We start from the raw sequence: 115,343 nt of genomic DNA on the forward strand, positions 1-115,343 counted from the left end.
CAAGTCGCACTTCCTGCGGCTGCTGGCGGGCGACGAGTCGGTGAACCACGGCGGCAGCTGGAAGCTCGGCGCCCGGGTGGTGCCGGGGCACTTCCGGCAGACCCACGCCCATCCGGAGCTGCTGGGCCGCACGGTGCGGGCGATCGTCGAGGAGGAGCACGCGCTGTCCCGGGGCGCGGCGATGTCGGCGCTGCGCCGCTACGAGCTGGACCGGCAGGAGGAGCAGAAGTTCGAGTCGCTGTCCGGCGGGCAGCAGGCCCGGCTGATGATCCTGAAGCTGGAGCTGTCGGGTGTGACGGCGCTGCTGCTGGACGAGCCGACCGACAACCTGGACCTGGAGAGCGCGGAGGCGCTGCAGCAGGGCCTGGAGGCGTTCGACGGCACGGTGCTGTGCGTCACCCACGACCGCTGGTTCGCGCGGACCTTCGACCGCTTCCTGGTGTTCGGCTCGGACGGCCGGGTGTACGAGTCTTCGGAGCCGGTCTGGGACGAGGCCCGGGTGGTCCGGGACCGCTGATCCCGCGGCGCCGCCGCCGGGCCGGTTTGGATTCAGCGCCTCCGGCCCGGTATCGTTGGCTGCTGTTGTGCGTATTGGCTCGCTCTATCTCACGTGAGAGGTCGGTACGCCGGAGACACCACAGGCCGAACTCCAGCGGCCAACGCCCGAATTGCGTCCGGGACGGTCGGCTGGAGGCCCCAGGCCCTGTGTGCTCCTGTCAGGACCCACTCACTGAAAAGCGAAGGCTACGACCGTGCGTACGTACAGCCCCAAGCCCGGCGACGTCCAGCGTCAGTGGCACGTCATCGACGCGACCGACGTCGTGCTCGGCCGCCTGGCCTCCCAGGCCGCCAACCTCCTGCGGGGCAAGCACAAGGCGATCTACGCGCCGCACGTTGACACTGGTGACTTCGTCATCATCATCAACGCCGACAAGGTGCACCTCTCGGGCAACAAGAAGACCCAGAAGCTCGCCTACCGTCACAGCGGCTTCCCGGGCGGTCTCCGCTCGGTCCGTTACGACGACCTGCTGGCGAACAACCCGGAGAAGGCCGTCGAGAAGGCCATCAAGGGCATGGTTCCGAAGAACAGCCTCGGCCGCCAGATGCTCTCGAAGCTGAAGGTCTACTCGGGCGACCAGCACCCGCACGCTGCGCAGCAGCCGGTGCCGTTCGAGATCTCCCAGGTCGCGCAGTAATTCCGGCCACCCACACCCCAACTGACGTAGAAGAGCTGAGGAACACCGTGGCCGAGACTGCCATCGAGAGCACCCTCGAGGTCGAATTCGACGACGAGAACGTCGACGAGTACACCTCCGAGTCCGAGTACACCACCGAGTCGCTGGCCGGCCGCTTCGGCGAGGCCGTCCCCGGCGCCGGTCTCGGCCGCCGCAAGGAGGCGATCGCCCGCGTGCGCATCGTCCCCGGCACCGGCCAGTGGAAGATCAACGGTCGCACCCTGGAGAACTACTTCCCCAACAAGGTGCACCAGCAGACCGTGAACGAGCCCTTCAAGCTCCTGGAGCTGGACGGCCGTTACGACATCGTCGCCCGCATCTCGGGTGGCGGCGTCTCCGGTCAGGCCTACGCGCTGCGCCTCGGCGTCGCCCGTGCGCTGAACGAGGCGGACGTGGACAACAACCGCGGCCCGCTCAAGAAGGCCGGCTTCCTGACCCGTGACGCCCGCGCCGTCGAGCGCAAGAAGGCCGGTCTGAAGAAGGCCCGCAAGGCGCCGCAGTACAGCAAGCGCTAATCGCACCCTGCATGCGATCCTCGCCCCGGAGCACACTTCGTGCTCCGGGGCGTTGTGCCTCCCGGACTCGTGCGGGGTCCGCGGGGGCTGGTACCAACCGAGCCGACAGGCGCTGACAGGACGGGACGAACGCGAACATGGCACGACTCTTCGGTACGGACGGGGTACGCGGGGTGGCCAATGTCGGCCTGACCGCGGAGCTGGCGCTCGGCCTGTCAGTGGCCGCCGCCCATGTGCTCGGGGACGCGAACGCGTTCGAGGGGCACCGGCCGGTCGCCGTGGTCGGCCGTGACCCCCGCGCGTCCGGAGAGTTCCTGGAGGCCGCGGTGATCGCCGGCCTGGCCAGTGCCGGCGTGGACGTGCTGCGGGTCGGCGTGCTGCCGACCCCGGCGGTGGCGTACCTGACCGGCGCGCTCGGCGCGGACTTCGGCGTGATGCTGTCCGCCAGCCACAACGCGATGCCCGACAACGGCATCAAGTTCCTCGCCCGCGGCGGCCACAAGCTGGACGACGCGATCGAGGACGCGATCGAGGCGCACTACCGCCGCTACGGCGTCGGCGACGAGACCTGGGAGCGGCCGACCGGCGCCGCGGTGGGCCGGGTCCGCCAGTACAACGAGGGCTTCGACCGGTACGTGGCGCACCTGGTCGCGGTGCTGCCGAACCGGCTGGACGGCGTGAAGGTCGTCATCGACGGTGCGCACGGCGCGGCCGCCCGGGTCGCCCCGGAGGCGTTCGCCCGGGCCGGCGCCGAGGTGGTGTACACCCTGGGCACCGAGCCGACCGGCCTGAACATCAACGACGGCGTCGGCTCCACCCACCTGGACAAGCTGCGCGCCGCGATGCTGGAGCACAAGGCCGACCTGGGCATCGCCCTGGACGGCGACGCGGACCGCTGCCTGGCCGCCGACGCCGAGGGCAACGAGGTGGACGGCGACCAGATCCTCGCGATCCTCGCGGTCGCCATGAAGGAAGCGGGCACGCTGCGCCGCAACACCGCGGTGGCCACCGTGATGTCCAACCTGGGCTTCAAGCTGGCGATGGAGCGCGAGGGCGTCGAGCTGGTGCAGACCGCGGTCGGCGACCGGTACGTGCTGGAGGAGATGAAGCAGCACGGCTTCGCGCTCGGCGGCGAGCAGTCCGGTCACGTGATCCTGCTCGACCACGCCACCACCGGCGACGGCACCCTGACCGGTCTGATGCTCGGCGCCCGGCTGGCCGCCACCAAGCAGCCGCTGGCCGACCTCGCCACCGTGATGACCCGGCTGCCGCAGGTGCTGATCAACGTCAAGGGCGTGGACAAGGACCGGGTCGAGTCCTGTGTCGAACTGCAGGCGGCGGTCTCGGCGGCGGAAGCCGAGCTCGGCACCACCGGGCGGGTGCTGCTGCGCAAGTCGGGCACCGAGCCGCTGGTCCGGGTGATGGTCGAGGCGGTCGGCCACGACCAGGCGCTGGAGGTCTGCGAGCGTCTCGCCGAGTCGGTTCGCCTGCACCTGGGCTGACGGCGCATCGGTGCGGCGGGCCCGGCGGGGGAGCCGGGCGCCGCGTCGCCCCGGAGCGGCTGACGGAAGGTCAGCAGTGGTGCGCAGGTGACGGATCGGCAACTCTTCGGCCAGCCCGAGGGCGGGCTGTGGACGTGTCGAGCTCTACCGATAGCATGCTGAACTGTGATCGAAGCGTGGAGGGGGCGTTGATGTCAGAGGATCAGCCGCAGCAGCAGCCGCAGCAGCAGCCGCCGGCATCAGGGCAGGGGGTCCCGCCGCAGCAGTCCGGCATGCCGGGCTCGCCGCAGCCTGCCTACGGCTACCCGCCGCAGCAGGGCGGGCCGCAGCCGGCGTACGGGTACCCGCCGCAGCAGGGGTTCCCGCCGGCCCAGCCCGGATTCGGGCCGCCGCAGGGCCCCGGCTTCTCGCAGGGCGCGGGCTCGCCGCAGTCGTACGGGCAGGGGGGTTACCCGCCGCCCGGGCAGCAGCCGTACCAGGGCCGGTACGCCGCGCCGACGTTCCAGGGCGACGCGGAAGCGCCGGACTGGTCGGCGATGGCGACCCAGCACGAGGACGAGCGGCGCCGTCGCAAGCGGACGATCGCGCTGCTCAGCACCCTGGGCGCGCTGGTGCTGGTCGGCGGCATCGTCACCGCGGCGGTGCTGGTCGGCAACGACGACAAGCCGAAGAAGCCGATCGCGGGCCAGTCCACGGACCCGGGCCCCGGTCCGAGCAACGGCGCCTCGGGTTCCCCGGCGGGGAAGCCGAAGACGGCGGAGGAGGCACTCAGCCGGGTGTCCACCGACAAGGCCCCGCTGTCGGCGGAGGGCCTGTTCCCGAACGCGACGCTGACCGTCGACGGTCAGACGCTGAACCGGGTGGCGACCGAGCACGGCGACACGTGCTCCGCGGAGACCAACAACGGTCTCGGCTCGGTGCTGTCCACCGAGAACTGCCAGGACATGTACCTGGCGACCTACCTGTCCGACAAGTCGGCGATCACCGTCGGCATCGCGGTGTTCGACACCAAGCCGCAGGCGGACCGGGTGAAGTCGAAGGTGGCCGGCAACGTCAAGGCGCTGCGCACGAACTCGACGCCGCGGTTCTGCCCGAAGCTGGCGGAGTGCGCGACCTCCAACGACTCGTTCGGCCGCTACGCGGTGTTCACGCTCGGCGGCAATGTCGACCTGAGCCCGGTGACGGACTCCACGCCGGCCGTGAAGTCGGCGGCCGCGGGCGTCCTCAAGAAGGCCGTGGACGATCTGAAGGCCCGTGGTCAGGCTGCTCTTTCGAATGCCGGCTGAGCGAACGAAGGACTGGCTGGGCACACTGAGCGGTCGAATACGCGAGTACGCGCCGCCGCTGTTCGAACGACCCGTGGGGTTCGTCGCCCGGGTGGTCGAGCGGTTGGCGGCGCTGCTCGGTCCGGTGCTGGCGCGGGTCTGGCGGCTGCTGCCGCCGACCCTGCGGGTCGGGCTGGTGATCGGCCTGGTTCTGGGCTGCTTCGCGGTGGAACTGGACGGCGCCTCCGGCTCGAACCCGGGCCGGGGGGCGGTCGGCGCGCCCTCCGCCGGTTCGGGCGCACTGGCGCTGCCGCCCGAGGACCCCGGCACCGAGGCGCGCAAGGACCGGCTGGTCAACCCGCCCGGGCTGCTGTTCGGCATCGCCACGCCGGAGGCGCCGAGCGAGGCGCGCACCAAGCAGGCGGTGGACGACGCGGGGGACCACCCGACCGTCCAGGAGTACTTCCTGAAGTGGAATCAGGACTTCAACCAGGATTCGTTCGAGGCCTCGTACAAGCTGGGCGCGATGCCGCTGCTCACCTGGGAGCCGTGGGCCGGCGGTGACAAGTCCGTGGACCAGCCCGACTACCGGCTGTCGAGGATCGCCTCGGGCGCGCACGACGACTACGTGAAGAAGTTCGCACGGGACGTCAAGAAGGCCAGGGGACCGGTGGTCCTGCGGTTCGCGCACGAGATGAACGAGACCTGGTACCCGTGGTCCGAGGAGCGCAACGGCAACCGGAAGGGCGACTACGTCGCGGCCTGGCGGCACGTGCACGACGTGTTCGACGCACAGGGTGTGGACAACGTGATCTGGCAGTGGTGCCCGGACACGCAGAGCCCCGGCCGGCCGCCGCTGTCCCGGTTCTACCCGGGCGACGACTACGTCGACTGGATGGGCATGGAGGCGTACAGCACCGACAGCGCGGAGACCGTGGGGCCGCTGCTGAACGACACCTACGACGAGTTGACGGCCCTTTCGGACAAGCCGATCTTCATCGGCGAGACCGGTGTGCGGCCGACCAACGCGAAGGCGCTGTGGATCCAGGACTTCTTCTCCTGGCTGATCGACCATCCGCGGGTGGTCGGGTTCGTCTGGTTCCAGTTCTCGGACAGCGAGGGCGGGCGGTACGACTGGCGGTTCACCACCTCCCAGGGGGCCCGCGACTCGTTCCGCAGGGGCCTCGCCTCACAGGTACTGGTGTCCTGGCCGCTGCGCTGACGAGGTGTCTTGTGTGGGATGCGAACGGCCCGAAATAATGGCGGCCTCGTGCGGCCGGCTCGGCCGCTCTTCACTGAATCCGCACTGGAGCCGACCGTGTCCTGGGCTGTCTCTCCCCATGCTGAGGAGGCTCCGCAGACCGCCGCGGAGCCCGGGACCGGGTCCGGTTCCTCCCGCCGGTCCCGCCGCGAGGAGGCGGACGGGCGCCGGCTGCTGGGACTGCGGCTGCCGGTCTGGTTCCTGCTGCTGTCGCTGGCCGTCCAGGTCGGCTTCGCCCTGCGGCTGATCTGGACCCGCACCGCCTTCAGTGACGAGGCGCTGTACCTGTTCGCCGGCCACGACCTGGTGGCGAACTGGGTGCACGGCGTCCAACTGCCCGCCTACGCGAGCTACTTCTCGGGCGCCCCGCAGCTGTACCCGCCGATCGGCGCGGCCGCCGACACCATCGGCGGCATCACCGCGGCCCGACTGCTCGGCCTGGCCTGCATGATGGGCGCCACCGTGCTGGCCTACCTGGCGGCCTCCCGGCTGTACGGGCGGACGGCGGGCGCGCTGGCGGCGCTGACGTTCGTGGTGCTGACGCCCACCCAGTTCCTGTCCGCGTTCTCCACCTACGACCCGATGGCCGTGCTGCTGACCGCGCTGGCCGGCTACCTGGCGATCCGGGCCGAGGGCCGCTGGGGCTGGCTGGCCGCCACCGGCGCGGTGGTGGCGCTGGCCGACGGCGTCAAGTACGCGGCGGCGCTGTGGAGTCCGGTGGTGGTGGCGCTGGCGGTGCTGTGCGCGATGCCGAAGCTGCGGTTCGGCGCGGCGCTGCTGCGCGGCGTGTTCGTGACGGCGGTGGCGGGCGCGCTGATGGGCCTGGGCGTCCTGGTGGGCGGCCGCCAGCTGCGCGGCGGCATCGAGTCGACCACGCTGAGCCGGCACACCGGACAGGACACGGTGGCGTTCATCATGGGCGAGTCCTGGGACTGGGTCGGCCCGGTGCTGCTGCTCGCGGTGGCCGGCCTGGTGCTGCTGTGCGTGCGCGGCGCGTCCTGGGCGAGCCGGGGGACCGGCGCGGTCCTGCTGCTCGCGGTGGTGCTGGCCCCGGCGAACCAGGCGCGGATCAACCTGACGGTCTCGCTGCACAAGCACGTCACCTTCGGCGCCTGGTTCGCCTGCCTGCTGGCGGGCTTCTTCCTGGCCTGGCTGCTGGAGACGGGCCGCGGCCGGCGGATCTGGCAGCCGCTGGTGATCTCGGCCGCCCTGGCCGGCACCCTGGCGGTGGGCGTGCCGGAGACCGACCGGCTGTACCTGAACGGCTGGGCGGACGCCACCGAGATGGTGGCCGCGATCCGTCCGCACGTCGACGAGCAGGGCCTGTACCTGGCGGAGAACTCGCCGGTGCCGCGCTACTACCTGCGTCACGAGACCGACGGCACGCAGTGGGTCAGCACCTGGAACTACTCGTACAAGGACCCGAAGGACAAGAAGAACTACAGCGGCGCGGCCGCCTACGAGAAGGCGATCGCCGCGAACAAGTTCAACCTGGTGGTGCTGGACAACAAGACCACCAAGGACCTGGACGTGAAGATCACCGCCGCGCTGCAGGCCAACAAGAACTACCAGCAGGTCGCGGACCTGCCGAGCAACATCAAGGGCCTGCACTACACGATCTGGCTGTACAAACCGGCCGCGAAGAGCGGCTGACGGGGGTCGGCCGGCCCGGGCGGGCCGGCCGACGGGGCCTCAGCCCCCGAGCCCGTCCGCGAGCTTGACGGAGGCGATGCCGTCGGCGAACGCGCGCTGGGACTCGGGGGTCTCGTCGAACCGCCAGTCGGCGTTGGCGCCCTGGTCGCGGTTGCGCTCGAACCAGATGAAGCCGAGCACGTCCGTCTGCTGGTTGAGCCAGCTGAAGAAGTCGGTGGTCCACTTCGCCTTGAGCGCCACGCTGGGCTCGCGACCGGTCTCGGTGATCAGCACCGGCTTCTTGGTGATCCTGCGGACGGCGTCGAGGGTCGGCCCGAAGGTCGTGGTGGCGCTCTCCTCGAGCTTGGTGCCGTAGCCGGTCAGGCCGACCCAGTCGACGTAGTCGTCACCGGGGTACAGCGCGGCCAGGTCGGTGTTCGGCACCGGACGGAGGATGTTGGCGCTCCACACCCAGATCACGTTGTCCGCCCCGGCCTGCTGGAACAGGTCGTGGACGTGCTTCCAGGCCTGGACGTACTCGCCCTTCTGGTTGCCGTTCTTGCTCTCCGACCAGGGGTACCAGGTGCCGTTCATCTCGTGCGCGAACCGGATCGCCAGCGGCCACTTCTGGGCGGCGACGGCCTGGGCGAAGCGCCGGATGTAGTCGTCGTGGGCGCCCGAGATGATGGTCGACAGGGCGAACCGGGGCTGCTCGGTGTGGCCGTTGTCCTCGCCGTCCCACGGCTCCCAGGACATCACCGGCAGGGTGCCGTGCTCGTACGCGCGGGAGACCGCCTTCGGGTCGAAGTCGGCGGTCCAGCGCACGAAGTACTCGGTCATGGTGGGCCGGACGCCGGCCTTGCCGGCGACCGAGTCGACCTCGGCGGAGGACCACGGGGCCTCCGGGGTCGCCACGCCGAAGTACTTGCCGTTCGGCGTGTTGAAGACCGACTTGGCGGGCACCGGCGGCGGGCCGGGATTGATCAGCTGGCCGATGCCGGGCACACCGGCGGGCCGGCCGAGGCCCGCGTACCGGGGGCCCTGGTCGTCGAGCCGCAGCGCGGACATGACGCCCCAGCAGAGGGCGGCCAGCAGCACCACGTTGACGGTCATCCAGACCCGCAGGCGGATGCCGCTGCCGCGGGACCACCAGTGCATCTTCTTGCGCCGCCGCGCCGTGGCCTTCCGTTCGGCCTCGGGGGCGTCGGCCTGTTTGGGAATCGACGCGGACCGCGTCTCGGACGCCGTCTCAGACACTCATCATCACCGATCCGACCAGCAGGGCACTGCCCAGCAGATAAGGAATGACCACCTTGACGCTGCGGGCCTTCTCACCCGCGAAGCTGTCCTCGCGGGTGCCCCAGGAGGCGTTGTGGCCCATCCGGAAGAAGCCCAGCAGCCGAACCGGCAGCAGGATGAACGTATTGATCACCATGAACACCGGCAGGTACACCAAGTCCTGTGCCCGGTAGGCGAAGTGACGGCCGAACCGGACCGCCAACGACAGTACCGACATCACGGCGGCCAGCACCAGGATGGTGGTGATGGCCTTCCAGTGGACGGCCGGTAGCGGCAGTTCCATGTAGAGGCTCGGGCCGGTGTGCCGCCACAGCGCCTTGGCCCAGGAGGCGAAGGAGCCGAGCAGGACGAACGGCACGACGATGTCGACCACGTAGAACAGTGCCAGCATCTTGGTCCGGCGCAGCATCCAGGGCAGCATCCGCAGCGTGTTGTACTGCGAGCCGCGGGCCCAGCGGTACTGCTGCTTGGTGAGCTTGCGCAGGTGCAGCGGGGCGTCGGTGTACACCAGCGAGGTGGACTGGTAGACGGTCCGGTAGCCCTGCTTGAGCGTGTAGTTGGTCAGCGTGCGGTCGTCGCTGACCTCCAGGAAGACGCCGAGGAACTTCTCCGACAGGAAGTCGTCCATGCAGTCCAGCAGGATCTTCCGGCGGAACGCGATGGTCCGGCCGGGCAGGCAGCCGACGGTGCCGAGCACGCTCATCGCGGGCAGCGAGTACTGGCAGCGGACGCTCTCCAGCCAGTCCGCCCAGCGGGTGAGCACCGAACGGCCCGGGTCCAGGATCCGCTGACGGGTGGTCACCCCGCCGACCTTCTCGTCCCGGAACGGCTTGACCAGCTCCGACAGGGTGGTGGGGGTCCAGATGGTGTCGGAGTCGACCAGCACGGCGATGTCACCGGTGCAGGCCTCCAGGCCGACCTTCAGGGCGTTGCGCTTGCCCGGGATCTCGGTCCACTGCCAGTACACGCCGAGCTGGTCGCAGACCTGCTCCAGCGCCTCGTTGCGCCGGCCGTTGATCACCACGACCATTTCGGTCGGCTGCTGGTCGATGATCCGGTCGAGCACCGAGTAGAAGAGGTCGACCGGTTCGTCCACCACCGGGATGATCACCGAGGTGGTGACCTGGTAGGGACGCTTCCACGGGCGGTAGCGACGGGCCAGGCCGAGCCTGACGAACCAGAGCATCCAGATGCCGAACATGAAGACGGCAAACGGGTAGATGGTGCCGACAGTCCACCACTGGCGGAGCTGGAGCAAAAAAGCGAGCATGGCCCCCGGACCGTCTCGATCGACTGTTCATACTGGACTAAGCCGTCCTGATGATAGACGTCCGAGTAACACGTGAATCCCCGCGAAATCGGGCATACGGGGCAACGCCATCGTTGGTGTCCCGCCAATTGGGACCAAGCCGTGATGCCTTCCGGCCCCAGGTAACGGCGTGTGACTCGATCGTGTGCACTCCGTTCCGAAAATGTGGAACCTTCGGACGAGTGACGCCAGGTCAGAGCTTGCGAAGCAGTGCTCGGCGCACCTTGTGGTCCGCCCCCTTCTGCAGGATCAAGGTGGCCCGGCCCCGGGTGGGCAGGACGTTCTCCAGCAGGTTCGGCCGGTTGATGGTCCGCCAGACCTGCCGGCCGTAGTCCATCGCCTCCTCCTCCGGCACTTCGGTGAAGCGCCGGAAGTAGGAGTTGGGGTCCTGGAAGGCGGTCTCGCGCAGCTTGCGGAACCGGTCCAGGTACCAGGCCTCGATGTCGTCGGTGCGGGCGTCGACGTAGATCGAGAAGTCGAAGTAGTCGGCGACCGCCATCCTGGTCCGCCCGTCGGTGCCGGGCAGCGCCGGCTGCAGCACGTTCAGGCCCTCCACGATCAGGATGTCCGGGCGCTCCACCACCAGCCGCTCGTCCGGCACGATGTCGTAGACCAGGTGCGAGTAGACGGGCGCGGTGACCCGCTCCTTGCCGGCCTTCACGTCCGCGACGAAACGCATCAGCGCCCGCCGGTCGTACGACTCCGGGAAGCCCTTGCGGGCCATCAGGCCGCGCCGGCGCAGTTCCGCGTTGGGCAGCAGGAAGCCGTCGGTGGTGACCAGCTCTACCCGCGGGTGCTCGGGCCAGCGGGCGAGCAGCGCCTTCAGCAGACGGGCCGTGGTGGACTTGCCGACCGCCACCGACCCGGCGACGCCGATGATGAAGGGGGTGCGCACCCGCTCGGTGTCGGGGGTGTCCAGGAACGTGCCCAGCGCGCCGCGCAGCTCGTGCGTGGCGTGGATGTACAGGTTCAGCAGGCGCGACAGCGGCAGGTAGACGTCGCGGACCTCGTCCAGGTCCAGTGCGGTGCCGAGGCCGCGCAGGCGCTCGACCTCGTCGGCGGTGAGCGGTAGCGGCGTGCGCTCGCGCAGTGCGCTCCACTCGGCGCGGTCCAGATCCACGTACGGGGAGGGGGTGGGTGCGGCGGGCGCGCCCCTCGTACAGAGTTCGGTCAGCACAGGTCCATTGTGGGCCGTGTCCGGGCCGCCGGGTGTTGTGGTGTCGGTCACCCGGTGTGGTCATCCGACCGAACAGGGCTCGAACACCGACACCTATGCTGGCGCATATGTGCGGAATTGTTGGATATACGGGCCCGCAAGAGGCCCTCGACGTAGTGATCGCAGGTCTGCGGCGGCTGGAGTACCGGGGCTACGACTCGGCCGGCGTCGCGGTGCAGACCGTGGGAGCCGACGGGCAGCGGCTCCTGGCGACCGACAAGCGGGCCGGAAAGCTCGTCAACCTGGAGAAGTCGCTGGCCGAAACCCCTCTGCCGGCCGGCACCACGGGCATCGGCCACACCCGCTGGGCCACCCACGGCGCGCCCAACGACGCCAACGCCCACCCCCACCTGGACGACCACCGCAAGGTCGCCGTCGTCCACAACGGCATCATCGAGAACTTCGCCGTCCTGCGCGCCGAACTCGCCGACCGCGGCCACACGCTGCGCTCCGAGACCGACACCGAGGTGGTCGCCCACCTGCTGTCCGAGGCCTACGACGGCGACCTCGCCGAAGCCATGCGCACCGTCTGCCGGCAGCTGGACGGCGCGTTCACCCTGGTCGCCGTGCACGCCGACGCCCCCGACGTGGTGGTCGGCGCCCGCCGCAACTCGCCGCTGGTGGTCGGCGTCGGCGACGGCGAGAACTTCCTCGCCTCCGACGTCGCCGCGTTCATCGCGCACACCCGCGAGGCCATCGAGCTCGGCCAGGACCAGGTCGTCGAACTGCGCCCCGAGGGCGTGACGGTGACCGACTTCGACGGCGCGCCCGCCGAGGTCCGCGAGTACCACGTCGACTGGGACGCCTCCGCCGCCGAGAAGGGCGGCTACGACTACTTCATGCTCAAGGAGATCGCCGAGCAGCCCAAGGCCGTCGCCGACACCCTGCTCGGCCGGATCGGCACCGACGGCCGGCTCACCCTCGACGAGCTGCGCATCCCCGACCAGGTGCTGCGCGAGGTCGACAAGGTGGTGATCGTCGCCTGCGGCACCGCGTTCCACGCCGGCATGATCGCCAAGTACGCCATCGAGCACTGGACCCGCATCCCGTGCGAGGTCGAGGTGGCCAGCGAGTTCCGCTACCGCGACCCGATCATGGACGACCGCACCCTGGTCATCGCCATCTCGCAGTCCGGCGAGACCATGGACACCCTGATGGCGCTGCGCCACGCCCGCGAGCAGGGCGCGAAGGTCCTGGCGATCTGCAACACCAACGGCTCGACCATCCCGCGCGAGTCCGACGCGGTGCTCTACACCCACGCCGGCCCCGAGGTCGCCGTCGCCTCCACCAAGGCGTTCCTGACCCAGCTGGTCGCCTGCTACCTGGTCGCCCTCTACCTGGGCCAGGTGCGCGGCACCAAGTGGGGCGACGAGATCTCCTCCGTCATCCGCGAACTCGGCGACGCCCCGCGCCAGGTCGAGCAGGTCCTCGGCACCATGGAGCCGGTCCGCGCCCTGGCCCGCTCGCTCGCCGACGCCCCCGCGGTGCTCTTCCTCGGCCGGCACGTCGGCCACCCCGTGGCCCTCGAAGGCGCGCTCAAGCTCAAGGAGCTCGCCTACATGCACGCCGAGGGCTTCGCCGCCGGCGAGCTCAAGCACGGCCCGATCGCGCTGATCGAGGAAGGCCTCCCGGTGGTCGTGGTGGTGCCCTCGCCGCGCGGCCGGTCCGTCCTCCACGACAAGATCGTCTCCAACATCCAGGAGATCCGGGCCCGCGGCGCGAAGACCATCGTCATCGCCGAGGAGGGCGACGAGGCCGTCGTCCCCTACGCCGACCACCTGATCCGCATCCCGGCGACCCCGACCCTGCTCCAGCCGCTGGTGTCCACCGTCCCGCTCCAGGTGTTCGCCTGCGAGCTGGCCACCGCCAAGGGCCACGAGGTCGACCAGCCCCGCAACCTCGCCAAGTCCGTCACCGTCGAGTAGCCCGCGTATCGTCCATGCCTGCGCGCCACTGCGCAGGCATGGACGGAGGAACACGCGTGATCATCGGGGTCGGCATCGACGTGGCGGACATCCAACGGTTCGGAGAATCCCTGGAACGCACCCCCGGACTCGCCGAACGCCTCTTCACCCCCGGCGAATTGACCCTCCCCTCCGGAAAGCGCCGGGGCACCGCCTCGCTCGCCGCCCGGTTCGCCGCCAAGGAAGCCATCGCCAAGGCCCTCGGCGCGCCCCCCGGCCTCCGCTGGGAGGACGCCGAAGTCCGCGTCGAGGACTCCGGCCGCCCCGTCCTCCACGTCACCGGCACCGTCGAAGCCCGCGCCGCCGCCCTCGGAGTGACGGCCTGGCACGTGTCGCTCAGTCACGACGCGGGCGTCGCCTCGGCGGTGGTGATCGCCGAAGGCTAGGAGGGGGAACCCGGGGGCGCGCGGGGCTGCGCGAGGCGGAAGACGCCGCTGCGGGGGATCGCGCTGCGGACAATGACTCGTACGTGCTCGCGCCCTCCGGAGGAGACCCGTATGCGCTACGCCCACCACGTCGACCAGGTCCGCACCGCCGAAGCCGCCCTCATGGCCGCCCTCCCCGAGGGCACCCTGATGCAGCGCGCCGCAGCCGGTCTCGCCGCGACCTGCGCCGGACTGCTGCCCCGGGTCTACGGCAGTCGCGTCCTCGTGCTGGCCGGCTCCGGCGACAACGGCGGCGACGCGCTGTACGCCGCCGCGCGGCTCGCCCGTCGCGGGGCCCGCGCCGAAGCCCTGCTGCTGGACCCCGCCAAGGCGCACGCCGAAGGTCTCGCCGCGCTGCGCGCCGCCGGCGGCCGGGTCACCGACGACCCCGGCGCGTTCGGCCGTGCCGACCTGGTGCTGGACGGCATCGTCGGCATCGGCGGTCGCGGCCCGCTGCGCCCCGCCGCCGCCCCCTTCGCCACCATGGCGCGTCGCGGTCCGGTGGTCGCCGTCGACGTGCCGTCCGGGGTCGACCCCGACACCGGCGAGGTGACCGGCCCCGCGCTGCGCGCCGACGTCACCGTCTGCTTCGGCACCCACAAGCCCGGCCTGCTGGTCGACCCCGGCGCGGGCTACGCGGGCGTGGTCCACCTGGTGGAGATCGGACTCGACCTGCCGCCCGCCCCCGTCGAGGCCCTCCAGGGCGCCGACGTGGCCGCGCTGCTGCCCGTCCCCGGCACCGAGAGCGACAAGTACCGGCGCGGCGTGGTCGGCGTCGCCGCCGGCTCCACCCGCTACCCGGGCGCGGCGCTGCTCGCCGTCGCCGGGGCGCTGCGCGGCGGCGCGGGCGCGGTGCGCTACACCGGGCACGCCGCGGAGGAGGTGGTCCGCCGCCACCCGGAGACGCTGATCAGCGACGCGGGCCCCGCCCGGGCCGGACGGGTCCAGGCCTGGGTGGTCGGCCCGGGCGGCGGCGACGGCGCCGAACACGCGCTGCGCGAGGCCCTCGACACCGAGGTGCCGGTGCTCGCCGACGCCGACGCACTCACCGAACTGGCCCGACTCGGCCCCGACCTGCTGGCCGGCCGCCCCGCCCCCACCCTGCTCACCCCGCACGCCGGGGAGGCCGCCCGCCTGCTGGCCGGCGTCGGCGAGCACACCGACGCCGAGACCGTCGCCGCCCGCCGACTGTGGGCCGCCCGGCTGATCGCCGCCCGCTACGGCGCGACCGTCCTGCTCAAGGGCTCCACCACCGTCGTCGCCGACCCCGAAGGCACCGTCCGGGTGAACGCCACCGGCACCGGCTGGCTCGGCACCGCCGGCAGCGGCGACGTCCTGTCCGGCCTGGCCGGCTCCCTGCTCGCCACCGGCCTCACCCCACGCGACGCCGCCTCCGCCGCCTCCCACCTGCACGGCCTGGCCGGCCGCCACGCCGCCGGCACGGGCGCCCCGATCACCGCCCTGGACATCGCCGACGCCCTGCGTACCGTCTGGCAGTCGCTGACGGGGTGACGGCCGGTTGGGAGTGGGAAGGCGTTCGGCACGGGTTCTGTCGTGCTCGCCGACAGCTGGCGCGTGGTCGGGGCGAGTGTGGTGCTCGGACCGCTGTGCCGGCGTCCGCTGATGCCTTGCGGCCCGTCCAGCTGTCGCTGGTGGGGTGGCGGTCTGGTTCGCAGGGGCGTTTCGGTACGGGTTCTGTCGTGCTTGCAGACGGCTGGCGCGTGGTCAGGGCGAGTGCCCGGATCATCCTGCTGACGCCCTGCGCTGCCGCTTCTGCCACCGCGTACGCGCGGCTTGGCACCGGAGCAGGTGTCGCCATGTCCTGCGCCGGGTCGGAGCGGTCGTCTGTCAGGCGCCGCCTCGCTCCGTGCGTCGCCGCTGTCCGCGCGGTTCGGTGCGGGATCCTCGATCGCTGCTCCCGGCCCTGCGTCCGGCCCGGCCGACACGCCGTTGGCACTCGTCGCTCTCGGCCTTGCCCACGGCCCGGTGACGCGCCGTTCGGAACCGGAGTGGGCCGTGTCGCGTGGAGACAGCGGAAGGGATTGGGCGTACGGGTGGACGGGTGACAGGACTCCCGGTCGGCCGCGCCCCTGATGGGGGGACCGGCGGGGGTCTGGGAGACTGATACGCGATGACGACTGCGAACACCACCGGGACACCCGCACTGACCGAGGGGGTGCGCGCCGAGGCGACGATCGATCTGGCCGCCCTGCGCGACAACCTGGCCGCCCTGCGCGCCCGTACCAATGGCCCCGAGCTGATGGCCGTGGTCAAGGCGGACGCCTATGGCCACGGTGCGCTCCAGTGCGCCCGGGAGGCTATCGCCGCCGGCGCCGGCTGGCTCGGGACGGCCACCCCGCAGGAGGCGCTCGCGCTGCGCGCCGCCGGGATCGGCCCCGACCGGGCGCGGATCCTGTGCTGGCTGTGGACGCCCGGCGGTCCGTGGGAGCAGGCGCTGCGCGAGTCCGTCGACATCTCGATCAGCGGCCAGTGGGCGCTGGACGAGCTTCTCGCCGCCGTCCGCGCCACCGGCATCCCGGCCCGGATCCACCTGAAGGCCGACACCGGCCTCGGCCGCAACGGCTGCCAGCCGCACGACTGGCCCGACCTGGTCGACCGCGCCGCCGAGGCGCAGGCCGACGGCATGCTGCGGGTGGTCGGCGTGTGGTCGCACTTCGCCGCCGCCGACGAGCCCGGGCACCCCTCCATCCAGGCCCAGCTGGACTCGTTCGCCCAGGCCCTGGCGTTCGCCGAGCGGTCCGGCCTCGACCCCGAGGTGCGGCACCTGGCGAACTCCCCGGCCACCCTGCTGCTCCCGCAGTCCCACTACGACCTGGTCCGCCCGGGCCTCGCCATGTACGGCCTGTCGCCGGTGCCCGAACTCGGCACGCCCGCCGATTACGGCCTGCGGCCGGTCATGTCGCTGGCCGCCCGGCTCGCCCTGGTCAAGCACGCCCCCGGCGGTCACGGCGTCTCCTACGGCCACCACTACGTGACGCCCGGGCCCACCACGCTGGGCCTGATCCCGCTCGGCTACGCGGACGGCATCCCCCGGCACGCGAGCAACACCGGGCCGGTGCAGATCGGCTCCGGGCGCTACCGGGTGGCGGGCCGGGTCGCGATGGACCAGTTCGTGGTCGACCTCGGCGGGGACGCGCACGAGGTCGGCGAGGAAGCCCTGCTGTTCGGCGCGGGCGATCGGGGCGAGCCCACGGCCGAGGACTGGGCGCGGGCCTGCGGGACGATCGCGTACGAGATCATCACCCGGATCGGGGGGCGAGTGCCCCGGCGGTACGTGGGAGGGGTGCAGTAGTGGCCGTCATCGCTGCGGCGCGCGCGTGTTCGACCGACTGTCGGTGCCGCGAGCATTCCGATGGGCGCCTTCCGCTTTGCGCCGTCGCCGGTGCCCCTGGTTCCACCCATGGCTGAGTCGTCCGGGGTCTCCAGGGCCGGGCTGATCGGGATATCGCTCGGGGTGCTGGCCGCCGGGGCCGCCGCCGGGGTCGCCGTGGAGCGGATGACGGTGGGGCGGGCGATGCGCAGGCGGGCCCGGGAGGAGTTGGACGCGGCGGCGCCGTTCGGGTCGTTGCGCGGGGCGCCGCGGCGGGTGCGGGCGGACGACGGCACCGAGTTGTACGTGGAGGTGGACGCCGCCGAGGGGCCCGGGCCGACGGTGGTGTTCTGTCACGGGTACTGCCTGAACCAGGACAGTTGGCACTTCCAGCGGGCGGCGCTGCGGGGCGTGCTGCGCACGGTGTTCTGGGACCAGCGCAGCCACGGCCGGTCCGAGCGCTCCCGCTCCTACCTGAGCGGTGAGCCCGCCTCGATCGATCAGCTCGGCGGTGATCTGCGGGCGGTGCTGGACGCGGTGGTGCCGGAGGGCCCGATCGTGCTGGTCGGGCATTCGATGGGCGGGATGACGGTGATGGCGCTGGCCGCGCAGCATCCCGAGCTGTTCGGTCCGCAGGGCCGGGTGGTCGGGGTGGCGTTGATCGGGACGCTGGCCGGCGGCTGGGACTCGGTGACGCTGGGGCTGCCCGCTGCGGGGGCGAAGGTGGTGAAGCGGATCGCGCCCGGCGTGGTGCGGCTGCTGGGTCGGCAGGTCGAGCTGGTGGAGGCGACCCGGCGCTGGGGTTCGGACGTGACGGCGGTGTTCTACCGGCGGTTCTCGTTCGGCGGGAAGGACGTCGACCCGGCGGTGGTGCGGTTCGCCGAGCAGCTGCTGGACGCGACCCCGATCGATGTGGTCGCCGAGTTCTACCCGGCGTTCTCGGTGCACGACAAGCAGGCCGCGCTGGCCGGGCTGGACGGCGTCCCCGCGCTGGTGATGGCCGGCGCCAAGGACCTGATCACCCCGCCCGAGTACGCCGAGGCGATCGCGGCGGCGCTGCCCGGGTCCCGGCTGGTGCTGGTGGAGGACGCCGGGCACCTGGTGATGCTGGAGCGTCCCGAGCTGGTGGACCGGGAGCTGGCGGCCCTGTTGGAGCGGGCCGCCGAGCGGGCGGGCACCGGCCCGCTGCCGGCCGTCCCGGCCGAGCCGGACGGGGAGCAGCCGGAGGGCTGAGCGGGCGTCCGTGCGCGGTGTGGCACCGTAGGGGTGGCCGCAACGAACGAAGAAGGACGCCATGGGTTCGCAGACCACTCTGACCGTCGCCACCGCGGAGCGGATGACCGGCCTCGGCCGGCGGCTCGCCGCCCTGCTGCGCCCCGGCGACCTGGTGCTGCTGTCGGGGGAGCTGGGCGCGGGCAAGACCACGCTGACCCGCGGCCTGGGAGAGGGCATGGGGGTGCGCGGCGCGGTGACCTCGCCGACCTTCGTGATCGCCCGGGTGCATCCGTCGCTGACCGGCGGCCCGGCGCTGGTGCACGTGGATGCGTACCGGCTGGGCGGCGGTCTGGACGAGATGGAGGACCTCGACCTGGACGTGTCGCTGCCGGAGTCGGTGATCGTCGTGGAGTGGGGCGAGGGCAAGGTCGAGCAGCTCTCCGAGGACCGGTTGGAGGTCCGGATTGAGCGGACGCTCGGCGGTGCGGAGGCCGACGTGGTGGACGAGGCGGACGGGCGGCGGGTCACCGTGACGGGCCTGGGCGGTCGCTGGGACGACGTGGACCTCACCGTATTGGGTGACAACTGAGCCGGGTTTCCGACAGCGTGTCGGGAAACTGTTGCGGCCCGGCCGGTGGGCGTGATGGGATGGCGACAGCAGGTTAGGTGTGCCTAACTAGGGAGGCGCCCCATGGCGAGCACCACCCCCCGGACCAACGCCCGTCCCGAACCGGCCGACGCCCCCGTCGAGGCGGCGCGCGCCGATGCCGAGCAGCCGCGCACCGAGGCGCCGGAGAACCCGGTGCCGATGCGGGCGCTGCTGGCGTCCTGCCGGGCCGCGAAGGCGGTCTCCACCCCGCCGGAGCGCCACGCCGCGTAGCGCCCCCGAGCGGTCAGGCGACCACGACCACCCGGGTGCCGTTCGGCGCGAAGTCCCACAGGGCCTGGCCGTCGGAGCGGGACGCCCGGATGCCGCCGGTCTTGGTCTTCGGGTCCACCGACGGCGCGGGGGCGTTCTCGTCCACCAGCGCGCTGAAGCCGAAGACCGTGCCCTGCTGCTGGGTGAAACGCACCACGTGCTCGATCTGCCGGCCGTCGGTTCCGGTGCCGGCCGCGGCGCGGCTGTACACCGTGTAGGCGCCCGGGTTCGGCAGCGCGCTGCCCGGCGTCACCTTGAACGAGGCGAGCACCTGCTCGGTCTTCTTCGGGTCGACCAGCCACACCTGGCGGTCCTTGAGCGAGAACACCACCCGCAGGCCCGCCCCGGAGTCCGCCGGCAGCGGGGGCGCGGTGGGCTTCTCGCTCGCCGCGGGCGAGGCGGCCGTCGCCGCGGAGGCGCTCGACGACGGGCCGGCCGCGACCGCCCGGGACGCGGCGCCGTTCGCCTGGAACGCCAGCAGCCCGATCACCGCCATGGCGCTCAGGGTCAGTCCGCCGACCACCACACCAGGACCCAGCTTCGCCACGTCTGCTCCTCAACGCTCCGCGTATCCCGTCCGAGGCCCATCGTGCCAGGTCCGCGCCGCCGCCTCGGCCTCTTCCGATCGTGTGTTCCCGGCCGGTGCGGGCACCGGCGCCGGACCCTCTAACCTTGAACCCGTGCTCCTCCTCGCCTTCGACACCGCCACCCCCGCCGTCACGGCCGCCGTCCACGACGGCGAGCGCGTGCTCGCCGAGTCCTACGAGGTCGACGCCCGCCGGCACGGCGAACTGCTGCTGCCCACCATCGACGCCGTGCTGCGCACCGCCGGTGTGGACAAGCGGCAGCTCACCGACCTGGCGGTCGGCGTCGGCCCGGGCCCGTACACCGGCCTGCGGGTCGGCCTGGTGACCGCCGCCGCGCTCGGCGACGCGCTCGGCCTGCCCGTGCACGGCGTCTGCACCCTCGACGCGATCGCCCACCAGGCCCGCACCGAAGGCCTGGACGGCGCGTTCACGGTGGCCACCGACGCGCGCCGCAAGGAGGTCTACTGGGCCTCCTACGACGCGTCCGGCGCCCGGGTCTCCGGCCCGGCGGTGGACCGCCCGGCGGAGATCGAGCCGGGCGAGCGGACGGTCGGCGCGGGCGCGCTGCTGTACGGCCTGCCGGCGGCGAGCGGCCCCGAGCACGTGTCGGCGGGCGCGCTCGCCGACTTCGCGGTCCGCGAGCTGGCCGCCGGCCGCGAACTGCTGCCGAACGCCCCGCTGTACCTGCGGCGCCCGGACGCGCAGGTGCCGGCGGGCTACAAGGCGGTGCTTCCGGCGTGACGCGCACGGGACTCTCCGGCCGTGGCTAGGTTCGCGCTGCGCCCCATGCGCTGGTGGGACATCGAGCCGGTCATGGTGCTGGAGCACCTGCTGTTCCCCGAGGACGCCTGGTCGCGCGGGATGTACTGGTCCGAGCTGGCCGAGGCGTACCCGGGCGGCAGCCGGCACTACGTGGTGGCGGTGGACGAGGCCGACGCGGTGGTCGGCTACGCCGGGCTGATGACGGTCGGGCCGGACGGCGACGTGCAGACCATCGCGGTGGAGGCCGGGCACCAGGGGGCGGGCCTCGGGGCGATGCTGCTGACCGAACTGGTCGAGGAGTCGGTCCGGCGCGGCTGCGCCGAGCTGCTGCTGGAGGTGCGGGTCGACAACCTGCCCGCGCAGCGGCTGTACGAGCGGTTCGGGTTCGAGCCGGTCGGCATCCGGCGGGGCTACTACCAGCCCGCCAACGTGGACGCACTGGTGATGCGTCTGGACCACCTGGCAAGCGATGCAAGCGATCTGAAGGATCATCACAATGGCTGACGAACCGCTCGTCCTCGGTATCGAGACCTCCTGCGACGAGACCGGCGTCGGCATCGTCCGCGGCACCACGCTGCTCGCCGACGCGGTCGCGTCCTCGGTGAACGACCACGCCCGGTTCGGCGGCGTCGTCCCGGAGATCGCCAGCCGGGCGCACCTGGAGGCGATGGTCCCCACCATCCAGCGCGCGCTGGACACCGCGGGCGTCAAGGCGAGCGACCTGGACGGCATCGCCGTCACTGCCGGCCCCGGCCTGGCCGGCGCGCTGCTGGTCGGCGTGAGCGCCGCCAAGGCGTACGCGTGGGCGCTGGACAAGCCGCTGTACGGCGTGAACCACCTGGCCTCGCACATCTGCGTCGACCAGCTGGAGCACGGTCGGCTGCCCGAGCCGACCATGGCGCTGCTGGTCTCCGGCGGCCACTCCTCGCTGCTGCTCAGCGGCGACATCACCTCCGACGTGCGGCCGCTCGGCGCGACCATCGACGACGCGGCCGGCGAGGCATTCGACAAGGTGGCCCGGGTGCTCGGCCTGGGCTTCCCGGGCGGGCCGGTGGTGGACCGGATGGCCCGCGAGGGCGACGGCAGGGCGATCGCCTTCCCGCGCGGCCTGAACAACGCCGGCGACCCGGCGTACGACTTCTCGTTCTCCGGCCTGAAGACCGCCGTGGCGCGCTGGGTGGAGGCCAAGCGGCGGGCCGGCGAGCCGGTGCCGGTGGCGGACGTCGCCGCGTCCTTCCAGGAGGCGGTCACCGACGTGCTCACCCGCAAGGCCGTGCGGGCGTGCAAGGACAACGACGTCGACCACCTGATGATCGGCGGCGGCGTCGCCGCGAACTCCCGGCTGCGCGAGATGGCGCAGCAGCGCTGCGACAAGGCGGGCATCGTGCTGCGGGTGCCGCGTCCGGGCCTGTGCACCGACAACGGCGCGATGGTGGCGGCGCTCGGCGCGGAGATGGTCTGGCGCGACCGCACCCCGTCCTCGTTCGACCTGTCGGCGGACTCCTCGCTGCCGGTCACCGAGACGCACGTCCCGCACACCGACTTCCACGCGCACGCCCACGAGGCGCTGAAGTGACCCTGGCGGCGATGTGGGAGGCCCGCGCGGTCGACCGGCGGGGGAGTGAACTGCACGCCTGGGCGCGGGAGTTCGCGCTGCCCGCAGTGCGCGGGGCGGCCGGTCTGGAACGGGTCGAGCTGTTCACCGCGCCCGGGGACCGGGTGCTGCTGATCGCGCTCTGGGCGGGCGAGCCGGGGCCGGTGCCGGAGCCCCCGGCCGGGCTGCTGTCCCGTCCGGTGCACCGGTGGACCTTCACCCGGACGGACGTCGGGTAGGCAACCGGGGAGCCGGTAGCGTTCGTCCAGAACATCGACAGTCGTGTAGAGGAAGAGCGGGGGACACCGGTGACGAACAGGGCCCGGATCGGGTACGGCGTGGGTGCGCTCGCCGTGCTGCTGGCGGCGAGCGGGTGCGGCAGTTCCGCCCCCGCCACGAAGTCCGCCGCCCCCGCGAAGCCCGCGGCGGCGTCCTCGGGCAGCTCCTCCTCCGCCGCCGCGTCGGCGCCCGCGCAGGACACCGCCGGGGAGGCCGCGTGGGCGAAGTGGGGCCTCAAGCCGATGGCCAAGGCGCCCGCGCCGCCCGCCGACAAGCCGATCAAGCTGACGAAGACCGGCACCGTGCCGGTGTTCAGCGAAGTCCCCACCCAGGACAAGGTCGTCTTCATCACCATCGACGACGGGGCCGAGAAGGACCCCAAGTTCGTCCAGATGCTCACCGAGCTGAAGGTGCCGATCACGATGTTCCTGACCAAGGACATCGTCAAGAACGACTACGCCTACTTCAAGCCGCTGCAGGCGCTCGGCAACACCGTGCAGAACCACACGGTCAGCCACCCGGTGATGAGCAAGATCACCGCGGCCCAGCAGAAGACCCAGATCTGCGACGACCAGACCGCCCTCACCGAGCAGTACGGCACCGCCCCGTACCTGTTCCGGCCGCCCTTCGGCGACGGCGCCAACACCCCCACCCTGAACACCTCGGTGCAGGAGTGCGGGCCGCGTGCCATCGTGCTGTGGCGCGAATCCATGCAGATCCACGACATGCAGTACCAGTCCGCCGACAAGAAGCTGAAGAACGGCGACATCATCCTCGCCCACTTCCGCGGCCCGTCCGAGCTCAAGGGCGAGACCATGACCGCGATGTTCGGCGAGATGCTCGCCCGCATCCAGGAGCAGGGCTTCGCGGTCGCCCGCCTCGACGACTACATCGCCAAGCCCGCCGGCTGACCCAGCATCATCACCGGGCCGGCCGCGGTGCGGGCCACGATCACCGTCACCGTGTTCGGCCCGGCCGGCTTCAACTGCCGCCGCAGTTCCTCCGGGACCACCGACGCCCCGCGCTTCTTGATCACCACGGTGCCGATCCGGCGCTCCTTCACCAGCGCCTTCAACTTCTTCACGTTGTACGGCAGTACGTCGGTCAGCTCGTAGGCGTGCGCGTACGGCGTCGGACGCAGCTCGTCCGAGGTGACGTACGCGATCATCGGATCGATCAGCCGACCGTTTGTCGACTCGACCACCTCGGCGACCATCCGGCCCCGGATCACCGCGCCGTCCGGCTCGTACAGGTACCGCCCCACCGGACCCACCGGCGGGTCCGGCAGCGCCCCGCCGGTCAACGAGTGCGGGCCTGGCAGCAGCGTCGCCCGGTACGGCTCGGCGGCCGCGGTGCCGAACCACAGCACCGCCTCCTTCACCTCGCCCCGGTCCGACACCCACTCCGCCTCGGCGCCCTCCGGCACCAGCTCGTGCGGGATCCCCGGCGCCACCTTCAACGCCCCGAACGGGGTGCGCCGGGCCGCCTCCACCGCCCAGGACAGCGGCGGCGAGTACGCCTCCGGGTCGAACACCCGGCCGCGCGAGGTACGCCGCGCCGGATCGGTGAACACCGCGTCGAAGCCGTCCGTGTCGACGTCCGCGACGTCCGCGCAGCGCACCTCCACCAGCTCCGCCACGCCCAGCGCCGCCGCGTTCGCCCGCGCCACCTCGCAGGTCAGCTCGTCCCGGTCCACCGCCAGCACCGCGATCCCGGCCCGGGCCAGCGCGACCGCGTCCCCGCCGATCCCGCAGCACAGATCCGCCAGCCGCTTCACCCCGAGCGCCGCGAACCGCCCCGCCCGCCACTCGGCCACACTGCGCCGCGTCGCCTGCTCCACCCCGTGCTGCGTGAAGTACATCGACCGGGCGTCCGCCCCGAACTTCGCCTCCGCCCGCTGCCGCAACCGCGCCTGCTCGAACGCCGCCCGCACCAGCTCCGCCGGGGGTACCCCCAGCGGAGCGTGGGGGCGGTACTCCCGCCGCAGCCGGGTCGCCAGCGCCAGCTCCTGATCCGCGGTGAACTCCCGCAACTCGGCCAGCAGCGCCTGCCCCTGCTCGGTCAGCAGCGCCCGGAACGATTCGATCTCCACGGCCCCATTGTCGCCGCCCGGTCACCCCCCGGAATCCCGGGCCGGGCGGAAACTGCGACACGACGTCGTTGGCACTCTGGTTGACTGAGTGCTAACGGCGTCCTAAGGTCGTTCCTGGCACTCACCCCAGGGGGAGTGCTAACGCGAAGATGCGTGCCTGACCCCCGCGACGGCAGTTGCGCACCATCGCCCACCTACCTGTTAGACAACCCCGTAATCTCCGAAGGGGAGCTCGGACGTGACCACCAGCAGCAAGGTTGCCATCAAGCCGCTCGAGGACCGCATTGTGGTCCAGCCGCTCGACGCCGAGACCACCACCGCCTCCGGCCTGGTGATCCCGGACACTGCCAAGGAGAAGCCCCAGGAGGGTGTCGTCCTTGCCGTCGGCCCGGGCCGCTTCGAGGACGGCCAGCGTCTGCCGCTCGACGTCGCCGTCGGTGACATCGTCCTGTACTCGAAGTACGGCGGCACCGAGGTGAAGTACCAGGGCGAGGAGTACCTCGTCCTCTCGGCTCGCGACGTTCTCGCCATCATCGAGAAGTAAGACGTCCCCAGCCCGCCCCGGATCCGTGTCAGCACTGACAGGGGCCCGGGGCGCGGTTGTTGCTCCACGTACGCAGACCACACCCTGAGGAAACGGGATCATGGCGAAGACCCTGCAGTTCGACGAGGACGCCCGCCGCTCGCTGGAGCGCGGCGTCAACAAGCTTGCCGACACCGTCAAGGTGACCATCGGCCCCAAGGGCCGCAACGTCGTCATCGACAAGAAGTTCGGCGCCCCCACCATCACCAACGACGGTGTGACCATCGCCCGCGAGGTCGAGCTCGACGACCCGTACGAGAACCTCGGCGCGCAGCTGGTCAAGGAGGTCGCCACCAAGACCAACGACGTCGCGGGTGACGGCACCACCACCGCCACCGTGCTGGCCCAGGCCCTGGTCAACGAGGGTCTGCGCAACGTCGCCGCCGGCGCCGGCCCGGCCGCCCTGAAGAAGGGCATCGACAAGGCCGTCGCCGCCGTCTCCGAGCACCTGCTGTCCATCGCCCGCGAGATCGAGGGCAAGGACGACATCGCCGCCGTCGCCTCCCTCTCCGCCCAGGACACCCAGGTCGGCGAGCTGATCGCCGAGGCGATCGACAAGGTCGGCAAGGACGGTGTCATCACCGTCGAGGAGTCCAACGCCTTCGGCGTCGAGCTCGAGTTCACCGAGGGCATGCAGTTCGACAAGGGCTACCTCTCGCCGTACTTCGTCACCGACGCGGAGCGCCAGGAAGCCGTCCTGGAGGACCCGTACATCCTGATCAACCAGGGCAAGATCTCCAGCATCCAGGAGCTCCTGCCGCTGCTGGAGAAGGTTCTGCAGGCCGGCGGCTCCCGCCCGCTGCTGATCATCGCCGAGGACGTCGACGGCGAGGCCCTCTCCACCCTGGTGGTCAACAAGATCCGCGGCACCTTCAACGCGGTCGCGGTCAAGGCCCCCGGCTTCGGTGACCGCCGCAAGGCCATCCTCGGCGACATCGCCACCCTGACCGGCGGCCAGGTCATCTCCGAGGAGGTCGGCCTCAAGCTCGACCAGGTCGGCCTGGACGTGCTGGGCTCCGCCCGCCGCATCACCGTCACCAAGGACGAGACCATCGTCGTCGACGGCGCCGGCGCGTCCGACGCGGTCGCCGGCCGGGTCGCCCAGATCAAGGCCGAGATCGCCAACACCGACTCCGACTGGGACCGCGAGAAGCTCCAGGAGCGCCTCGCCAAGCTGGCCGGCGGCGTCTGCGTGATCAAGGTCGGCGCGGCCACCGAGGTCGAGCTCAAGGAGCGCAAGCACCGCCTGGAGGACGCCATCTCCGCGACCCGCGCCGCGGTCGAGGAGGGCATCGTCGCCGGTGGCGGCGCCTCGCTGGTGCACGCCGCGAAGGTCCTGGAGGACGGCCTCGGCCTGTCCGGCGACGAGGCGACCGGTGTCGCCGTGGTCCGCCGCGCCCTGGTCGAGCCGCTGCGCTGGATCGCCCAGAACGCCGGTCTTGAGGGCTACGTCATCACCTCCAAGGTCTCCGAGCTGGAGGCCGGCCAGGGCTACAACGCCGCCACCGGCGAGTACGGCGACCTGGTCAAGGCCGGCGTCATCGACCCGGTCAAGGTCACCCGCTCCGCCCTGGAGAACGCCGCCTCCATCGCCTCCCTCCTACTCACCACCGAGACCCTCGTGGTCGAGAAGAAGGAAGAGGACGACGCGGCGGGCCACGGCCACTCGCACGGCGGGCACGGCCACAGCCACTGAAGCGCCGGCCGCTAGATGAATGATGCGAAGGGTTAGTGGTCGTAGGCGGTCAGCGAGCGCATGACGGGCTGACCGGTCCGGTCGTTGTGCCAGATCGCCGAGGTCAGTGCGAGGATGCGTTGCAGGACACGGACCATCACCCCGGCCGGCGTGCGGCCCTGGTGGCGTTCGAGGTCGAGTTGGGCCTTGAACGTCTGGTTGACCGACTCGATGATCTGCCGCAGCGGCTTGAACAGCCTGGCTCCGGCCCGCTCGGGTTCGCCCTTGCGGGCCGGGCGGAGCAGGTGGACGCCCCACTCGGCGAGTTCGTGTTCGAAGGCGCGGCCGTAGTAGTGCCGGTCGCCGATCAGGGTCTGGCCCGGTCGGGAACCGGCCAGGTCGGGTTCGGCGTGGAGGATGCCGAGCAGGGTCTGGCGCTCGTCGGCCTTCGCGCCGGTCAGCGCGAACGCGACGGGCAGGCCGTGCAGGGTGCACACCAGATGCAGGCGCAGACCCCAGAAGTAGCGGGAGTGGCTGGCGCAGTAGCCGTACTCGGCCCATCCGGCCAGGTCGGAGCGCTTGGCGGTCTCGCGTGAGCGCCCACATTCCACCGGGGTGGAGTCGACGACCCACACGCTGTCGGTCCACAGCGAGGTGTCGATCGCGACCAGGCGGTTGACGCGGGCGATCAGGCCGGCGGCCTTGCGCAGGCGCCGGTTGTAGCCGGACTGCCCGGGCAGGTACGGGAACAGGTGCCGCAGGCGGGCGGTGGCGTAACGGATCCAGCGGCGCTCGGAGGTGAAGCCGAGCAGGGCCTGCATCACCGCCAGGGTGACCAGTTCGGCATCGCTGAGCCGGGGCGCGATCCCGATCTCGGGTCGCCACGGCGCCAGATGGGGCGATTCCTTCAGCAGGTCGTCGGTCTTCACGTAGAGTGCGGTCGCGAGGGAGTCCAGGTCAGGCGTCACAACCGACCTTTGGACTCCCTCGCGTCATTTCATGCACGCCAGCGAGCCCTTGGCATCAATCATCTAGCTGACCCCTGAGGGGCAGCGACCGCAGGGGCGCGAGGAACTGCGCGACCGGCCATGCACTCTCGTAGTGCGAGGCTCGGAGCGTGCAGGGCCTCGCGCCCTTTCGCATGGGCAGGTGGGCGGGGGGAACTGCGCGACAAGCGCAGGCCACGTCCGCAAGGTCGCGAGCACGTGCAGGTCATTGTCCTGCGTTGCGATCTTGCTGGTGGGTGCCTTCCGCTGCGCGCAGTTCCGCCCCCTCGGCTTCGCCTGGGGGTACCCCCAGCGCCCCTGCTTTCGCACCCGCTCGTGCACCCGCTCGCGCCGCCGGTTTCGCGTCCGTCCGTGCCCGCTGCGCTCTCCCCTAAGGTTGATGGCGTGATTGAAGCCCGCCACCTCCGTGTTCTGCATGCCGTCGCCCGGACCGGGTCGTTCTCCGCTGCGGCGCGGGAGCTGGGGTGCACGCAGCCTGCGGTGAGTCAGCAGATGAAGGCGCTGGAGAAGGCGGTGGACACCCCGCTGGTGGTGCGGTCGGGGCGGGAGATGCAGTTGAGCGAGGCCGGGCGGGTGCTGTTGAAGCATGCGAACGGGATCCTCGCGGGGCTGTCGGCCGCGGAGGAGGAGGTCGCGGCGATCGCCGGGCTGCGGGCGGGCCGGGTGCGGTTGGTCTCGTTCCCGACAGCGAGTTCGACGCTGGTGCCGCGGTCGGTGGCGCAGGTGCGGGCGGCGCATCCGGGGGTGCGGGTGTCGTTGGTGGAGGCGGAGCCGCCGCAGGCGCTGGCGATGCTGCGGGGCGGGGAGTGCGAGGTGGCGCTGGCGTTCCGGTACCCGGACTCGCAGGGCGGGCTGAGCCTGCCGTCCCCGCACGCGACGTTGCGCGAGGCCCGCGCGGAGGCGGCGCTGGAGGCAGCGGCGACGGCCGCGGCGAACGACTGGTCGGAGCTGGTGGTGCGGCCGCTGCTGGACGATCCGCTGGTGGGGCTGGTGCCGGCCGGGCATCCGCTGGCGGGCCGGGGCGAGGGCGAGCCGGTGGATCTCGCGGAGCTGGCGCGGGAGCAGTGGATCGCAGGCTGTCCGCAGTGCCGGGGGCACCTGGTGGAACTGTGCACGGACGCAGGCTTCGCGCCGGCGATCGAGTTCGCCACCGACGACTATCCGGCGGTGGTGGGCCTGGTGGGCGCGGGTCTGGGGGTGGCGGTGCTGCCGGGCCTGGCGCTGGAGTCGGTGCGGCATCCGGGGGTGGTGGCGGTGCCGGTGCGGGTCGCGTCGGGGGAGCCCGCGCGGCGCGAGGTGGTGGCGCTGACCCTGCCGGACCTGGCGGGGGTTCCGGCGGTGGAGCTGATGCTGGATCAGCTCGCGGCGGCGGCTGCCGCCCGGTGAGGCGTCCGCGCCGACCGGTGAGCGGGCGGCGCGGCGGATTCAGGGAAACGTTTTTTCAGCTGTTTGAGGGCCGCTGCCGGGACAGCTGACGGGGGCATGCGCGGCCGCTCATCGGGCGCTCAGTGGCGGACGGCCTGCGGCATCGCCAGCGGGACCTGGACCAGTCGGTTGCGGGAGCGGCCGAGCAGTTCTTCGCGCTCGTCCTCCGTCATGCCGCCCCAGACCCCGTAGGGCTCGCGGACGGCGAGGGCGTGGGCCGCGCACTGGGCGCGCACCGGGCAGCGCATGCAGACCTCCTTGGCGCTCGCCTCGCGGGAGGTCCGGGCCGCGCCGCGTTCGCCCTCGGGGTGGAAGAACAGCGAGCTGTCGACGCCGCGGCAGGCGGCGGAGAGCTGCCAGTCCCAGAGGTCTGCGTTGGGGCCGGGGAGGCGGGAGAAATCTGCCATGGCTCATTCCCTTCGAGGGTGCGGGACCTGGCGGCCCGGACGGGCTTGCTCCGGCGAGGCTGCACGGGACCGATACGGACACCTGGAAATATGACTTACACCCAACTACACGGACAAGTCACCCACAGTCCGACACAACAGTCAATGACCTAACGGAAGCTATAAAAACGGACAAACGGTGCAATAGGTTTTGAGTCGCGCCACTCCCCGATCGGAGGCTCGACGGGGCGCGGGCCGCGGCCGGAAGGCGTGCGCGGCGCGGACACCGCGCGCGAGCTGCACAAAAGTGCGGCGTGTGCACCGCGAGGTGGCTCTTGTGTGATGGGTCGGCCACGTACAGTGGTGGAGATGGACCTGAGCCGTAACTCATTCGAGTGACGGTCGTTGGATGTACGGAGGCGGTCAGCAGGCGCAGGACATCGGGATCGGTCGCGGAGCGAGGCGATCGGAACGGGGTCCGTCCCGGCGGCCGTGTCGGAGAGGTTCGTACCAGCCAGGAGGCTCAACGTGACGCGGATCAGCTGCGGAGGACGGTCATGACATCCGTACTCGTCTGCGACGATTCCCCGCTCGCCCGGGAGGCACTGCGCCGCGCGGTGGCGACCGTGCCCGGCGTGGACCGGGTGACCACTGCGACGAACGGTGAGGAGGTCCTCCGCCGCTGGGTGGCCGACCGTTCCGATCTCGTTCTGATGGACGTTCGGATGCCCGGGCTCGGCGGGGTGGAGACGGTCCGCCGACTGCTCTCGGCCGACCCGGGCGCCCGGATCATCATGCTCACCGTGGCCGAGGACCTGGACGGCGTGGCCCTCGCGGTCGCCGCCGGGGCCCGCGGCTACCTGCACAAGGACGCCTCGCGCGCCGAGCTGCGGGCCACCGTCACCCAGGCGCTGGCCGACCCGACCTGGCGCCTGGCGCCGCGCCGGCTGCGCAGCCCGGACATGGGCGCCGCACCGACTCTGACGGCCCGTGAGATCCAGGTGCTGGAGGGGATGAGCCACGGCCGCAGCAACGCGGAGATCGGCCGCGAGCTGTTCCTGTCCGAGGACACCGTGAAGACGCACGCCAGGCGGCTGTTCAAGAAGCTCGGGGCCTCGGACCGCGCGCACGCGGTGGCGCTGGGCTTCCGCTGGGGCCTGGTCCGCTGAGCGGGTGCGGGGACAACTGCGTTCGCTCGGACGTGTGACGTTGTGGTCCCGAGGCTGCACCATGGAGTAGTGGAGCACCTCGGGGACCAGCGGACAGGCAGGGGAGGCGGCACGGTGCACCCGGCGACGCATAACGTTCCGATGCACAAGTCCGGACGCGGTGCCGCGTTTTCCGGTCCGACCAGGCACCATGGACCGATGCATGACGACGAGGAGGCCGCCGGCACCGAACCGGCGCAGCCCGCCCCCGGGGGTGCGGCTGCCGCTCCGTCGTCGGCACCGGAGGGTCGGGCGGCGGGATCCGACGGTGCGTCGGATGCGGGCGCTCGTCCGCAGGTCGCGGGTGCCACCTCGCCGGAGGAGGCCGCGCTGGTCGCGGCCGCGGTGCGCGGGGACGGCCCGGCGATCGAGGCGCTGCTCGGGTACGTGCTGCCGCTGGCGCTGCGGTACTGCCGGGGGCGGTTGGTCCGGCTGCCCGGCGGGGCCCGGCACCATGTGGACGACGTGGCGCAGGAGGTGTGCGTAGCCGTGCTGTGCGCGCTGCCCCGCTACCGGGACACCGGCCGCCCGTTCGAGGCCTTCGTGTACGGGATCGCCGCGCACAAGATCGCCGATCTGCAGCGGGCCGCGATGCGCGGGCCCGGTTCGACGGTGATCCCGCCGGACGACCTGCCGGAGACGCCGGACGACTCGCTCGGCCCCGAGGAGCGGGCGCTGCTGTCCAGCGACGCCGCGTGGATCAAGGAGCTGCTGTCCAACCTGCCGGCCCGGCAGCGCGAGCTGGTGCTGCTGCGGGTGGCGGACGGGCTGTCGGCGGAGGAGACCGGCGAGGTGCTCGGCATGTCGCCGGGCGCGGTGCGGGTGGCCCAGCACCGGGCGCTGTCGCGGCTGCGGGCGCTGGCGGAGGAGTCCGGCTAGCCGGTCCGGCCGGGGGAAGAAGCGCGGGGGCGCGCGCGTTGTCAAGAGGGCGCGACGACGCACCCCGCGGCACCAGTACCATGGGGTATCGGCGCCTGGTCGGGTCGCCAAAGTTTCTCCGGTGTGCGCGGTCCTCGGTTGGAGGATCGACCGAACGCCGGGCGTCCTTGGCGGCCGAGAGAGCCCTGGCGCCCGTGCGCAGAACGACGGCCCGCCACGGAAGGTTCCCCATGTCTTACAACGCCGCCGGCGTACCCGAGAAGTTCGCCATGCTCGGACTCACGTACGACGACGTCCTGCTGCTGCCCGGGGCTTCCGAGGTGCTCCCCAACCAGGTCGACACCTCCTCGCGGATCTCCCGGAACGTGCGGGTCAACATCCCGCTGCTGTCGGCGGCGATGGACAAGGTCACCGAGTCGCGGATGGCGATCGCGATGGCCCGGCAGGGCGGCGTCGGCGTCCTGCACCGCAACCTGTCGATCGAGGACCAGGTCAACCAGGTCGACCTGGTGAAGCGCTCCGAGTCCGGCATGGTGACCGACCCGATCACGGTCGGCCCGGAGGCCACCCTGGCCGAGGCCGACGCGCTGTGCGCCCGGTTCCGGATCTCCGGCGTCCCGGTCGCGAGCCCGGACGGCAAGCTGCTGGGCATCGTCACCAACCGTGACATGGCCTTCGAGACCGACCGCAGCCGCAAGGTCGCCGAGATCATGACGCCGATGCCGCTGATCACCGGCAAGGTCGGGATCTCCGGCGAGGACGCGATCGCGCTGCTGCGCCGCCACAAGATCGAGAAGCTGCCGCTGGTCGACGACGAGGGCCGGATCAAGGGCCTGATCACCGTCAAGGACTTCGTCAAGGCGGAGAAGTACCCGAACGCCGCGAAGGACGCCGAGGGCCGTCTGCTGGTCGGCGCCGCCGTCGGCGCCTCCGCGGAGGCGTTCGACCGGGCCCAGGCGCTGGTCGGCGCGGGCGTGGACTTCCTCGTGGTGGACACCTCGCACGGCCACTCGCACAACGCGCTGGCCTGGATCTCGAAGATCAAGTCCGCCGTGTCGGTCGACGTGGTCGGCGGCAACGTCGCCACCCGGGACGGCGCGCAGGCGCTGATCGACGCGGGCGTGGACGGCGTGAAGGTCGGCGTCGGCCCGGGCTCGATCTGCACCACCCGCGTGGTCGCCGGCGTCGGCGTGCCGCAGGTCACCGCGATCTACGAGGCCGCGCAGGCCTGTCAGAGCGCGGGCGTCCCGATCATCGGCGACGGCGGCCTGCAGTACTCCGGTGACATCGGCAAGGCGCTGTGCGCCGGCGCCGACACCGTGATGCTGGGCTCGCTGCTGGCCGGCTGCGAGGAGTCGCCGGGCGAGCTGCTGTTCATCAACGGCAAGCAGTACAAGTCGTACCGCGGTATGGGCTCGCTGGGCGCGATGCAGACCCGCGGCCAGGCGAAGTCCTTCTCCAAGGACCGCTACTTCCAGGCCGAGGTGTCCTCGGACGAGAAGCTGATCGCCGAGGGCATCGAGGGCCAGGTGCCGTACCGCGGCCCGCTGTCCGCGGTGCTGTTCCAGCTGGTCGGCGGCCTGCGGCAGACCATGGGCTACGTCGGCGCCGGGTCGGTCGACGAGATGCAGACCAAGGGCCGGTTCGTCCGGATCACCTCGGCGGGCCTCAAGGAGAGCCACCCGCACGACATCCAGATGACGGTCGAGGCGCCGAACTACACCTCGCGCTGAGGGTTCCAGGGAGCCGCCCGGATCGCAGTCCACGCTGCGGCCCGGGCGGTTTTCGCTGTTCGGTGCGCCCCTGACGGGGCGGCCGGGGCGGTACGGGATACTTGGGTGGCGACCGGGGTGACCCGGTCGGGAGATGGAAAGCAGCAGAAGGGCTCGAAGTGACTGAGATCGAGATCGGGCGAGGCAAGCGCGGCCGCCGGGCGTACTCCTTCGACGACATCGCCGTCGTCCCCAGCCGCCGTACGCGTGACCCGAAGGAGGTCTCGATCGCTTGGCAGATCGACGCCTACCGGTTCGAGCTGCCGTTCCTGGCGGCGCCGATGGACAGCGTGGTGTCGCCGCAGCAGGCGATCGCGATCGGGCAGCTGGGCGGCCTGGGCGTGCTGAACCTGGAAGGCCTGTGGACGCGGTACGAGGACCCGCAGCCGCTGCTGGAGGAGATCGCGTCGATCTCCGACGAGGCGGACGCGACCCGTCGCCTGCAGGAGGTGTACGCCGCGCCGATCAAGGCCGAGCTGATCAAGGAGCGGATCAAGGAGGTCCGTGACTCGGGCGTGGTCACCGCCGCGGCGCTGTCGCCGCAGCGCACCGCCGAGTTCTCCAAGGCCGTGGTGGACGCCGGCGTCGACGTGTTCGTGATCCGCGGCACCACGGTGTCCGCCGAGCACGTGTCGGGCGCGGCCGAGCCGCTGAACCTGAAGCAGTTCATCTACGAGCTGGACGTCCCGGTGATCGTCGGCGGCTGCGCCACCTACACCGCCGCGCTGCACCTGATGCGCACCGGCGCGGCCGGCGTGCTGGTCGGCTTCGGCGGCGGCGCCGCGCACACCACCCGCAACGTGCTGGGCATCCAGGTGCCGATGGCGACCGCGGTGGCGGACGTCGCGGCGGCCCGGCGGGACTACATGGACGAGTCCGGCGGCCGCTACGTGCACGTCATCGCGGACGGCGGCGTCGGCTACAGCGGCGACATCCCGAAGGCCGTCGCCTGCGGCGCCGACGCGGTGATGATCGGCGCCGCGCTGGCCCGTGCCACCGACGCGCCCGGCCAGGGCTACCACTGGGGCATGGAGGCCGTCCACGAGGAGCTGCCGCGCGGCAAGCGGGTGCACCTGGGCACCGTCGGCTCCACCGAGCAGATCCTGGCCGGCCCGTCGCACACCCCCGACGGCACCATGAACATGTTCGGCGCGCTGCGCCGGGCGATGGCCACCACCGGCTACACCGAGCTGAAGGAGTTCCAGCGGGTCGAGGTCACGGTCAACTCCGGCCACTGATCCCGATCAGCGGAAAGGGCCCCTGCCGTACTCGGCGGGGGCCCTTCCTGGTGGTCCGTCAGGAATCGCCGAACTTCTTGGCGGCGCTGGCGCCGAAGAACGCACCGAGTCCCAGGAACAGCACCGACAGGAGGTCGAAGTCGGCCTTCCAGCCTTCGAACAGCAGGTCGAAGTGCTCGGTGAAGAGCGGGACGACGTCGGCGCCGAGCTTCTCGTGGACCAACAGCGCCAGACCGAACAGCTCGCCGAAGAACACGCCGAACAGGGTGATCAGGGCAGCGACCGGCGGCAGCGCCCGGTGCGCACCGCCGACCTTGCCGACCGCGAAGCCGACCGCGGCGCCGATGCCGATCGCCAGGACGGAGAACTCGCGCTCCATGGCCTTGACGATGAAGCCGTAGAGCAGGGCGGCGGCCAGTGTCGCACCGACGCCGGCCAGGACCGCCAGCGGCACGTTCTTGACGACCGGGACCGCCGGTGCCACCGGCGGGGCGGCGACGGTGCCGCCCCACGCCTGCTCGGCGGGCGCGGGCGGGGGGAGCGGGACGCCGCCGGGCGGGGGCGGGGTCTGCGGCGGGGCGGCGTACGGGTTGGGCGCGGCAGGGGCCTGCGGCGGGCCGGCGTACGGGTTGGTGGGCTCGGGTGTGGTCATGTGGGCTTCCCCCGTGGCGATGATGTGAAGAGCGCGCAGAGGTTAGCAGGGCATAAGGACGATTGGACAGCGCTATTCGCACGGCGGTACGAGCGGGTCGGGAGCGGTCGTTTTCGGTCGGCGGACCGGTGCGGAAGTGACACGAGGGGCGCACGGGGCGCGAGCCGGGTGGGGGTGGGTGGCCGGGCGGGGCGGCGGCAGGGGATGATGGTCCCCCGGCGTGCGACCGCCGCCCGCGGCGGCCCGACATGCCGTCAGGTCCCGGCCGGGCGACCGGCGAGGGCCGCAACACCATGGGGAGAGCGCACCGATGACGCAGCCGCAGGAACCGACCGGCCGACTGCTGGCGGACCGCTACCGGCTGGGCGAGGTGCTCGGCCGGGGCGGCATGGGCACCGTGTGGCGGGCCGAGGACGAGATGCTCGGCCGGATCGTCGCGGTGAAGGAGCTCCGGATGACCGGGGCCGTCGACGAGGCCGAGAAGCACCGGCTGATCGTCCGCACCCTGCGCGAGGCCAAGGCCACCGCCCGGATCCGGCACACCGCCGCCGTCACCGTCTTCGACGTGGTCGAGGAGGACGACCGGCCGTGGATCGTGATGGAGCTCGTCGACGGCCGCTCGCTGGCCGACGTGGTCCGCGAGGACGGCGTGCTGACGCCGGAGCGGGCCGCCGCGATCGGGCTGGATCTGCTCGGTGTGCTCGGCGCCGCGCACAGCCAGGGCGTGCTGCACCGCGACGTGAAGCCGTCCAACGTGCTGATCGGCGAGGACGGGCGCACCGTGCTCACCGACTTCGGCATCGCCAGCGTCGAGGGGGACACCTCGATCACCTCCACCGGCATGCTGGTCGGCGCGCCCTCGTACATCGCGCCCGAGCGGGCCCGCGGGCAGCGGCCCGGCCCGCCGTCCGACCTGTGGTCGCTCGGCGGCACCCTGTACGCGATGGTCGAGGGCGTCCCGCCGTACGACCGGGGCTCCGCGCTGGCCACGCTGACCGCCGTGATGACCGAGGAACTGCCGCCGCCCCCGCACGCCGGGCCGCTGCTGCCGGTCATCGAGGGCCTGCTGGAGAAGGACCCCGCGAAGCGGATGGACGCAGACGAGGCCCGCGAGCTGCTGCAGCGGATCGTCGCCGGGAAGGCGCTCCCCGAGTCGAAGCGCGCTGCCGCCGGGAGGCCGGCCGAGCCGGTCGCCGCGGAGACCGCGACCCGGGCGCTGCCCGCGGACCCCGCCGCCGGCGCGGACACCGCGGTGGTGCAGCGCGCCGGCGCGTCCCGGCGGCGCACCCTGCTGACCGTCGCCGCGGTGGTCGCGGTGCTGGCGCTGGTCGCCGCGCTGGTGGTGCTGTGGCCCGCCGAGAAGGGCAACGGGGCGAACACCGCGGACGGCGGCGGCAGCACCGCGGCGCCCGTGCAGCCGTCCCCGTCCGCCTCGCCGTCCGCGAGCCCGAGCCCGAGCGCCGGCGCGTCGGCGGACACCGGGGAGCAGCCCGGGCCCAACCTGACGTCCGGTCAGGTGCCCGACGGGTACCGGGTGTACAAGGACCCGTCGGGCTTCAGCATCACCCTGCCGGAGTGGATGTCCGACAAGGGCGCGGACTACCGCTCCACCAGCCGGCAGTTCGAGGGCAACGGGCTGCGGCTGGTGATCGACTGGCAGTCGCCCGCCGGGGACAGCGCGCTCAAGGACTGGCAGGCGTCCGACCGGTCCGCGACGATGAAGGACTACCGCCGGATCCGGGTCGAATCGGTGGCCTACCGGGGCTGGAGCAACGCCGCCGACTGGGAGTGGACGTACTCCGGCAAGACCGGCACCCTGCTGCACTCGCTGAACCGCGGCTTCGTCACCGGCGACGGCAAGTACGGCTACGCGATCTACTGGACCATGCCGGAAGCCGTGTGGTCCGCGCCGGACGGTTCGCTCGCCCGGCGGATCTCCTTCGAGAGCTTCCAGCCCGCGCCGTAGGCCCGCCCGCCGGAGCGGGAGCCTCCGGCGGGGAGAGGCAAGGGAGTTGAAAGGCCGCACCGAAAGGTGGCGGGTGCGGCTCGGGGCCGTAGGCTGGCGGCACTACGGCGTGAGGAACAGGCATGCGAGCGGCCCCTGGGCAGGTGGTGGCCGGACGGTACCGGGTGACGGACCGTCCGGACGACGGTGTCGGCGTGCCCGCGGTGGACGGGTCCAGCGGCGCCCGGGTGCGGCTGTTCGGCCTGGAACTGCCCGACCTGGTCGCGCCCGACCGGGCGATGGACCCGGCCGCGCCCTCCTACGGGCAGCTGCTGACCGCCCGGGTGGCGCAGGTCGCGGCCGCCGCGCCCGCCCACCCGCGGCTGCTGCGCGGACTCGCCGCCGGACCCGAGGGCGAACTGCTGTGGGTCGCCGAGGAGTCGGTCTCCGGAGTGCCGCTGGAACGGCTGATGGACGACGGGCCGCTGTCGCCCTACCGGGTCGCCGAGATCGGCGCCGACCTGGCCGGGGCGCTGCGGGCCGTGCACGACACCGGCCTCACCCACGGCAACGTCACCGCGCGCACCGTGCTGGTCTGCGAGGACGGCGCGGCGATGCTCGGCGGCCTGCTGCTCGGCGCCGCCGAGGAGGAACTGTGCGCGGCGCTCGGCGGCGAAGTGCCGCGCCGGGTGTACGAGACCCGCGCGCTCATGCTCGGACCGCTCGCCGAGCGCTGGGCGATCGACGCGGGCGCACCCGCCGACACCTGGGCCCTCGGCGTCCTGCTGTACCGCCTGCTCACCGGTCACGGCCCGTACCCCGAGCACGACCTGCCGACGCTGCTGGCCGCCGTCCGCGACGGCCGCCACCACCGCGCCGACGGGTGCGGACCGCTGCGGCCCCTGGTGGAGCGGCTGCTGCGCCCGGACGCCGAGGCCCGGCCCGACGCGGTCGCCGTCCAGCAGGAGCTGCGCGAGCTGCTGGTGTTCGCTCCCGAGCCGTACCCGGACGGGCCGACCGCCCCGCCGCTGCCGGCGCCCCGCACCGAGACCGGGCCGCCGGCCGTCCGCCCGCGCGGCGCCCGCCCGCGCAAGCGCCCGCCGACGTCCCGTCAGAAGGCCGCGCCCGCCGGGCGTCCGCCGCGGATTCCCGCCCGGATGCTCGGTCCGCTGGTGCTGGCGGCCGTGCTGGTGCTGATGGCGGCGGCGGTCGCCGGGATCGTTCTGGTCGCTGGCTGAATGCGGCCGGTCACCGTGCGATTCCCAACCCGGGGTGTGATTCCCGCGCGGCCCCGCGCAGCCTAGGCTTGCCTTCGAACCGTCGGTGCGAGCAGGCACACGAGGTGCCACGACCTCGTCCGACCGACGGTGGGGGGTCAGAAGGGGGGGACGGTCATGGGCGGGCAGGACCAGTCGACAGGCCGTCTGCTGGCCGGGCGGTACGCGCTCGGCGAGCGCCTGGGGCGCGGCGGGATGGGGACCGTCTGGCGGGCCAGGGACGAAATGCTGGACCGGGAGGTCGCCGTCAAGGAACTGACGGTCAGCCATCTCTCGGAGGAGGACCTGGAGATCCTCCAGTCCCGGATGAAGCGCGAGGCCCGGGCCGCCGCCCGGATCAAGCACCCGGGCGTCATCACCATCCACGACGTGCTCGAACAGGACGGCCGGCCGTGGATCGTGATGGAGCTCGTCGACGGCCGCGCGCTGTCCGAAGTGATCAGCCAGGACGGCACCCTGACTCCGCGTGAGGCCGCCGACGTCGGCCTCCAGGTGCTCGCCGCCCTGCACCGCGGCCACCAGCTCGGGGTGCTGCACCGGGACGTCAAGCCCGCCAACGTGCTGCTCGAACACGGCAGCGGACGGGTCGTGCTGCTCGACTTCGGCATCGCCAAGTTCGAGGGCGCGATGGAGATCACCCGCCCCGGCGACCTGGTCGGCTCGCCCGACTACCTGGCGCCCGAACGCGCCCAGGGCCAGCGGCCCGGACCGGCCTCCGACCTGTGGGCGCTCGGCGCGACGCTGTTCCACGCCGTCGAGGGCCAGTCGCCGTTCCGCCGCGACAGCCCGCTCGGCACCCTCACCGCCGTCGTCGACGAGCCGCTGCCGGAGTCCCGGCGGGCGGCCGCCCTCGGGCCGGTGCTGGCCGCGCTGATGGCCAAGGACCCGGCGGACCGGCCCGGCGCCGACGAGGCCGCCAGGATGCTCCGCGAGGTCGCCGCCGGACACACCGTCAGCATGCGCGTCCCGCAGCAGGCCGGCGAGGACCGGCTGCCCACCCAGCAGGTGCCGGTGGCCGACCGGGTCGAACCGGACGAGACGCCCGCCGAGGCGGAGCCGGCGGCGGCGCCGCGAGTGCCGTCGCAGGGCGGGCCGGCGGAGACCGCGACCCCGCCTCCGGCCGCCCGCGGCGGCCGGAGGCGATGGCCGCTGCTGGCACTGGCGGCCGTCCTGGTGCTGGCCGCGGCCGGCGGCGGCGGGTACTACGCCACCCACCGCCACCAGCAGCAGGCCGGCGGCGGCGGGACGACGCCGTCCGCCGCCGAACCCGGGCAGGGGCCCGCGCCCGCCGGCTACACCTGGCAGGACGACCCGGCGGGGTTCCGCTTCCCGCTGCCCACCGACGGCACCTGGGTGCGCAGCGAGAGCGGCACGCAGATCCTCTACTCGCCCGACGAGCGCGACCACTACCTGCAGTTCGCGGTGACGGTCGGTCAGCCGCTGGCGCCGCAGGAGCACCTGCTGCAGCTGGAGGCCTCGCTCAGCCGGAGCCTGAAGGACTTCCAGACCAGCAGCCTGGCCGCCGCGCGGATCAACGACCAGGAAGGCGCGGTGTGGGAGTTCAGCTTCACCGGGTCGGGCGGGCGACGGCACGCGAAGGAAGTGGAGTTCCGGCGCAGTGACGGGACGTCGTACATCGTGTACGTGTCGGGGCCGGAGAAGGACTGGACGCAGAGCCTGCGGCGCTTCACCACGGTGTTGAACAACTTCGTGCCGACCAAGTGACGTGACGGAGGGCGCGCGCCCCCGGATTGTTGTTACCGCCGGGTACACAAGCGGGCGTCGAGCGCCTAGGCTGCCCGCATGACGGAGAGTGCGAGCCAGGGTCGGCGCAATCCTTCGGCGAAGGGTGCGGCGCGTACGGTTGCTTCGGCGGTGCCGGCGGCGGTGGTGGCACGGTTGGCGAAGGGGGTCACGGCGTCCGGGGAGGACGTCGTGGAGACCGTCGCGCCGCTGACCGGCGAGGCGCTGGCGACGTTGCCGGTGTCGGGGACGGCGGACGTGGAGCGGGCGTTCGCCGAGGCGCGGCGCGCGCAGCCCGGGTGGGCGGCGCTGTCGGTGCGGCACCGGGCGGGTGTGCTGCTGCGGTTCCACGATCTGCTGCTGCGGCGGCAGGACGAGGTGCTGGACCTGATCCAGGCGGAGACCGGCAAGGCCCGGCTGCACGCCTTCGAGGAGGTCATGGCGGTCGCGTCGGCGGCCCGGCACTACGGCCGGACGGCGGCGTCGTACCTGCGGGACCGCCGTCGCGGGGGCGCGGTGCCGGGGCTGACCAGTGCCGTGGAGGCGCGTCGGCCGAAGGGCGTGGTCGGGCAGATCTCGCCGTGGAACTACCCGCTGGAGCTGTCCGTCGGCGACGCGCTGCCGGCGCTGGTCGCGGGCAACGCGGTGGTGAACAAGCCGGACACCCAGACGGCGCTGACCGCGCTGTGGGCGCGGGAGCTGTTCGTCGAGGCGGGGCTGCCGCCGCAGGTGTGGCAGATCGTGCTGGGCGACGGCCCGGTGGTGGGCCCGGAGGTGGTGGAGCGCGCCGACTACGTGGCGTTCACCGGCTCCACCCGCACGGGTCGGGAGGTGGCCCGGCGGGCCGCCGAGCGGCTGGTCGGGGCCTCGCTGGAGCTGGGCGGCAAGAACGCCATGCTGGTGCTGTCGGACGCGGACCTGGACAAGGCGGCGGCGGGCGCGGTGCGGGCCTGCTTCTCGTCCGCCGGGCAGCTGTGCATCTCGATCGAGCGGCTGTACGTGCACCGGTCGGTGGCGGACGCGTTCCTGGCGAAGTTCGCCGAGAAGACCTCCGCGCTGCGCCTCGGCGGCGGCCTGGCGTACGGCGCGGACATGGGCTCGCTGGTGTCGGGCCGTCAGCTGGAGACGGTGACCCGGCACGTCGACGAGGCGGTGAAGGCCGGGGCGACGGTGGTGGCCGGCGGGCAGGCCCGGCCGGACCTCGGGCCGCTGTTCTTCGAGCCGACCATCCTGGACGGCGTCACCCCCGACATGGCGGTGTGCACGGAGGAGACCTTCGGCCCGGTGGTGTCGATCTACCGGTTCGACACCGAGGACGAGGCGGTCGCCGCCGCCAACGCCACCCCGTACGGCCTGAACTCCAGCGTGTGGACGAAGGACACCGGCCGGGGCCGCAGGGTCGCGGCCCGGCTGCGCACCGGCACCGTCAACGTGAACGAGGCGTACGCCGCCGCGTACGGGTCGGTCGCGTCGCCGATGGGCGGCATGGGCGACTCCGGACTGGGCCGGCGGCACGGCGCGGAGGGCATCCTGCGCTACACCGAGGCACAGACCATCGCCGTGCAGCGGCTGCTGCCGATCGGGCCGTCGATGGGCCTGGACGACCGGAAGTTCGCCGAGCTGTTCACCACCGGCCTGAAGGTCATGAAGGCGTTCCGTCTGAAGTAGCAGGGCCGTTGATCGAGGAGGGGCAGTGTCGTTCGACTACGACGTCGTGGTGGTCGGTTCGGGCTTCGGCGGTTCGGTCGCCGCGCTGCGGCTGACCGAGAAGGGCTACCGGGTCGCCGTCCTGGAGGCCGGGCGCCGGTTCGGCCGCGACGAGCTGCCCAGCACCTCCTGGGACACCCGCGACTACCTGTGGGCGCCCGCGGTCGGCCTGTACGGCATCCAGCGCATCCACCTGCTGCGCAACGTGCTGATCCTGGCCGGGGCGGGCGTCGGCGGCGGCTCGCTGAACTACGCCAACACGCTGTACGTGCCGCCCAGGCCGTTCTTCGAGGACCGGCAGTGGCGGCACATCACCGACTGGCAGTCCGAACTCGCCCCGTTCTACGACCAGGCGCAGCGGATGCTCGGCGTCCGGACCAATCCGACGATGACGCCCTCGGACGTGCACCTGAAGGCCGCCGCCGAGGCGATGGGCTGCGGCGACACCTTCCACCTGGCCCCCGTCGGAGTGTTCTTCGGCGACGGGCAGGACGGTACGGGCGACGCCAAGGCCGCGCCCGGCGCCGAGGTCGACGACCCGTACTTCGGCGGGGCCGGCCCGAAGCGCACGGCGTGCACCGAGTGCGGCGAGTGCATGACGGGCTGCCGGCACGGCGCGAAGAACATGCTCACCGAGAACTACCTGTACCTGGCGGAGCGGGCCGGCGCCGAGATCCTGCCGCTGACCACCGTGAAGCGGCTGCGCCCGCACGGCGACGGCTACGCGGTGGACGTGCTGCCCACCGACGCCCGCACCCGGCGGGCGAAGAGGGCCGGCGCCCGCACGATCACCGCCGAGCGGGTGGTGGTCGCGGCCGGCACCTACGGCACCCAGACGCTGCTGCACCGGATGCGCGAGGGCGGGCTGCTGCCCCGGATCTCCGCCAGGCTCGGCCACCTCACCCGCACCAACTCCGAGGCGCTGGTGGGTGCGCAGACCTCCGACCGGCGCTACGGGGAGCGGCCCGACTTCACCCGCGGCGTGGCCATCACCTCGTCCGTGCACCCCGACGAGAACACCCACATCGAGCCGGTCCGCTACGGCCGCGGCTCGAACGCGATGGGCGCGCTCTCCATCCAGCAGGTCAGCGGGGCCGGGCGGGGGCCGCGCTGGCTGCGCTACCTCGGGACGGCCGCCCGGCACCCGTGGATCTTCGCGCAGTCGATGAACCAGCACCGCTGGTCGGAGAAGACCATCATCGGCCTGGTCATGCAGTCGCTGGACAACTCGCTGACGGTCTCCCTGAAGAACGGGAAGCTGACCTCCCGCCAGGGCCACGGCGCACCGAACCCGAACTACATCCCGGCCGCGGAGGAGGGGGCGCGGGCACTGGCCGCGTCCATCAACGGCTTCCCCGGCTCGACCGTCGGCGAGATCTTCGACATCCCGCTGACCGCGCACTTCCTCGGCGGCTGCCCGATCGGCGACAGCGCCGACACCGGCGTGGTCGACCCGTACCACCGGCTGTACGGCTACCCGGGGATCAGCGTGGTCGACGGCTCCGCGGTCTCCGCCAACCTCGGCGTCAACCCGTCGCTGACGATCACCGCGCAGGCCGAGCGCGCCATGTCGATGTGGCCCAACCGCGGCGAGGCCGACCCGCGACCCGAGCAGGGCGCCGACTACCGGACCGTCCGTCCGGTGGCGCCCCGTCAGCCCGCCGTCCCCGAGGGGGCGTTCGGGGCGCTGCGGCTGCCGCTGCTGGCCGTGCCGAAGGTGCCGCGGAAGGCCGACTGAGGCCGATTGACATCCCCGGAGGGCCGGTGGGATAAACGGGCACCCGATCGAACCATCCCCGGGGGGACCGTCATGCCCATCTGCCCGTCCTGCGGCGCGGCCGTCGCCGGCGCCGTGGCGGCCTGCGCGAACTGCGGGCACGGCCTCGCGCTGCCGCCGCCCGCGATCGGCGAAGTGGTGGCGGACGACACCTCGACGCCCGGCGGCTCCCCGTGGGGCGCCGGGCGGGTCCACCCAGACCGGCAGTGGCCGACGCCGTCCCGGGGCTGGCTGACCGCCGGCCGGGTGCTGCTCGCCCCGACCGTGCTGCTGGTGCTGCTGGCCGCGCTCGGCTCCACCGTCGCGGGCCGCGACGTCGCCGGCGTGGACGACGACCCGGGGGTGCGGTGGACCACCCACGCCTTCCAGATGTGGCTGCAACTGACGCTGACCGCGTTCGGCACGCCCTGGCGGAACGCCAACACCAGCAGCTTCGGCAGCGCCGTCGCCGCCGTCCACGTGCTGCCCTACGCGGTGGCCCTCGGCTGGCTGGCACTGCTCTGGTCCGGGCAGCGGCTCGCGGCCCGGGCCCGCGCCGCGGCCGGCGCCGCCGAGCCGACCGCGCGCGCGGCCGGCGCGCAGGCGCTGCGCACCGGCGCGCTGTCGGCGGCTGCGGCGCTCGTGCTGGGCTGGATCGCCACCGGCAGTTCGGAGAAGGAGACGCTCAGCCTCAGCATGCACATCACCACCGGCCCGGCGATGACGCCGCTCGGGGTGTCCGCGTTCCTGGCCGCGACCGTCGTGGTGCTCGCCGTGGACGGGCAGGGCGCGCTCCGGGCGGAGGCCGCGCGGCGCCGGTGGCTGGGCGGCTGGCTGCTGGCGTGGCAGCACGCGGCGCGGGTGGTCGGCGGCCTGCTGGTGCTGCTCACCGTGGTGTCGGTGGTCATGCAGGTGCTGGTCGACCGGCCGTTCCCGCAGTACGCGTTCCGGGCGCTGACGGTCAACGGCGGCGGCTACCTGTTCGGCGTGGGCAGCGGCGCCCGGGTGGTGCAGCGATCCCTGCGCGGCAGCCGGGACGACTCCTTCGCGCTGTACGACCTGGGCGGACACGGCTCCCAGTGGTGGCTGGCGGTGGTGCCGGTGCTGCTGGCGGCGCTGGCGCTCGGCTGGTCCGCCCACCGCGGGCGGCTGACCCGGCCGGACCGGGCCCGGCTGGCCGTGCTGTACGCGGCGCTGACCGCCGCCCTGGTGCTCGGCACCTCGATCCGGCTGAGCGACCGCACCACGCTGAAGGGCGAGGTCCACGAGACCCGGATCGACCTGGTCGGCTGGTCGCCGACCTCGGTGCTGGTCGCCGCCGCGGCCTGGGCGGTGTTCGGGGCGCTGGTGGTGCCGGCCCTGCTCGACGCGGTGCGGCGCACGCCGGCGCCGGTGTCCGTGCCGCTGCCCGGGCAGGCCTCGAACGAGCCGGAGCCGGCCGGCGGGCCGATGGAGGCGGAGCCGGTCGAGCTGGTCGAGTCGGTCGCCGAGCGGCGGCCGGTGGTCGGACGCGTCGACGTGCTGGACCCGCACGCCCCCTACCGGCGGCCCGACGCCGACTGAGCCCGGACCGGGCAAAGGGCCCCGCGGGGGAACGGGGCCCTTTGTCGGTCAGCACTCGGCGTCAGGGCCGCGCCGAGTGCTGGTGACGGCGCCGGGGGAGGAGCGCCGTCGGGGGAAATGGCTCGGTGCACGCCGGAGGCCGGTGGGCCTCACGGAGCGTGAGAAACGGGCCGTTCGCGCCAACGGTCCAGGACTGCGGCGGGGGTGTGCGGTGGCCCCCGTCCAGCAGCCATCGTCCTGGACGAGGGCCTTGCCGTGCAACCGATTCGACGCAAATCAGGGGGAGGCCGGAACAGGACACGGCGCCGGGGAGCGCCGGTCCCGACCGGCCGGGGTGGTGACTGTCCGTGATAGTGGCTTGCGGGGCGTACCGGGGCGTACGCCGGAGCGGGCGGCCGGCCGATGTGTGGCGGCCGGCACCGGTACCGGCCGCCACACCCCGGGTCCGCCCGGTCGCGGACGGGTTCGCTGTCCCCTGCTGACCCGACCGCGGCACCGGGGCGCGGTCCCACGGCGGGCCCGTGCCCGCCACGCGCACCGGTGGACCGGAGAAAAGATCCACGCGTGGTCCGCCGCACGCGCCGCCCGCACCTGGAGGATGCCGGCGTCTCGTACGGTCTCCCGGTGCAACGATTCGCCACCCGGCGCGGTCACGGGCGGCTCGCCTGGCAGCCGGGTGAAACGCTCCCGGTAGACTCGGTGGCGACACCCCTTTTGTACCGCCGCCGGAAGGCCGTCCGTGTCCTCTGTACACCCCCAGTCCCCGCCCGAGAACGACACCGTCCTGGTCGTCGACTTCGGCGCCCAGTACGCCCAGCTCATCGCCCGTCGGGTGCGTGAGGCGCGGGTCTACAGCGAGATCGTGCCGAGCTCCATGCCGGTCGCCGAGATGCTCGCCAAGAACCCGAGGGCGATCATCCTCTCCGGCGGTCCGTCGTCGGTGTACGAGGAGGGCGCACCGCAGCTCGACCGTGCGATCTTCGAGGCCGGCGTCCCGGTGTTCGGCATGTGCTACGGCTTCCAGCTGATGGCCACCGTCCTCGGCGGCACCGTCGACAACAGCGGCGCCCGTGAGTACGGCCGCACCCCGCTGACCGTCACCCGCTCCGGCTCCACCCTGTTCGAGGGCACCCCGGACAAGCACTCGGTGTGGATGTCGCACGGCGACGCCTGCTCGGCCGCGCCCGAGGGCTTCACCGTCACCGCCTCCACCGACGTGGTGCCGGTCGCCGCGTTCGAGAACGACGAGCGCAAGCTGTACGGCGTGCAGTACCACCCCGAGGTGATGCACTCCGAGCACGGCCAGCAGGTGCTGGAGCACTTCCTGTACCGCGGCGCCGGCATCGCCCCGAACTGGACCACCACCAACGTGGTCGAGGAGCAGGTCGCGCTGATCCGCGAGCAGGTCGGCGACAAGCGCGCCATCTGCGGCCTGTCCGGCGGCGTGGACTCCGCCGTCGCCGCCGCCCTGGTGCAGCGCGCCATCGGCGACCGGCTGACCTGCGTCTACGTCGACCACGGTCTGATGCGCAAGGGCGAGACCGAGCAGGTCCAGAAGGACTTCGTCGCGGCCACCGGCGTCAAGCTGGTCGTGGTCGACGCCGAGGAGCGCTTCCTGACCGCGCTGAAGGGCGTCTCCGACCCCGAGACCAAGCGCAAGATCATCGGCCGCGAGTTCATCCGGGTCTTCGAGCAGGCCCAGGCCGACATCATCGCCGACGAGGGCCCGGCCGTGGAGTTCCTGGTCCAGGGCACCCTGTACCCGGACGTGGTGGAGTCCGGCGGCGGCACCGGCACCGCCAACATCAAGTCCCACCACAACGTCGGCGGCCTGCCCGAGGACCTCGAGTTCCAGCTGGTCGAGCCGCTGCGCAAGCTGTTCAAGGACGAGGTCCGGATGGTCGGCCAGGAGCTCGGCCTGCCCGCCGAGATCGTCCAGCGCCAGCCGTTCCCCGGCCCGGGCCTCGGCATCCGGATCGTCGGCGAGGTCACCAAGGAGCGCCTGGACCTGCTCCGCGACGCCGACGCGATCGCCCGCGAGGAACTGACCCTGGCCGGCCTCGACGCCGAGATCTGGCAGTGCCCCGTGGTGCTGCTGGCCGACGTCCGCTCGGTCGGCGTCCAGGGCGACGGCCGCACCTACGGTCACCCGATCGTGCTGCGCCCGGTCTCCTCCGAGGACGCCATGACCGCCGACTGGTCGCGCCTGCCCTACGAGGTGCTGGCGAAGATCTCCACCCGGATCACCAACGAGGTCAAGGACGTCAACCGGGTCGTGCTGGACGTCACCTCCAAGCCGCCGGGCACCATCGAGTGGGAGTGATCCCACCGGCAACCGTGTGACGCCGCCGCCGCTCCCCGACGTCAGGGGAGTGGCGGCGCCGTCATGTGCGGACGCCACCCGGCACAATCGGACCCGGCCGTGTCGGCGGTCGGCAGGCGGCGCGAGGGAGAGGGACGGCAGCGATGGCGACAGGGACGGGGACGGGAACGGTCCCGCACGAGGGGTCGGGGACGGCGGCACGGATCGGGCAGTGGAAGGCGACGGCCTCGCGCCTCGCCCTGCTGCCGCTGCGGCTGTTCCTGGGGGTGACCTTCGTCTACGCCGGCTTCGACAAGCTCTCCGACGCGCACTACCTGGCCGGCGCCGGCGACGCCGCCTCCTTCTACTCGCAGACCCGAGCGGCCCGGGCCGGCAGCCCGATCGGCTGGACGCTCGCCCCCGCGCTGCACGCCCCCACCTTCTTCGGCCTGCTGATCGCCTTCGGTGAGCTCGCGGTCGGCCTCGGCACCCTGTTCGGCCTGTGGGGCCGGATCGCCGCCCTCGGCGGCGCGCTGCTCAGCGCCACCCTCTGGCTGTCCGTCAGCTTCCACACCACCCCGTACTACCTGGGCAACGACCTGGCCTACCTGATGGCCTGGACGCCGCTGGTGCTGGCCGGCACCCCGTACCTGTCGGTGGACGGCTACCTCGCCGCCCGGGCCGCCCGGGACCGTGCCCGCGGCCTCGCCGAGGACGCGGTGCGCCGCCGCGCCCTGCTGGACGGCGGCATCGCGGCGGTCGCGCTCGGCGGCGCCGGCCTGCTGTCCGGCTCGCTCACCGCCGCCTTCGGCCGCGAGGACCTCCCGCCCGCCGCCGCGCCCGACACCGCCGCCCCCGCCCCGCAGTCCGCCGCCCCGCAGTCCGGCGGCCCCGCGGTGACCGTCCCCGCCGCGCAGGTCCCGGTCGGCGGCTCCGCCACCGTCAAGGACCCGGCCAGCGGCGACGCGGTGTACATCGTCCAGCCGTCCGCCGGGAAGTACACCGCGCTGTCCTCGGTCTGCACCCACTCCGGCTGCGCCGTCAACCCGCCCAAGGACGGCCAGCTGTACTGCCCCTGCCACGGTTCCAAGTTCGACGCCGCCACTGGCGCCGTGATCAACGGGCCGGCCGTCAAGCCGCTGCCCCACTACACCGTCACCAGGAACGGCGAGCAGCTCGAACTCGGGCCGCAGCAGCAGGCCTAGCCGCCCAGCGTGTGATCGTCGTCGCGGGCCCCGCCCCGGCCGCGCCTGGAGACCGCCACCAGCGCGCCGCCGAGGCCGCCCGCGCCGAGCACGATCAGCGCCAGCGGCAGCACGAACCGGCTGTTCATCTCCCGGTCGTTCAGCGACGCCACCAGGTACAGCACGGCCAGCGCCGTGAACAGGCCGCCCGCGACCAGCGCGTACAGATCGAACTGATGCTTCCTCATCACCGCTCCACCCTGATGTCACCGATGCCCATCGTCACCGTCAGTTCCAGCGCGCCCTTCGACGGCTGCCCCTGCGGGACCTCGATCACCACGTTCTCGTTGGTGACCGGCCCGCTGTAGTCCTGGCCGTCCGGCAGGCTCACCGAGCCCACCGCGTCGCGCAGCTTCAGCCGCAGCTCGACGCCGGGCGGCACCTGCACCGTCGCGGTGCCGATGCCGACCCGCAGCTCGGTGTCGAGGACGCCGCCCTTCGGGTCCAGCGCCGACAGGTCGAGCCGGGCGTCGCCGATGCCCACCGTGTACGCCGAGTGCAGGTTGTCGTTCGCGGCGGTCCAGTGGCGGTCGCCGACCGTGCCCGCGACCGTCGTCGAGGTGCTCGCCGAGAACACCAGGCCCACCGTCAGCAGCAGCGACAGGAAGGTCAGCCCGCGGGTGCGGCCCCAGCGGGCGCTGAGCATCATCGCCAGGCCCAGCGGCAGCAGCGCCACCGCCAGCACCGTCGACCAGCGGTGGTCGCCGTGGTCGCTCGCCGCGACCGCCCAGGACGCGCCGATCGCCACCAGCACCGCCCATGCGCCCAGTCCCGAACGGCCGCGCTGCGCCCGCCGCGCGGCCTTCCACTCCTGGTGGCGGCGCAGGTTCTCGCGGCGCTGCTCCATCGCCTCGCGCTGCGCCTGCCGGCGCTGCTCGGCGGCGTCCCGGAAGTGCGCCTTCCACTCCTGCCGGCCCTGCGGCGCGGTCGTCTCCTTGCGCAGCGGGTCGCCCTCCGGCAGGTCGGTGCGCTGCCACCACGGCTGGGCGGGCGTGCCGGGCTGCGGCGTCGCGCCGTACGGGTTGCGCTCCGGGTGCCGCGGGTCCCACAGGTAGCCGGACGGGCCGGTCGGGGGCGTGTCCGCCGGGCGCTCCTCGTGCTGGGCCGCTACCCGCCCGTGCAGGTCGGCGGTGCGGGTCCGCCACTCCTGGCGCAGATCCCGGCTCATCGCCTCCCCCCAGGTCTTCCAGTCGGCGAACGCGCCGGACGGGTCCAGCCGGTCGTACGGGCCGCCGCCCGGCTTCGGGCCGGCGCCCTCGCCGCTGCCGAACCGGCGCCGGCGCTCCGGGTCGTAGCGCAGCGCCAGGAACACCAGCGCGGCCAGCAGCAGCAGCGGGAACAGCTGGTCGCCGTCGCCCATCGAGGAGAAGAACACCCCGGTGCCGATCACCGTCAGCAGCACCGCGCCGATCGACTGGCCGTCCACCCGGCCGGTCAGCACCCGCTGCAGCTCGGTGCGGCCGCCCTCGCCGTCGGTCGCCTCCCGCGGGATCACCAGCCAGGCCAGGCCGTACAGGAAGAGTCCCAGTCCGCCGGTCAGGCCGAGCACCGCGATCACCACCCGGAACACCACCGGGTCGATGTCGAGGTAGCGGCCGAGTCCGCCGCACACGCCCGCCACCACCCGGTGCCGGGAGGAGCGGGTCAGCGCCGGGCGCGGTTCGGTGGGGGCGTCCGGTGCGTCTCCCGGGATCTGGTCGTCCGTCATGCCCCCCATCCTTCCGGCCCGCCGGGCCCCGCCCAACCGTCCCGGGCCCCGGAGCGACCCTGAACTGTCCCTGAGGCGGGCTCCGGGCCGGACCCTGATGCGCCGCCGACACCGCACCTGCGACCATCGGTGCCGTGGCAGCACCCGACACCAGAACCCCCGAGACCGCACCGACCGACCTGCCGGCCGGCGCGCCGCCGTACCGGCGGCTCTACCGCAGCCCGCACGGCGGGATCCTCGGCGGCGTCTGCCAGGGCCTGTCGGTGCACCTCGGCGTGCCCGTCACCTGGGTGCGGCTGGCGTTCATCGTGCTGTTCTTCGCACAGGGCATCGGCACGCTGCTGTACGCCGCGTTCTGGGTGGTGGTGCCGCTCGGCATCGGCGAGGCCGCGCCCGGCGCCGCCCGGCCGAGCCTGCCCGACGTCGGCCGGCTCGGCCGCCTCGGGCGGCTGCGCGAGCTGCTGGAGCGGACCTTCCACGGCGAGGACGGCGCCCCCGGCGCCTACGCCGACCCGGAGGGCCGCCCGGCGACCGCCCCGGCCGCCGCCGGGCAGCGCGGCGCCGGCCTCGGCCAGCTGTTCGCGCTGATCGGCCTGGTCATCGGCGTGATGGCGCTGCTGTCCGCGCTCGGCATCCAGACCGCCAAGCCGTACGTGTGGCCGCTGCTCGCGGTCGGCGTCGGCGTCGCCCTGGTGTGGCGGCAGGCCGACGACTCGCGCTGGCAGAACTGGTTCGGCCTGGAGCCCGGCAGCCGCAACGGCGCCTACCTGCGGGTCGGCGCGGGCGTGCTGCTGGTGGTGGCCGGCATCGTCGGCTACTTCGTGACGCAGGGCGTCGAGTCGCCGATCGCGCTGGTGGTCGAGTCCTCGCTGGCGGTGGTGGCGGGCGTGCTGGTGCTGGCTGGCCCGTCCATGCTGCGGATGTGGCAGGACCTCGGCGCGGAGCGCACCGCCCGCATCCGCGCCCAGGAGCGCGCCGAGATCGCCGCGCACGTCCACGACTCGGTGCTGCACACCCTGACGCTGATCCAGCGCCGCGCCGAGGACCCCAAGGAGGTGCTGCGCCTGGCCCGCGCCCAGGAACGCGAACTGCGCCTGTGGCTGTACCGCCCCGAGGCCGCCGCCGAGGCCGCGCCCGACACCCTCGCCGAGCACCTGCGGGAGATCGTCGCCGAGGTCGAGGACCGGCACGGCGTCCACATCGAGCTGGTCTGCGTCGGCGACTGCCCGATGGACGAGAAGATCGCCTCGCAGATGCAGGCGGCCAGGGAAGCCATGGTGAACGCCGCCAAGTACGGTGGCGGGGGACCGGTCCAGGTCTACGCGGAGGTGGAGGGGAGGACGGTGTCGGTGTTCGTCCGCGACCACGGCCCCGGCTTCGACCCCGACGACCTCCCCGAGGACCGCATGGGCGTACGCGAATCGATCATCGGCCGGATGCGGCGCAACGGCGGCACCGCACGGGTGCGGCCCGCGCCGGACGGCGGTACCGAGGTCGAGCTGGAGATGGAGAGGGCGGCAGATGACTGACGCAGCGGCACCCGAGAGGCGTGCCCGGGTGGTCCTGGTGGACGACCACCGGATGTTCCGCACCGGCGTGCGCGCCGAGATCGGGCGCACCGAGGAGACCGGCATCGACGTGGTCGGCGAGGCCGACGACGTGGAGTCGGCGGTCCGGGTGGTCGCCGAGACCCGGCCCGACGTGGTGCTGCTCGACGTCCACCTGCCGGGCGGCGGCGGCGTCGAGGTGCTGCGCCGCTCGGTGGGCGTGGAGGGCGTGCGCTTCCTCGCGCTGTCGGTCTCCGACGCCGCCGAGGACGTCATCGGCGTGATCCGCGGCGGCGCCCGCGGCTACGTCACCAAGACCATCACCGGCACCGACCTGGTCAACGCGATCTTCCGGATCTCCGACGGCGACGCGGTGTTCTCGCCGCGGCTGGCGGGCTTCGTGCTCGACGCGTTCGCCGCCACCGACACCCCGCCGGTCGACGAGGACCTCGACCGGCTGACGCAGCGCGAGCGCGAGGTGCTGCGGCTGATCGCGCGCGGCTACGCCTACAAGGAGATCGCCAAGCAGCTGTTCATCTCGGTGAAGACGGTGGAGAGCCACGTCTCCGCGGTGCTGCGCAAACTGCAGTTGTCGAACCGTCACGAATTGACCCGCTGGGCCACCGCCCGCCGACTGGTCTGAACCAAGGAACGGGCCGGGGCGGGGCCCGGGGCGGTGTGCGGCTAGGATGCACGCAATTGTGTTGGGAGAGCCGGGTCGTTCGGAGGCCCGTCCAACCGACCGCCGCTCGTTGTCCGCGCCCGCCCCGCCCGATGGAGCAGCATGCCCACCACCCACACCGGCCCCGAGTCGCGAACCGACTCCCGGCAGCCCGACGGTGACCTGGGGGCGGACGGCGCCCGGACGTTCTCGCCGTGGCGCGTCGAGACCTGGAACCAGCGCCTGCTGGCGCCGGTCGGCTACTGGGCGTGCACCCGCCTGCTGATCATCGTGATGGTGTTCTCGACGGGGGAGAACGCCCACGGCGAGGTGCACCTGCTGTACCGCAAGTGGGCCCACCTCCTGCAGAACGGGTCCTTCCCGGTCGGCGACTCGACCTGGCAGTACCCGCCCGGCGCTGGCGCGGTGATCCTCGCGCCCACCCTGGTGCCGGGCGTCAACTACGTCCAGGCCTTCATCGTGGTGACCTTCCTGGCCGACGCGGTGATCCTCGGCGCGCTGCTGCGGGTCGGCTCCCGGCCCGGCCGCAGCCTGGCCGGCGCCTGGGTGTGGGTGCTGATGCTGCCGCTGATGCAGTACATCCCGTACGCGCGCTACGACATCATCGTCACGCTGTTCGCCGTGCTGGCACTGGTGCTGCTGCCGCGGTACAAGGCGCTCGGCGGGGCGATGGCCGCGATCGGCGCGGCGGTCAAGGTCTGGCCGGCGTTCGCGGTCTTCGGCATGCCGTGGGGGCGCGGACTGCGGTCGGCCGTGCTCGGCTTCGTGGCCTCGGCGGCGGCGCTGATCGGCATCATGTCGCTGCTGTTCAGCAACAGCTTCGGCTTCCTGCAGGAGCAGAGCGGGCGCGGCGTCGAGTTCGAGTCGCTGGGCGGCAGCGCGCTGCTGGCGGCCAGGCACTTCGGCTGGGACGGCAGCGTGGTCTACCAGTACGGCTCGAACGAGGTCGTCGGCCCGTACGTCGGCCTGGTCGGCAAGGTGCTGGTCGGGCTCAGCGTGGCCGGCTTCTGCTGGCTGCTGCTGTGGCGGGTCCGGGCCCGGGTGTTCTCCACGGCCACCCCGGCGGATGCCGCGCTGGCCGCGGTGCTGGTGTTCGTCACCACCAGCCGGGTGATCAGCCCGCAGTACTTCATCTGGCTGGCCGGACTCGGCGCGGTCTGCGTGACCTTCCGCCACTCCTCGCAGCGCCTGGTGGTCGGCCTGCTGGTGGTCGCCACCGCGCTGACCACCGTCGAGTTCCCGTTCTTCTACGAGAAGATCCTCCATGGGCACGCGGGATTCACCGCCGTGCTGCTGCTGCGCAACCTGGTGCTGGTGGTGGCGACGGTACTGTCGTGTGTCCAGCTGTGGCGCTCGACCGTGCCGCGCGGGAAGACCGGTCGAGGCGCGTCCAGTGCCCCGGTCGACACCGCGGCCGGGACAGGCGGCTGAGCGCCCGGCGCCACATCCAGCCCCCATCTCCGGACGGACGTTCCGGAGCCGCCCCGGGCCCGCAGGAGCGGGCCCCGCCTCGCTTAACGTGGAGCACCGTGACCGACACCGCCGCTTCGAGTCTTCCGACGCCCGAAACCTCACTGGATCCGGTCCGGTCGGGTTCGGGCAGTTCCCCGCTGGGGTCGGAGGACGGATCCCGTGCACCGCAGTCGGCCGGGGGCCTGCGCGGGCTGTTCCGGATCACCCCCTACCGGATCACCGGACTGCTGTTCCTGCTGTTCCTGGTGCCGATGGCCGCCCGCCTCCCGTGGTCCGGCGACATCGGCCAGCACGCGTCGACCATCTGGCGGCTGCGCGAGAACCTCTCGCACCCGACCAGCCCGATGATCGACCTGCCCGGTGACGGCAGCCCCTACTTCTCGCCGTACCAGCTGTTCGGCGCGCTGGTTTCGCTGGCCACCGGCCTGGTCCCGCTGAAGACGCTGCACCTGCTCGCCGTGATGAACATCGTCCTGGTGATCACCGGCCTCGGCGCGCTGGTCCGGGCGCTGACGCCCAACCGGTGGGCGCCGGTGATCGCGCTGTTCGCCTACTTCTTCCTCTGGGGCGTGGACGTCTCGGTGTGGAGCGGCTACGAGTCGTTCCTGTCGTTCTCGCTGGGCCTGTCCTACCCGAGTGCCTTCGGCGCCGGCGTGATGTTCTGGATCTGGGCGCTCACCCTGCGGCTGCTCGGCCGGGTCCCGGACCGGGCGCCGCTGTCCGACTCGCTGCTGGTCCGGATACCGCTGCACCTGCTGCTGGGCGCCGCGCTGTTCGCGGTGCTGCTGTCGCACCCGTTCACCGGCATCGTGCTGTGCATGGGCATGGCCGGCATCATGATCGGCTCGCTGCGGGTCATCGTGCTGCGCGACTGGCTGCTGTGGGCGCTGTCCGCCGCCGTCGTCACCGTCGGCGTGCTGGTCTGGCCGTACTGGAGCGTGCTGGAGCTCAAGCAGTCGGCCGCGCTCGACGACATGCACCGCGGCCTGTACAACCACCCGCTGAACTGGTTCGGCTTCGCGCTGCTGCTCGGCCTGCCCGCGATGGTGGCGCGCTTCCGCCGCAACCGGCTCGACCCGGTGGTGCTGACCTTCGCCCTGATCGGTGCGACCGTCGCCTACGGCTGGTTCAGCGGCCACTACAGCTGGGGCCGCGCCTACCCCGGCGTGATCCTCATGCTCCAGCTGGCCGCCGCCCTGGAGGCCGCCCGGGTGCCGTGGCGGCAGTGGACGCGCAACTACTTCACCGGGATCATGGCGATCTGCCTGGTGTTCGGCATGTGGGTGCAGTCCGGCGTGATGTTCTACCTCGTCCCCAAGAGCCACTTCCCCAAGGGCGTGGTGGAGAACGTCCAGGCCTGGAACCCGTGGCCGGGCTACGCCTGGGCCGGCAAGTACCTCAAGTACGGCGACGTGGTGATGGCCACCGGTGAGCGCCCGCTGGTGCAGCTCCCGGCGTACGGCTACTACACCGTCGAGGCCGGCTACCCGGACCCGGCGATCGACCAGGCCGTGCTCGACCAGCGGAAGAAGGACACCGACGAGTTCTTCGCCAAGAACACGACGAACACCCGCAAGACGGAGCTGCTCCGGCAGTACCACGCCGACTGGGTCATGCTGCTCCCGAAGGACGGCGAGGTGCCCACCGGCCCCGAGTTCCAGGTCGTGACCAAGAGCCCGCAGGGCGAGTACCTGATCAAGGTGTCGAAGCCGTGACGAACGCAGGCCCGGGACACCCGTCCCCCGAGCGACCCCTGCTCCAGGCACCCGTGTTCGCGGACGCCGCTCCGTCCCCCGCCGGGACGGTGCGGCGGGCCGCCGCCCCCGCCCCCGTCAAGCGGCCCCGCCTGTACGTGCTCGACGCCATGCGCCTGGTCGCCGCGCTGACCGTGATGCTCTTCCACTACGTCGGCAAGCCCGCCGGGTGGGAGCAGGTCTGGCGCGGCGCGCCCGACGTGCTGATGCCTGCCCTGCACGGCGTGGCCATCTACGGCTGGATCGGCGTCGAGCTGTTCTTCCTGATCAGCGGCTTCGTCATCTGCATGTCCTGCTGGGGCAAGCGGCCGCAGGACTTCTTCGTCTCCCGGGTGGTCCGGCTCTACCCGGCGTACTGGGTGGCCGTGCTGCTCACCACCGCGGTGGTCACCACCGCCGGCTACGCCTTCACCACCGCGAAGGACCTCACGCCGCGCACGGTCATCGCCAACCTGACGATGATCCAGACGCCGCTCGGCGCACCGTCCGTCGACCCGAGCTACTGGACCCTGTGGGTCGAGATGCTCTTCTACGTGCTCTTCGCGGGCGTCGTCGCGATGGGCCTGACCTACCGCCGGGTGGTCGCCTTCTGCGGCATCTGGACCTTCGTCGCGGCGATCGCGCCGACCGTCGACCTGCCGTTGCTGGACACCCTGACCCAGCCGTCGTACGCGCCGTTCTTCACCGCCGGCGTCACCATGTACCTCATGTACCGGTTCGGCCCGAACCTGCTGCTGTGGGGCATGCTCGGGTTCTCCTGGATGGTCGCCCAGTACCGCCTCAAGGGCACCGTGGACATGTACCAGCAGTGGCTGCCGCAGCACATCTCGTTCACTGTCGCGGCCGCCCTGATGACGCTGTGCTTCCTGCTGGTGCTCGCCGCCTCGCTCGGCTTCTTCAACTGGATCCAGTGGCGCTGGCTGACCGTCGCCGGCGCGCTCACCTACCCCGTGTACCTGCTGCACCAGGAGATCGGCCTGAGCGCCATCCACTGGCTGCGCCGCTCGATGGAGCCGATCCCGACCCTGCTCGTGGTGATGCCGTCGATCCTGGTGCTCGCGTACCTGGTGCACAAGCTGGTCGAGAACCCGCTGTCGAACGCCCTGAAGCGCGGGCTCACCTCGGCCTTCGCGACGGTCACCAAGGTCGACCAGGAGAGCCGCGCCCGGGTCGAGGCGCGGACGCGCAACACCGGTGGGGGATCCCGATGAGCACCGACACGACCCGGGCGCCGCTGGCGCCCGAGGAGCAGGGGGGCGGGGCGACCGGGCTGAACCGCTCGGTGCTGCGCCGGCCGCTGCGGTTCCTGCGGCCGATGGCGCCGGCGCTGCTGGCCTACACCGCCGTGCGGGCCTTCGGCCTGCTGGCGATGTGGCTGCACCCCAAGTCCGGCCTGCCCGGGGTCAGCAACTCCACGCTGACGCGCCTCGCCACCCTGTGGGACGCGCCGTACTACCAGATGATCGCCATCCACGGGTACAGCGACGACCTGGGCATCGACGGCTACGCGAACGGCGTCCCCTACTCGTCGCGGGCGTTCTTCCCGTTCTACCCGATGGCGATCCGCGCGGTGCACGCCGTGCTGCCGATCACCGCCGGGCACGCCGCCCTGCTGGTCGCCTGGTTCTTCTCCCTGGTGGCGGCCGCGGGCATCTTCGCCGTCGTCGCGCACGTCTACCGACCGCGGATCGCGCTGATCGCGGTGGTGCTCTGGGGGGCGCTGCCGCACGGCGCGGTGGAGAGCATGGCCTACTCCGAGCCGGTCTTCACCGCCTGGGCGGCCTGGTCGCTGTACGCGCTGCTGCGCCGGAACTGGATCTGGGCTGGCGCGCTGAGCTGCATGGCCTGCCTGACCCGTCCCAGCGGACTGGCCGTGGCGGCCGCCGTCGGCATCACCGCCGCGGTCGAACTGGTGCAGTTCTGGCGCGGCCGGCGCACCGGCGCCGACCGCCCGGTGGTCTGGCGGGTCCTGCTGGGCACCGCGCTCGCCCCGGCGGGCTGGTTCGGCTACCTCGCGTACGTCGGCTGGCAGCGCGGCACCTGGCGCGGCTACTTCGACGTCCAGCTGGCGTGGGGCACCCACTTCGACTTCGGCCGGGGCACGCTCTCCTGGATGAGCGGCATGATCCTGCACCCGGACAGCAAGGGGACCACCCTCGACCAGGTCGTGATGGTCGGCATCGTGGTCGCCTCGGTGGTGCTGTTCCTGCTGGCCGTCGAACAGCGCCAGCCGCTCCCGCTGCTGGTGTTCGGCGGCATGATGCTGGTGATCGCACTCGGTGACGGCGCCTACTACGCGCCGCGTGCCCGGTTCCTGCTGCCGGCGTTCGTGCTGCTGCTGCCGGTGGCCGCCGGACTGTCGCGAATCCGTTCCCGGGTGTCGCTCTGGGTGCTGCTATCGTCAGCCGTTGTCTGTTCGGGCTTCTACGGCGTGTTCCTGGTGTTCGAGAGCGTCTACTCGCCCTGACCGGCGGCCGATCAGGCCTCTGTGCCCCGACGTTGTCGTCCGCGCACGGTGCTCCTTTCCCGTGCCGGAATCCCTGCTGCGGAAAGAGTCCCTTCGATGTCCTACGACCAGAGCGTGGTGCCGCCGAGGCTGCGCGGGCCCGCTCCCGCCGCAGGTGACGGGGCGGGTCGGCCGCTCCCCGGAACGGCCCCCCGGCCCCGGCTGTACCTGCTCGACCTGCTGCGGCTGCTGGCCGCGCTGGGCGTCGTGCTCTGGCACTACGCGGGCTACCAGGGCTGGCCGAAGGACGTGTGGGGCGGCCGTCCCGCGGACGTGATACCCGTCCTGCACGACATCGGGAAGTACAGCTGGATCGGCGTCGAGCTGTTCTTCCTGATCAGCGGGTTCGTGATCTGCATGTCCTGCTGGGGCAAGACCACCGGCGCGTTCTTCCGCTCCCGGGTGGTCCGGCTGTTCCCGGCCTACTGGTTCGGGGTGCTGCTGACCGGCGCCCTGCTGCTGTACGCCCGTCCGAACTGGATGTGGAACGGCAAGCTGTTCCGGTACTCGGACGTGCTGACCAACCTGACGATGGTCCAGAAGGGCGAGGGCGTCTGGGACGTCGACCCGGTGTACTGGACGCTCTGGATAGAGCTGCGCTTCTACGTGCTGTTCGGCCTGGTGGTCGCGTTCGGGCTGACGTACAAGCGGGTGGTCGCGTTCTGTGCGATGTGGACCTTCGCGTCGGTGCTCACCACCGCCTCCGGACTGCCGTTCCTGGACCTGATCTTCTTCCCCGACTACTCGTCGTTCTTCATCGCGGGCATCGCGATGTACCTGATGTACCGGTACGGGCAGGACCTGCTGCTGTGGGGGATCGTCGGGTTCTCCTGGCTGCTCGCCCAGCACAAGCTGCACAAGATCATGTCGGACTACCAGGCCTTCTCGGGCGACACGCTGTCCTACACCAAGCTGCTGATCCTGATGACCCTGGCGTTCGTCGTGGTCGCGGGCACCGCGCTCGGCTGGTTCCGCTGGGTCAAGTGGCCCTGGCTGACGGTGTTCGGCGCGATGACCTACCCGCTGTACCTGCTGCACCAGGTGCTCGGCTGGTGGTTCCTGGTCCACCTGCAGGGCAAGGTCGGGCCGTACGCCGAGGCCGGGATCGTGATCGGCGGCATGCTGGTCGCCTCGTGGCTGGTGAACCGGTACATAGAGAAGCCCGGATCGAAGCTGCTCAACCGCAGTCTGGAGAAGTCCTTCGAGCGGATGCGCGGCATCGACGCCCGGGAAGCGCTGGCCAAGCGCGAGAAGAAGGCCAGGCTCGCGGCCGAGGAGACGGCCCGCGAGCGGCAGGCCGTCGGCGCCGACTCCTGAACCCCGGGCCCGGCCGGTTCCGTCCGGAACCGGCCGGGCTTGTCGGCGCAGGGCCATAGACTCGAAGGGCCATGACTAGCCTCTTCGATGACCTCCCGCTCCCCGGCTTCGAGCGTCCTGCCGTCGGGTCGAGCCGCCGCCCCGGCGCGGTGCAGCAGCCGCCCCTGACGTCGTGGTCCGACGAGGAGGCGCCGCCCGCGGACGAACCGTACGACGAGCCGCCGTACGACCCCGGGTACGGCGCGGAGGAGGACATCCCGGACGGGCTGTTCGCCACCGACCACGCCGCCGAGTCCGAGCGCGACGCCTGGCACCGCAACGGCGCCGCGCGCACCGTGGTGGACCCGGCGCAGCTGCTGGAGGGCATGAACGACCCGCAGCGCGAGGCGGTGCTGCACCACGGCTCGCCGCTGCTGATCGTGGCCGGCGCGGGCTCCGGCAAGACCCGGGTGCTGACCCACCGGATCGCGTACCTGCTGGCCGCGCGGGGCGTGCAGCCCGGCGAGATCCTGGCGATCACCTTCACCAACAAGGCCGCCGGCGAGATGCGCGAACGCGTGGAGGCGCTGGTCGGCCCGCGCGCCAAGGCGATGTGGGTGTCGACGTTCCACAGCGCGTGCGTCCGGATCCTGCGCCGCGAGGCGAAGCTGCTGGGCATGAGCTCCAGCTTCTCGATCTACGACTCGGCGGACTCGCAGCGCCTGATGGCGCTGGTCTGCCGGGACCTGGACCTCGACCCGAAGCAGTTCCCGCCGAAGTCGTTCACCGCGAAGGTCAGCAACCTCAAGAACGAGCTGATCGACGAGGAGACGTACGCCGACCAGGCCGCGAACCCGATGGAGAAGAAGCTCGCCGAGGCGTACTTCCTCTACCAGCGGCGCCTGCGCGAGGCCAACGCGCTGGACTTCGACGACATCATCATGACCACCGTCAACCTGCTGCAGGCGTTCCCGGACGTCGCCGAGCACTACCGGCGCAGGTTCCGGCACATCCTGGTCGACGAGTACCAGGACACCAACCACGCCCAGTACACGCTGGTGCGGGAGCTGTCCGGCGGCTCGGCCGCGCACGCCCCGCGGATGACCGCGGACGGCGACTTCGTCGACCCGACGGAGGCCAGGCTGGCGCAGATCGCGCCCGCCGAGCTGTGCGTGGTGGGTGACGCCGACCAGTCGATCTACGCCTTCCGCGGCGCGACGATCCGCAACATCCTCGCGTTCGAGGAGGACTACCCGAACGCGACGACGATCCTGCTGGAGCAGAACTACCGCTCCACCCAGACCATCCTGACCGCCGCGAACTCGGTCATCGAACGGAACACCAACCGCCGCAAGAAGAACCTGTGGACGGCCGGCGACCAGGGCGAGCAGGTGGTCGGCTACGTCGCCGACGACGAGCACGGCGAGGCCCAGTTCATCGCCGACGAGATCGACCGGCTCACCGACGCCGGCCACGCCCGCCCCGGCGACGTGGCGATCTTCTACCGCACCAACGCGCAGTCCCGGGTGTTCGAGGAGGTGTTCATCCGGGTCGGCCTGCCGTACAAGGTGGTCGGCGGGGTGCGCTTCTACGAGCGCAAGGAGGTCAAGGACGTCCTCGCGTACCTGCGGGTGCTGTCCAACCCGGAGGACACCGTGCCGCTGCGCCGGATCCTCAACGTGCCCAAGCGCGGCATCGGCGAACGCGCCGAGGCGATGATCGACGCGCTCTCCTCGCGCGAGCGGATCTCCTTCGCGCAGGCGCTGCGCCGGGTCGACGAGGCGTACGGGATGGCGGCGCGCTCCGCCAACGCGGTGAAGAAGTTCAACGACCTGATGGCCGGGCTGCGCCAGGTGGTCGAGTCCGGGGCCGGGCCGGCCGCGGTGCTGGAGGCCGTCCTGGAGGAGACCGGTTACCTGGCCGAACTCCAGTCGTCCACCGACCCGCAGGACGAGACCCGGGTGGAGAACCTCCAGGAGCTCGCGTCCGTGGCGCTGGAGTACGAGAAGGACCCGGGGGAGCGGCCCGAGGGCGACGAGGGCCCGCCGGTCGGCTCGCTGGCGGACTTCCTGGAGCGGGTCGCTCTGGTCGCCGACTCCGACCAGATCCCCGACGACGAGGACGGCGCGGGCGTCATCACGATGATGACCTTGCACACCGCCAAGGGCCTGGAGTTCCCGGTGGTCTTCCTCACCGGCATGGAGGACGGGATCTTCCCGCACATGCGGGCGCTGAACCAGGTCAAGGAACTGGAGGAGGAGCGGCGCCTCGCCTACGTCGGCCTGACCCGGGCCCGGCAGCGGCTCTTCCTGACCAGGTCGGTGCTGCGCAGCGCCTGGGGGCAGCCGTCGTACAACCCGGCGTCCCGGTTCCTGGAGGAGATCCCGGAGAACCTGATCGAGTGGAAGCGCACCGGCGCGGCCGCCGTGCCCGCCTCCCGCTTCTCCTCGTCCTCGTCGTCCTCGTCGTCGGGCGGTCGTGGCAGCGGCGGCGGCAGCGGCTTCTCGGCGAGCGCCTCGCCGAAGGCCGGCTGGGGCAAGTCGGCACGCACCGTGGTCGACCGGGAGGTGGTGGCCCTCGCCGTCGGCGACCGGGTCAGCCACGACAGCTTCGGCCTGGGCACCGTGGTCGCCACCCAGGGCGTCGGCGACAAGGCCCGCGCCACCGTCGACTTCGGCACCGCGGGGCGCAAGGAACTGCTGCTGCGCTACGCCCCGGTCGAGAAGCTCTGACCGACCGGCCCCGGCCTCAGCGGGGGTCGAGGCCGCGTTCCAGCAGCCACGGCACCGGGTCGACGGGCATCTCGCCGTCGGGCCGCACCTCGAAGTGCAGGTGCGGTCCGGTGCTGTTGCCGGTGCTGCCGGACCAGCCGATCACCTCGCCGGCCCGGACCGGGCCGCGCAGGATCCGGTACGCGCGCAGGTGCCCGTACAGGGTGCGGGTGCCGTCGGGCGCGGTGACCGTCGCCAGCCGGCCGTACGCCGGGTGCCACTGGGTGCCGACGGTGCCGTCGGTGACGGCCAGCACCGGGGTGCCGGACGACACCGGGAAGTCGATGCCGGTGTGCCGCGCGGACCAGTGCGCGCCGGGCTCGCCGAACACCGCGCTCAGGCCGGGCCGGGCCACCGGCAGCGAGAAGCGCCGGGCCGACGCGGCCGCCTGCTCCTCCTCGGCCCGCCGGACCGCCGGTTCGGCCGTCGGGCCGGCGGGTTGACGGCTCGTCCGGTCGGCGCGGTCGGGGAGCTCCGGCCGGGCGGCGGCCTGCCGGTCCGGCCCGCCGGGGAGCGGGGCGGCGCTCGGCGGCCGGTGCGGCGGCGGGTGCGCGGAGGCAACGGCGGCCGCGAACACGCCCAGCGCCGCCACCGAGGGCAGCGCGACCGCCCAGCACCGCTGTCCTGGTGGCGCTGCGGGCCCGCGCCCGGCGCTCGGCACGGGCGGCGGCACGGCTGCTGGGGACCACGGCTGTCACCTCGCGGCGGCTCGGGGACGTACGGGAGGACGCGGTCGAGACTGTAGCGGGGTGTCGACAGAGCGGACAAAGAGTGCATTTCAGCAGGCGTGGCGCGACGGCGGCCGGGGTCGGCAGGCGGGGTGGGCTGTGATTTTCCCCTCGTCTTGACCGGCGGGAAAGGACGGCGGCCCCGCCGGGCCGCTACCCTCCCCTCAGATCTGTTAAAAGTGGTTAACACGCCCCCGCGACGAGGTCGGCCGGGTGGTGGACGACGTGGTCCAGGAGGCAGTCATGGTTGTGTCAGGGCCGATCCGAGTAGTGGTCGCCAAGCCCGGTCTCGACGGGCACGACCGGGGCGCCAAGGTCATCGCGCGGGCGCTGCGCGACGCGGGCATGGAGGTCATCTACACCGGCCTGCACCAGACGCCCGAGCAGATCGTCGACACGGCGATCCAGGAGGACGCGGACGGCATCGGCCTGTCCATCCTGTCGGGCGCGCACATGACGCTCTGCGCGAAGGTTATCGAGCTGCTCAAGGAGCGCGACGCGGCCGACATCAAGGTCTTCTGCGGCGGGATCATCCCGGACGCGGACATCGCGGAGCTGAAGTCGCTGGGCGTCGCCGACATCTTCACCCCCGGCACCTCCACCCAGGACGTGGTGAGCTGGGTCGAGGCGAACCTGCGCGCTGCCGGCTGATCGTGCCGCAGCGGCCCCGGGCGACGGACTCGCCCGGGGCCGCTGTGCTGTGCTGTCGGGCCCCCGTTCGCCCCCGTTCGCTACCCGGCGAGTTCGGCGAGCATCGCCTGCCGGAACCGCAGGGTGCCGGCGAGCCGGGTGAAGGTGTCGGACCAGGCGGTGTCGGGGGAGGTGTCGGCGGCCAGCGCCTCGACCGCCGGCGCGGTCTCCGGGGCGAGGGCGCGCTCGGTCATGCCGAGGACGCCGCTGTGGCTCCACGGGTACGAGCCGAGCTCCGCGGCCCGCTTGAGGGCGGCGACCACGGCGGTCGACAGCGGCGGCGTCCACGGGGTGGCGCAGGCGCCGAGCAGCTGGAAGGCGTCGCCGAGGCCGTGGGTCTGCACGAACGCGGCCGTCCAGGCGGCGCGTTCGGCGGGCGACAGGACGGCGAGCAGCTTCGCGGGCGCGCCCGGGGTGCGGCTCTCCCGGCCGGGCCGGGGCGGGGCGCCGAGCAGCGCCCGCGCCCAGTCGGCGTTCTGCTGGCGGACGGCGGCGCGGGCCCACGCCTCGCGCAGGTCCTCGGCCCACTCCGCGCCGCCGTCGCCGTCCGCGTCCACGGTGGGCACGGCGAGCAGCCGGTCCGGGGTCAGCCCGGTGTCGGCGGTCCACAGCGCGAGCGGGGCGGCGGCCGCGACCTCGCCGAACCACCAGGCCCGTTCGCCGCGCCCGGTGGGCGACTTGACGGGTATGCCGTCGCGCTGCATGGCGGCGTCGCAGGCGTCCGGCGGGGTGATGTGCAGCCGGCCGGCCGCGAACCGGACCGCCGCGCGGGCGCGGTCGGCCATCCGGGCGGCGAGCGCCGAGCCGGGCAGCGTGGAGAGCAGTTCGGCGGCGGTGGCGCGGACGTTCTTGGAACGGTCGCCGAGCGCGGCCTCCAGGAACTCCTCGTCGGCGCCGGACAGTCCGTCCTGCAGCGCGTCGAGGAACAGCACCCGGTCCTCGGCCCGCTCGGTCGGCCAGGTGGAGGCGAGCAGGGCCAGGCCGGCCGCCGGGTCGGTCCGGCGCAGCCGGGTCAGGTGGGTGACGCGTTCGGCGAACAGGCCTTCCTGCCAGAGGAGTTCACCGGGCCGGTCGAGGTCGTCGTGGTCGGCGGCGGTCCGGGTGACGTACCGCCAGTCGGGGTTCTGCGGGGCCAGCCAGCGGCCGAGCGGGCCGGCCAGGGTGACGGCGTCGCCGCGCAGCTCGGAACGGGCCCGGGCGGTGTCCAGCAGCGCCGGGACGAGCGCGGGCGGCGTTCGGTAGCCGCGCGCGCGGGCCGCGGCCAGCCACTGCGGGAGCAGCTCGGCCAGGTTGGCGGTGGAGCCGTGTCCGCCGCGGGTGCCGAGCAGTACGGCGAGCCGGCGGGCGGCGGGTTCGGGCAGTGCCGGGCGGGTGTCGTCCGGGGCGGGCGCGGGGGCGTCCACGGCGGGCGCGGGCAGCGCGCCGGCCCGGCGGCGGACCGCGGCGAGGGCGGCCAGGTCGAGCAGCGCGGTGGCCGGGTCGGTGCGGTCCACGGACTCGGCGAGCGGCGTGCCGGGTTCGGGCAGCGGGCGGCGGTCGGTGCCGAGCAGGGCCGCACCCTGCAGGTCGGCCCACTGGTCGCCGGCGAGGGCGGCGGCGGTCATGCGCGGCCCCCGATCGGGCGGGCGTCGGTGCGGTGGCGCCGGCCCCAGCCGCTGGCGGTGGCGGCGCGGCGGGCGGCGTGGTGCAGGCAGATGCGTCGGACGGCGGCGCGCTGGCGGGTGCGGATGCAGGACATGTGGTTCCTCCGGTTGACGGGCCGTCGGGAGACGCCGGGGAGCGCCGAAGGGCCGGTCGGTCGGGTGTGGTGGCTTGTTTCGGGCATGCCGAGGCCGTGACGTGGCGTCAGGCGTGCGGGTGGAGGTTGTCGGTCAGCCGAGGCCGACGGGGCGGTGCTCGGCGTCCCAGGCGGTGACGGGCGTGAAGCCGGCGTGGCCGCACTCGCCGAACAGCGTGACGGGGTGGCCGGCGGAGACCGCGGCGAGACGCCACAGCGCGGCGTCGGCGAGCGCGCCGCGGCGCACCGGAAGGGTGTGCCGGCCGTCGGTGAGCTGCCAGCCGTCCGGGGTGAGGACGGGGACGACGTCGGTGAGGACGGCCGGCCAGCTGTCCAGCCAGGGGTCCTCGGCGACGGCGTCGCCGTACGCGGCCAGCGCCTCCGCCGGGGAGAATCCGGCGGGCACGGTCGCCGGGGCCGGCTCGGGGTCGCCGTACCGGGTGCCGAGGACGGCGCGCAGCGGGCGGGCGCCCGGGTGGAAGGCGACGTCGGCCTCCAGCAGCCGACCGGTGGGCAGTGCCAGGTCAGGGGCCTGGCCGGGGCGGCCGAAGGCCAGCAGCAGGGCGTCACGGCCGGTCTTCGCGCCGCGCAGCCACACCCGGCGGGTGGTGAGCCGCTCGTCGGCGGTGTCCCGGCTGCCGAGGACCTGCCAGCGGTCGCGGACGGTCGGGCCGGCGAGCAGTTCGGCGGTGTCTGTGGTGAAGCCGACCCGGGTGCGGACGGTCGCGGCGAGCGCCTCCGGCAGGGCGTCGATCCGGCCGTACGCGCCGGCCAGCAGGTGCAGCATCGCGTACTCCTCCAGCAGACCGTCCTGCGGGGTGTCGGCCAGCGCCCGGACCCGGCCGGCCAGGCCCGGGGCCTGGGCGTCGACCATGCGGGCCGCGACCTCGTCCCAGGCGCCCGCGGGCGGCGGATCGGCGAGGCCCCGGCGGATGCCGTCGGCCAGCCGCAGCCGCAGGTCGAGCGCGCCCGCGGCGACCCGTGCGGAACGCTTGGCGGCCCGCTTGCGGGCGGCCTCCGGATCCGCGTCGGCGGCCTTCGCCTGCTGCTTGGCGGCCTTGTCGGCGGCGGCCTGACTGCGGCCGTTCAGCCACTCCGACACCCAGTCGGGCGCCTCGGCGGCCGCGGTGACGGCCTCCGGTCCGGACGCCCACAGCAGCAGCAGGCCCAGGGCGTGCTTGCACGGGAACTTCCGGCTCGGGCAACTGCACTTGTAGGCGGGGGTGCCGAGCTCCACCGCCGTCCGGTACGGCGTGCTGCCGCTGCCCTTGCACAGGCCCCACAGCGCGCCCTGACCGGTGCCGGCGCCACTCCACGGTGCGGGCCCGGAGAGCTTGCCCGCGGCTTTCTGGGACGCCGGGTCGGGGGCCAGGGAAAGGACGTGTTCGGTGCTCCAGCGTTCCTCCATGCCCACGACGTTAGGCGGCACCACTGACAGTTGAGGGACGGTCAGGCCGGGGCCGGCGGACAGCCCGAGCCGACCCGCTCGACGAGATCCGCGCGCAGCGCCGCGAGCTCGGCGGTGCGGACGTCGATCAGGGCGATCTTCTCCCGCAGCAGCGCCGACAGCCGCTCGGCGGCGTCCGGTGCGCCGTCCGGTTCCGCGCCGGTGCGGGCGATCTCGGCGAGCGAGAAGCCGAGCGCCTGCGCGGTGCGGACGTACCGCAGCCAGGGCACCGCCTCCGGCGGGAAGTCGCGGTAGCCGTTCGGCGGCCGGCGGGCCGTCAGCAGTCCGGTGCGCTCGTGGAACCGGACGGCGTCGCGGCTCAGCCCGGCCCGCTCGGCGCTGGTACGACCTGGTCGTCACCGCCCCGTTCGCCACCCCCTGGACGTTCGGCCTCGCCCACCACGCACTGTCCGCCGCCGGACGGGTCCTCGGAGCGGGTGAACTCCCCCCGCCCGAACCGGTGCTGACCCTGTTCGCCAGCCTGATGGGCTCCCTGGTCGTGGTGTGGGCCCTCCTTCGCCTCCTCCGCCCCCTCCCGGTGCACGGCCGCTACGACAGCGCCGCCCGCCTCCTGTTCGCCGGCTGGCAGGCCTGGGCGCTGGCGCACGGCGCGACCGGCCTGCTGTGGGGCTTCCTGGCCGTCGAGGTGGCCTTCGGCGCGGCCCAGCTGTGGCCGCTCGTCGCCGACCGGACGGCTGCGGCACGGGGCCGGCGGAATTGTCGGTGGCGGGGTGCAGAGTAGGTCTCGCACGGGGCGAACGGGAGTTCATTCTCCCAGGTCAGCGCCGTGCCATTCCCTCTTCGCGCCATTTCTGCGCAGTGTTCTGACGTCCCGTGAGATCGGAGCAGTCGATGACCACCGAGACGACCAGCGAGGTCCTGCGGCAGCACGCCGAGGACGCGTTCGGCGAGGAGTTGGCCGCCCTTGCCCGGAATGACGACCGGGTGCGGCCGGAGCGTTGGCGGCTGTCGCCGTGGGCGGTCGCCACGTACCTGTTGGGCGGGGAGCTCGCCGACGGGACGGTGATCACGCCCAAGTACATCGGGCCGCGCCGGGTGATCGAGGTCGCCGTCACGACGCTGGCCACCGACCGGGCGCTGCTGCTGCTCGGTGTGCCCGGCACCGCCAAGACCTGGGTTTCCGAGCACCTGGCCGCCGCGATCTCGGGCGACTCCACGCTGCTCGTCCAGGGCACCGCGGGCACCCCGGAGGAGGCGGTCCGCTACGGGTGGAACTACGCGCAGCTGCTCGCCCACGGGCCCAGCGAGGACGCCCTGGTGCCGTCCCCGCTGATGCGGGCCATGCGGGACGGGCAGATCGCCCGCGTCGAGGAGCTCACCCGCATCCCCGCCGACGTGCAGGACAGCCTGATCACCATCCTGTCGGAGAAGACCCTGCCGGTGCCGGAACTCGGCACCGAGGTGCAGGCGGTGCGCGGCTTCAACGTGATCGCCACCGCCAACGACCGCGACCGCGGCGTCAACGAGCTCTCCTCCGCGCTGCGCCGCCGGTTCAACACCGTGGTGCTGCCGCTGCCCGCCACCCTCGACGAGGAGGTGGAGATCGTCACCCGCCGGGTCGGCCAGCTCGGCCGCTCCCTCGACCTGCCCGAACTGCCGGGCGGCGCCGAGGAGATCCGCCGGGTGGTCACCGTCTTCCGCGAGCTGCGGGCCGGCCTGACCGCCGACGGCCGCACCAAGGTGAAGACCCCCAGCGGCACGCTGTCCACCGCCGAGGCGATCTCGGTGGTCACCAACGGCCTCGCGCTGGCCACCCACTTCGGCGACGGCGTGCTGCGGGCCGGCGACGTCGCGGACGGCATCGTCGGCGCCGTGGTCCGCGACCCGGTCGCCGACCGGCAGGTGTGGCGCGAGTACGTGGAGGGCGTGGTCCGCGACCGCGACGGCTGGAAGGACTTCTACCGGGCCGCCCGGGAGGTCTCCGCGTGAGTGCCCAGGTGACGCTGCTCGGGGTGCGCCACCACGGCCCCGGCTCGGCCCGCGCGGTCGCCGCCGCGCTGGCCGCCCTGCAGCCCGACGCGGTGCTGATCGAGGGACCCCCGGAGGCCGACGACCTGACCGCGCTGGCCGCCGAGAAGGACATGGTCCCGCCGGTCGCCCTGCTCGCCCACGTCAGCGACGACCCGGCGCGGGCCGCGTTCTGGCCGTACGCCGAGTTCTCCCCCGAGTGGGTGGCGCTGCGGCACGCCGCGGACGCCGGGGTGCCGGTCCGGTTCATCGACCTGCCCGCCGGGCAGAGTCTCGCGCTCCCACCGCGCGGCGCCGATCCGGATGCGACATTCCCGGCCGACGGCGCGTCAGAAGAGGGGGAGCAGGCCCCGGGAGTGCCGGGGGGCACTTCCGGGCCCGCCCCCGTCGACCCGATCGCCGAACTCGCCGCCGCCGCCGGACATCCCGATCCGGAGGCCTGGTGGGAGGACGTGATCGAGCACCGCACCCCCGGCGCCGAGGCGCTCGAACCGTTCGCGGCCCTCGCCGAGGCGATGGCCGCGCTGCGCGAGCACCACCCCGTCGAGCGGCGCGACGAGATCCGCGAGGCCGCCATGCGGCAGCAGATCCGGGCCGCCCGCCGGGCCGGGCACCAGCGGATCGCCGTGGTCTGCGGCGCCTGGCACGTCCCCGCGCTGGCCGTCATGCCGACCGTCGCGCACGACCGGGCGCTGCTCGCCGAACTCCCCAAGAAGCTGAAGACCGAACTCACCTGGGTGCCGTGGACGCACCGGCGGCTGTCCCAGCACACCGGCTACGGCGCCGGCATCGACTCGCCCGGCTGGTACCACCACCTGTACACCACGCCCGAGCAGCCGATCGCCCGCTGGATGACCAAGGTCGCCGAGCTGCTGCGCGCCGAGGACCACCCGGTCTCCTCCGCGCACGTCATCGAGGCGATCCGGCTGGCCGACACCCTCGCCGCGATGCGCGGCCGCCCGCTGCCCGGCCTCACCGAGACCCTGGACGCGGTCCGCGCCGTCATGTGCGACGGCTCCGACCTGGCCCTCGCCCTGGTCCACGACCGGCTGGTGGTCGGCGACGCGCTCGGCGAGGTCCCCGAGGACGCGCCCGCGGTGCCGCTGCAGCGCGACCTGACGCGCCTTCAGCGCGCCCTGCGGCTCAAGCCCGAGGCGACCGGCCGCGAACTCGTCCTCGACCTGCGCAAGGACCTCGACGCCGAGCGCTCCCGTCTGCTGCACCGGCTGCGGCTGCTCGGCCTGCACTGGGGCCGGCCGGTCCGCGACAGCGTGCAGTCCACCGGCACCTTCCGGGAGACCTGGCAGCTCGTCTGGGAACCCGAGTACGCCGTCCGGCTGGTCGAGGCCGGCCAGTGGGGCACCACCGTGCTGGGCGCCGCCACCGGCAAGGCGGTCGCCGACGCGGCCGGCGCCGAGCTCACCGCGCTCACCGAACTCGCCGAGCACTGCCTGCTGGCCGCGCTCCCCGACGCCCTGCCCGAGGTGATGCGGCGGCTCGCCGACCGCGCCGCGCTCGACACCGACGCCGGACACCTCGCCACCGCACTGCCCGCCCTGGTCCGCACCCTGCGCTACGGCGACGTCCGCGCCACCGACACCAGCGCCCTCACCGCCGTCGCGCTCGGCCTCGCCGAACGGCTCTGCGTCGCCCTGCCCGCGGCCTGCACCGGCCTCGACGCGGACGGCGCGAGTGCCCGCCGCACCGAGATCGACGCCGTCCACCAGGCGATCGCCCTGCTCTCCGACACCGCCATCGGTGAACGGTGGGCCGGCACCCTCACCGCGCTCGCCGCCCGCGAACCGCACGGCGGACCGGCCACCGGCGTCCCCGGACTGCTCCGCGGCCGCGCCGTCCGACTGCTGCTCGACGACGGCCGGATCGACACCGCGGAGGCCGGCCGGCGGCTCGGCCTGGTCCTCTCGATCGCCTCCGGTCCGCTGGACGCCGCCGGCTGGGTCGAGGGCCTGGTCTCCGGCGGCGGCGCGATGCTCCTGCACGACCCGGCCCTGCTCGGCCTGCTCGACACCTGGCTGTGCGGCGTCCCCGCCGAGACCTTCACCGACCTGCTGCCGATCCTGCGCCGCACCTTCTCCTCCCTGGAGACGGGCGTCCGCCACACCATCGGCTCCCGGGTCGCCGCCGGACCGCTGAGCACCTCCGTGGTGGACAGCGGCCCCGACATCGAGCTGGACGCGGAGCGCGCGGACGCGACGACGCCCGTGCTGGCGCTGCTCCTGGGCGTGCAGCAAGCGGTCATCCCGCGCCAGGCGGACCGGCGCGCGACCTGACGTGTCGTGGGCGGGGGATGCGATCAGTGGTGGGCCCGCTGTGCCGGGCGGCCCGCAGGGCGCGGGTGCTGCAGTGCCCCGATCGTGCCCTCTGCTCCTTCCGCTCCGCGCAGTTCTCCCCAGCCCTGACGGGGCGTGCGATGTCGTAGGCGGGCGGCAGGATCGGTGGTGTTCCGGCTGCGCCGGGCGGCCCGCAGGGCGCGGTCGCCGCCCTGCCCCGATCGTGCCCTCCGTCCCTTCCGCTTGGCGCAGTTCTCCCCCAGCCCCGGCGGGCCGGGAGGTGCCCCCACGCGCCCCTGACGGGGCGCAGCTCGGGCGGCCTGCGGGGGTCCGGCCTGTTCCCTTGTTTCTTCCGCTTCGCGCAGCTTTCCCTGCGGGTGAGGAGTGAGTTCAGATGACTGTCCGTCAGGATGATGAGCGGATGCGGCGGTGGCGGCTCGTCCTGGGAGCCGAGGGGGACGGGACCGGGGTGCGGCTGTCGCGGCGGGATGCGGGGATGGACGGGGCGCTCGGGGCGCTGTACCGGGAGGACGGGAAGCGGTCGGCGGGGCTCGGGGGGTCCGCGCCGCAGGTGGCACGGTGGTTGGGGGACATCCGGGAGTACTTCCCGACCAGCGTGGTGCAGCTGATGCAGCAGGACGCGATCTCCCGGCTGGGGCTGGACCGGCTGCTGCTGGAGCCGGAGATGCTGGCCGCGGTGGAGCCGGACGTGCACCTGGTGGGGACGCTGCTGTCGTTGAAGCACGCGCTGCCGGAGACCACCCGGGAGTCGGCCCGCATGGTGGTCGGCAAGGTGGTCGCGGAGCTGGAGCGCCGGCTGGCCGACAAGACCCGTTCGACGCTGGGCGGGGCGCTGGACCGCAGCGCCAAGGTGAACCGGCCCAAGCACCGGGACATCGACTGGGACCGGACCATCCGGGCCAACCTGTCGAAGTACCTGCCGGAGTACCGGACGGTGGTGCCGGAGCGGCTGGTCGGCTACGCGCGGGCGCAGCGGGCGGTGAAGAAGGACGTGATCCTGTGCATCGACCAGTCGGGGTCGATGGCGCCGTCGGTGGTGCACTCGGCCGTGTTCGGCGCGGTGCTGGCGTCGATGCACAGCCTGGACACCCGGCTGGTGGTGTTCGACACCTCGGTGGTGGACCTGACCGAGCAGCTGAGCGACCCGGTGGACGTGCTGTTCGCGACCCAGTTGGGCGGCGGCACCGACATCAACCGGGCGTTGGCGTACTGCCAGTCGAAGATCACCCGCCCGTCGGAGACGATCGTGGTGCTGATCAGCGACCTGTACGAGGGCGGCATCCGGGACGAGATGCTGAAGCGGGTGGCGTCGATGAAGGCGTCGGGGGTGCAGTTCATCGCGCTGCTGGCGTTGTCCGACGAGGGCGCGCCGGCGTACGACCACGCGCACGCGCAGGCGCTGGCCGCGTTGGGGGCTCCGGCATTCGCCTGCACCCCGGACGCGTTCCCGGACATCATGGCGGCCGCGATCGAGAAGCGTCCGCTGCCGATGCCGAACCGGCAGTGACCGGTCAATGGCGGCTGACACCACCCGTCCGGGTGATCGTGTGGTGCGGTGGACCGTCGTGCGCCGCGGGGTCGCGGGAGGCCGTCGACACGCCGGACCAGGTCCGCTGTGACGGTTCTCACGAAGGTCGAGCCGGTCCCGGGCGAAACCTGCCCGCCGTCCGGGGATAACCTGCCATGCGGACGTGACGCGCGTGTTGATCCACGATGCGCCCGGCGCCTGGGTGGGCCGCAAGGCCGTACATCTGCGTACCCGCCCAGCGCCGACGACCCGCAGCGAAGATCCTGCCGTGGCACGCTCGTAGAGACACATTCCGCGACCACGAACAAGGACAAACACGTGGACCTGTTCGAGTACCAGGCGAGGGACCTCTTCGCCAAGCACGGTGTACCCGTGCTTGACGGCGATGTCATCGAGACCGCCGCAGACGCTGCCGCCATCGCGGAGCGCTTCGGCGGCCGAGCCGTCGTCAAGGCTCAGGTGAAGGTGGGTGGCCGAGGCAAGGCCGGTGGCGTGAAGCTCGCGTCCGACCCGCAGGACGCCGTGGCCAAGGCCGAGGCGATCCTCGGTATGGACATCAAGGGCCACACCGTCCACAAGGTGATGCTGGCGCAGACCGCGGACATCAAGGAGGAGTACTACGTCTCCTTCCTGCTCGACCGCACCAACCGCACCTTCCTGGCCATGGCCAGCGTCGAGGGCGGCGTGGAGATCGAGGTCGTGGCCGAGGAGAACCCGGACGCGCTCGCCAAGATCCCGGTGGACGCCAACGAGGGCGTGACCCCGGAGAAGGCCGCCGAGATCGTCGCCGCCGCGAAGTTCCCGGCCGAGATCGCCGACCAGGTCGCCGACGTCCTGCAGAAGCTCTGGGTCGTCTTCGTCAAGGAGGACGCCCTCCTGGTCGAGGTCAACCCGCTGATCAAGTCCGGCGACGGCAAGATCATCGCGCTGGACGGCAAGGTCTCCCTCGACGAGAACGCCGAGTTCCGCCAGCCGGAGCACGAGGCGCTCGAGGACAAGGCCGCCGCCAACCCGCTGGAGGCCGCGGCCAAGGCGAAGGGCCTGAACTACGTCAAGCTCGACGGCCAGGTCGGCATCATCGGCAACGGCGCGGGCCTCGTCATGAGCACCCTGGACGTCGTCGCGTACGCCGGTGAGAACCACGGCGGCGTGAAGCCGGCCAACTTCCTCGACATCGGCGGCGGCGCGTCCGCCGAGGTGATGGCGAACGGCCTGGAGATCATCCTGGGCGACACCGACGTCAAGTCGGTCTTCGTCAACGTCTTCGGCGGCATCACCGCGTGCGACGCGGTCGCCAACGGCATCGTGCAGGCCCTCGCGCTCCTGGAGAGCAAGGGCGAGGCCGTCACCAAGCCGCTGGTCGTCCGTCTGGACGGCAACAACGCCGAGCTGGGTCGTCAGATCCTGACCGACGCCAACCACCCGCTGGTGCAGCAGGTGGACACCATGGACGGCGCCGCCGACCGCGCCGCCGAGCTGGCCAACAAGTAAGGAAGGGGACTTAACACCATGGCTATCTTCCTTACCAAGGACAGCAAGGTCATCGTCCAGGGCATGACCGGCTCCGAGGGCATGAAGCACACCCGCCGCATGCTCGCCTCCGGCACCCAGATCGTCGGCGGCGTGAACCCGCGCAAGGCCGGCACCACCGTGGACGTGGACGGCACCGAGGTCCCGGTGTTCGGCACCGTGGTCGAGGCGATGGAGAAGACCGGTGCCGACGTCACCGTCATCTTCGTCCCGCCGGCGTTCACCAAGTCCGCCGTGGTCGAGGCGATCGACGCCGAGATCGGCCTCGCCGTGGTCATCACCGAGGGCGTTCCGGTGCACGACACCGCCGCGTTCTGGGCCCACGCCGGCGCCAAGGGCAACAAGACCCGCATCATCGGCCCGAACTGCCCCGGCCTGATCAGCCCCGGACAGTCCAACGCGGGCATCATCCCGGCCAACATCACCGGCCCGGGCAAGATCGGTCTGGTGTCGAAGTCCGGCACCCTGACCTACCAGCTCATGTACGAGCTGCGCGACCTCGGCTTCTCCTCCGCGGTGGGCATCGGCGGTGACCCGGTCATCGGCACCACTCACATCGACGCCCTCAAGGCGTTCCAGGAGGACCCGGAGACCGAGCTGATCGTGATGATCGGCGAGATCGGCGGCGACGCCGAGGAGCGTGCCGCGGCCTACATCGCCGAGCACGTCACCAAGCCGGTCGTCGGCTACGTCGCGGGCTTCACCGCGCCCGAGGGCAAGACCATGGGCCACGCCGGCGCCATCGTCTCCGGCTCCTCCGGCACCGCCCAGGCGAAGAAGGAGGCCCTGGAGGCCGCCGGTGTCAAGGTCGGCAAGACGCCGTCCGAGACCGCCCGCCTGGCCCGCGAGCTGATCGCCGCCGCCAAGTAAGGCGACACCGCTTCAGCGGCACCGCTTCGGCGACACCGCTTCGGCACGAAGGCGCCGTCCACCGAGAGGTGGGCGGCGCCTTCGGCGTTCGCCGGGCCGGATCAGACCCGGCCCGGGCGGCACCGGGTGAACGGGACGCAGTCCTTGGCCAGCGGCGGCGGCAGCGGGCGGTGCGCCGTCAGGGGGAGCAGCAGCGGGCGGTGCGCCGTGAACGGGCCGGGCGGCAGGGCGTCGGCGCTGCCCGGGTCGTCGGTGTCGTCGGGCCGGTCGTCGGACGGCTCCACCGACGGCAGCACCCGGGCCGGCGGGCCGACCAGGCGCGCCGGTACGCCCGGCGCCGGGCCGCACCACGGCGTGCGCAGGCCCGGGGCGCCGGCCGGTGCCGCCGGACCCGCGCTGCCGGAGCCCGCCGCCGTGCAGGCCGTCGCGTCCGGCAGGTCCGGACGCAGCAGATCGGCCGGTCCCACCCCGAGCAGGGTGGTCGCCACGGCGATGCCCACCGCCACCGTCAGCGCCGCCGCCGCGCCCGTCAGCAGGCCGGTGCGCAGCCGGCTGTCCGCGACCAGCAGGGCCGGGGAGGGCAGCCGGGGGCCCGGGCAGCCGTGCACCGCCGCGCTGTGCAGCAGTTCGCCGAGCCGCTCCACGAACTCCGGATCGTCCGGGTCGGGGCCGACCAGCGCCGGGACCTCCCGGGCCAGCGACGCCCGCGCCGAACGCACCCGGGCCTCCGCCGCAGCCGTGCTCGACTCCACCTCCAGCGCCAGCCGCTCCACCGACAGTCCCAGCGTGTCGTGCAGCACCAGCGCCCGGCGGCGCGGCCGGGACAGCCGCTGCAGGGCCTTCAGCAGCGCCCGGTCCCGGGGCGTCAGCCGGGTCGGCGGCTCCGGGACGACCGGCTCGGCGACCTTGATCCGACGCCGCGCCCGCAGCACCCGGGCCCGGCGCGGCCCGCCCCGGTGCCACGGCGACAGCGCCAGGTCGAACGCCTCCGACCGCACCCACCCCTCCGGGTCCGCCCCCGCCGACACCTCCTCCCAGCGCCGACCGGCCGCCCCCAGCGCGAGGTGCACGCAGTGCACGGCACGGTGCCGGTGGCCGGTCAGCAGGAAGGTCTGCTGCACCAGCCGGGTGTGCACCAGCGCGGCGAAGTCGGCGAACCCGGCGGGAGCGCCGACCGGGCCGTCGGGAGCCGGGCTCTGCCCCGCGGGCCCGGGCTTCGGGCGGCGGGCGGGGTCGGGCGCGGTCGTCGGCACCGGTGCGGGCGAATCCGCGACGGCGGGGGTGTCGGGCGTCGGCGTCGGCACCGGTGCGGGCGAATCCGCGACGGCGGGGGTGTCGGGCGTCGCGCTGACACCCGTCGTCGATCCGGGTGAACTTCCGGCGCGCCTGCGTTTCTGCCGTCGGGGCGAGTCGGGCGGGGGCGAACCGGGCGGGGGCGAGGCGTCGCCAGGGGCGTCCGTCACGGACTCGGCCCTGGGAACCGTCTCCGCCGCGGCCGGTGCCGCCGGGGCGGCGGTGAGGGCGGCGGCCTCCGCGAGGGTGCGGGCGCCGAGTTTGCGGGCGGCGCGGTTGAGGTGGGCGCGGGCGGCACCGGGGGAGACGCCGAGGTCGCGGGCCAGGGCGCGCAGGTCGTCGCCGGCGGCGAACCGGGCCAGCGCCTGGGCCTCGCGCGGGGACAGCCGGCGCACCAGGTGCGCGGCGTCCTTGCGAGTGCGGGGCGAGTCTCCGGTGGTGCGCCCGGGCCCGGCGGTCGAAGGTGAAGTCACCGCACTCCTCCGCTGCGAATCCGTCCCGTCGATAGGCACATGTACTGATAATCCGGGACACGGCGAAGGTTTGCGCGATGACACCCCGTAACGCGCGGCCTTGGCAGCATGTGGCCCATGACGCAGCTGATGGGCCGTCCGATCCTCGGCCTGCCGAGCGAACTCGACAGTCGTTCCCCCCTCGCCGATCTGCTCGCCGGAGTCCGCACCGCGCTGCTCACCCTGTCGGTGGTCGCCGTCCCGGTGTTCGGCCTGTGGGTGCTGGCCCCCTACGGCGACGACTCGGCGCAGGGTGCGGCCAGGACGGCGTTCGGACTCTGGCTGCTCGGCCACGGCGCACCGCTCGGCCGGGGCCCCGAGGCCGTGCCGGTGACAGTCACCCCGCTGCTGCTCACGATCGTCGTCTCGGTGCTGGTGGTCCGCGCCGGGCGACGAGTGGCCCGGCGCGCCCGGGGGCGCGGATTCGTCCGCTGGCGCTCCCCGCTGGCCATGTACGCCGGATATCAGCTGGTCGCAGCCGTCGCGGTCGCCCAGTGCGGCGACCCGGAGGCCGCGCTGCGCTCCCGACCGGTACTGGACCTGCTGGCCGTCGCGGCCCTGACAGCCGCCACGTTCGGTTACGGGCTCTGGGCCGGACTCGGCCGGCCCGGCGGGCTGCCGCGGCCGCCACTGCCCCCCGCGATCTGGCCGGCCGACGGCGCCGAGACCGCCGCGCTGCGAGCCCTGGCCGGGTGGGCGGCGGCGCTCACGGCCGGCGGCGGCGCGGTGTTCGCGACGGCGATGCTGCTCGGCTCGGCCGGACAGAGCGCGCAACGCCTCGGCGGCGACACCGCCGGGTGGCTCGGAATGCTGCTGGCCTGCCTGGCCCTCGTACCCAACGCACTGCTCTGGGCGGCGGGCTACGCGCTCGGCCCCGGCTTCACCGTCGGCGCCGGCAGCCACGCCGGACCGTTCGGCACCCGGCTCGGCGCCGTCCCCGACTTCCCGCTGCTCGCCGTCCTGCCCGACCGCCGCGGCCCGGACTGGCACCTGCTGGCCTGCGCGGTCCCCGCCGCCGCCGCGATCGTCGCCGCGCTGCTGCTGGGCCGCGCCGCCACCCGCTGGAGCGCACCGCAGACCGCCGGCGTCGCCACCGTCACGGCCCTCGCGGCCGCTCCGCTCGGACTCCTGGCCGGCTGGTCCTGCGGAGGCGCGCTCGGCGCCCGACGCATGGCCGAACTCGGCCCGGTGCCCTGGCAGTTCGGCCTGTCCCAGAGCGCCTGGCTGCTGGCCGTCTCCCTCCCGGCCACCCTGCTCGCCCGCTGGTGCCACACCTACGGCGGACCCGGCCCGGCGGTACGCGCCCGCGCCGGCGCCTACCGGCTGGTGCGCCGCCTGGCGCCATAGCTCCCCGCCCGCCCACCCACCCGTGACCCCGCCGCCGACATGGACCCCGGCCATTCCGCTGCGCGGGGCTGGGAGTGGGAGAGGGGCTGTCCGCTGCGCGGGGCTGGGAGTGGGAGAGGGGCTGTCCGCTGCGCGGGGCTGGGCTGGGCTGGGGCTGGGGATGGGAGAGGGGTGGGGCAGTTCGCTGTGCGGGGCTGGGGTGGGAGGGGAGTGGGTGGACCCCGGACACTCCGCTGCGCGGGGTCCGGCGGAGTGAGTGAAACCCTGGGTAGTTCGCTGCGCAGGGCTCGGTGGGACAGGAGTGGGCGAAGCCTGGGCAGGCCGCCGGGCCGGCATGGAGGCAGGAGAGGAACGGGCGCAGCCGGGGCGTTCCGCTGCATGGGGGCTGGTGTGGGAGGGGGTGGGTAGCCCCTGGAGCATCCCGCTGTGCGGGCCCCTCACCCGCGCAGCGGAATGCCCCGGCTGCGCCTACTCGCGTCCTGCCGAGCCCCGTGCAGCGGGCAGTCACGCGTCCGCCCATTCCTGTCCTGCCGAGCTCCGCGCAGCGGACAGTCCCTCGACCGCCCATTCCTGTCCTGCCGAGCTCCGTGCAGCGGGCAGTCACGCCTCCGCCCACTCGCGTCCTGCCGAGCTCCGCGCAGCGGGATGGCGGTGGGGTCACGGGTGGGTGGGTGGGTGGGCGCAGGGGTCAGGCGTCGTGGCGGCGCAGGGCGTATTGGCCCGCCGCCGCGGCGATCGCCGTCCACAGGGTCATCAGCAGCAGTCCGGTGCCGTGGCCGTAGTGGACGTCGGGGGCGTCGTGGAGGCGGGTCGCGTAGAGGCCGGCGCGGTCGGGGAGGAATTGGGCGATCTCGCGGACGCCGGGGATCGCGGTCAGGGCGGTGGTGCCGAGGAAGATCAGGGGGGAGAGCAGGCCGAGTGCGGCGGTCTGGTTGCGCAGCACGGTGGTCAGTGCGAGGCACAGGACCAGGAGGAGTGGGTGGTAGAGCACTCCGGCGGCGAGTGCCCGCCAGGTGCCGGGGGCGGTCAGGTCGAGGCCCACGGTGGCGGCGGTGGCGGCGAGTTGGCCGGCCACGGTGAGGAGCCCGACGGCGAGGCCGAGGGCTGCGCCGAGCAGGAGCTTGCCGCGGTAGAAGCGGGTCCGGTCGGGGACGGCGGCCAGTGAGCCGGCGAGGGTGCCGGAGGCGTACTCCTGGCCGATCAGCAGGATGCCCAGGCAGACCACCGCGACCTGGCCGAAGTTGAGGCCGAAGTAGAGGCCTTCCATGGGGTCCTCGGTGAGGGAGGTGTCGGTGCGGCCGTAGGTGAACTGGACGGCGGCGGTGATGCCGGCGCTCAGTGCGACGGCCACCAGGGGGGTCGTCCACAGCGAGCGCAGGGTGGTGAACTTCGTCCATTCGGCGCGCAGCGGGTAGGTGCTCATGCCGTCACCGCCCGGTACTCGACGGTGTCCGCGGTCATCCGCATGAAGGCTTCCTCCAGTGAGTCGTGGGTGACGGACAGTTCGACCAGCGCGACCCGGCGGGACGCGGCCAGTGCGCCGAGCTCGCCCGGGTCGGCGTCCGGCACGTCGTAGCCGCCGTCGCCGAGCGGCACCGCCGCGGGGTGGGTCTCGGCGAGCAGGGCGGCCAGCGCGGCGGGGTCGACGGCCCGGACCCGGGTCCGGCGGCGGCCGTGCTCGGTGAGGAACGCGGCGGTGGAGGTGTCGGCGAGCAGTCGGCCCCGGCCGATCACCACCAGGTGGTCGGCGGTCTGCGCCATCTCCGCCATCAGGTGCGAGGAGACCAGGACCGCGCGGCCCTCGTCGGCGAGTCGGCGCAGCAGGGTCCGGATCCACCGGATGCCTTCGGCGTCCAGGCCGTTGACCGGTTCGTCCAGCAGCAGTGCGGCCGGGTCGCCGAGCAGTGCGGCGGCGATGCCCAGGCGTTGGCGCATGCCGAGCGAGAAGGTGCGGATCCGGCGGTGGGCGGCGTCGGTGAGGCCGACCAGGGCGAGCACCTCGTCGATCCGGCGGGCGGGCAGGTGGTGCGAGGCGGCGATCCAGCGCAGGTGGCCGGTGGCGGTGCGGCCGCCGTGCACGGCCTGGGCGTCGAGCAGGGCGCCGACCCGGCGCAGCGGTTCGGTGAGCCGCTGGTAGGGCAGGCCGTCGATCAGGGCTTCGCCGGCGGTGGGTCGGTCCAGGCCGAGCACCGTCCGCAGGGTGGTGGACTTGCCCGCGCCGTTCGGCCCGAGGAAGCCGGTGACCCGGCCCGCCGCCACCCGGAAGCTGAGGCCGTCCACGGCGCGGCGCTCCCCGTACGCCTTGGTCAGGTCGCGAATCTCGATCACGGTGGGTGCTCCTCCCTCGGGTCCTTCGTGACACCCAGTCAATCGGCGGGCGGGGCGCGGCAGATCCCGCCGGGGAGTGGTTCGCCTCCCTCTCGGGAGGGAGGCCGCGGCGGGCGGGGCGGGGGAGGATGGCGGGGTGCCCGCCCTGTTCGCTCCGCTGCTGCTGCCCGCCACCTGGGCCCGACTGCTGCATCTGTCGGTCGGCCTGGTGTTCGCCGGGATCGTGGTGCTGGTCTACCCGGGAACGGAGGGCGTCTCGACCGGGCGGGCGGTGCTGGTGAGCGGCGCGATCGACGTGCCGCTGCTGTGCCTGGTCGCGCTGGTGCCGGCGGTGCGGCGGGCGGAGGGCGTGCAGGCGCGGCTGCTGCTGGTGCCGGCGCGTGAGGAGTCGATCGGCGTTGCGCCGTCGGCGGGTTGGGCGGATCGCGGGCGGACGGCGCTGTGGCTGGTCGCCCGGGTGGCGCTCGGCGTCGCGGTGGGCATGCTGACGGTCGTGGCGTTCGGCGCGGCCGCCGCCGCGGTCCGGCCGCCGTTCGGGCCGCAGGTGATGCTGGCGCCGCTCGCGCTGTTCGTCCTGCTCTGGCTGGCGGTGCTCGCCGGTCGGCTCCAACTCGCTTTGGCCGAGCGGCTGCTGGGTCCGTCGGCGGCGGAGCGGCTGGCCGCGGCGGAGCTGCGTGCGGAGCGGCTGCTGGAGCGCAACCGGCTGGCCCGCGAACTGCACGACTCGATCGGCCACGCGCTGACCGTGACGGTGCTCCAGGCGGGCGCGGCCCGCGAGGTCGCCGATCCGGCGTTCCGGGAGCGGGCGCTGGAGGCGATCGAGACCATCGGCCGCCGTGCGCTGGACGACCTGGAGCGGATGCTGGTGCTGCTGCGCGAGGCCCCGGAGGGCGCCGCCGCCGAGCAGCCGGGCCTGGACCGGGCCGAGGAGCTGTTCGCCGCCGCGCGCGCCGCCGGCAGCCCCGTCGACGCCGAACTGGACGTCCGGGCGGGCGAGTTGCCGGGCGTGCTGTCCCGCGAGGCGTACCGGATCGTCCAGGAGGGCGTCACCAACGCGCTGCGGCACGCCCCCGGCACGCCGATCCGCGTCCGGGCCGCGGTCGCGGCCGGCGAGCTGACCCTGTCCTGCCGCAACGCCCTTACTGGAAAGGGGAGTTCGCGCAAGGGCGGCGGCAAGGGCCTGCGCGGCGTCCGGGAGCGCGCGGTGCTGCTCGGCGGCGAGTGCGAGGCCGGCCCGGACGGCCCGGACTGGGTGCTGCGGGTGCGGCTGCCGCTACGGTTGGGCCGGTGACGGTGATCAAGGTGCTGCTGGTCGACGACGAGGAGCTGATCCGGGCCGGCCTGCGCGCTGTGCTGGACGCCCAGGACGGCATCGAGGTGGTCGGCGAGGCCGAGGACGGCGCCGAGGCCCTCGGCCTGGTCCGCGCGCTGCGCCCCGACGTGGTGCTGATGGACGTCCGGATGCCCGGCGTGGACGGGCTGGCCGCGACCCGGGCGATCCTGCGCGGCGCGGACGGGCCGCCGAAGATCCTGGTGGTGACCACCTTCGAGGCCGACGACTACGTGTACGAGGCGCTGCGGGCCGGCGCGGACGGCTTCCTGCTCAAGCGCTCCCGCCCGGCGGAGATCGTCCAGGCGGTGCGGCTGGTCGCGGCCGGCGAGTCGCTGCTGTTCCCGGCGTCGATCCGCCGCCTCGCCGCGGCCCGGGCCCCGCACGCGGCGGACGGCGGGGCGGTGGCCCGGGCCGGGCTGACGGAGCGCGAGGGGCAGGTGCTGCGGCTGATGGCGCGCGGGCTGTCCAACGCGGAGATCGGCGCCCAGCTGCACCTGGGCGTGCAGACCGTCAAGACGCACGTCAGCAGCCTGCTCGGCAAGCTCGGCGCGCGCGACCGCACCCAGGCGGTGATCGCCGCCTACGAGTCGGGGTTCGTCGCCCCGGTCGCGGACGGGGCCTGACGGCAGGTCACTCCGCGGGGCCCTCGTAGAGCGTGGTCACCCAGGTGGGGACGTCGTTGCCGCAGCTGTGCACGCCCTCCTTGGTGATCGCGGAATTCACGCAGTCCAGGTAGTCGTGGTACGCGAACTGCAGGGCGAACGCCCCCAGCGACATCACCAGCGCCAGGCCGCCGGTGAGCAGCGCGCTGAGCGCGGCCGGGACCTGCGGGCGGACCGGGCGCGGCGCGAACGGGTCGGTGACCGGCTCGGCCGGCGCGCGCAGCACGGTGACGGCGTACCAGACGGCGAGCAGGGCGAGCGGGAAGCTGATCCAGAACAGGCTGAACAGCGCCGTCAGCAGCGCGGCGAAGCCCGACAGCAGGGCGTTGCGGGCGGCCCGGTGCGCCGGGTCGGACAGGTCGAGGCGGGGCCCCTGCGGGCCGGGCTCGGGGCGCGGGCCCCACTGCGGCGGCTGCGGGCGCTCGCCGTCCGGCGGCCCGTCCGGGCGGTCGCCGGACGCCGGGGGCTGCGGGACGCGCGGACTCCAGGGCTGGTCCGGGGCGCCGGGCGGAGGGGGCGCGAAGGGGTTGCGCTCGCCGCTGTCCTCGCCGCTGCTCATGGTGTCGGCCGTTTCTGCTCGTCGGTTGTCCGCCCGGCGATGGGGGAGTGGGCGGTCGGTCAATGATCCCCCAACCGCTCGGCGGCTGTACGGCACCCCGCCAGAACCGGGGCCGGGCGGCCGGGAGATCCCCGTCTCAACTACGCGCGTAGCGTTGCCGGGCGGTTACAGATGGCCTCCCGCCAGCCGTTATCGTGGTGACGGTCGGCAGCTCCCGACGGTTCCCCGGATCCCGCAGCGCCGCGGGCGCCCGCGCCCGTCGACGGCTCCCGACCTGCCGCCGCCCGTAATGGCCCCACCGACGGTGGACGTACCAGCGGGCGACACGACCTACGGAGAACCGCGCCGTGGCTGCCGCTGACGCCCAAGTCTTCCCGCCCCGTACCCCCGGACCGGCCCGGCTGGTGGTGCTGGTCTCCGGCTCCGGCACCAACCTCCAGGCACTGATCGACGCCGCCGCCGACCCCGCCTTCGGGGCGCGGATCGTCGCCGTGGGCGCCGACCGGGACGGCATCGCCGGCATCGACCGGGCCGAGAAGGCCGGTATCCCGGTCTTCGTCGAGCGCGTCAAGGACCACGCCGACCGGGCCGCCTGGGACGCCGCGCTGACCGCCGCCGTCGCGTCGTACGAACCCGACCTGGTGATCTCCGCCGGGTTCATGAAGATCCTCGGCCCCGCGTTCGTCGGCGCCTTCGCCGGGCGCACCGTCAACACCCACCCCGCGCTGCTGCCCGCCTTCCCCGGGGCGCACGGCGTCCCCGACGCGCTCGCGTACGGCGTGAAGGTCACCGGCTGCACCGTGCACCTGGTGGACGCCGGTGTGGACACCGGGCCGATCATCGCCCAGGGCGTGGTGGAGGTCGAGGACACCGACCACGCCGACGGCGGCGAGGCGCTGCACGAGCGCATCAAGACTGTCGAGCGCAAGCTGCTCGTCGAGGTCGTGGGCCGGCTGGCCCGCGAAGGACACCGCATCGAAGACCGAAAGGTATGGATCCCGGCATGAGCGCCGCTCCCTCCGCCACTCCGCCCGTCTCCGAGAACGTACGCCCGATCCGGCGCGCGCTGATCAGCGTGTACGACAAGACCGGTCTGGAGGAGCTGGCCCAGGGCCTGCACGCCGCCGGGGTCGCCATCGTCTCCACCGGCTCCACCGCCGGCCGGATCGCCGCCGCCGGCGTCCCGGTCACCGAGGTCTCCGAGCTGACCGGCTTCCCCGAGTGCCTGGACGGCCGGGTCAAGACCCTGCACCCGCGGGTGCACGCCGGCGTCCTCGCCGACCTGCGCCTGGAGTCGCACCGCGCGCAGCTGGCCGAGCTCGGCGTCGAGCCGTTCGACCTGGTCGTGGTGAACCTGTACCCGTTCACCGCCACCGTCGCCTCCGGCGCCACCCCCGACGAGTGCGTCGAGCAGATCGACATCGGCGGCCCGTCGATGGTCCGCGCCGCCGCCAAGAACCACCCCTCGGTGGCCGTCGTGGTCGACCCGGCCCGCTACGCGGACGTGCTGACGGCCGCGCAGTCCGGCGGCTTCGACTTGCTGACCCGCAAGCGCCTGGCCGCCGCCGCGTTCGCGCACACCGCCGCGTACGACGTGGCCGTCGCCTCCTGGTTCGAGCAGTCGGGCTACACCGAGTCGGACGCTGTGTCTTCGCCGTTTCCCACCTTTTTGGGCGACACCTGGGAGCTCGGCAACGTCCTGCGCTACGGCGAGAACCCGCACCAGCAGGCCGCGCTCTACCTCGACGGCACCGGCGGCCTGGCGGGCGCGCAGCAGCTGCAGGGCAAGGAGATGTCCTACAACAACTACGTGGACACCGACGCCGCCCGCCGCGCCGCCTACGACCACGCCGGCCCCGCCGTCGCGATCATCAAGCACGCCAACCCGTGCGGCATCGCCACCGGCGCGGACGTCGCCGAGGCGCACCGCAAGGCGCACGCCTGCGACCCGGTCTCCGCGTACGGCGGCGTGATCGCCGTCAACCGCCCGGTCACCGTCGAGCTGGCCGAGCAGATCGCCCCGATCTTCACCGAGGTCGTCGTCGCCCCCGGCTACGAGGACGGCGCGCTCGAGGTGCTGACCAAGAAGAAGAACCTGCGGGTGCTGCTCGCCCCCGAGGCCCCCGCCGACAAGCTGGAGTCCCGCCGGATCTCCGGCGGCGTGCTGCTCCAGCAGGTCGACCGCGTCGACGCCGAGGGCGACGACCCGTCGACCTGGACGCTGGCCACCGGCGCGGCGCTGTCCGCCGACGAGCTCGCCGAACTCGCCTTCGCCTGGCGGGCCTGCCGGGCCGTCAAGTCCAACGCGATCCTGCTCGCCAAGGACGGCGCCTCGGTCGGCGTCGGCATGGGCCAGGTCAACCGCGTCGACTCCTGCAAGCTGGCCGTCACCCGGGCCGGCGAGCGGGCGGTCGGCTCCTACGCCGCCTCCGACGCGTTCTTCCCGTTCGCGGACGGCCTGGAGATCCTGCTCGCCGCGGGCGTCAAGGCCGTGGTCCAGCCCGGCGGTTCGATCCGCGACGAAGAGGTGATCGCCGCCGCCGAGAAGGCCGGCGTGACCATGTACTTCTCCGGGACCCGGCACTTCTTCCACTGATCGGCCGGTCCCCGACGCCGAGGGCCCCGCACTCCGGAGACGGAGTGCGGGGCCCTCGGGCGTGCCGGGCGGGCGTTACTTCTTGATCACCACGGTGCCGGCGGCACGGTCGTGCCAGCCCTGCAGCTTGCCGGAGTTGTCGAAGAACGGCGACAGCCACACCAGCAGCAGACCGATGCCGCAGACCAGGTAGCCGACCTGCGGGATGATGAAGCGGACGAAGCCGGCGCCGACGCCCGGGTTCTGGCCGGTGTTCTCCTTGACCACCCGCAGGCCCAGGGCCATCTTGCCGAGGGTCGCGCCCACCAGTCCGACCATCAGCCACTCGTAGAGCAGGTTGAAGATGCCGACCGCGGCCGCCATGCCGAAGAAGGCGGCGAAGACGCCGGCCGACTGCTGGACCTGCTCGTTCGTGCAGCTCTGGTACGCCGCGGTGCCGTAGCTGTACCCGGTGCAGTCCTTGATGTCGCCCGACAGACCCAGCGCACCGGCCAGGCCCAGCGCCATCGCGATGCCGACGACCACGCCGCTGATCAGACCGTCCAGCAGGCGGGCCAGGAAGCGCTGGCCCATGGTGGCGATCCGCACCATGCCGAGGTTGGCGATGTTGATGTAGCCGTTGTTGGCCTGGATCGTGCCGGGCGCCTGCGGGTAGCCGTAGCCGTAACCGGGCTGCGGCGGCACCTGGCCCTGCGGGTAGCCGTAGCCGGGCTGCTGCACCGGCGGCGCCTGCGGGTAGCCGTAACCGGGCTGCTGCGGCGGCTGCTGCGGCTGGCCGTAGGGGTTGTTGGGGTCGGGCGGGTAGCTCATCGATGCCTCCGGGCAGGAAGGAGCGTGGACGGAACGGAAAAAACCTGGGGACGGACGGGCAGGGGACGCGCCGACTGCGTCGGAGAGTAGCGGACAGGTCCGACGGCAGGAGGATCAACGACCATCGACCGGGCCCTCCGTCCGGAGCGTCAGAATGCCGAAACGGGCCGAACGCCGGGCCCGGGCGCGGACAGCGCCGCACCGGCCGACCGCCGCCGACCGGGCGTCAACACCTCGCCGGGCAGCGGCAGTGGACGCGTCGTCACCGGGGCGCTCGGCCCGGGGGCCACGGGGTTCATGAGGGGCTGGTGACCGCGAGGACCATCACGCCGAGTGAGATCAGCAGGGCCAGCGAGTTCAGCACGATGCCGCCGATCGCGGCAGTCCGCCCGGTGCCCCCGAGCTGCGTCGCCCGCTTCAGCCCCGAGATGCCGAAGCCCAGGCCCACCAGGCCCGATATCCCCAGGAAGAAGAAGCAGGACAGCAGGATCGCGACGAAACCGATCACCACGGACGCCGTGGCGGCGTTGTTGTTCACCGACATCGGAACGTTCGGCGGGTACGGGTGCGAAGGGTGCGCCTGCTGCGGATAGCCGTAGCCGTAACCGGGCTGCATCGGCTGAGGCGGCTGCGGCGCCTGGGGATAGCCGTAGGGCGGCGGCTGCTGCGGCGGCGGGCCGGGCCGGCCGCCTGCCTGGCCGTAACCGCCGTACGGATCCGGCTGGTACGGATTGCTCACTTGTCGATTCCCCCGACTTGTTCGTCCCCCGTCGCCCGACGGTCCGTCACCAGGACCTGGGCGGCGGCACTTGCCCCGTCATCGTGGGCCTTGGCGCGGCGCGATGTCCAGCCACATGCAGGCCACGCGCGCGACCGTGGCACAACCGCAATCCCCCGGCACGCTCCGTGGCCGCCCGGGACGCTCCGTACAGGACCCGCCCGGCCGGGACGCGGACCCCGCCCGGCGGCACGTCGCGGACCCCGGATCCGGAAGAATGGAGACATGACTGCCCAGATTCTCGATGGCAAGGCCACCGCGGCCGCGATCAAGTCCGAACTCGCCGTCCGCGTGGCGGCCCTCAAGGAACGGGGCATCGTCCCCGGCCTCGGCACCGTCCTGGTCGGCGACGACCCGGGCAGCCGGTGGTACGTCAACGGCAAGCACCGCGACTGCGCGGAGATCGGCATCGCCTCCATCCAGCGCGAGCTCCCCGCCACCGCCACCCAGGAGGACGTCGAGAACGTCGTCCGCGAGCTCAACGCCGACCCGGCCTGCACCGGCTACATCGTCCAGCTGCCGCTCCCCAAGGGCCTGGACCAGAACCGCGTGCTCGAACTCATGGACCCCGACAAGGACGCCGACGGCCTGCACCCGACCTCGCTCGGCCGCCTCGTCCTCGGCATCGACGGCCCGCTGCCCTGCACCCCGCTCGGCATCGTCGAGCTGCTCCGCCGCCACGACGTCGCCATCGACGGCGCCGAGGTCGTGGTCGTCGGCCGCGGCATCACCGTCGGCCGCTCCATCGGCCTGCTGCTCACCCGCCGCAGCGAGAACGCCACCGTGACGCTGTGCCACACCGGCACCCGCGACCTCGCCTTCCACCTGCGCAAGGCCGACATCGTGGTCGCCGCCGCGGGCGTCCCGCACCTGGTCAAGCCCGAGGACGTCAAGCCCGGCGCGGCCGTGCTGGACGTCGGCGTCTCCCGCAGCGAGGGCAAGATCGTCGGCGACGTGCACCCCGGCGTCGCCGAGGTCGCCGCCTGGATCTCTCCCAACCCCGGCGGCGTCGGCCCGATGACCCGCGCGATGCTCCTCAACAACATCGTCGAGGCGGCCGAGCGCCGCGCCGGCGTCTGAGACCGGTGCCCGGCGTCATGAAGCGCGCCCGCCGCCGACCCCTCACCACGGAAGGAACCCTCCCCCCGGAGGGTTCCCGGGCGGCACTCGGCCGCGGCCACACCCTCCCGCTCCGGCAGTGGCCGATCACCCTGGTGCTCGCCGTCGCCGCCCTCGGCCTGCTCACCACCTGGGCCGGCAACTTCCGGCTCGGCCTGCTCGCCGTCGGCGTCGCACCCCTGCTCGGAGCACTGCTGCGACTCGGCCTGCCCGACGTCGGCATGCTCGCCGTCCGCAGCCGGTTCACCGACGTCACCCTGATGTTCGTCCTCGGCGGGGTGATCGTGCTGCTCACCCTGGTGGCGCAGCCCCACCCGTGGCTGAACGTGCCGATGCTCGACAACATCGGCCGGTTGATCGGGCACCCCGTGCACTGATCGGACGAGTGGCTGTCAGCAAGGTCGCGACCACGGGCAGGTCACTGTCCCGCGTCGCGATCCTGCTGACGCTCCCCTCCCGCTTCGCGCAGTCACCCGCGCCCCCTCGTTGCGCGCTCCCTGGTTTCGCACCCGGTTGTGACCCTGCGATAACCTGAGCCGGGTCTCTCGACATCGAGAGATCATCCTCGGCTCCAGTGCGCCGATGTGCCTGGGGCGCCTGGCGATTTGCTGGAGAAGGTAGATATGACTCGCACCCCCGTCAACGTCACCGTTACCGGAGCGGCCGGCCAGATCGGCTACGCGCTGCTCTTCCGCATCGCCTCCGGTCACCTGCTGGGTGCCGACGTGCCGGTGAACCTGCGCCTGCTGGAGATCCCGCAGGGCGTGAAGGCCGCCGAGGGTGTCGCGATGGAGCTGGACGACTGCGCGTTCCCGCTGCTGCGCGACATCACCATCACGGACCAGGCGAACGTGGCGTTCGACGGCGCCAACGTGGCGCTGCTGGTCGGCGCCCGTCCGCGTACCGCGGGCATGGAGCGCGGCGACCTGCTGTCCGCCAACGGCGGCATCTTCGGTCCGCAGGGCAAGGCGATCAACGACAACGCCGCGGACGACATCAAGGTCCTGGTGGTCGGCAACCCGGCCAACACCAACGCCCTGATCGCCCAGCGCAACGCCCCGGACGTGCCGGCCGAGCGCTTCACCGCGATGACCCGCCTGGACCACAACCGCGCCGTCGCCCAGCTGGCGAAGAAGGCCGGCGTGACGGTCGAGGACGTCAAGAAGGTCACCATCTGGGGCAACCACTCCGCCTCCCAGTACCCGGACCTGTTCCACGCGGAGATCGCCGGCAAGGCCGCCTTCGACGCCGTCGGCGCCGACCAGGCGTGGGTCGAGAACTTCTTCATCCCGAAGGTCGCCAAGCGCGGCGCCGAGATCATCGAGGTCCGTGGCGCGTCCTCGGCCGCCTCGGCCGCCAACGCCGCCATCGACCACGTCCACACCTGGGTCAACGGCACCCCGGCCGGCGACTGGACCTCGATGGGCATCGTCTCCGACGGCTCGTACGGCGTGCCGGAGGGCCTGATCTCCTCGTTCCCGGTCACCACCAAGGACGGCAAGTTCGAGATCGTCCAGGGCCTGGACCTCTCCGAGTTCGACCGCAAGCGGATCGACGCCTCGGTCGGCGAGCTCGCCGAGGAGCGCGACGCGGTCAAGGAGCTCGGCCTCATCTGAGCGCCGCTCCGCCGCGAGTGAAGTGAACGGCCGGGTGCCCACGGGGCGCCCGGCCGTTCTCCTACACTCGGGCCGTGAGCGAAACCCTGCAGGACGCCGCGCTCGTCCTGGTGTTCATCATGCTGGGCGGGTTGTTCAACGTCGCCGAGATCGCGCTGATCTCGTTGCGCGAGGGGCAGATCCGCACCCTGGAGTCGGTCGGTTCGCGGCGGGCCGCCCGGGCGGCGCACCTGGCGGCCGATCCGAACCGGTTCCTGGCCGCCGTGCAGGTCGGGGTGACGTGCATGGGCTTCCTGTCGGCGGCGTTCGGCGCGGACACGCTGGCCGGCAAGCTGGCGCCCGTGTTCGTGGAGGCGGGGCTGTCGGACGGCGTCGCGGACGCGGTGGCGCTGGTCGGGCTGACCCTGGTGATCTCCTACGCGTCGCTGGTGCTGGGCGAGTTGACGCCCAAGCGGATCGGCCTGCAGCGGGCCGAGTCGATCGCGCTGCTGGCCGCCCCGGTGGTCGACGTGATGTCGGTGGCGCTGCGCCCGGTGATCTGGCTGCTCGGCCACTCGACCAACCTGATGGTGCGCCTGCTGGGCGGCGACCCGTCCGCCGGGCGCGGGGTGATGAGCCCGGAGGAGCTCCGCGGGCTGGTCGCGGCGAACACCGAACTCGGCTCGGACGAACGCGAGTTGATCAACGAGGTGTTCGCGGCGGGGGAGCGCCAGCTGCGCGAGGTGATGGTGCCGCGCACCGAGGTGACGTTCCTGGACGCCGACCGGCTGGTGCGCGAGGTCCGGGCCGAGACCGACTCCTCGCCGCACTCCCGCTACCCGGTGGTGGAGGGCTCCTACGACGCCGTCACCGGTTTCGTGCACGTCCGCGACCTGTACGGGGTGCGCGGCGAGGAGGCCGCCCGGGTCCGTGACCTGGCCCGCCCGGTGAAGCTGCTGCCCGCCACCAAGCGGGTGCTGGAGGCGATGAGCGAGATGCGCCGCGAGGGCCACCACCTGGCCATCGTGGTCGACGAGTACGGCGGCACCGCGGGCATCGTCACGCTGGAGGACCTGGTCGAGGAGGTGGTCGGCGAGATCCGCGACGAGTACGACGCCCAGGACACCACCGCGACCCGCCGGCTGGCGGGCGGCGGCGTCGAGCTCGACGGCCTGCTGAACCTCGCCGACTTCGCCGAGGAGACCGGCTTCACGCTGCCCGAGGGCCCGTACGAGACGGTCGCCGGCTTCGTGGTGCGCGAGCTCGGCCGGCTGCCGCAGAAGGGCGACCAGGTGCTCACCGAGTCCGGTGCCCGGATCACCGTGGCCCGGCTCGACGGGCGGCGGATCGAGCGGCTGCGGGTGAGTGCCGTCACACTGCCGAACCCGGGTGCGCAGGACGTTTCCTGAGCGGTCGGGGGAACTGGAAGAATGGGCGCATGGTCAACGCAGCGGTCACCGGTCCGGTGAAGGACCGTCCTCGGGTGCTCTCGGGCATCCAGCCCACCTCAGGCTCCTTCCACCTGGGCAACTACCTCGGCGCGGTGCGCCAGTGGGTCGACATGCAGGAGGCCAACGACGCCTTCTACATGGTCGTCGACCTGCACGCGATCACCGTCGAGCAGGACCCGGCGACGCTGCGGCAGAACACCCGGGTCTCCGTCGCGCAGCTGCTCGGCGCCGGCCTGGACCCGGAGCGCTGCACCCTGTTCGTGCAGTCGCACGTGTCCGAGCACGCGCAGCTGGCCTGGGTGATGAACTGCTTCACCGGCTTCGGCGAGGCCTCCCGGATGACGCAGTTCAAGGACAAGTCCCTCAAGCAGGGCGCCGACCGCACCACCGTCGGCCTGTTCACCTACCCCGTGCTGATGGTCGCCGACGTCCTGCTCTACCAGACCCAGACCGTCCCGGTCGGTGAGGACCAGCGCCAGCACCTGGAGCTCACCCGCGACCTCGCGGAGCGCTTCAACACCCGCTACGGCAAGACCTTCACCGTCCCCGAGCCGTACATCCTGAAGGCCACCGCCAAGATCCAGGACCTGCAGGACCCGACGGCGAAGATGAGCAAGTCCGCGGCCAGCGACAAGGGCCTGATCAGCCTGCTCGACCCGCCGAAGACCAGCGCCAAGAAGTTCAAGAGCGCCGTCACCGACACCGACACCGTGGTCACCTACGACGAGGCGAACAAGCCCGGCGTCTCCAACCTGCTGCGGATCCACTCCGCGCTCAGCGGGATGAGCATCGAGCAGCTGGTCGCGCACTTCGACGGCAAGATGTACGGCGCCCTGAAGACCGAACTGGCCGAGCTGTTCACCGACTGGGTGACCCCGTTCCAGACCCGGACCCAGGAGTACCTGGACGACCCGGCCGAGCTCGACCGGGTGCTGGCGCTGGGCGCCGAGAAGGCCCGCGCGGTGGCGTCCGAGACGCTCGCCGAGGTGTACGACCGGGTCGGCTTCCTGGCGCCGAAGCGCTGATGCCGACGGCTGCCGCCCCCGATGGTGACGGTCTCGACGAGACCGTCACCATCGGCGTGTCCATACACGTCCCGGAACCGTACGGCAGCCAGGTGCAGGACGCCCGGGCCGGCCACGGCGACCCGCAGGCCCGGGCGATACCCACCCACGTCACGCTGCTGCCGCCCACCGAGACCCGGGCCGCCCTGCTGCCCGGCATCGAGGAGCACCTGCGGGCGGTGGCGGCCGCGCAGCGCCCGTTCCGGATGCTGCTGCAGGGCAGCGGGACGTTCCGCCCGGTGTCGCCGGTGGTCTTCGTCCGGGTCGAGGAGGGCGCCCAGGAGTGCCGCGAGCTGGAGGCCGAGGTCCGGTCCGGTCCGCTGGCCCGCGAACTCGCCTTCCCGTACCACCCGCACGTCACCGTCGCGCACGGCCTGACCGACCCGGTCCTGGACGAGGCCCAGGAGCAGGCCCGGGGCTTCCGCGCGGCGTTCGAGGTCACCGAGTTCGTGCTCTCGACGTTCGGGGCGGACGCCGTCTGGCGGCCCTGGCACAGCTACGCGTTCGGCCGAGCCTGAGGGTTCCGCCCGGGGATTCCTGGAGTTGTCTGGGAGTTCTTTGCCATTCCTTCACCTTGCCTTTCGTCGTTGTTACCGTCGAAACGAGTCATCGCGCGGCGGGAGAACAATGGCTGGCAAGCGGTCGGTGCGGACAGTTGCACGGCGTTTCGCCGGCCGGGTGCTCCGTCGGCTGGGCGTGCTGCCGCCGCCCGTGCCCGCCGCCGTCCCGGCCCCGCCGGTGGATCCGCGGCGGGTCCGCGAGGACGAGCTGCTGGCCGCCGACCGCCGCCTGGTGCGGCACCGCGACCGGCTGGCCGAGCTCCGCGACGACCTGCTCGCCCCCCGGGCCCGCGAGGCCAACCTCGCCGCCGCCGCCGCGGCTTTGGACGCCGCCGGCGTGCCCCACCTGCTGATCCCCGACCGCGGCACCCGCCACCGGCTGGCCGTTCCCCCCGGCGGCCGGGACCGGGCGCTGACCGCCCTCGCCGACGCCTTCCGCGGCGCCCCCGTGTACGCCGCGCTGCTCGGCCACGGCACCGTGCACAGCACCGTGCTCGCCGAGGAGCTGCCGCCCGCCGTCGCGGAGCACGAACTGCCGCCGCCCGTCGAGGCCGTGGCGGACGCCGAGGACGCCGCCGAACCGGCGGAGCCCGTCGAGCTGCCCGAGCGGGTCAAGGGCGTGCGCCTGTACCGGCCGGTGGTGACCGGCAGCCGCACCCTGTACTACGGCGAGGACCACGGCTGCGACCTGGAGTTCTGGGACACCGACGGGTCGGCGCACGGCGCCGTCGCCGCGATCGACCAGACCCCGTTCGGCTGGTGGCTGCCCTCACTGGAGGCGGCCGGCACGGTCCGGGTCGGCGACCGCGACTACCCCGTCGCGGAGCCGTTCCTGCACGCCCTGCCGGAGGACGTCCGCTTCCCGGTGGACGCTGTGATCACCTGGGTCGACGACCGCGACCCCGCCTGGCGGGCCCGCCGCGACGCCGCCCGCGCCCGGCTGTCCGGCGAATCGCGGACCGCCGCCGACGGCCCCGCCCACGACGACGGCGACCACCGCTACCGCGATCGCGACGAACTGCGGCACTGCCTGCGCTCGATCGCCATGTACGCCCCCTGGATCCGGCGGATCTTCCTCGTCACCGACGACCAGACGCCGTCCTGGCTGGACCCGTCCGCCCCCGGCCCCACCCTGGTGTCGCACCGTCGGCTGCTGGACGGCGGACCGGTGTTCAACTCGCACGCGATCGAGACCGGCCTGCACCGGATCCCCGGCCTGGCCGAGCACTTCCTGTACTTCAACGACGACATGTTCCTCGGCGGGCCGGTCCGCCCCGAGGACTTCTTCCTCGGCAACGGACAGCCGAAGGTCTTCCGCGACACCCGGATCGTCCCGCCGTCCGCCGGGGCCGGCTCCGCCGACGTCTACACGTCCGCCCAGCAGAACACCCGGCGGGCCCTGGAACGCGACCACGGCCGGGTCATCACCCGGGTGCTCGCGCACGTCCCGTACGCGCTGCGGCGCAGCCTGCTGGAGGACGCCGAACGGCGCTGGCGGCCCGAGCTGGAGGCCACCGGCCGCTCCGCGTTCCGCTCCGCCGCCGACGTCGCGCCGATCACCCTGGCGCTGTACCACGCGCAGCTGCGCGGTGCCGCCGTCGACGGAACCCTCCGCCACGGGTACCTGGCGGTGGACCGCGCCGAGGACCGGGCCCGGCTGGCCCGGCTGCTCGACGAACGCGACCTGCCGGTGTTCTGCCTGGCCGACGGGGCCGGCGACGGCAGCCCCGCGGAGGAGCAGGACCGGGCGATGGCCGCGTTCCTGGCCGCGTACTTCCCGGTGCCCGGCCCCTACGAGCGGCGGGCCGGCTCAGCCGACCGTGCCGAGGGCGAGCATCCGGTCGACCAGCCGGGCGGCCGCCCCGCCGTCGTCCAGCGGGCAGAACCGCTCGCGGAACGCGCGGTAGTTCTCCCGGTACCGGGCCGGGTCGAGGTCGCGTAGCGCGGCCACCACCTGCTCGGAGCCGGTCAGCAGCGGGCCGGGGGCGTGCCGCTCGAAGTCGAAGGTGAAGCCGCGCAGCCGGTCGCGGTAGTGCTCCAGGTCGTAGGTGAAGAACAGCATCGGGCGGCCGGTCACCGCGAAGTCGAACATCACCGAGGAGTAGTCGGTGACCAGCACGTCGGCGACCAGCAGCAGGTCCTGGACGTCCGGGTAGTCGGCGACGTCGCGGACGAAGTCGTCGTCCGGCAGCGCGCCGACGCAGTGCACGTGCGGGCGCAGCAGCAGCACGTGGTCGTGGCCGAGGGCGGCCCGGGCGGCGGCCAGGTCGAGGTGCAGGTCGACCTCGAAGCGGTCGCCGGCGCCGCGCCGGTCGTCCCGCCAGGTCGGCGCGTACAGCACCACCCGGCGGCCGGGCGGCACCCGCAGCCGGCGGCGGACGGCGGCCACCTCGTCCGGGTCGGGGCGGGCCAGCCGGTCGTTGCGCGGGTAGCCGCCCTCCAGGACCTCGCCGCGGTGGCCGAAGGAGGCGACCAGCTCCGGAGTGGCGAACGGGCTGGGCGACAGCAGCAGGCTCCACTGCGGCACCTCGCGGTCCAGCCGCTCCAGGTAGCCGTCGGCGATGGTGCGGTTCTCCGGCATGCGGTGCCCGATCCGCTTCAGCGGGGTGCCGTGCCACAGCTGCACCACCACCTGGCCGTCGCGGCGGCGCAGGAACTCCGGGAAGTGCGTGTTGCCGACCAGGTAGCGGCAGGTGGCGAGCGCCTCGTACCACTCGGGGCTCCACTGGCGGATCGCGCGGACCGGCCCGGGCGGCTGCTCCTGGCCGTCCTCGATCACCCACAGGTGCTCCAACGGGAGCTGCCGGCGGGCGAGTTCGGCGTGCACGGCGCGCGGGTTGCAGGCGTAGCCGCGGCCGCCGAAGACGTCGTACAGCACGGCGTCGCGCAGCGGGCGGCGGCGGGCGGCCGGGTAGCTCTCGGTGCGCAGCCGGTGCTGGCGCAGCGCGCTGCGCTCCAGGGCGGCCAGCACCGGGAGGCTGTCCACGATCAGGGTGTCGTGCCAACGGCGTTGCAGCAGGAAGGACTTGTCGCCCAAGCGGGCGCGGGCCGGGAGCTGCGCCAGCGCGGCGGGGTGCAGCCGCAGCGGGTGGCCGGGACGGTCGTCGGGGCCGGCGGGGCACAGCATGGCCTCCCAGACGCCCTTGCCGAGCGGGCGGGGCACGCCGTCGGGCCCGTCGGGGGTGAGCGGCAGCCGGACGGTGAAGCGGTCGCCGTCGGCGGGGTGGACGGCCGCGCGCCGTTCGCGGCCGTCGCCGCAGTGCCGCAGCACCAGCTCCAGCGGGGCGTCCAGGCCGCCGGGGAACTCGCCGGCCAGGTCGAAGCCGCCGTCGGCGGGGGTGATCCGGTCGACCAGCGGTTCGGCCGGCTGGACGCAGAACTGCAGCCGGTCGTCGGAGAGTCGCTTGGCGTACAGCACCCGGTCGGCGGGCAGCGGCAGCTGGCAGGCGCCGGTGGGCGGGTGGCGCAGGACGAGCGGGGCGTCGCCGTCGGGCAGGGTCAGCGCGGGCTCCCAGTGGCCCTCGGCGAGGCGCGGGACGGTGCCGACGGCGGCGGTGAACTCCTCGCCCTGCCAGTGCACCAGGCTCTCCACGACGGCGCCGGTGGTGCGGTGCCGCAGCACCAGGGCGCCGCCGGGGGCGGCGGCGGTGCCGCGCAGTTCGAAGCCGTCGGGGCGGGAGCGGCAGGAGTCGACCCGGGCGCGGACCGGACGCACCGTCAGGTGCAGCGCGCCGTCCTCGACGGTCGGCACCAGTTGGAGCGCCGGGCCGGTCCAGCCGGCGGGCGGGTACTCGCCGCTGCCGCACCAGTACGCGGCGAGCGGGGCGCGGGCCCGGCGCGGGCCGCAGCCGACGACCGCCTCGACCCGCCAGCCGGTGACGGAGCGCAGCGCGGGGGCGTGCAGCAGTGCCGGGTCGAGGCGGGCGGTGAACCCGGTCCAGTCGAGGTTGTGCCGGGTCTGCGCGCTGTCGTCGGTGGCCTCCGGCAGGTAGCACGGGACGGTGCGCAGCCGCAGCGGGCGGCGGCTGCCGTCGACGGGGTGCAGTTCCAGCACGATGCGGGTCTGCCCGGGGCGTTCGCCGGGTGCGTCGAGGAGCCGGCCCTCGCCGATCAGGACGAGTTCGCCGCCCTCCCAGAAGGCGCGGCGCAGCGCCGCGCCGGCGACCGGTTCGGCGGGGTGCGGGGGCCGGTCGGCGGTGGGGCGCCGTAGCAGGTGGGACATTCCGGTATCCCAGTGCAAAACGTCGGTAAAAGTCAATTCCCTCCCTTTTTTCAAAAAGGGAGGGAATTGAGTTAGTTACATACGATATTCGCTTTTCCTGGGGTTGTTTCCCCGCTCACTCGCCCTCGGCGAGCAGCGCGTCCGCCACCCGGGCGGCGGCCCCGCCGTCGTCCAGGTCGCAGTACGCCTCGCGGAACGCCGCGTACTTGTCGGCGTACTCGGCGGTGACCTTCGGCAGGTCGCCGAGCGCGGCGACCACCTCGGCCGAGGTGGCCAGCAGCGGACCCGGGGCCTTGGCCTGCAGGTCCAGGCTGAAACCGCGCAGGTTGTCGCGGTAGTGCTCCAGGTCGTAGGTGAAGAACAGCACCGGACGGCCGGTGTTCATGAAGTCGAACACGGCGGCGGAGTAGTCCGTCACCAGCACGTCCGCGACCAGCAGCAGCTCCGCCATGTCGGGGTAGGTGCTGACGTCCCAGACGTAGCCGTTGCCGGCCTCCGGGATCCGGGCCCGGACCACCTCGTGGCCGCGCACCAGCAGGACCTGGTCCTCGCCGAGCGCGGCGCGGGCCGCGGCCAGGTCGAGCTGCAGGTTGAGCTGGTAGCCGCCGTCGGGCAGCCGCCGGTCCTCACGGAAGGTCGGCGCGTACAGCACCACCTGCTTGCCCTCGGGCAGGCCGAGCTGCTCGCGGACCCGCTCGGCGGTCTTCTCCCGGTCGGCGGCGAACAGCACGTCGTTGCGCGGGTAGCCGCTCTCCAGCACCTTCCCCTCGAACTCGAAGGCGCGACGCAGCACCGGCGCGGCCCAGCGGCTGCCCGCCACCAGCAGGCTCCACTGCGGCACCTCCTTCTTGAGGTGCTCCAGGTAGTCGGCGTCGGTGAACCAGACCTTCTCGAAGTCGGTGCCGACCCGCTTCAGCGGGGTGCCCTGCCAGGTCTGCAGGACGACCTGGCCGGGGCGGCGGCGGAAGTACGTCGGCAGGTGGGTCGAGGTGACGATGTACTTGGCGGTGGCCAGCGCCTCGAACCACTCGGGCGAGTGGTGCCGGACGCACTCGGCGGTCTGCGGCAGCTCGGCCTGCAGGTCGACGGACGTCCACAGGTGGCGCAGCGGCAGGCCGCGGCGGACCAGCTCCTCGTGCACGGCGCGCGGCGAGTCGGTGTACAGGCCGCCGTCCGCGGCCCACCAGTCCTCGCGGACGGTGTGGTAGAGCACGGTGTCGGTGAGCGGGCGGCGCTGCAGCTCGGGGAACGAGTGCCGCAGCTGCCGCTGCCGGTAGCCGCTGCGCTCGGCCGGGGACAGTGCGTCGCGGGCATCCAGCGACAGGCTGTCGAACAGGCGGCGCTCCAGCGCGACGCGCTTGCCGCGGGCCTGCACCTCCAGCGGCAGCGTGTCGAAGGTCGACGCGGCGAGCACCGCGGCCGGCCACTCGCTGTCGAAGGCGGCGCCGACCGGACGGAACAGCACCGTCCAGGAGCCCTTGTGCAGCGGGACGCGGCCGGCGAAGGTCGCGGTCGGCACGGCGGGCAGCGCGGCCCGGAACCGGCCGTCGGCGATCTCCACCGGGAAGGCGTGCTCCTCGCGGCGCTTGCGGTGCCGGATCACCAGCTCGTAGTGGTGGGCGCCGGGCAGCGGGAAGGAGCCGCTGAGCACGAAGCCCTCGCCGTCCTTGGCCCGGGCGATCTCCTCGACGACCGGCTGCAGCACCTGGTCGCACAGCTGCAGGTAGCCGCTGGGGGAGGGCTTGGCGTACAGCGCGCGGGTGTCGCCGGCCAGCGGCATGTGCAGCTCGACCGGGGCGGTGCGGTCGTCCAGGACGACCGGCAGCGCGCTGCCGTCGACGAGCTTGAGCTCCAGGTCCCAGCGGTCGCGGGTGCGCTGCTCGGCGGCCGGGTCGAGGGCGTTCCAGGCCTCCCGGACGGCGGTCAGGTCGGCGACCCGGATCCGCGCGGTGAACGGCAGGTCGCGGCCGGCCGGGACGCCCAGCTCCAGCGGCGCGTACACGTCGCGCTCGGACTCGACGTGCTGCAGGCGCAGTTCCGCGCCGGCCAGGTCGCTGCCGGAGCGGACCAGGCCGCGCAGCTCGACGACGCCGCCGTCGGCGGTCGCCGACACGGCGCGGGCGCGCACCCGCTCCACCCGCAGCAGCAGGTGGTTGTCGCGCTGCCAGGGCACCACCCGGACGTCGTCCTCGACCCAGTGCACGGGCGCGAACTCGGCGCGGTCGTGCCAGCCGACCGACACCCGGCCCTTGTACACGCCGCCCCTGCCGGCGCCGGCCACCAGCACCCGCCAGGAGCCGTCCTTCCACTCGCCGCGGTGCTTGAGCCGCTGCGGGTCGATGGTGGCGGAGAAGCCTGCCCAGTCGCAGCTGTACAGGTCGTGCGGGGAGCTGGCGGTGGCCTCCGGGCTGAACTCCGTCCGGGTCTGCACGGCCACCACGCGGCGGCCCTTGGCCTCGCGCAGGATCAGCGCCTTGACCATGTCGTGCTTGTTCTCGGCGCCCAGGTGCTCCGGGAAGGCGTGCCCGGTCAGCTGCAGCTTGCCGTCGTCCCAGCGGGCCTCGTACAGCCGGGAGCGCATCACCAGGGCGTTGCTCAGCCGCAGCACGTCCGCCGGGACGCTCTTGCGCCCGCCGCGCAGGAACGGGTAGTCGGCGTACGGGCGGAGCAGGCCGCGGGTCGGGGCGGCGCCGTTGCTGTCCTTCTCGAAGATCAGCTGCTCGATCAGCTCGTCGAGCCGGCCCTGCAGGGTCAGGTGGTACTTGAGCCGCAGCGGGGCGCGCAGCTTGCGGACCTGCTCCGGGCCGATGGCGCGCAGCAGGCGGCCGGCCGACTCCAGGTAGGCGGCGTTGTACTCCGGGTCGCCCTGCAGCACCGATCCGAAGAACATCGGGATCTCCTCGACGAGGTTGTTCTCGTCGTAGGCGCGCAGGTACTTGCGGAACTTCGGGTCGCTCTGGGCGCCCAGCCAGTCGCGGACCAGCTCCATCGACTTGACCCGGTCGACGACGCCCTTCGGGTTGGTCTTCATCTGGGTGATCGACATCTCGCCGACCTCCCGCTCGCGCCAGTGGTAGATCGGCTCGGCGAGCACGTCGACCCGGCGGGCCAGGTAGTGGTGCGGCACGCTGACCGGGGCGTCCTCGTACAGGATGCCCTCGGGGTAGAGCACGCCCGCCTGGTCGAAGAACGAGCGGCGGTACACCTTGTTCCACGCGGTGCGGTCGGTGACCAGCGCCGGGATCTCGGTGATGTGGGTGCGCAGCCGGGTCGCCGCGAACGGCTTGCGGTGGCCGCCCGACTGGTAGTGGCCGATGGCGCGGAACCGCAGCACGTTGCCGGTGCAGAAGTCGGAGCCGGTCTCGTCCAGCGTGCTGATCATCAGCTCGTACGCGGACGGCGGCAGGGTGTCGTCGCTGTCGACGAACGCGAGGAACTCGGTGCCCTCGGAGATGTGCCGGTAGCCGGTGTTGCGGGCCGCCCCCAGGCCCTTGTTCACCTGCTGGACCAGCCGGAAACGCGAATCCTTCGTGGCGTAGGCCGCGGCGATGGCGGCACTGGAGTCCTTCGAGCCGTCGTCGACCATGACGCACTCGAGGTCGTCGAAGGTCTGCGCGGCGATGGAGTCCAGGCACTCCTCCAGATAGCGCTCGACGTTGTAGATCGGGACGACAACGGACAGACGGGGGGCCATCGGGAGCGCAGAGCCTTTCCTCAGGAAGTTCGGCCGGGTGGGCCAGGCATATGTGTCGAACCCGGACCGGCACCGGCCGCGATTCTACCTCTCCGGGCTTGCTAGTCTGCGCCTGACCAGGCCAGCTCAGGAGGGTGAAGAGATGCCGCGGTTCAGCGTGATCGTGCCCGTCCACGCGGTCGAGGAGTACCTCCCCGCCTGCCTGGAGTCCGTGCTCTCCCAGACCTTCACCGACTTCGAACTGATCGCCGTCGACGACCGCTCGCCCGACGGTTGCGGCGCGATCCTCGACGAAGCGGCCGCCCGGGACGGCCGGGTGACGGTCCGTCACCTGGAGCAGAATGTCGGCCTGGGCCTGGCCCGCAACGCCGGCCTGGAACTCGCCACCGGCGACTACCTGCTGTTCCTGGACAGCGACGACACCCTCACCCCCGACCTGCTGGCCGCCACCGACGCCCGGCTGCGCGCCACCGGCGACCCCGACCTGCTGGTGTACGACTACGCCCGCAGCTACTGGGACGGCCGCGTGGTGCGCTCCGCCTCCGCCCCGGTGTTCGCCAGGCCCGGCGCGGACGCCTTCACCCTCGACGAGCGCCGCGACCTGCTCGACCTGCTCCAGGTGGTGTGGAACAAGGCCTACCGCCGTGCGTTCGTCCAGCAGCAGGGCCTGACCTTCCCGCCCGGGTACTACGAGGACACCCCCTGGACGTACCCGGCGCTGCTCGCCGCCGAGTCCATCACCCTGCTCGACCAGGTCGGCGTGCACTACCGGCAGCGCCGCGAGGGCGGCAACATCCTCGCCACCGCCTCCCGCAAGCACTTCGACGTCTTCGAGCAGTACGACCGGGTGTTCGCCTTCCTCGACGCCCGCCCCGACCTGGACCGCTGGCGGCCGGTCATCTACCGGATGATGCTCGGCCACCTGGCCACCGTGGTCACCAAGCCCGGACGCGTCCCGGCCGCCGACCGCCGCGAGTTCTTCCGCCGGGCCGCCGAGCACTGCTCCCGGCACCGCCCGGCCGGCTACCGGCCGCCCGCCGGACCGGAGGGCGTGCGCGGCGAACTGCTCGGCCGCGGCAGCTACCTGGGCTTCCAGAGCCTGCGGGTGCTGGCCAGGGCCCGCCGCGCCGTCCGCCGCTGAGCCCGCCGCGCCGTCCGCCGCCCGGTCCGACCTGCCGCCGCCCGGCCGACGGCGCGTCACCCGGACGTGGCACGGCCCGCCCGGTATACAGCGGAGGATGGACTTCCTCACCGGGCTGCCGCTGATCGGACCACTGGTGGCCCGGGTGCTGCGCAGCCGCCCGTACCTGGTGTACCGGCTGTTCGCCGACGTGCAGGGCAACCGGCTGGCCGGGGCGGTCACCTTCTTCGGGTTCCTGGCGCTGTTCCCGCTGCTCACCGTGGCCCTGGCGGTCGCCCTGGCCACGCTCTCCGACTCCCGGGTGCGTCAAGTCCAGGACCGGATCGCCGAACAGCTGCCCGGCCTGTCCGACTCGCTCGACCTGAACGCGATGGTCGCCAACGCCGGCACCGTCGGACTGGTCTCCGGCGCCCTGCTGCTGGTCTCCGGCCTCGGCTGGGTCGACACCATGCGCGGCGCGGTGCGCAGCGTGTGGCGACTGCCCGACGACGGCGGGAACCTCTTTCAGGTGAAAATCCGGGATGCCGTGGTGCTGTTCGGACTGGGCGTGGTCTGCCTGGCCTCGCTGGCCGCGTCCGCGTTCGCCACCACGCTCGCGCACCGGCTCGCCGACTGGCTGGGCCTGGACGGCGGAGCCGGCCGCTGGTTGCTGTCCGGCCTCGGTTTCCTCATCGCCGTCGGCGCCGGCCTGCTGCTTTTCGGGTACCTGCTCGGTCCGTTCCCGCGGATCGCCGGCCAGCGCCGCAGCGCCCTGCTGCAGGGCGCGCTGATCGGCGCGGTCGGCTTCGAGCTGCTCAAGCTGGCGCTCTCCTCCTACCTGGGCTCGGTCGCCGGCCGCAGCGTCTACGGCGCGTTCGGGGTGCCCGTCGCCCTGCTGCTGTGGATCAACTTCGTGTCCAGACTGCTGATGTACTGCGCGGCCTGGACGGCTCTGGCCGACCCCGAGGCGGCCCGCCGACGCGCCGTCCGGCAGGCCGAGGCCGCGCTCGCCGCCGCCGGAGAATCGCCGTGTTCACCCTCTGTCCACCATTCGGACGGCTGATCTATGATCCGCGTCACATCCCAGTGCGGCCGCACCCCACGGCCGACCGTCCCGCCGGCGCGTCCCCCGCCCGGCCGCCTCCCCCTGGAGACCGTGTGTCCCTCACCGACACCACCGCCGCTCCGACCGCCCCCGCCACCCCCGACGACGTCCCCGGCTGGTTCTTCCGCGTCGACCGGGAGGTCTTCGGCTGGCTGCTCACCCGGCAGACCGCCGCCGGCGTCACCGGAGACCTGCTGGAGATGGGCGCCTACCTGGGCCGCTCGGCGATCCTGCTGGGCAACCACCTGCACCCCGGGGAGACCTTCACCGTCTGTGACCTCTTCGACGCGGACGCGCCCGACGGCGACAACTCCGCCGAGATGACCATGTCCTACCGCTCCACCCTCACCCGGCGCGCCTTCGAGATCAACTACCTGGCCTTCCACCCCGAACTGCCGGTGATCGTCCAGGCCCCCACCTCGGTGCTCGCCGACGGCCGGATCCCCACCGACAGCTGTCGCTTCGTCCACATCGACGCCTCGCACCTGTACGAGCACGTCGCGGGCGACATCCGGGTGGCCCGGGACGCACTCGCCGGGAACGGCGTCGTCGCCCTCGACGACTACCGCGCCCCGCACACCCCCGGCGTGTCCGCCGCCGTCTGGGAAGCGGTCTTCACGCTCGGCCTGAAGCCCGTCCTGCTCACCCCCGAGAAGTTCTACGGCACCTGGGGCGACGCCGACGCCGTCCGCGCCGACCTGCTCGCCCGCGACTGGCGCGGCGACGGCTTCCGGCTCGACGAGGAGCACTTCGCCGGACAGACCTGCCACCGCCTCGCCTGGGACGACCCCTCGGGCCGCCACGAATTCGCCGTCCGCGCCTCCAGCGGCGCCGCCCCGACCCGCTCCCTCGTCCGCCGCGTCGCCCTCGACGTCCTGCCGCCGGTCGCGACCCGCGCGGTGCGACGGGCCCTCCGGGCGGGCCGCGGAGCGGTCTGACGGGGCGCCTTCGGGGGGGGGCGACTCATGGTCCTGCGTCGCGGTCCGGCCGACGGGTTCTCGGCCGGGCGCGCAGTTCCTCGCGCCCCTGAGCCTGCGCTCGACGCTCGGCCTGGCGTCGCAGCGCGCGCAGTCGCAGCATCCCGGCCGCGGCCACCGCAGCGCAGAGGCCGACCGCGGACCAGGTGGCCGCGCTCGGGCCGTCGGCCGCGGCGTGGGCCGCGGTCACCGGTTGGGGGTGGAGGGTGGCAGGCTGCCGCGGGGGAGGGGAGGGGGCGGCCGCCGGTGGTGGTGACGGGGCCTCGGTGATCGGCTGGGCCGGTCTCCCGGCGGGCGCCAGGTCCTCGGCCAGCGCGCCGACCGGGGCGACCTTGCCGGCCGCGGCGAAGCCCCAGTCCAGCAGTGCCGCCGCCTCGTCGTAGACCTTCGGGCTGCTGGCCGGGTGCATCACGGTGACCAGCATGGTGCGGCCGCCCTGGACGGCGGCGCCGGTGTAGGTCGCGCCCGCGTTGGTGGTGTAACCGTTCTTCACGCCGATCAGCCCCGGGTACTTGCCGAGCAGCCGGTCGGTGTTGGCGATGCCGAAGCTGCCGCGCTGCCCGCTCTTGTCGACCGCGCCGGGGAACTGCGCCCAGCGGGTGCTGCAGTAGCCGCGGAACTCCTCGTTGCGCAGCCCGGCCCGGGCGAACAGGGTCAGGTCGTACGCCGAGGTGACCTGCCCGTCCATGTCGTAGCCGTCCGGGCTGACCACGTGGGTGTCGCGGGCCTGCAGCTGGTCGGCGCGGGCCTGCATGTCGACGACGGTCTTCGCGACCCCGCCGTTCATGTTGGCCAGCACGTGCACCGCGTCGTTGCCGGAGGACAGGAACACTCCGCGCCACAGGTCCTCGACCTTGTAGTCCAGGTCCTCCTTGATGCCGACCAGGCTGCTGCCCGCACCCATGCCCTGCAGTTCCGTCCAGCCCACCCGGTGCACCTCGTCGGCCGGGAAGCGGGGCAGCACGGTGTCCGCGAACAGCATCTTCAGGGTGGACGCGGGCGGCAGCCGGGTGTGCGCGTTGAACGCGGCCAGCACCTGGCCGGTGTCCGCGTCCGCGACCACCCAGGACTTCCCGGTCAGGTCGGACGGCAGCGGCGGAGCCCCCGGGCCCGGTGCGACCTGCACGCCCGCCGCGCCCAGCCGGTCGCCGCCGACCACGGGGGGCGGCGGGGCGTCGCCGGGGACCGCCGCGACGGCCGGCGGGCCGACCGGGAGCAGGACCAGGGCGGCAGCGGACGAACCGAGGACGATCCGGCGGACTGTCTGCATTCCCGGAAGCTAACCCGCGCCCCGCCGCCCAGCCGTCGAAGTCGCCGACCGACGCCACGAACGAGTACCGCCCGCTGCTCCGTTCGGCGGGCCGCGCATACTGGACGGGCCACCCGTCTGCCGCGAAGGACCCCGTCATGAAGCTCAGCCGCCCGGTCTCCTGGTTCCTCACCGCCTTCGGTGTCTGGTCGGTCTTCATCTGGACGACCTTCGCCAAGAACCTGTGGAAGGACTCCGGCGGCCAGGCGTTCGTGAACGGCGACCACTCGCAGCCGACCGCCTTCTTCTGGGTCCACCTGCTGCTCGCCGTCACCTCGCTGCTGCTCGGCCTCGCCATCGGTGCACTCGGCGTCCGAGGCCTGCGCGCCCTGCGCCGGACGGCCGCCGCGGAGTAGCGCCGAAGGCACCCTTGCGGGCGGATCCCGGGGCTGCCAGGATGCGCGGCCGGGCGATCGATCGATCGCCCGCGCATCGTTTTCTGGGGGGATTTCCGATGTCCCGTGCCGTCCCGCCGCGGCTGCTCGCCGCGTGCGCCACCACCGTTCTCGCCGCGGGGCTGTTCGCCGCGCCCGCCGCCCGGGCCGATCCCGGCCCCGGGATCACCGGCCCGACCGTCCGCCCGGGCACCTACCTGGCCGACGCCTACACCGACGGCTGCAGCGCCACCGGCACGCCCGGCTGGGTCACCGTCAGCTACCCGGGCCCGGTGCTGTTCGCGACCACCGACGCCCCTGCCGCCCGCTTCGAGCTGTGGGACGCGAACGGGGCGAAGGTCCTCGACACCACCGCCACGGCCAACCCCATCGGCGAGGTGCAGACCTCCATCGCCGACCTGGCCGAGGGCGCCGGCTACAGCTGGCAGGTGCGGCCGGAGTACCCGTCGGGCCCCGGTACGCCCGGCGTGACCTGCCGGTTCGGCGTCGACCGCACCCCGCCGACCGGCCTCGGCGTGCACTCCGACGACTTCACGAACAGCGGCAGTTCCAAGTACGCGGGCCAGCCGGGCGTGTTCACCCTCTCCGGCGCCGACGGCGGCTCCGGCCTGGCCTGCTTCCGCTACGTGCTGGACGGCACCCTGAGCACGACCAGCGGCTGCACCCCCGGCCCGGGCGTCGTCGTCCCCGGTGCGGACGGCACCGCGAGCGTCACCCTCACCCCGGCCGGGTGGGGCACCCACAACCTCCAGGTGCAGGCGTTCGACCACGCGGGCAATCCCACCCAGCCGCTGCCCTACACCTTCTACGTGCCGTGGAACCCGAACCCGCCGAAGGCGCTCGGCGACGTCGACAACGACGGCGTCCCGGACATCCTGCTGCCCGACTCGCAGGGCAACCTGCTGGTGATCGGCGGCGCTGCGGGCAGCACCGCCCCGACCACCGTGGTGCCCGCCGCGCGCTCGCCCTGGGGCGGCAGCTGGAGCGGGCTGCAGATCGTCCACAAGGGCTGGAGCGGCGGCGGTGCGCCCGCCGACACGATCTACGTCCGCAACGCCGCCCCCGGCAACAACGGCTACCTCTACCAGTACGTCAACCAGGGCGCGCTGCCGCTCGGCGTCCGGACGCCGTCGCTGGTCGGCCACTCCAAGTCCTGCGTCGACCTCGCCATGGAGCCGACCACCTGCCCGGCCGATCACAGCACCACCTACAAGGCCGTCCAGCAGCTGGTGGCGTTCGGCTCGGTGGACGTCCAGAACCCGGAGAGCATCACGCTGCTGGACGTCGAGCAGGGCAACCTGTGGCTGCAGCACGACCCCTCGCGGTCCGGCGGCTCCACCCGGCTGACCACCACGGGCCTGTGGGACGGCTACGACCTGATCGCCCCCGGTCCGGACGCGAACGGCAACCTGGCGCTGTGGTCCCGCGAGCAGTCCACCGGCGTCCTGCGGGCGCACGCCGTGCCGAAGCTCGCCGACGGCAGCTACGACTTCTCGGGGCTCGCGGACCCCGCCGATGGCACCGTGATCGGCAGCTTCCCGGTGGCGGACTATCCGACCCTGGGCAGCTCGGGCGACCTGGACGGCGACGGCCAGGCGGACCTCTACGCGGTCACCCCCGGCCGTCACCTGGTGACGTTCAAGGGCGTCGGCACCCCGAAGGACCTGGGCGTTCTGGCCTGATCAACCGTCAGGGCCCGTTCCGGCCGCGGCCGGGGCGGGCCCTCGGCAGGCGGTCTGCGGACCGCGCTTCGCGGCATACCGAGATTTTCCTTGCCTGCGGGTCGAACGGGGTGCCAGGATGCGCGGCCGGGCGGTCGATCGATCCGCCCGAGCGTCATTCTCTGGGGGAAGTTCTTGTCCCGAACCATCTCGCCGCGGCTGCTCGCTGCGTGCGCCACCACCGTCATCGCCGCAGCGCTGTTCGCCGCGCCCGCCGCGCAGGCGGTGCCCGGTCCCGGGGTCACCGGCCCGACCGTCCACCCGGGCACCTCCCTGGACACCGGCCTCACCGACGGCTGCAACGCGACCGGCACGCCGGGCTGGGTCACCGTCAGCAACCCGGGCCCGGTGCTGTTCGCGAAGACCGTCGCGCCCGCCGCCCGCTTCAAGGTGTGGGACGCGAACGGGGCGAAGGTCCTCGACACCACTGCCACGGCCGACGCCCTCGGCGGCGTCCAGACCTCCATCGCGGGCCTGGCCGACGGTGCGGGCTACACCTGGAAGGTGTGGCCGGAGTACCGGCCCGGTTCCGGCGCGCCCACCGAGACCTGCCGGTTCGGCGTCGACACCGCCGCGCCCACCGGCCTCGGTGTGCACTCCGACGACTTCACGGACAGCGGCAGCCCCAAGTACGCGGGCCAGCCCGGTGTGTTCACCTTCTCCGGCGCCGACAGCGGCTCCGGCCTGGCGTGCTTCCGCTTCGCGCTGGACGCCACCCCGGGTGTGGGCGGCTGCGCCCCCGGCCCGGGCGTGGTCGCGGCCGGGGCGGACGGCACCGCGAGCGTCACGATCAAGCCGGGCGCGTGGGGCAGCCACACGCTCCGCGTCCAGGCGGTCGACCACGCGGGCAACGTCACCCAGCCGCTGAGCTACACCTTCTACGCGCCGTCGAACCCGAACCCGCCGAAGGCGCTCGGCGACGTCGACAACGACGGCGTCCCGGACATTCTGCTGCCCGACTCGCAGGGCAACCTGCTGGTGATCGGCGGCGACGCCGGCAGCACCACCCCGACCACCGTGGTGCCCGCGACGGCGGCGCCCGTCGGCGCGAACGGCTGGAGCGGCCTGCAGATCGTCCACAAGGGCTGGGGCGCCGCCAGCGCGCCGGCCGACACGGTCTACGTCCGCGACCCCTCCCCGGGCAACAGCGGCTACCTCTACCAGTACGCCAACAACGGCGAGTTCGCCCCCGCCACGCAGTCGGCGGCGCTGGTCCGCCACGCCACCTCGTGCGTCGACCTCGCCAAGCTCCCGGTCGCCTGCCCGGCCGACCGCAGCACCAGCTACGCCGCCGTCCAGCAGCTGGTCGCGTTCGGCTCGATCGACCCGGCCCAGCCCTACGGCCTGAACCTGCTGGACGTCGAGCAGGGCAACCTGTGGCTTCAGCGGGACCCGTCGCGGTTCGGCAAGTCGACCCAGCTGACCACCACGGGTCTGTGGAACGGCTACGACCTGATCGCCCCCGGTCCGGACGCGAACGGCGACCTCGCGCTGTGGTCGCGCGAGCAGTCCACCGGCACCCTGCGGGCGCACGCCGTGCCGAAGCTCGCCGACGGCAGCTACGACTTCTCCGGCCTCGCCGACCCGGCGAACGGCACCGTGATCGGGAACTTCCCGGTGGCCGAGTACCCGACCCTGGGCAGCTCCGGCGACCTGGACGGCGACGGCCAGGCGGACCTGTACGCCGTCACCGCCGACCGGCACCTGGTGACGTTCAAGGGCGTCGGCACCCCGAAGGACCTGGGCGTTCTGGCCTGATCATCCGTCAGGGCCCGTTCCGGCCGAGGCCGGAGCGGGCCCTTTGCGGGCGGTGGCTGCCGAGTCGTCATTATTCTGCTTGCGTGCAGCTCGCGAGGGGTGCCAGGATGCGCGGCCGGGCAGGTGATCGACTTGCCCGGGCAACACTTCCTGGGGGGATTCTCCGATGTCCCGTGCCACCTCTCCGCGGCTGCTCGCCGCCTGCGCCACCGCGGCCGTCGCGGTCGGCCTGTTCGTCGTTCCCGCCGCGCAGGCGGTGCCCGGTCCCGGGGTCACCGGCCCGACCGTCGCGTCGACGCCGACCCTGGCCGGGGACGGCTGCAACGCCACCGGCACGCCCGGCTGGGTGACCACCGCCAACCCGGTGCTCACCGCCCGCACCACCGCGCCCTCCGCCCGCTTCAAGGTGTGGAACGCGACCGGCGCGAAGGTGTTCGACGGCACCGCCACCGCCGCGGCCGACGGCACCGTCCAGGTCACCGTCACCGGTCTGACCGACGGTGCGGGCTACACCTGGCAGGTGTGGCCGGAGTACCAGCCCGGTTCCGGCGCGCCCACCGAGACCTGCCGGTTCGGCGTCGACACCGCCGCGCCGACCGGCCTGGCCGTGACCTCCACGGACTTCCCGGAGAGCGGCGGCGGCAAGTTCGCCGGGCAGAAGGGCGTCTTCACCTTCTCCGCGACGGACGCCGGGTCCGGCGTGGCCTGCTTCCGGTACGTGCTGGACGGCACCCTGAGCACCGGCGGCGGCTGCACCCCGGGCACCGACATCGTCGAGGCCGGCGCCGACGGCACCGCGAGCGTCACCCTCAAGCCGGCCGCGTGGGGCACCCACAGCCTCCAGGTGCAGGCGATCGACCGCACCGGCCTGGTCACCCAGCCGCTGAGCTACACCTTCTACGCGCCGTCGAACCCGAACCCGCCGAAGGCGCTCGGCGACGTCGACAACGACGGCGTCCCCGACATCCTGCTGCCCGACTCGCAGGGCAACCTGCTGGTGATCAGCGGCAACGCCGGCAGCACCACCCCGACCACCGTGGTCCCCGCCGCGGGCTCGCCCTGGGGCGGCAGCTGGAGCGGGCTGCAGATCGCGCACAAGGGCTGGAGCGGCGGCGGCGCGCCCGCCGACACCGTCTACGTGCGCGACGCCGCCCCCGGCAACTCGGGCTACCTGTACCAGTACGTCAACCAGGGCGCGCTGCCGCTCGGCACCCGGTCGCCGTCACTGATGAGCCACGCCACCGACTGCGTCGACACCGCCAAGGCCCCGGTCGCCTGCCCGGCCGACCACAGCACCAGCTTCCGCGAGGTGCAGCAACTGGTCGCGTTCGGCTCGGTGGAGCCCGGCAAGCCGACCGCGATCACGCTGCTGGACGTCGAGCAGGGCAACCTGTGGCTTCAGCGGGACCCGTCGCGGTTCGGCGACTCCACCCAGCTGACCACCTCCGGCCTGTGGGACGGCTACGACCTGATCGCCCCGGGCCCGGACGCGAACGGGAACCTCGCGCTGTGGTCGCGCGAGCAGTCCACCGGCGTCCTGCGGGCGTACGCCGTGCCGAAGCTCGGCGAGGGCAGCTACGGCTACTCCGCGCTGGCCGACCCGGCGAACGGCACCGTGATCGGGAACTTCCCGGTGGCCGAGTACCCGACCCTGGGCAGCTCCGGCGACCTGGACGGCGACGGCCAGGCCGACCTGTACGCCGTCACCGCCGACCGGCACCTGGTGACGTTCAAGGGCGTCGGCACCCCCAAGGACCTGGGCGTTCTGGCCTGATCGACCCTCGGGGCCCGTTCCGGCCGAGGCCGGGGCGGGCCCTCGGCGTGTCCGGACCTCTGGAGGTGGCCGAATCCGGCTGCTAGCCTGCCCGGCACGACTCCCGGGCGGATGGCGGCGAGGGGCCGAGGGCCGGGCCGGGGAGCAGGGGATGTGGGAGGCTCCGCGATGAGCACCAGCACCACCCTCGGCGACACCCGCCCCGAGTGGGCGCAGCGCCAGGAACGGGAACGGCGGCACCGGCGCGCCAAGTCCCGGCTGCGGTTGCCGCTCGCGGTGGCGGCGGCCTGTCAGGCGGTGCTGCTGCTGTGGTGGGCGGCCGGGTACCCGGCGTTCACCGGCACCGCCGAGGGCGGGGGCGCGCCGCTGTACGACGCGGCCGTGCGGGTCCTCCACCCGGCGGGGGTGACGCTGGCGCAGACCGCGGCGGTGGCGTTCGCGCTGGGGCACCTGGTGGCCGCGCTGGCCCGGTTCGGGGTGCGCGGCCGCTGGTCGGGGCCGGTGGCCGTGGCGCTGGCCGCGCTGCCGCCGACGGGCAGCCTGGTGGTCTCGCTCAGCCCGGAAGTACCGTCCACCGCAGGGGCGTTGCTGCTCACCGCGGCCGGTCTGCGGCTGCTCGCCCGGCGGGCGGAGGGGACGCTGCACCGGGGCGGTCCGGCGCAGCGGCTGGATCTGACGGTGCTGTTCTCGGCCATCGTGCTGCTCGCCCTGACCGGCCCGCGCGGCGCGGGCGCCGCGCTGATCGCCGCGCTGGTGCTGCTGCCGGCGCTGCCCCGGGCCCGCGGCCGGCTCGCGCTGCTCACGGCCGCCGCGCTGGCGGTGCCGATCGCCCTCGCGCTGCTCGGCCACCCGGCGGCCCGGGCCGGCGACCTGCACCCGCTGCGCGCCGCCGACCTGGCGCTCGCCCGGTACCGCGACCCCGGCGGCGCGGACCGGGAGCTGACCGCGGTCGCCCCGCCCGCCGCCTGGGACGCGGCGGGCGCGGACTGCTCGTCGACCGCCGCCCTCACGGACCGCTGGGACTCCGCCGCCGCCGGCCGCGCACAGGACGAACTCGCCGCCGCCTGGCGGCAGTTGCTGCGGGAGCACCCGGACCGGGTGCTGGACGCCCGACTCTGCCGGGGCCGCCTCGCCTGGTCGGTGTGGGCGGGCACCGGCGGCCCGCACGCCGCCACCGAGGTGCCGGAGGCGTCCCCGTCCTCGCACGGCCTGCTGCGGCCGCTGCACTCCGCGGCCGACTGGAGCCGCACCCTGCTGCGCGCCCCGCAGCTGGACTGGCTGCTGTGGCGCGGCGCCCTGTGGGCGTACCTGGGGCTGGCGGCGGCCCTGCTGTACGCCTGGCGGCACCGGCTGCCCGCGCTGGTCCCGGTGGCCGGTGCGGCCGTCCTCGGCACCCAGCTGTCGCTGACCGCGTCCGCCGCTGGGCAGGACTACCGGACGATGGCGGTGGCGCTGTTCCTCGGCCCGCTGCTGCTCACCCTGGCCACCGTCAGAACCGGCCGCGGCGCTTCCGCCTGACGGCACGCCGAAGGGCCCGCCCGGAGCGAACTCCGGACGGGCCCTTCGAGCAGCGCGGGACTAGAAGCGACGCGTGACGAGCGCGCGCTTCACCTCCTGGATCGCCTTGGTGACCTCGATGCCACGCGGGCAGGCCTCCGAGCAGTTGAAGGTGGTGCGGCAACGCCACACGCCCTCACGGTCGTTGAGGACCTCCAGGCGCTGCTCGGCGCCCTCGTCGCGGGAGTCGAAGATGAAGCGGTGCGCGTTGACGATCGCCGCCGGGCCGAAGTACTGGCCGTCGTTCCAGAACACCGGGCACGAGGAGGTGCACGCGGCGCACAGGATGCACTTGGTGGTGTCGTCGAAGCGCTCGCGGTCGGCCTGCGACTGCAGACGCTCGCGGGTCGGCTCGTTCCCCGAGGTGATCAGGAACGGCATGACGTCCTTGTACGCCTGGAAGAACGGGTCCATGTCCACGATCAGGTCCTTGAGGACCGCGAGGCCCTTGATGGCCTCGACCGTGATCGGCTTCTCCGGGTTGACGTCCTTGATCAGGGTCTTGCACGCCAGCCGGTTGCGCCCGTTGATCCGCATGGCGTCCGAACCGCAGATGCCGTGCGCGCAGGAGCGGCGGTACGTGAGGGTGCCGTCCTGCTCCCACTTGATCTTGTTGAGCGCGTCCAGGACGCGCTCCTTCGGGTCCATTTCGAGCTGGTAGTCCACCCACACCGGGTCCGGGTGCTCCTCCGGGTTGAACCGGCGGATCCGGAAGGTGACGTTGATCAGCTTGGTGCTGCCCGCCTCGACCGCGTCCAGCGCGGCCGAGTGCTTCTCGACGGTCGGAGTGGACATCAGTACTTACGCTCCATCGGCTGGTAGCGGGTCTGCACGACCGGCTTGTAGTCGAGGCGGATGGAGGTGGAGCCGTCCTCGGCCACCTCGCGGTACGCCATGGTGTGCTGCATGAACTTCACGTCGTCGCGGGTCGGGAAGTCCTCGCGGTAGTGACCGCCGCGGGACTCCTCGCGGGCCAGCGCGGACACGACCAGCACCTCGGCCAGGTCGAGCAGGTTGCCCAGCTCGATGGCCTCCAGCAGGTCGGTGTTGTACCGCGAGCCCTTGTCCTGGATCGCGACGTTCTTGAAACGCTCCTTGAGCGCCGTGACGTCCTCGACAGCCTGCTGCAGGGTCTTGCCGGTGCGGTAGACGGACACGTTGGTGTCCATCGACTCCTGCAGCTCCTTGCGGATCTGCGCGACGGACTCGGTGCCGGTGGACTCCCGCAGGCCCTCGACCAGCGCCTCGACCAGCGCGCCCGGGTTCTCCGGCAGCTCGACGAAGTCGTGGTTGTCGGCGTACGCGGCGGCGGCGATGCCCGCGCGGCGGCCGAACACGTTGATGTCCAGCAGCGAGTTGGTGCCCAGGCGGTTGGCGCCGTGCACCGACACGCACGCGACCTCGCCCGCGGCGTACAGGCCGGGAACGATGTCGGTGTTGTTGCTCAGGACCTCACCCTCGACGTTGGTCGGGATGCCGCCCATCGCGTAGTGCGCGGTGGGCTGGATCGGGATCGGGTCCGTGTAGGGCTCGATGCCGAGGTAGGTGCGCGCGAACTCGGTGATGTCGGGCAGCTTGGCGTCCAGCTGCTCCGGCGGGAGGTGCGTCAGGTCCAGGTAGACGTGGTCACCGTCGGGGCCGCAGCCGCGGCCGGCCCGGATCTCCGAGTAGATCGCGCGGGAGCACACGTCACGGGACGCGAGGTCCTTCATGACGGGGGCGTAGCGCTCCATGAAGCGCTCGCCGTCCTTGTTGCGCAGGATGCCGCCCTCGCCGCGGGCGCCCTCGGTGAGCAGGATGCCCATCCGCCAGATGCCCGTCGGGTGGAACTGGAAGAACTCCATGTCCTCCAGCGGCAGGCCGCGGCGCAGCGCCACGGCCTGGCCGTCACCGGTCAGGGTGTGCGCGTTCGAGGTGACCTTGAACATCTTGCCGGTGCCGCCGGAGGCGAACACCACGGCCTTGGCCTGGAAGACGTGGATCTCGCCGGTGGCGAGCTCGTAGGCCACCACGCCGGCGGTCTTGCCCTCGTTGATCAGCAGGTCGAGGACGTAGAACTCGTTGAAGAACTCCACACCGTGCTTGACGCAGTTCTGGAACAGCGTCTGCAGGATCATGTGGCCGGTGCGGTCCGCGGCGTAGCAGGACCGGCGGACCGGGGCCTCACCGTGGTTGCGGGAGTGACCGCCGAAGCGGCGCTGGTCGATCCGGCCCTGGTCGGTGCGGGAGAAGGGGAGACCCATCTTCTCCAGGTCGAGGACCGCGTCGATGGCCTCCTTGCACATGATCTCGGCGGCGTCCTGGTCGACCAGGTAGTCACCACCCTTGACCG

General features: G+C 73.1%; 94 protein-coding genes and 1 pseudogene (2 of these 95 cut by a window edge). 69 read left to right on the forward strand and 26 right to left on the reverse strand.

Annotated elements, in window-relative coordinates:
• From ACI1MP_RS22835 to ACI1MP_RS22865, 7 genes are all read left to right on the forward strand, one after another.
• On the forward strand, positions 1 to 517 hold the 3' portion of the coding sequence (locus ACI1MP_RS22835; RefSeq protein ID WP_404869366.1) for an ABC-F family ATP-binding cassette domain-containing protein. The gene continues 1,142 nt to the left of window position 1, outside the view; 517 of the gene's 1,659 nt are visible here — the last part of the coding sequence; its start codon lies off the left edge, out of view; its stop codon occupies positions 515 to 517.
• 235 nt (positions 518 to 752) lie between these two features.
• Positions 753 to 1,196, forward strand: a complete 444-nt coding sequence (gene rplM / locus ACI1MP_RS22840) for a 50S ribosomal protein L13 (RefSeq protein WP_035863497.1) — start codon at positions 753 to 755, stop codon at positions 1,194 to 1,196.
• A gap of 47 nt (positions 1,197 to 1,243) precedes the next feature.
• On the forward strand, positions 1,244 to 1,750 hold the full coding sequence (gene rpsI / locus ACI1MP_RS22845) for a 30S ribosomal protein S9 (RefSeq protein ID WP_043914527.1): 507 nt from the start codon (positions 1,244 to 1,246) through the stop codon (positions 1,748 to 1,750).
• Positions 1,751 to 1,887: 137 nt separating this feature from the next.
• Complete coding sequence (gene glmM / locus ACI1MP_RS22850) at positions 1,888 to 3,252, forward strand: phosphoglucosamine mutase (protein ID WP_189271475.1); 1,365 nt, start codon at positions 1,888 to 1,890, stop codon at positions 3,250 to 3,252.
• Between the two features lie 191 nt (positions 3,253 to 3,443).
• Positions 3,444 to 4,538: a hypothetical protein gene (locus ACI1MP_RS22855; protein WP_363471817.1), complete on the forward strand. Its 1,095-nt coding sequence runs from the start codon at positions 3,444 to 3,446 to the stop codon at positions 4,536 to 4,538.
• Entirely contained in the window at positions 4,528 to 5,739 is a 1,212-nt protein-coding gene (locus tag ACI1MP_RS22860; RefSeq protein WP_404869367.1) for a glycosyl hydrolase, read from the forward strand. Before ACI1MP_RS22855 ends, ACI1MP_RS22860 begins: the two co-directional genes overlap by 11 nt.
• Before the next feature lie 96 nt (positions 5,740 to 5,835).
• Complete coding sequence (locus ACI1MP_RS22865; RefSeq protein WP_404869368.1) at positions 5,836 to 7,431, forward strand: ArnT family glycosyltransferase; 1,596 nt, start codon at positions 5,836 to 5,838, stop codon at positions 7,429 to 7,431.
• 39 nt (positions 7,432 to 7,470) lie between these two features.
• Here the strand turns inward: ACI1MP_RS22865 and ACI1MP_RS22870 are convergent, their stop codons facing one another.
• The 3 genes from ACI1MP_RS22870 to coaA all read right to left on the reverse strand — a co-directional run bounded on the left by ACI1MP_RS22870 (position 7,471) and on the right by coaA (position 11,192).
• Positions 7,471 to 8,667, reverse strand: coding sequence for a glycoside hydrolase family 26 protein (locus tag ACI1MP_RS22870; RefSeq protein ID WP_380334525.1), 1,197 nt, complete (start codon positions 8,665 to 8,667; stop codon positions 7,471 to 7,473).
• On the reverse strand, positions 8,660 to 9,979 hold the full coding sequence (locus ACI1MP_RS22875; RefSeq protein ID WP_043914522.1) for a glycosyltransferase family 2 protein: 1,320 nt from the start codon (positions 9,977 to 9,979) through the stop codon (positions 8,660 to 8,662). Before ACI1MP_RS22875 ends, ACI1MP_RS22870 begins: the two co-directional genes overlap by 8 nt.
• Positions 9,980 to 10,211: 232 nt before the next feature.
• Complete coding sequence (gene coaA / locus ACI1MP_RS22880) at positions 10,212 to 11,192, reverse strand: type I pantothenate kinase (protein WP_083462715.1); 981 nt, start codon at positions 11,190 to 11,192, stop codon at positions 10,212 to 10,214.
• Positions 11,193 to 11,302: 110 nt separating this feature from the next.
• Here coaA and glmS point away from each other — a divergent pair, with 110 nt between their 5' ends.
• The 7 genes from glmS (at position 11,303) to ACI1MP_RS22915 (ending at position 19,049) form a co-directional block, all read left to right on the forward strand.
• Positions 11,303 to 13,159, forward strand: coding sequence for a glutamine--fructose-6-phosphate transaminase (isomerizing) (gene glmS / locus ACI1MP_RS22885; protein ID WP_380334529.1), 1,857 nt, complete (start codon positions 11,303 to 11,305; stop codon positions 13,157 to 13,159).
• 38 nt (positions 13,160 to 13,197) lie between these two features.
• The gene (locus tag ACI1MP_RS22890; RefSeq protein WP_100587188.1) at positions 13,198 to 13,584 is read left to right on the forward strand and encodes a holo-ACP synthase; all 387 of its coding nucleotides are present in this window, start codon (positions 13,198 to 13,200) and stop codon (positions 13,582 to 13,584) included.
• A 111-nt stretch (positions 13,585 to 13,695) separates the two neighbouring features.
• A complete protein-coding gene (locus ACI1MP_RS22895; protein ID WP_404869369.1) occupies positions 13,696 to 15,135 on the forward strand; it encodes an NAD(P)H-hydrate dehydratase in 1,440 nt (479 codons plus the stop codon).
• Positions 15,136 to 15,754: 619 nt separating this feature from the next.
• A complete protein-coding gene (gene alr / locus ACI1MP_RS22900) occupies positions 15,755 to 16,936 on the forward strand; it encodes an alanine racemase (protein ID WP_380334536.1) in 1,182 nt (393 codons plus the stop codon).
• 108 nt (positions 16,937 to 17,044) lie between these two features.
• On the forward strand, positions 17,045 to 18,187 hold the full coding sequence (locus ACI1MP_RS22905) for an alpha/beta fold hydrolase (protein ID WP_404869370.1): 1,143 nt from the start codon (positions 17,045 to 17,047) through the stop codon (positions 18,185 to 18,187).
• A 61-nt stretch (positions 18,188 to 18,248) separates the two neighbouring features.
• Entirely contained in the window at positions 18,249 to 18,758 is a 510-nt protein-coding gene (gene tsaE / locus ACI1MP_RS22910; protein ID WP_043914511.1) for a tRNA (adenosine(37)-N6)-threonylcarbamoyltransferase complex ATPase subunit type 1 TsaE, read from the forward strand.
• A gap of 102 nt (positions 18,759 to 18,860) precedes the next feature.
• Positions 18,861 to 19,049: a hypothetical protein gene (locus tag ACI1MP_RS22915; RefSeq protein ID WP_380334543.1), complete on the forward strand. Its 189-nt coding sequence runs from the start codon at positions 18,861 to 18,863 to the stop codon at positions 19,047 to 19,049.
• A gap of 13 nt (positions 19,050 to 19,062) precedes the next feature.
• Here ACI1MP_RS22915 and ACI1MP_RS22920 read toward each other — a convergent pair whose 3' ends face one another.
• Positions 19,063 to 19,635, reverse strand: coding sequence for a L,D-transpeptidase (locus ACI1MP_RS22920; RefSeq protein ID WP_380334546.1), 573 nt, complete (start codon positions 19,633 to 19,635; stop codon positions 19,063 to 19,065).
• A gap of 133 nt (positions 19,636 to 19,768) precedes the next feature.
• Between ACI1MP_RS22920 and tsaB the strand changes: the two genes are divergently transcribed.
• The 5 genes from tsaB to ACI1MP_RS22945 all read left to right on the forward strand — a co-directional run bounded on the left by tsaB (position 19,769) and on the right by ACI1MP_RS22945 (position 23,221).
• The gene (gene tsaB / locus ACI1MP_RS22925) at positions 19,769 to 20,416 is read left to right on the forward strand and encodes a tRNA (adenosine(37)-N6)-threonylcarbamoyltransferase complex dimerization subunit type 1 TsaB (RefSeq protein ID WP_189271468.1); all 648 of its coding nucleotides are present in this window, start codon (positions 19,769 to 19,771) and stop codon (positions 20,414 to 20,416) included.
• A 21-nt stretch (positions 20,417 to 20,437) separates the two neighbouring features.
• Positions 20,438 to 20,941 (forward strand): ribosomal protein S18-alanine N-acetyltransferase, encoded by a 504-nt coding sequence (gene rimI, locus ACI1MP_RS22930; protein ID WP_380334552.1) that lies wholly within the window; start codon positions 20,438 to 20,440, stop codon positions 20,939 to 20,941.
• Positions 20,934 to 22,013: a tRNA (adenosine(37)-N6)-threonylcarbamoyltransferase complex transferase subunit TsaD gene (gene tsaD / locus ACI1MP_RS22935; protein WP_100587195.1), complete on the forward strand. Its 1,080-nt coding sequence runs from the start codon at positions 20,934 to 20,936 to the stop codon at positions 22,011 to 22,013. Before rimI ends, tsaD begins: the two co-directional genes overlap by 8 nt.
• Before the next feature lie 11 nt (positions 22,014 to 22,024).
• On the forward strand, positions 22,025 to 22,270 hold the full coding sequence (locus ACI1MP_RS22940) for a hypothetical protein (protein WP_380334556.1): 246 nt from the start codon (positions 22,025 to 22,027) through the stop codon (positions 22,268 to 22,270).
• A 69-nt stretch (positions 22,271 to 22,339) separates the two neighbouring features.
• Positions 22,340 to 23,221 (forward strand): polysaccharide deacetylase family protein, encoded by an 882-nt coding sequence (locus ACI1MP_RS22945; RefSeq protein WP_380334559.1) that lies wholly within the window; start codon positions 22,340 to 22,342, stop codon positions 23,219 to 23,221.
• Here the strand turns inward: ACI1MP_RS22945 and ACI1MP_RS22950 are convergent.
• Positions 23,197 to 24,402 carry a THUMP-like domain-containing protein gene (locus tag ACI1MP_RS22950; RefSeq protein ID WP_380334562.1) on the reverse strand — a complete coding sequence of 402 codons (1,206 nt, stop codon included), beginning with the start codon at positions 24,400 to 24,402 and terminating at the stop codon, positions 23,197 to 23,199. The two genes, ACI1MP_RS22945 and ACI1MP_RS22950, sit on opposite strands and share 25 nt — an antisense overlap.
• Positions 24,403 to 24,640: 238 nt before the next feature.
• Here ACI1MP_RS22950 and groES point away from each other — a divergent pair, with 238 nt between their 5' ends.
• Together groES and groL are read left to right on the forward strand one after the other, a co-directional pair.
• A complete protein-coding gene (gene groES, locus ACI1MP_RS22955) occupies positions 24,641 to 24,946 on the forward strand; it encodes a co-chaperone GroES (protein ID WP_014136232.1) in 306 nt (101 codons plus the stop codon).
• A gap of 100 nt (positions 24,947 to 25,046) precedes the next feature.
• On the forward strand, positions 25,047 to 26,681 hold the full coding sequence (gene groL, locus ACI1MP_RS22960; protein ID WP_380334565.1) for a chaperonin GroEL: 1,635 nt from the start codon (positions 25,047 to 25,049) through the stop codon (positions 26,679 to 26,681).
• 32 nt (positions 26,682 to 26,713) lie between these two features.
• On the opposite strand, the gene ACI1MP_RS22965 is transcribed toward groL, so the two are convergent.
• The gene (locus ACI1MP_RS22965; RefSeq protein ID WP_404867869.1) at positions 26,714 to 27,628 is read right to left on the reverse strand and encodes an IS982 family transposase; all 915 of its coding nucleotides are present in this window, start codon (positions 27,626 to 27,628) and stop codon (positions 26,714 to 26,716) included.
• 423 nt (positions 27,629 to 28,051) lie between these two features.
• On the opposite strand from ACI1MP_RS22965, the gene ACI1MP_RS22970 reads away from it, so the two are divergent.
• Positions 28,052 to 29,053: a LysR family transcriptional regulator gene (locus tag ACI1MP_RS22970; RefSeq protein ID WP_043914497.1), complete on the forward strand. Its 1,002-nt coding sequence runs from the start codon at positions 28,052 to 28,054 to the stop codon at positions 29,051 to 29,053.
• A 119-nt stretch (positions 29,054 to 29,172) separates the two neighbouring features.
• On the opposite strand, the gene ACI1MP_RS22975 is transcribed toward ACI1MP_RS22970, so the two are convergent.
• Positions 29,173 to 29,499 (reverse strand): WhiB family transcriptional regulator, encoded by a 327-nt coding sequence (locus tag ACI1MP_RS22975; RefSeq protein WP_380334570.1) that lies wholly within the window; start codon positions 29,497 to 29,499, stop codon positions 29,173 to 29,175.
• Positions 29,500 to 30,035: 536 nt separating this feature from the next.
• On the opposite strand from ACI1MP_RS22975, the gene ACI1MP_RS22980 reads away from it, so the two are divergent.
• From ACI1MP_RS22980 to ACI1MP_RS22995, 4 genes are all read left to right on the forward strand, one after another.
• Complete coding sequence (locus tag ACI1MP_RS22980) at positions 30,036 to 30,647, forward strand: response regulator transcription factor (RefSeq protein ID WP_014136228.1); 612 nt, start codon at positions 30,036 to 30,038, stop codon at positions 30,645 to 30,647.
• 198 nt (positions 30,648 to 30,845) lie between these two features.
• Positions 30,846 to 31,565: an RNA polymerase sigma factor ShbA gene (shbA, locus tag ACI1MP_RS22985; RefSeq protein ID WP_100587201.1), complete on the forward strand. Its 720-nt coding sequence runs from the start codon at positions 30,846 to 30,848 to the stop codon at positions 31,563 to 31,565.
• A gap of 230 nt (positions 31,566 to 31,795) precedes the next feature.
• Positions 31,796 to 33,298 carry an IMP dehydrogenase gene (gene guaB / locus ACI1MP_RS22990; protein ID WP_043914495.1) on the forward strand — a complete coding sequence of 501 codons (1,503 nt, stop codon included), beginning with the start codon at positions 31,796 to 31,798 and terminating at the stop codon, positions 33,296 to 33,298.
• A gap of 158 nt (positions 33,299 to 33,456) precedes the next feature.
• Positions 33,457 to 34,575 carry a GuaB3 family IMP dehydrogenase-related protein gene (locus ACI1MP_RS22995; protein ID WP_380334575.1) on the forward strand — a complete coding sequence of 373 codons (1,119 nt, stop codon included), beginning with the start codon at positions 33,457 to 33,459 and terminating at the stop codon, positions 34,573 to 34,575.
• A 58-nt stretch (positions 34,576 to 34,633) separates the two neighbouring features.
• Here ACI1MP_RS22995 and ACI1MP_RS23000 read toward each other — a convergent pair whose 3' ends face one another.
• Positions 34,634 to 35,227: a hypothetical protein gene (locus ACI1MP_RS23000; protein ID WP_404869371.1), complete on the reverse strand. Its 594-nt coding sequence runs from the start codon at positions 35,225 to 35,227 to the stop codon at positions 34,634 to 34,636.
• A 310-nt stretch (positions 35,228 to 35,537) separates the two neighbouring features.
• Between ACI1MP_RS23000 and ACI1MP_RS23005 the strand changes: the two genes are divergently transcribed.
• From ACI1MP_RS23005 to ACI1MP_RS23040, 8 genes are all read left to right on the forward strand, one after another.
• Positions 35,538 to 37,193 carry a serine/threonine-protein kinase gene (locus ACI1MP_RS23005; protein ID WP_380334581.1) on the forward strand — a complete coding sequence of 552 codons (1,656 nt, stop codon included), beginning with the start codon at positions 35,538 to 35,540 and terminating at the stop codon, positions 37,191 to 37,193.
• Positions 37,194 to 37,315: 122 nt separating this feature from the next.
• Positions 37,316 to 38,410: a protein kinase gene (locus ACI1MP_RS23010; protein ID WP_380334584.1), complete on the forward strand. Its 1,095-nt coding sequence runs from the start codon at positions 37,316 to 37,318 to the stop codon at positions 38,408 to 38,410.
• A gap of 156 nt (positions 38,411 to 38,566) precedes the next feature.
• Positions 38,567 to 40,174 (forward strand): protein kinase domain-containing protein, encoded by a 1,608-nt coding sequence (locus tag ACI1MP_RS23015; RefSeq protein ID WP_387994097.1) that lies wholly within the window; start codon positions 38,567 to 38,569, stop codon positions 40,172 to 40,174.
• A gap of 78 nt (positions 40,175 to 40,252) precedes the next feature.
• Positions 40,253 to 41,860 carry a succinic semialdehyde dehydrogenase gene (locus tag ACI1MP_RS23020; protein ID WP_380334590.1) on the forward strand — a complete coding sequence of 536 codons (1,608 nt, stop codon included), beginning with the start codon at positions 40,253 to 40,255 and terminating at the stop codon, positions 41,858 to 41,860.
• 25 nt (positions 41,861 to 41,885) lie between these two features.
• Positions 41,886 to 43,637, forward strand: coding sequence for a GMC oxidoreductase (locus ACI1MP_RS23025; protein ID WP_404869372.1), 1,752 nt, complete (start codon positions 41,886 to 41,888; stop codon positions 43,635 to 43,637).
• A 72-nt stretch (positions 43,638 to 43,709) separates the two neighbouring features.
• Positions 43,710 to 45,218, forward strand: coding sequence for a hypothetical protein (locus ACI1MP_RS23030; RefSeq protein WP_404869373.1), 1,509 nt, complete (start codon positions 43,710 to 43,712; stop codon positions 45,216 to 45,218).
• A gap of 739 nt (positions 45,219 to 45,957) precedes the next feature.
• Positions 45,958 to 47,541 (forward strand): glutamine-hydrolyzing GMP synthase, encoded by a 1,584-nt coding sequence (guaA, locus tag ACI1MP_RS23035; RefSeq protein WP_043914479.1) that lies wholly within the window; start codon positions 45,958 to 45,960, stop codon positions 47,539 to 47,541.
• 143 nt (positions 47,542 to 47,684) lie between these two features.
• Positions 47,685 to 48,725: a Rieske 2Fe-2S domain-containing protein gene (locus ACI1MP_RS23040; protein ID WP_404869374.1), complete on the forward strand. Its 1,041-nt coding sequence runs from the start codon at positions 47,685 to 47,687 to the stop codon at positions 48,723 to 48,725.
• Here the strand turns inward: ACI1MP_RS23040 and ACI1MP_RS23045 are convergent.
• Entirely contained in the window at positions 48,722 to 48,952 is a 231-nt protein-coding gene (locus tag ACI1MP_RS23045) for a hypothetical protein (RefSeq protein ID WP_404869375.1), read from the reverse strand. The two genes, ACI1MP_RS23040 and ACI1MP_RS23045, sit on opposite strands and share 4 nt — an antisense overlap.
• Positions 48,952 to 50,472, reverse strand: a complete 1,521-nt coding sequence (locus tag ACI1MP_RS23050; protein ID WP_380334600.1) for a PspC domain-containing protein — start codon at positions 50,470 to 50,472, stop codon at positions 48,952 to 48,954. Before ACI1MP_RS23050 ends, ACI1MP_RS23045 begins: the two co-directional genes overlap by 1 nt.
• A 134-nt stretch (positions 50,473 to 50,606) precedes the next feature.
• Between ACI1MP_RS23050 and ACI1MP_RS23055 the strand changes: the two genes are divergently transcribed.
• From ACI1MP_RS23055 to pcrA, 8 genes are all read left to right on the forward strand, one after another.
• Positions 50,607 to 52,001, forward strand: a complete 1,395-nt coding sequence (locus tag ACI1MP_RS23055; RefSeq protein WP_404869376.1) for a PspC domain-containing protein — start codon at positions 50,607 to 50,609, stop codon at positions 51,999 to 52,001.
• Entirely contained in the window at positions 51,994 to 52,662 is a 669-nt protein-coding gene (locus ACI1MP_RS23060; RefSeq protein ID WP_100587213.1) for a response regulator transcription factor, read from the forward strand. Before ACI1MP_RS23055 ends, ACI1MP_RS23060 begins: the two co-directional genes overlap by 8 nt.
• A gap of 141 nt (positions 52,663 to 52,803) precedes the next feature.
• Positions 52,804 to 54,132 carry a glycosyltransferase 87 family protein gene (locus tag ACI1MP_RS23065; protein WP_380334607.1) on the forward strand — a complete coding sequence of 443 codons (1,329 nt, stop codon included), beginning with the start codon at positions 52,804 to 52,806 and terminating at the stop codon, positions 54,130 to 54,132.
• A gap of 98 nt (positions 54,133 to 54,230) precedes the next feature.
• Positions 54,231 to 55,889, forward strand: coding sequence for a hypothetical protein (locus ACI1MP_RS23070; RefSeq protein ID WP_380334610.1), 1,659 nt, complete (start codon positions 54,231 to 54,233; stop codon positions 55,887 to 55,889).
• Positions 55,886 to 57,139 (forward strand): acyltransferase family protein, encoded by a 1,254-nt coding sequence (locus tag ACI1MP_RS23075; protein WP_404869377.1) that lies wholly within the window; start codon positions 55,886 to 55,888, stop codon positions 57,137 to 57,139. Before ACI1MP_RS23070 ends, ACI1MP_RS23075 begins: the two co-directional genes overlap by 4 nt.
• Positions 57,136 to 58,395 (forward strand): hypothetical protein, encoded by a 1,260-nt coding sequence (locus tag ACI1MP_RS23080; RefSeq protein WP_380334616.1) that lies wholly within the window; start codon positions 57,136 to 57,138, stop codon positions 58,393 to 58,395. Before ACI1MP_RS23075 ends, ACI1MP_RS23080 begins: the two co-directional genes overlap by 4 nt.
• Positions 58,396 to 58,491: 96 nt before the next feature.
• Positions 58,492 to 59,751, forward strand: coding sequence for an acyltransferase family protein (locus ACI1MP_RS23085; RefSeq protein WP_380334619.1), 1,260 nt, complete (start codon positions 58,492 to 58,494; stop codon positions 59,749 to 59,751).
• A 71-nt stretch (positions 59,752 to 59,822) separates the two neighbouring features.
• Positions 59,823 to 62,462, forward strand: a complete 2,640-nt coding sequence (gene pcrA, locus ACI1MP_RS23090; protein WP_380334621.1) for a DNA helicase PcrA — start codon at positions 59,823 to 59,825, stop codon at positions 62,460 to 62,462.
• A gap of 16 nt (positions 62,463 to 62,478) precedes the next feature.
• On the opposite strand, the gene ACI1MP_RS23095 is transcribed toward pcrA, so the two are convergent.
• Positions 62,479 to 63,174 (reverse strand): M23 family metallopeptidase, encoded by a 696-nt coding sequence (locus tag ACI1MP_RS23095; RefSeq protein ID WP_404869378.1) that lies wholly within the window; start codon positions 63,172 to 63,174, stop codon positions 62,479 to 62,481.
• 298 nt (positions 63,175 to 63,472) lie between these two features.
• Between ACI1MP_RS23095 and ACI1MP_RS23100 the strand changes: the two genes are divergently transcribed.
• On the forward strand, positions 63,473 to 63,880 hold the full coding sequence (locus ACI1MP_RS23100; protein ID WP_043916458.1) for a cobalamin B12-binding domain-containing protein: 408 nt from the start codon (positions 63,473 to 63,475) through the stop codon (positions 63,878 to 63,880).
• 80 nt (positions 63,881 to 63,960) lie between these two features.
• Here ACI1MP_RS23100 and ACI1MP_RS23105 read toward each other — a convergent pair whose 3' ends face one another.
• The 4 genes from ACI1MP_RS23105 to ACI1MP_RS23120 form a co-directional block, all read right to left on the reverse strand.
• Positions 63,961 to 65,523 carry a DUF5691 domain-containing protein gene (locus ACI1MP_RS23105; RefSeq protein WP_404869379.1) on the reverse strand — a complete coding sequence of 521 codons (1,563 nt, stop codon included), beginning with the start codon at positions 65,521 to 65,523 and terminating at the stop codon, positions 63,961 to 63,963.
• Positions 65,520 to 65,657 (reverse strand): hypothetical protein, encoded by a 138-nt coding sequence (locus ACI1MP_RS23110; protein WP_161801098.1) that lies wholly within the window; start codon positions 65,655 to 65,657, stop codon positions 65,520 to 65,522. Before ACI1MP_RS23110 ends, ACI1MP_RS23105 begins: the two co-directional genes overlap by 4 nt.
• Positions 65,658 to 65,790: 133 nt before the next feature.
• Complete coding sequence (locus tag ACI1MP_RS23115) at positions 65,791 to 67,104, reverse strand: SWIM zinc finger domain-containing protein (RefSeq protein ID WP_380334633.1); 1,314 nt, start codon at positions 67,102 to 67,104, stop codon at positions 65,791 to 65,793.
• Between the two features lie 41 nt (positions 67,105 to 67,145).
• The gene (locus ACI1MP_RS23120; RefSeq protein WP_404870821.1) at positions 67,146 to 67,466 is read right to left on the reverse strand and encodes a MerR family DNA-binding protein; all 321 of its coding nucleotides are present in this window, start codon (positions 67,464 to 67,466) and stop codon (positions 67,146 to 67,148) included.
• Between the two features lie 137 nt (positions 67,467 to 67,603).
• Here ACI1MP_RS23120 and ACI1MP_RS23125 point away from each other — a divergent pair, with 137 nt between their 5' ends.
• From ACI1MP_RS23125 to sucD, 6 genes are all read left to right on the forward strand, one after another.
• A complete protein-coding gene (locus tag ACI1MP_RS23125) occupies positions 67,604 to 67,885 on the forward strand; it encodes a hypothetical protein (protein ID WP_404869380.1) in 282 nt (93 codons plus the stop codon).
• A 110-nt stretch (positions 67,886 to 67,995) separates the two neighbouring features.
• The gene (locus ACI1MP_RS23130) at positions 67,996 to 69,093 is read left to right on the forward strand and encodes an AAA family ATPase (RefSeq protein ID WP_380334642.1); all 1,098 of its coding nucleotides are present in this window, start codon (positions 67,996 to 67,998) and stop codon (positions 69,091 to 69,093) included.
• Complete coding sequence (locus tag ACI1MP_RS23135) at positions 69,090 to 71,423, forward strand: DUF5682 family protein (RefSeq protein WP_404869381.1); 2,334 nt, start codon at positions 69,090 to 69,092, stop codon at positions 71,421 to 71,423. Before ACI1MP_RS23130 ends, ACI1MP_RS23135 begins: the two co-directional genes overlap by 4 nt.
• 394 nt (positions 71,424 to 71,817) lie before the next feature.
• Entirely contained in the window at positions 71,818 to 72,951 is a 1,134-nt protein-coding gene (locus ACI1MP_RS23140; protein ID WP_404869382.1) for a VWA domain-containing protein, read from the forward strand.
• A 339-nt stretch (positions 72,952 to 73,290) separates the two neighbouring features.
• Positions 73,291 to 74,463, forward strand: a complete 1,173-nt coding sequence (sucC, locus tag ACI1MP_RS23145) for an ADP-forming succinate--CoA ligase subunit beta (RefSeq protein WP_043914455.1) — start codon at positions 73,291 to 73,293, stop codon at positions 74,461 to 74,463.
• Positions 74,464 to 74,481: 18 nt separating this feature from the next.
• A complete protein-coding gene (gene sucD / locus ACI1MP_RS23150; RefSeq protein ID WP_043914454.1) occupies positions 74,482 to 75,372 on the forward strand; it encodes a succinate--CoA ligase subunit alpha in 891 nt (296 codons plus the stop codon).
• 101 nt (positions 75,373 to 75,473) lie between these two features.
• Here sucD and ACI1MP_RS23155 read toward each other — a convergent pair whose 3' ends face one another.
• Complete coding sequence (locus tag ACI1MP_RS23155) at positions 75,474 to 77,138, reverse strand: LuxR C-terminal-related transcriptional regulator (RefSeq protein ID WP_404869383.1); 1,665 nt, start codon at positions 77,136 to 77,138, stop codon at positions 75,474 to 75,476.
• A 117-nt stretch (positions 77,139 to 77,255) separates the two neighbouring features.
• Between ACI1MP_RS23155 and ACI1MP_RS23160 the strand changes: the two genes are divergently transcribed.
• The gene (locus tag ACI1MP_RS23160; protein ID WP_380334652.1) at positions 77,256 to 78,524 is read left to right on the forward strand and encodes a DUF6350 family protein; all 1,269 of its coding nucleotides are present in this window, start codon (positions 77,256 to 77,258) and stop codon (positions 78,522 to 78,524) included.
• Positions 78,525 to 79,212: 688 nt separating this feature from the next.
• On the opposite strand, the gene ACI1MP_RS23165 is transcribed toward ACI1MP_RS23160, so the two are convergent.
• Positions 79,213 to 79,947: a hypothetical protein gene (locus ACI1MP_RS23165; RefSeq protein WP_387994166.1), complete on the reverse strand. Its 735-nt coding sequence runs from the start codon at positions 79,945 to 79,947 to the stop codon at positions 79,213 to 79,215.
• On the reverse strand, positions 79,944 to 80,852 hold the full coding sequence (locus tag ACI1MP_RS23170) for an ABC transporter ATP-binding protein (protein ID WP_404869384.1): 909 nt from the start codon (positions 80,850 to 80,852) through the stop codon (positions 79,944 to 79,946). Before ACI1MP_RS23170 ends, ACI1MP_RS23165 begins: the two co-directional genes overlap by 4 nt.
• A 136-nt stretch (positions 80,853 to 80,988) precedes the next feature.
• Between ACI1MP_RS23170 and ACI1MP_RS23175 the strand changes: the two genes are divergently transcribed.
• On the forward strand, positions 80,989 to 82,143 hold the full coding sequence (locus ACI1MP_RS23175; RefSeq protein WP_404869385.1) for a sensor histidine kinase: 1,155 nt from the start codon (positions 80,989 to 80,991) through the stop codon (positions 82,141 to 82,143).
• A 2-nt stretch (positions 82,144 to 82,145) separates the two neighbouring features.
• Entirely contained in the window at positions 82,146 to 82,808 is a 663-nt protein-coding gene (locus ACI1MP_RS23180; RefSeq protein WP_404870822.1) for a response regulator, read from the forward strand.
• A 7-nt stretch (positions 82,809 to 82,815) separates the two neighbouring features.
• Here the strand turns inward: ACI1MP_RS23180 and ACI1MP_RS23185 are convergent, their stop codons facing one another.
• Complete coding sequence (locus ACI1MP_RS23185; protein WP_380334663.1) at positions 82,816 to 83,406, reverse strand: hypothetical protein; 591 nt, start codon at positions 83,404 to 83,406, stop codon at positions 82,816 to 82,818.
• A gap of 347 nt (positions 83,407 to 83,753) precedes the next feature.
• Here ACI1MP_RS23185 and purN point away from each other — a divergent pair, with 347 nt between their 5' ends.
• Both purN and purH read left to right on the forward strand, forming a co-directional pair.
• Positions 83,754 to 84,413 (forward strand): phosphoribosylglycinamide formyltransferase, encoded by a 660-nt coding sequence (gene purN, locus ACI1MP_RS23190; RefSeq protein ID WP_100587232.1) that lies wholly within the window; start codon positions 83,754 to 83,756, stop codon positions 84,411 to 84,413.
• Positions 84,410 to 86,002, forward strand: coding sequence for a bifunctional phosphoribosylaminoimidazolecarboxamide formyltransferase/IMP cyclohydrolase (purH, locus tag ACI1MP_RS23195; protein WP_189271433.1), 1,593 nt, complete (start codon positions 84,410 to 84,412; stop codon positions 86,000 to 86,002). The genes purN and purH overlap by 4 nt, the downstream gene beginning before the upstream one ends.
• 75 nt (positions 86,003 to 86,077) lie before the next feature.
• Here purH and ACI1MP_RS23200 read toward each other — a convergent pair whose 3' ends face one another.
• A complete protein-coding gene (locus ACI1MP_RS23200) occupies positions 86,078 to 86,812 on the reverse strand; it encodes an RDD family protein (protein WP_100587234.1) in 735 nt (244 codons plus the stop codon).
• A 295-nt stretch (positions 86,813 to 87,107) separates the two neighbouring features.
• Complete coding sequence (locus tag ACI1MP_RS23205) at positions 87,108 to 87,551, reverse strand: DUF4190 domain-containing protein (RefSeq protein WP_380334668.1); 444 nt, start codon at positions 87,549 to 87,551, stop codon at positions 87,108 to 87,110.
• A gap of 264 nt (positions 87,552 to 87,815) precedes the next feature.
• On the opposite strand from ACI1MP_RS23205, the gene ACI1MP_RS23210 reads away from it, so the two are divergent.
• From ACI1MP_RS23210 to ACI1MP_RS23240, 7 genes and pseudogenes are all read left to right on the forward strand, one after another.
• On the forward strand, positions 87,816 to 88,670 hold the full coding sequence (locus tag ACI1MP_RS23210) for a bifunctional methylenetetrahydrofolate dehydrogenase/methenyltetrahydrofolate cyclohydrolase (protein ID WP_100587235.1): 855 nt from the start codon (positions 87,816 to 87,818) through the stop codon (positions 88,668 to 88,670).
• 17 nt (positions 88,671 to 88,687) lie between these two features.
• The gene (locus ACI1MP_RS23215; RefSeq protein WP_043914439.1) at positions 88,688 to 89,086 is read left to right on the forward strand and encodes a DUF3017 domain-containing protein; all 399 of its coding nucleotides are present in this window, start codon (positions 88,688 to 88,690) and stop codon (positions 89,084 to 89,086) included.
• Positions 89,087 to 89,332: 246 nt separating this feature from the next.
• Positions 89,333 to 90,325, forward strand: a complete 993-nt coding sequence (locus ACI1MP_RS23220; protein WP_043914437.1) for a malate dehydrogenase — start codon at positions 89,333 to 89,335, stop codon at positions 90,323 to 90,325.
• Between the two features lie 74 nt (positions 90,326 to 90,399).
• Positions 90,400 to 91,713, forward strand: coding sequence for a hemolysin family protein (locus tag ACI1MP_RS23225; RefSeq protein ID WP_380334678.1), 1,314 nt, complete (start codon positions 90,400 to 90,402; stop codon positions 91,711 to 91,713).
• A gap of 29 nt (positions 91,714 to 91,742) precedes the next feature.
• A complete protein-coding gene (gene trpS / locus ACI1MP_RS23230; protein WP_404869386.1) occupies positions 91,743 to 92,780 on the forward strand; it encodes a tryptophan--tRNA ligase in 1,038 nt (345 codons plus the stop codon).
• Positions 92,780 to 93,337: a 2'-5' RNA ligase family protein gene (locus ACI1MP_RS23235; RefSeq protein WP_404869387.1), complete on the forward strand. Its 558-nt coding sequence runs from the start codon at positions 92,780 to 92,782 to the stop codon at positions 93,335 to 93,337. The genes trpS and ACI1MP_RS23235 overlap by 1 nt, the downstream gene beginning before the upstream one ends.
• A 109-nt stretch (positions 93,338 to 93,446) precedes the next feature.
• Positions 93,447 to 95,141: pseudogene (locus ACI1MP_RS23240) on the forward strand (stealth conserved region 3 domain-containing protein); the annotation flags it as partial.
• Positions 95,142 to 95,189: 48 nt separating this feature from the next.
• Here the strand turns inward: ACI1MP_RS23240 and ACI1MP_RS23245 are convergent.
• Complete coding sequence (locus tag ACI1MP_RS23245; protein WP_380334684.1) at positions 95,190 to 97,601, reverse strand: CDP-glycerol glycerophosphotransferase family protein; 2,412 nt, start codon at positions 97,599 to 97,601, stop codon at positions 95,190 to 95,192.
• A gap of 115 nt (positions 97,602 to 97,716) precedes the next feature.
• Complete coding sequence (locus ACI1MP_RS23250; protein ID WP_380334686.1) at positions 97,717 to 101,295, reverse strand: CDP-glycerol glycerophosphotransferase family protein; 3,579 nt, start codon at positions 101,293 to 101,295, stop codon at positions 97,717 to 97,719.
• Positions 101,296 to 101,437: 142 nt separating this feature from the next.
• Here ACI1MP_RS23250 and ACI1MP_RS23255 point away from each other — a divergent pair, with 142 nt between their 5' ends.
• The 3 genes from ACI1MP_RS23255 (at position 101,438) to ACI1MP_RS23265 (ending at position 104,458) form a co-directional block, all read left to right on the forward strand.
• Complete coding sequence (locus ACI1MP_RS23255) at positions 101,438 to 102,436, forward strand: glycosyltransferase family 2 protein (protein WP_380334688.1); 999 nt, start codon at positions 101,438 to 101,440, stop codon at positions 102,434 to 102,436.
• A gap of 97 nt (positions 102,437 to 102,533) precedes the next feature.
• On the forward strand, positions 102,534 to 103,478 hold the full coding sequence (locus ACI1MP_RS23260) for a YihY/virulence factor BrkB family protein (RefSeq protein WP_404869388.1): 945 nt from the start codon (positions 102,534 to 102,536) through the stop codon (positions 103,476 to 103,478).
• 95 nt (positions 103,479 to 103,573) lie between these two features.
• Positions 103,574 to 104,458 (forward strand): class I SAM-dependent methyltransferase, encoded by an 885-nt coding sequence (locus ACI1MP_RS23265; RefSeq protein WP_404869389.1) that lies wholly within the window; start codon positions 103,574 to 103,576, stop codon positions 104,456 to 104,458.
• A 25-nt stretch (positions 104,459 to 104,483) separates the two neighbouring features.
• On the opposite strand, the gene ACI1MP_RS23270 is transcribed toward ACI1MP_RS23265, so the two are convergent.
• Positions 104,484 to 105,767, reverse strand: a complete 1,284-nt coding sequence (locus ACI1MP_RS23270; RefSeq protein WP_404869390.1) for a D-alanyl-D-alanine carboxypeptidase — start codon at positions 105,765 to 105,767, stop codon at positions 104,484 to 104,486.
• A gap of 137 nt (positions 105,768 to 105,904) precedes the next feature.
• Between ACI1MP_RS23270 and ACI1MP_RS23275 the strand changes: the two genes are divergently transcribed.
• From ACI1MP_RS23275 to ACI1MP_RS23295, 5 genes are all read left to right on the forward strand, one after another.
• Positions 105,905 to 106,162: an SCO4848 family membrane protein gene (locus ACI1MP_RS23275; RefSeq protein WP_100587245.1), complete on the forward strand. Its 258-nt coding sequence runs from the start codon at positions 105,905 to 105,907 to the stop codon at positions 106,160 to 106,162.
• A gap of 98 nt (positions 106,163 to 106,260) precedes the next feature.
• Entirely contained in the window at positions 106,261 to 107,883 is a 1,623-nt protein-coding gene (locus ACI1MP_RS23280; RefSeq protein WP_404869391.1) for a hypothetical protein, read from the forward strand.
• A gap of 174 nt (positions 107,884 to 108,057) precedes the next feature.
• Positions 108,058 to 109,680, forward strand: a complete 1,623-nt coding sequence (locus ACI1MP_RS23285; protein WP_404869392.1) for a hypothetical protein — start codon at positions 108,058 to 108,060, stop codon at positions 109,678 to 109,680.
• Positions 109,681 to 109,846: 166 nt separating this feature from the next.
• Positions 109,847 to 111,454, forward strand: a complete 1,608-nt coding sequence (locus tag ACI1MP_RS23290) for a hypothetical protein (protein ID WP_404869393.1) — start codon at positions 109,847 to 109,849, stop codon at positions 111,452 to 111,454.
• Positions 111,455 to 111,622: 168 nt separating this feature from the next.
• Positions 111,623 to 112,972 (forward strand): hypothetical protein, encoded by a 1,350-nt coding sequence (locus ACI1MP_RS23295; RefSeq protein WP_404869394.1) that lies wholly within the window; start codon positions 111,623 to 111,625, stop codon positions 112,970 to 112,972.
• A gap of 60 nt (positions 112,973 to 113,032) precedes the next feature.
• Here the strand turns inward: ACI1MP_RS23295 and ACI1MP_RS23300 are convergent, their stop codons facing one another.
• Positions 113,033 to 113,806 (reverse strand): succinate dehydrogenase iron-sulfur subunit, encoded by a 774-nt coding sequence (locus ACI1MP_RS23300; protein WP_043914358.1) that lies wholly within the window; start codon positions 113,804 to 113,806, stop codon positions 113,033 to 113,035.
• On the reverse strand, positions 113,806 to 115,343 hold the 3' portion of the coding sequence (gene sdhA / locus ACI1MP_RS23305; RefSeq protein ID WP_380342557.1) for a succinate dehydrogenase flavoprotein subunit. It continues 205 nt past the right edge of the window; 1,538 of the gene's 1,743 nt are visible here — the last part of the coding sequence; its start codon lies beyond the right edge, outside the window; the stop codon is at positions 113,806 to 113,808. Before sdhA ends, ACI1MP_RS23300 begins: the two co-directional genes overlap by 1 nt.

The sequence above is a fragment of the Kitasatospora griseola genome, assembly GCF_044999035.1.
Lineage (GTDB): Bacteria > Actinomycetota > Actinomycetes > Streptomycetales > Streptomycetaceae > Kitasatospora > Kitasatospora griseola.

Excerpts from the sequence above, each read along its gene's own strand:
- glmM (WP_189271475.1), top strand. The coding sequence starts at position 1,888 with ATGGCACGACTCTTCGGTACGGACGGGGTACGCGGGGTGGCCAATGTC.
- ACI1MP_RS22855 (WP_363471817.1), top strand. The coding sequence starts at position 3,444 with ATGTCAGAGGATCAGCCGCAGCAGCAGCCGCAGCAGCAGCCGCCGGCA.
- ACI1MP_RS22860 (WP_404869367.1), top strand. The coding sequence starts at position 4,528 with ATGCCGGCTGAGCGAACGAAGGACTGGCTGGGCACACTGAGCGGTCGA.
- ACI1MP_RS22875 (WP_043914522.1), bottom strand. The coding sequence starts at position 9,979 with ATGCTCGCTTTTTTGCTCCAGCTCCGCCAGTGGTGGACTGTCGGCACC.
- glmS (WP_380334529.1), top strand. The coding sequence starts at position 11,303 with ATGTGCGGAATTGTTGGATATACGGGCCCGCAAGAGGCCCTCGACGTA.
- ACI1MP_RS22890 (WP_100587188.1), top strand. The coding sequence starts at position 13,198 with ATGGACGGAGGAACACGCGTGATCATCGGGGTCGGCATCGACGTGGCG.
- ACI1MP_RS22895 (WP_404869369.1), top strand. The coding sequence starts at position 13,696 with ATGCGCTACGCCCACCACGTCGACCAGGTCCGCACCGCCGAAGCCGCC.
- alr (WP_380334536.1), top strand. The coding sequence starts at position 15,755 with ATGACGACTGCGAACACCACCGGGACACCCGCACTGACCGAGGGGGTG.
- ACI1MP_RS22905 (WP_404869370.1), top strand. The coding sequence starts at position 17,045 with ATGGCTGAGTCGTCCGGGGTCTCCAGGGCCGGGCTGATCGGGATATCG.
- tsaE (WP_043914511.1), top strand. The coding sequence starts at position 18,249 with ATGGGTTCGCAGACCACTCTGACCGTCGCCACCGCGGAGCGGATGACC.
- ACI1MP_RS22915 (WP_380334543.1), top strand. The coding sequence starts at position 18,861 with ATGGCGAGCACCACCCCCCGGACCAACGCCCGTCCCGAACCGGCCGAC.
- tsaD (WP_100587195.1), top strand. The coding sequence starts at position 20,934 with ATGGCTGACGAACCGCTCGTCCTCGGTATCGAGACCTCCTGCGACGAG.
- ACI1MP_RS22940 (WP_380334556.1), top strand. The coding sequence starts at position 22,025 with ATGTGGGAGGCCCGCGCGGTCGACCGGCGGGGGAGTGAACTGCACGCC.
- groL (WP_380334565.1), top strand. The coding sequence starts at position 25,047 with ATGGCGAAGACCCTGCAGTTCGACGAGGACGCCCGCCGCTCGCTGGAG.
- ACI1MP_RS22975 (WP_380334570.1), bottom strand. The coding sequence starts at position 29,499 with ATGGCAGATTTCTCCCGCCTCCCCGGCCCCAACGCAGACCTCTGGGAC.
- ACI1MP_RS22980 (WP_014136228.1), top strand. The coding sequence starts at position 30,036 with ATGACATCCGTACTCGTCTGCGACGATTCCCCGCTCGCCCGGGAGGCA.
- shbA (WP_100587201.1), top strand. The coding sequence starts at position 30,846 with ATGCATGACGACGAGGAGGCCGCCGGCACCGAACCGGCGCAGCCCGCC.
- guaB (WP_043914495.1), top strand. The coding sequence starts at position 31,796 with ATGTCTTACAACGCCGCCGGCGTACCCGAGAAGTTCGCCATGCTCGGA.
- ACI1MP_RS23000 (WP_404869371.1), bottom strand. The coding sequence starts at position 35,227 with ATGACCACACCCGAGCCCACCAACCCGTACGCCGGCCCGCCGCAGGCC.
- ACI1MP_RS23005 (WP_380334581.1), top strand. The coding sequence starts at position 35,538 with ATGACGCAGCCGCAGGAACCGACCGGCCGACTGCTGGCGGACCGCTAC.
- ACI1MP_RS23010 (WP_380334584.1), top strand. The coding sequence starts at position 37,316 with ATGCGAGCGGCCCCTGGGCAGGTGGTGGCCGGACGGTACCGGGTGACG.
- ACI1MP_RS23015 (WP_387994097.1), top strand. The coding sequence starts at position 38,567 with ATGGGCGGGCAGGACCAGTCGACAGGCCGTCTGCTGGCCGGGCGGTAC.
- ACI1MP_RS23020 (WP_380334590.1), top strand. The coding sequence starts at position 40,253 with ATGACGGAGAGTGCGAGCCAGGGTCGGCGCAATCCTTCGGCGAAGGGT.
- ACI1MP_RS23030 (WP_404869373.1), top strand. The coding sequence starts at position 43,710 with ATGCCCATCTGCCCGTCCTGCGGCGCGGCCGTCGCCGGCGCCGTGGCG.
- ACI1MP_RS23040 (WP_404869374.1), top strand. The coding sequence starts at position 47,685 with ATGGCGACAGGGACGGGGACGGGAACGGTCCCGCACGAGGGGTCGGGG.
- ACI1MP_RS23045 (WP_404869375.1), bottom strand. The coding sequence starts at position 48,952 with ATGAGGAAGCATCAGTTCGATCTGTACGCGCTGGTCGCGGGCGGCCTG.
- ACI1MP_RS23050 (WP_380334600.1), bottom strand. The coding sequence starts at position 50,472 with ATGACGGACGACCAGATCCCGGGAGACGCACCGGACGCCCCCACCGAA.
- ACI1MP_RS23060 (WP_100587213.1), top strand. The coding sequence starts at position 51,994 with ATGACTGACGCAGCGGCACCCGAGAGGCGTGCCCGGGTGGTCCTGGTG.
- ACI1MP_RS23065 (WP_380334607.1), top strand. The coding sequence starts at position 52,804 with ATGCCCACCACCCACACCGGCCCCGAGTCGCGAACCGACTCCCGGCAG.
- ACI1MP_RS23080 (WP_380334616.1), top strand. The coding sequence starts at position 57,136 with ATGAGCACCGACACGACCCGGGCGCCGCTGGCGCCCGAGGAGCAGGGG.
- ACI1MP_RS23085 (WP_380334619.1), top strand. The coding sequence starts at position 58,492 with ATGTCCTACGACCAGAGCGTGGTGCCGCCGAGGCTGCGCGGGCCCGCT.
- pcrA (WP_380334621.1), top strand. The coding sequence starts at position 59,823 with ATGACTAGCCTCTTCGATGACCTCCCGCTCCCCGGCTTCGAGCGTCCT.
- ACI1MP_RS23100 (WP_043916458.1), top strand. The coding sequence starts at position 63,473 with ATGGTTGTGTCAGGGCCGATCCGAGTAGTGGTCGCCAAGCCCGGTCTC.
- ACI1MP_RS23105 (WP_404869379.1), bottom strand. The coding sequence starts at position 65,523 with ATGACCGCCGCCGCCCTCGCCGGCGACCAGTGGGCCGACCTGCAGGGT.
- ACI1MP_RS23110 (WP_161801098.1), bottom strand. The coding sequence starts at position 65,657 with ATGTCCTGCATCCGCACCCGCCAGCGCGCCGCCGTCCGACGCATCTGC.
- ACI1MP_RS23115 (WP_380334633.1), bottom strand. The coding sequence starts at position 67,104 with ATGGAGGAACGCTGGAGCACCGAACACGTCCTTTCCCTGGCCCCCGAC.
- ACI1MP_RS23130 (WP_380334642.1), top strand. The coding sequence starts at position 67,996 with ATGACCACCGAGACGACCAGCGAGGTCCTGCGGCAGCACGCCGAGGAC.
- ACI1MP_RS23140 (WP_404869382.1), top strand. The coding sequence starts at position 71,818 with ATGACTGTCCGTCAGGATGATGAGCGGATGCGGCGGTGGCGGCTCGTC.
- sucD (WP_043914454.1), top strand. The coding sequence starts at position 74,482 with ATGGCTATCTTCCTTACCAAGGACAGCAAGGTCATCGTCCAGGGCATG.
- ACI1MP_RS23160 (WP_380334652.1), top strand. The coding sequence starts at position 77,256 with ATGACGCAGCTGATGGGCCGTCCGATCCTCGGCCTGCCGAGCGAACTC.
- ACI1MP_RS23165 (WP_387994166.1), bottom strand. The coding sequence starts at position 79,947 with ATGAGCACCTACCCGCTGCGCGCCGAATGGACGAAGTTCACCACCCTG.
- ACI1MP_RS23185 (WP_380334663.1), bottom strand. The coding sequence starts at position 83,406 with ATGAGCAGCGGCGAGGACAGCGGCGAGCGCAACCCCTTCGCGCCCCCT.
- purH (WP_189271433.1), top strand. The coding sequence starts at position 84,410 with ATGAGCGCCGCTCCCTCCGCCACTCCGCCCGTCTCCGAGAACGTACGC.
- ACI1MP_RS23200 (WP_100587234.1), bottom strand. The coding sequence starts at position 86,812 with ATGAGCTACCCGCCCGACCCCAACAACCCCTACGGCCAGCCGCAGCAG.
- ACI1MP_RS23210 (WP_100587235.1), top strand. The coding sequence starts at position 87,816 with ATGACTGCCCAGATTCTCGATGGCAAGGCCACCGCGGCCGCGATCAAG.
- ACI1MP_RS23215 (WP_043914439.1), top strand. The coding sequence starts at position 88,688 with ATGAAGCGCGCCCGCCGCCGACCCCTCACCACGGAAGGAACCCTCCCC.
- ACI1MP_RS23220 (WP_043914437.1), top strand. The coding sequence starts at position 89,333 with ATGACTCGCACCCCCGTCAACGTCACCGTTACCGGAGCGGCCGGCCAG.
- trpS (WP_404869386.1), top strand. The coding sequence starts at position 91,743 with ATGGTCAACGCAGCGGTCACCGGTCCGGTGAAGGACCGTCCTCGGGTG.
- ACI1MP_RS23235 (WP_404869387.1), top strand. The coding sequence starts at position 92,780 with ATGCCGACGGCTGCCGCCCCCGATGGTGACGGTCTCGACGAGACCGTC.
- ACI1MP_RS23245 (WP_380334684.1), bottom strand. The coding sequence starts at position 97,601 with ATGTCCCACCTGCTACGGCGCCCCACCGCCGACCGGCCCCCGCACCCC.
- ACI1MP_RS23250 (WP_380334686.1), bottom strand. The coding sequence starts at position 101,295 with ATGGCCCCCCGTCTGTCCGTTGTCGTCCCGATCTACAACGTCGAGCGC.
- ACI1MP_RS23255 (WP_380334688.1), top strand. The coding sequence starts at position 101,438 with ATGCCGCGGTTCAGCGTGATCGTGCCCGTCCACGCGGTCGAGGAGTAC.
- ACI1MP_RS23260 (WP_404869388.1), top strand. The coding sequence starts at position 102,534 with ATGGACTTCCTCACCGGGCTGCCGCTGATCGGACCACTGGTGGCCCGG.
- ACI1MP_RS23270 (WP_404869390.1), bottom strand. The coding sequence starts at position 105,767 with ATGCAGACAGTCCGCCGGATCGTCCTCGGTTCGTCCGCTGCCGCCCTG.
- ACI1MP_RS23275 (WP_100587245.1), top strand. The coding sequence starts at position 105,905 with ATGAAGCTCAGCCGCCCGGTCTCCTGGTTCCTCACCGCCTTCGGTGTC.
- ACI1MP_RS23280 (WP_404869391.1), top strand. The coding sequence starts at position 106,261 with ATGTCCCGTGCCGTCCCGCCGCGGCTGCTCGCCGCGTGCGCCACCACC.
- ACI1MP_RS23290 (WP_404869393.1), top strand. The coding sequence starts at position 109,847 with ATGTCCCGTGCCACCTCTCCGCGGCTGCTCGCCGCCTGCGCCACCGCG.
- ACI1MP_RS23295 (WP_404869394.1), top strand. The coding sequence starts at position 111,623 with ATGAGCACCAGCACCACCCTCGGCGACACCCGCCCCGAGTGGGCGCAG.
- ACI1MP_RS23300 (WP_043914358.1), bottom strand. The coding sequence starts at position 113,806 with ATGTCCACTCCGACCGTCGAGAAGCACTCGGCCGCGCTGGACGCGGTC.